Genomic DNA, 92,058 nt, shown 5'->3' on the forward strand with positions numbered 1-92,058 from the left:
GATGAGTTTGGTGGGGTCGGAGTCGAGGTCGACCATGTTTCCGGCCTCCTTGGCGGCGGAGGTGCCGGTGTTCATGGCGACGCCGACGTCCGCCTGGGCAAGGGCCGGGGCGTCGTTGGTGCCGTCGCCGGTCATCGCGACGAGTTTGCCGCCCGCCTGTTCCCGTTTGATGAGGGCCATCTTGTCCTCGGGGGTGGCCTCGGCGAGGAAGTCGTCGACGCCCGCCTCCGCGGCGATGGCCTTGGCGGTGAGCGGGTTGTCGCCGGTGATCATGATGGTCTTGATGCCCATCCGGCGCAGCTCGTCGAAACGCTCCCGCATGCCGTCCTTGACGACGTCCTTGAGGTGGATGACGCCCAGGACGCGGGCGCCGTCCGCGTCGTCGACCGCGACCGGCAGCGGGGTGCCGCCCGCCTCGGCGATGGCGGTGGCGATCCGGTCGACGTCGTCGGCGACGGTGCCGCCGCGCTCGGTCACCCAGGCGGTGACGGAGGCGGTGGCGCCCTTGCGGACCTTACGGGCGGGGTGTGCGCCGTCCGCGGGGAGGTCGACGCCGGACATCCGGGTCTGGGCGGTGAACTCGATCCACTCGGCGCCGGTGAGCCGGTCCTGCTGCCGGGCGGGGAGGCCGTACCGCTCCTCGGCGAGGTCGAGGACGGAGCGGCCCTCGGGGGTCTCGTCGGCGAGCGAGGACAGCTGGGCGGCGTCGGCGAGCGCGGTGTCGGTGACGCCGGGGACGGGGACGAACTCGGCGGCCCGGCGGTTGCCGTAGGTGATGGTGCCGGTCTTGTCGAGGAGGAGGGTGGAGACATCGCCCGCCGCCTCGACCGCGCGGCCGGACATCGCCAGGACGTTGCGCTGGACGAGCCGGTCCATCCCGGCGATGCCGATGGCGGAGAGCAGCGCGCCGATGGTGGTGGGGATCAGACAGACCAGCAGCGCGGTCAGCACGATCATCGACTGTTCGGCGCCCGCGTACACCGCGAACGGCTGGAGGGTGACGACGGCCAGCAGGAAGACGATCGTCAGGGAGGCCAGCAGGATGTTGAGGGCGATCTCGTTGGGGGTCTTCTGCCGGGCGGCGCCCTCGACGAGGTTGATCATCCGGTCGATGAAGGTCTCGCCGGGCTTGGTGGTGATCTTGACGACGATGCGGTCGGAGAGGACCTTGGTGCCGCCGGTGACGGCCGAGCGGTCGCCGCCCGACTCCCGGATGACCGGCGCCGATTCACCGGTGATGGCGGACTCGTCGACGCTGGCGACGCCCTCGACGACATCGCCGTCGCCGGGTATGACGTCACCCGCCTCGCAGACCACCAGATCGCCGACGCGCAGGTCGGTGCCGGGGACCTGCTCCTCGGTGGTGCCGGTCAGGCGGCGGGCGACGGTGTCGGTCTTGGCCTTGCGCAGGGTGTCGGCCTGCGCCTTGCCGCGGCCCTCGGCGACCGCCTCGGCGAGGTTGGCGAAGAGGGTGGTCAGCCAGAGCCAGGCGGTGATCGCCCAGCCGAACCACTCGCCGGGGTGGAGGAGGGCCAGCACGGTGGTGAGCACCGAGCCGATCAGCACCACGAACATCACCGGGGACTTGACCATCACCCGGGGGTCGAGCTTGCGGAACGCGTCGGGCAGCGAGCGGATCAGCTGCTTGGGGTCGAAGAGCCCGCCGCCGACGCGGTTGCCTTCGGGGTGTTCGGGGGCGGGCGCCTCCTGTTGCGGCGCCCGGTCCTGGGTGACGGTGGACATCGCATCGTCCTCGTGCTTCTCGGAAGGGGTGGGCGGCTGTGCGCCGGTGGGTCGCCGGGTGCCGGTGGATCGCTTCGTACCGGCGGTCATGACGCCAGTCCCTCGGCGAGCGGGCCCAGGGCGAGGGCGGGGAAGTAGGTCAGACCGGCGACGATCATGATCGTGCCGACCAGCAGGCCGGAGAAGAGCGGCTTCTCGGTACGGAGGGTGCCCGCGGTCTTCGGGACGGGCTGCTGCTCGGCGAGCGAACCGGCGAGCGCCAGCACGAAGACCATCGGGACGAAGCGGCCCAGCAGCATCGCGAGGCCGATGGTGGTGTTGAACCACGGGGTGTCGGCGTTCAGTCCGGCGAAGGCGCTGCCGTTGTTGTTGGCGCCGGAGGTGTACGCGTAGAGGAGCTCGGAGAAGCCGTGCGCACCGGAGTTGAGCATCGAGTGCGGCGGCGTGGGCAGCACCAGCGAGGCGGCGGTGAAGCAGAGCACCAGCGCCGGGGTGACGAGGATGTAGCAGGCGGCGAGCTTGATCTCGCGGGTGCCGATCTTCTTGCCGAGGAACTCCGGCGTCCGGCCGACCATCAGCCCGGCGAGGAACACCGCGATGACCGCCATGATCAGCATCCCGTAGAGACCGGAGCCGACGCCGCCGGGCGCGATCTCGCCGAGCTGCATGCCCAGCATCGTCAGCCCGCCGCCGAGCCCGGTGTACGAGGAGTGGAAGCTGTCCACGGCGCCGGTGGAGGTGAGGGTGGTGGCCACCGCGAAGATCGACGAACCGGCGATGCCGAAGCGGGTCTCCTTGCCCTCCAGCGCGCCCCCGGCCAGCTCGAACGCCTTGCCGTGGCCGCCGAATTCGGCCGCCCACATCAGGAGGGTGAAGCCGATCCAGATGACGGCCATGGTGCCGAGGATCGCGTAGCCCTGCTTGAGGGAGCCGGTCATCCGGCCGAAGGTGCGGGTCAGCGCGAACGGGATCACCAGGATCAGGAAGACCTCGAAGAGGTTGGTGAAGCCGTCGGGGTTCTCGAAGGGGTGGGCGGAGTTGGCGTTGAAGTAGCCGCCGCCGTTGGTCCCCAGCTCCTTGATGACCTCCTGGGAGGCGACGGCACCGCCGTGCCACTGCTGGGGCCCGCCGAGGAACTGGCCGACCTCGTGGACGCCGGAGAAGTTCTGGATCGCGCCGCACGCGACGAGGATCAGTGCGCCGACCACCGCGATCGGCAGCAGCACCCGGACGGTGCCGCGGACCAGGTCGGCCCAGAAGTTGCCCAGTTCGCCGGTGCGGGACCTGGCGAAGCCGCGGACCAGGGCGACGGCGACGGCGATGCCGACGGCAGCCGAGACGAAGTTCTGCACCGCGAGCCCGGCGGTCTGCACGATATGGCCCATGGCCTGCTCACCGGCGTACGACTGCCAGTTGGTGTTGGCGACGAACGACGCGGCGGTGTTGAACGCCTGGTCCGGGTCGATCGAGGCGAAGCCGAGGGAGCCGGGCAGGCTGCCCTGGAGCCGCTGGAGCAGGTAGAGGAAGAGGAGGCTGACCGCGGAGAAGGCGAGGACGCCGCGGAGGTAGGCGGGCCAGCGCATCTCGGTGTGCGGGTCGGCGCCGATGGCCTTGTAGATCCACTTCTCGACGCGCAGCTGCCTGTCGGAGGAGTAGACGCGGGCCATGTGGTCGCCGAGCGGGCGGTAGGCGAGGCCGAGCGCCGCTATGAGGGCGAGCAGTTGGAGCGCCGCGGCGAGCGCGGGGCTCAGGGCGCCGGAGGCGGCAGCGAGGGAGTTCACCGTCAGAACCTCTCGGGCTTGATGAGGGCGAGGACGAGATAGCCGAGCAGGGCGACGGCCACGAGCAGCCCGATCACGTTCTCGATGCTCTGGGCGCTCACAGCTTCGCCACCCCCTTGGCGATGACGGCCACCAGCGCGAAGACCGCGAGCGTGGTGACGACGAAGGCCACGTCGGCCATCGTGAACTCCTGGGAGGAAGGGACAAGAGGGACGACCGGGCGCGAACACCCGGCCGTGTGGACCTCTCGACGAAACCTCTTTTCGGCCATCCGCCGGGTGCCGTTGACGGGTCCCTTACGGCTCCGGGCTCGCTCTTGACGCGTCCCGTACGCCACCTTCGGCCACAGGCGGGCCGGGGGCGCCCCGGGGGTGCGGTACGAGCCCCGGGGCGCGCTCCGCGCGGGCGCCGTGCGCGCCGGGCCGACCCGACCGTTTCCGCAGCTCAGGGCCTGGTTCACGGGCGCTGTGTCAGCCGGATCCGGAGGCGGCAGATGACCGCGTCGGTGTCGCGGCGGACGGCGTGGGCGACGACGGCGCCCCGCTGGTTCTGGAGCAGCCGGTGCCAGAGGCGGTCCGGTTCGGCCTCCGCGATGAGCACCGTGACGCGGGTGCCGGGGTCGGCGGCGGCCAGCGCGCGGACGTGTCCGGCGACCGGTCGGCCCAGGCTGCGGCGGGCGTGGTGCAGCGGGAGCAGCGGGACGCCCGGGTCCCAGCGGTGCCAGTCGCGCAGCAGCGCCGCGGTGCGGGCGCGGTCCTCGGGGTCCGGGTGGCAGACGGTCACCGCCCGCACCTCATCGCCCAGGGAGGCGGCGGCGGAGAGCGCCTCCTGGGTGAGCCGGTTGAGCGCGCCCACCGGGACGACCACCAGCGACCGGCCGCCGCGCGGGGCGTCGGGGAGGCGGCCGACGCCCAGCCGGTCGCCGATCCGTTCGTACGCCCGGTGCACCGCGAGGAGGGCGGCGACCAGGAGTGGCAGCGCGACGGCGACCAGCCAGGCGCCGTCGCGGAACTTGGTGGCGGTGACGACGACGGCGCTGACGCCGGTGAGCGCCGCGCCCAGCCCGTTGAGCGCCGCCTTCGCCCGCCACCGGGGGCCGCGGGCGGCGCGCCAGTGGCGGACCATGCCCGCCTGGGCGAGGGTGAAGCCGACGAAGACACCGATGGCGAAGAGCGGGACCAGCGCGTTGGTGTCACCGCCGGAGGCGATCAGCAGCACCGCGGAGACCACCGCCAGCGCCAGGACGCCGTGCCGGTGCACCTGGCGGTCGGCGCGCAGCCCGAAGACGTGTGGCACGTAGTTGTCGCGGGCCAGCAGTTTCAGCAGCACCGGCAGCCCGCCGAACGAGGTGTTGGCGGAGAGCGCCAGCAGCACCACGGTGGCGCCCTGCACGGCGTAGAAGGCGGCGTGGTGGCCGAGGGCGGCGTCGGCGAGTTGGGCGAGGACGGTGACGCCCTCGACCGGCCGCAGCCCGAAGCGGGAGATCAGCACCGCCAGGCCGATCAGCAGCGCGCCCAGCAGCACGCCGAGCGCGGTCTCGGCACGGCGGGCGCGGCGCACCGCGGGCGCGCGGAACGACGGCACGGCGTTGGCGAGCGCCTCCACGCCGGTCAGCGCCGAACAGCCGGAGGCGAACGCCTTCAGGAGCAGCAGCACGCCGACGGTGGTGGCGTCGCCGGAGACCGCGGCGGGGTGCCCGTCGGCCGCCGCGGTGGACACCGGCGCGTCCCGGAACAGTCCGACGGCGACGAGCACCAGCAGCGCGACGACGAAGAAGGCGGTCGGCGCCAGCAGGAGCCGCGCCGCGTCGGCGGTACCGCGCAGATTGACCGCGGTGAGCACGGCCAGCACCGCCAGGCAGAGCGCCAGCCGGTGGTCGTGGAGGGCGGGGACGGCGGAGGTGAGGGCGGGGACCCCGGCGGTCACCGCGACGGCGACGTTGAGGACGTAGTCGAGGATCAGCGAGGCAGCCGCCAACAGGGCGCTGCGGCGGCCCAGGTGGCGCCCGGCGACCGCATAGCTGCCGCCGCCGTCCGGGAACGCCGCGATGACCTGCCGGTACGAGGCGACGAGCACGGCGAGCAGCGCGACGACGGCCAGCGTGACCGGGAGCGCATAGCCGAGCCCGCGCGCCCCCGCCGCCGCCAGGACCAGCACGATCGCCTCCGGCCCGTACGCGACGGAGGCCAGCGCGTCGAGGGAGAGCGCGGCGAGGCCGGTCAGGGCGGTGAGCCGGTGGCGGTCGGCGGGCGGGGCGCCGCCGGGGGCGGGCGTCGGCACGGCGGCGGGGGCGGGCGCGGGCGCGGCGTGACCTGGGGGGATCGCGGTCATGGGGGCTCCTTCCGGGTGGGGGCGGCTCAGCGTCCGTCCCCGTGGCGGGGGCCGGGCCGCGCCCTGTCGCGCTCCTGTCGGCGGACTCCGCGACCTTCACGCCTTCTTGACGGCGCGTCGGCCACCGCGTCCCGGGGCGCGTATGGACTCCGTCAAGGTGTGATCGGGAGCCGTCAGCGCCGTGTCAACGGGCCGTCCGGCGGGCGGTGGCGGGCCTAGCCTCGGCGGCATGGGACGACGTGGTACCCGCTCCGCCGTGCGCCCGGCGGCCGTCGCCGTACGGCCCCCGGAGCGCATCGCGACCGACGAGGACTGGCCCGCCGCACTGCGCGACGCCGTGGTGAGCGGGGTGCTGCTGCTGGCCGCGCTGGTCGCCGTGGACGCCGTCGCCGGAAGCCTCGACGCGCTCCGTGGCGGTCTGTGGGCGGCGTTGGCGGTGGCGCTCTTCGGGCTGTTGCTGCCGCCGCGGGTGACCGCCGGTCAGGGCTGGTTGGCGGCCCGCGGACCGCTGCGGCGGCGGCTGGTGTGCACCGAGCGGCTGGTGTCGGTGCGCTGGTCGGAGGGGGTCGCGCAGCGGCTGGTGCTCCGCGACGACGCGGGGCGGCGGCTGGTCGTCGACCCGCGGGTGCTGCTCGCCAACCCGGCGCTGTGGCACCTCTTCGCGACCGGGGCGCGGCGGGCGCAGGAGTCCGGTGTGCTGCTGTGCGGGGCGACGGCGCTGGCGCAGCTGGCCGAGCGCGCCGAGCGGGAGACCGCGCGGACGCTGCTCACGGAGAGCGGTCCGGCGTAGCCGCCCCGCCCTCCGGCCCGGGGCCGCCGCCCGGTCCGGCGCCGCGCGGGCGGGCGATGCCGTAGCCGGTGGCGGGCACCCCGCGGCGGACCGCGCCCGCGCCCCGGACGGCGGGCCGGGCGTGCGCCGAGGAGGTCAGCTGCCAGGGCACGGAGGTGACCATCACGCCGGGCGTGAACAGCAACCGGCTCTTGAGCCACAGCGCCGTCTGGTTGTGCAGCAGGTTCTCCCACCAGCGGCCCACCACGTACTCCGGGATGAAGACGCCGACCACGTCCCGGGGGCTGGTGCGGCGGGCGTGGCGGACGTACTCGACGACCGGTCCGGTGATCTCCCGGTACGGCGAGTCGACGACGGTCAGCGGGACGTCGGTGTCCAGCCGCGCCCACTGCTCCTCCAGGCGGGCGGTGACGGCGCGGTCCACGTCGACGGTGAGCGCCTCCAGCCGGTCGGGGTGGAAGGCGCGGGCGTAGGCGAGGGCGCGGAGCGTGGGCTTGTGGACGCTGGAGACGAGGACGAGCGCCAGCACCCGGGGCGGCGGGGTGAGGTCGGCGCGCGGGTCGGTGACGGTCAGCTCCGCGGCGACCGCGTCGTAGTGGCGGCGGATCGCCCGCATCATCAGCCACAGCACCACCGCCGCGAGGACGGCGAGCCAGGCGCCCTGGAGGAACTTCGTCGCCAACACGATGACCAGCACCAACCCGGTGACCAGCGCCCCGGTCGCGTTGACCGCCCGGGCCAGGTACCGGCGGCGGCGCAGCGCCGGGTCCGGGTCGGTGCGCAGCTCCCGGTTCCAGTGCCGGACCATGCCGGTCTGGGAGAGCGTGAAGGAGGTGAACACCCCGAGGATGTAGAGGTGGATGAGGCTGGTGACGTTCGCCTTGAAGCCGAACAGCAGCAGTCCGGCGACGACGGCGAGGACGAGGATGCCGTTGGAGTACACCAGCCGGTCGCCGCGGCTGTGCAGCTGGCTCGGCAGATAGCGGTCCTGCGCCAGGATCGAGGCGAGCAGCGGGAAGCCGTTGAAGGCGGTGTTGGCCGCGAGGATCAGGACCAGCGCGGTGGCCGCCTGCACCACGAAGAAGCCGACGGAGTCCGGGCCGCCGAAGACCGATGCGGCGAGTTGGGCGATGACGGTCCGCTGGGTGTACCCGGCGCAGTCGGCGAGACCGATCAACCGGCAGGGATCCTGCACGATGTGGACCTTGGCGACGATCGCCATGGTGGTGACCCCGGCGAACATCGCGACGGCGATGGCGCCCATCGCCGCCAGCGTGGCCGCCGCGTTCCGCGGTTTGGGCCGCCGGAACGCCGGGACGCCGTTGGAGATCGCCTCGACGCCGGTCAGCGCAGTACAGCCGGACGAGAAGGCGCGCAGCACCAGCATGATCAGGGCGAGGCCGGTCAGCTGCGCCGAGCCCGGGGTGGGCTCGATGCCGTAGCGGGCGCTCTCGGCGACCGGCGCGTCCCCCATCAGATACCGGATCAGGCCGGTCCCCACCATGATCAGGACGGCGCCGACGAAGAGGTAGGTGGGGGCGGCGAAGGCGCGGCCGGACTCGCGGACGCCGCGCAGGTTCATCGCGGTCAGCAGCGCCACGAAGCAGAGCGCCAGCAGCACCCGGTGCCCGGCGAGCGCGGGCAGCGCGGAGATGACGTTGTCGACGCCGGAGGCGACCGACACCGCCACCGTCATCACGTAGTCGACCAGCAGCGACGCGGCCACCACCAGCCCCGCCGACGGCCCCAGGTTGGTGGAGACCACCTCGTACGAACCGCCGCCGCTCGGATAGGCGTGGACGACCTGCCGGTACGAGAGGACGACCACGGTCATCAGCCCGATGACCCCGGCGGCGAGCCACGGTGTGACGTACACGTAGGCGAGGCCACCGAGGGTGAGGACGAGCAGGATCTCCTGGGTGGCGTACGCGACCGACGACAGCGGGTCGGAGGCGAAGACCGGCAGCGCGAGCCGCTTGGGCAACAGCGTCTCGCCCAGCTCCTCGCTCCGCCGGGCCCGACCGAGGAGCAGGCGCTTGAACAGTCCGGTCACGGTGGCCACGGGGCGAGCGTAGGCAGCGGCGCCCCTCCGGCCGTGGCGGCGCGGGCGGGGCGACGGCGGATGGAGCAGCGGGGGCGCCCGGCGGGCCGCGGGGACGCCCGCCCGTCGTCCGCGCGCCGTCCGGTCTCAGGCGCCCCGGCGCAGCGCCTCCTGGCGGGTCCGGGCGAGGCGCGGCCCGTAGCGGGACCACAGGGCGCGCTGGGTGGCGAGGGTGAGGACCCCGGCGACCAGCATCCCGGCGATGTTGAAGCCGAGCTGGACGAAGGAGGCGCCGACCTCGCCCCAGCGGCCCAGCGCGAGGGCCACCGCGATGTTCCCGGCCGCCGGGACGGTGGTGACCGAGATGAAGACGCCGATCAGCGAGGACGACTTCCCCGCCGTCATCGACAGGATCCCGGCGGTCCCGGCGAGCACCGCCACGATGAACGACCAGCGGTCGGGGTGGACGATGAAGCCGGTCAGCGGCCGGGCGGCGAGCATGTCCGGGCCGATCCAGCCCAGCAGACGGCTGACCACCGCACAGGCGAGCGTGACGACGATCGCCACCCCGAAGCCGACGACGAGGGTCCGTACGGAGACGCCCGCCTGCCGGGCGTCGCGGCGCAGCACCGCGAAGCAGAGCGCCGCCAGCGGCCCGAACTCCGGCCCCAGCACCATCGCGCCGACGATCAGGATCGGCTGATCCAGCAGCGCGCCGATCGCCGCGATCTGGGTGGCCAGCGTGAGGAAGACCAGGAACGCCCAGGTCATCCGGGACTCGGCGGCGGTACGGGCGGTGAGTTCGGCCCAGACGACGGCGTCGTCCGGCTCGCCCGGCGCCGCCGCCTCGGCGCGGTCGGCCGCCGCCGACATCGTCAGGTCGAGCGGTTCGACGGTGACGCCGCCGGACTCCTCCAACCCCAGTTCCCGCAGCTGCGCGAGGACGTCGTTGGCGCCCTCCCGGGCCACGTCGAACTCGATGCAGTCACCGGGCGGCGCGAGGGCGGCGCCCGGCAGCCGGACGACATGGGTGACGGCCTCACAGGCGGTGACGGTCCGCACCACCTCGTCGGCGCGCTCGGCCGGGGAGATCACTCGTACGTGCAGCACGGCGGTCATTGTGCCCCGGGGCGGGCGCGGCGGGTGAGGGAATCGGGGAGGCGGGCGACGCGGGGCGGCGGCGGGCGGGCCCGGGGCGCGGGGCGGCGGCGCCCCCGGCGTGCGCTCCGCCCCTGCGCGCCCGGGGCGAGCGGCAGGCGGCCGGGGCGCGTGCCGTGGGCCCGCGCGCCCGGGCGGGCGGGGCACCCGGTGGGGCGCGCGCCCACCCGCCGCGCGCCGGTGCCGGACCGCGCCCGCCCCACCCCTGTCCTGTTCCCTACCGGCTGCCAGCACTCGTTCGATCCGTGGGAGGAGGGCACACTGAGGTGATCGGTCCGTTCGACGTACGGAGTGTTCACATGGCCGTGCCACGACCGGAGCCGCCGGCGCCGATGAACGGCGTCGTCGCGGTCGTGATCGACGAGAACGGCCTGGTCACGCACTGGACGCGGTCCGCCGCGCAGCTGCTGGGCCATGAGCCGGACGCGGTGCTCGGCACGCCCGCCCGCGCGCTGGTCAGGCCGCGCTCCCCGCGGCCCGTCCCCCGTACGGGCGAACCCTCCGGCGCCCCCGGCGGCCGTGTCCTCCCGCTGCGCCACCGCGACGGACACACCGTCCCCGTCTGGGTGCGGCTGCTGCCGCTGGCCGGAGCCGGGGTGCTCGCCCTGGGGCTGCCCGTGGAGGCGCTCGCCACCTGGGACGCCGAGACGGCGGTGGGCCGGGCGCTGCTCACCCAGGACCTGTGGCAGCTCGCCGTGCACGGCCCCGACCTGCGGATCCGCCACGCCAGCCCGGCGGTCGCCCGGGCCGGACGGCTGACCGCCGACGGCCGCGACCCGCTGTGCGCGATGCCCGGCCTGGAGGACGGCGGTACCGGTGAGGAACTGCTGCGGCACGTGATGGACAGCGGCGAGCCGGTGGTGGACGCCTCGGGCGTGCTGCGCGCCGAGACGCCCGGGAGCCAGGACCTGGTCTACTCGCTGACCGCGGCGCCCCTGTACGACCTGTGGGGCCACCCGAACGGCGCGCTGACCTCGCTCGTCGACGTCACCGAGCGGTACCGCTCCGCGCGCCGCCTCGACCTCGTCTACCGGGCGACGCGCTCCATCAGCGGCAGCCTGGAGGTGGAGCGCACCGCACAGGACCTGGTGGATCTGCTGGTGCCCTCGATGGGCGACCTGGCGGCGGTGGAGATCACGGAGGCGACGCTGCGCGGGGGCGAGCCGCCACGCAGCGTGGAGGGCGTACACGGCGACTTCCGGCGGCTGGCCGTCAAACACGCGCACGGCCCCTGGCCGGAGGAGCTGATCCAGGCGGGCGAGATGCTGCCGGACATCCCCAACGGCCCCGACTTCCGCGATCTGGAACGCGGCAAGGTCCTGGTGGTCAACGAACCGGACGCCTACGCCGCGATCCTCGGCAACGGCCCGGCGGTCCCCCGGATGGTCCCGGCGGAGCTGAGCGCCTCCCTCGGGGCGGCGCTGGTCGCGCGCGGGCTGGTGCTCGGCTACGTCCAGGTCTACCGGGTCCGGCAGGGCGCCCCGTTCGACGGGCAGGACGCCAAACTGCTCCAGGAGATCGTCAGCCGCGTCGCCCTCGGCATGGACAACGCCCGCCGCTACACCCGCGAGCACCGGATGTCGGTGATGCTCCAGAACAGCCTGCTGCCGCCGGTCTCCCGCTCCACCGCGGCGGCGGAGACCGCGGGCATCTACCTGTCGGCGGAGGGCGACGCCGGGGTGGGCGGCGACTGGTTCGACGCGGTACCGCTGTCCTCGCTGCGGACCGCGCTGGTGGTCGGCGACGTCATCGGCCACGGGCTGCCCGCGACCGCCACCATGGCGCGGCTGCGCACCGCCGTCCAGACCCTCTCCGACCTCGACCTGGGCCCCGACGAACTGCTGACCCGGCTGGACGACCTGGTGCACCGGATGGCGGAGGAGGCCGAGCACCCGGACACGATGGGCGCGTCCTGTCTGTACGCGGTCTACGACCCGGTGGACCGCCGGTGCCAGGTGGCGAGCGCCGGTCATCTGATGCCGGCGGTGGTGCACCCGGACGGCACGGCCCGGTTCATCGACGTCGTGCCGGGGCCGGGGCTGGGCGTCGGCGGGATGCCGTTCGAGGTGACGGAGGTGGAGATCCCGCCCGGCAGCGTGCTGGCGCTCTACACCAACGGGCTGATCGAGGCGGAGCGCCGCGGCACCTCCGACTCGTTCGAGGACGCGGAGGCGGCGGTGCTGCGACGGCTGGCCGAGGCGGCGGGCCCCGGGCGTTCGCTGGACACCATCGGCGAGGAACTGGTCGCCCCGGTCCGCTCCGCCCCGCACCGCCCCGACGACATCACGGTCCTCCTCGCCCGCACCCGCGCGATCCCCGCGACCTCCCTGGCCGCCTGGCAGTTCCCCGCCCGCCCCACCGCGGTCTCCCTCGCCCGCGAACTCGTCACCGAGCAGCTCCGCGAATGGGGCCTGGACGCACTGGTCTTCAGCACCGAACTGGTCATCAGCGAACTGGTCACCAACGCCCTGCGGTACGCCCGCGGCCCGATCGGCGTCCGCCTCGTCCGCGACCAGGTCCTGGTCTGCGAGGTCACCGACTCCTCCAACAGCCAACCCCGCCTCCGCCAGGCCCGCGACACCGACGAGGGCGGCCGCGGCCTCTTCCTCGTAGCCCAACTCACCACCCGCTGGGGCAGCCGCTACGGCCCCACCGGCAAAACGGTCTGGACGGAACAGGCGATCGAGGGGGTGGAGGGGTGAGGGGGCGGAGGCGTGGCGCGCTCCGAAGTGGTGGGTGAGCTGCATGTTTTGAGGGGTGCCGGAGAGTGCGGCAGGTTCTTTCGGCGGGCGGACAGCGCCGCCGCCCGTGGCGTAGCGTGACCGGAAGTTACGCACCGGCGTGGGCGGGCTGTATCCGGCGGTGCGTGGAGTCGTACGTGAGGCACGGCGCGGTAGGTGGGACGGGCGGTGGAGCCGGGTGGAGCAGCACCGGGGTGCGGGTGAGGCGGGCGAGGGCCCGGGGCCGGACGACGAACCGGGGACGGGATTGGTCGTCGCGTTCGGTCGGCAGCTGAAACTCCTGCGGGTGGCCGCGGAGTTGGAACGGCCGGAGCTGGGCGCGCGGTTGGGGTACTCCGCGTCGACGATCGCCTCGTACGAGCAGGGCAGGCGGATCCCCCCGCCGAGCGTCATCGATCAGGCGGACGAGATCCTGGGCGCCGGGGGCGTGCTGAAGGCCCTGAAGGAGGAGGTGGCCCGGGCCCAGTACCCGGCGTTCTTCCGCGATGCGGCGAGGTTGGAGGCGGAGGCGGTCGAGCTGCACGTCTACGACACCCATGTGATCAATGGCCTGTTGCAGACGGAGGAGTACGCCCGTGCGGTGTTCCGGATGCGGCGCCCGCTGCTGGACAGGGACACCATTCAGCAGCGCCTCTCGGCACGGATGGGACGCCAGGAGATCTTCTCGCGTCGGAGGCCGCCGACACTGAGTTTCGTCATCGAGGAGTCGGTGCTGACGCGCCCTATCGGAGGGCGGGAGGTCATTCAGGGCCAGTTGGAACAGCTCCTGCTGCACGGCCAGCGCCGGAACGTCGAGATCCAGGTCATGCCGAACGAGCGTGAGGAACACAGCGGTCTCGCAGGCCCGTTCACCTTGATCGAGACCCGGGAGGGGCGCAGGATCGCTTACGTGGAGGTGCAGAAGGACAGCCGCCTCTACACCGACCGGGAGACTGTCCGGGAGATGGAAGTCCAGTACGGCATCCTGCGAGCACAGGCACTGACGCCGCGCGAATCCCTGACCTTCATCGAGAAACTGCTGGGAGAGAGATGAATGACAAGATGCCCGACTCGCCTCTGTCGAACATGGTGTGGTTCAAGAGCAGCTACAGCAGCGGCGAAGGCGGTCAGTGCGTCGAGGTCGCGACCGCTGGCGGTGCCGTGCACGTCCGGGACTCGAAAATCCCGGCAGGCCCGAACATAGCCGTGTCGCCGAAGGCGTGGGCCGGGCTGGTCGCGCTGGCGGTTGCCGACGGGGGCTGAGCGGTTCTCACGCTGCGGGGCGGAGGCGTCCGGGACCGGTGCCGGTGACCATCCCGGCGGCGAAGCCCGCCCCCCCCGGGCCACGGCCCCCTCACTCCCCCATCGGCACAGTCTCCGGCCCGAAGCACTCCTGCGCCCGCTCCGTCAGCAGCGCGATGAAGTCCGCGACCGCGGGCGTCGGCGTGCGGGCGGTGACGCGGGTCAGGCCGACCGTGCGATGAGCTGCGGGTTCGTCCATCGGGAGGTCGACGAGGCCGGGGACGGCGACCGGGGAGGGGGGTAGTACCGCGACGCCCAGGCCCGCCGCCACGAAGCCGCGGATGGTGGCGATCTCGGCGCCCTCGAACGCCACCCGGGGGGTGAAACCGGCGTCCGCGCAGAGGCCGTTGACCAGGCGGCGCAGCCCGTAGCCCGAGGTGGCCATGACGAAGTCCTCGTCGGCGGCGTCGGTGAGGCGGACCCGGGCGCGACCGGCCAGCCGGTGGTCCGCGGGGACGACCAGCCGGAGCGGTTCGCGGGCGACCGGGACGGTGGTGATGCCCGCCTCGTCCGGCAGCGGCGACGTCAGGCAGAGATCGACCTCCCCGGCGCGCAGCCGGGCCAGCAGCCCCTCGGCGTTGTCCTGCACCAGTTGGAACCGGGCCTGCGGACGGCGCTCGCGGAACCAGCTGACCAGCAGCGGTACGGGGGCGGTGCCGAGCGCGGGCAGGAAGCCGAGGGCGACGGTGCCGGGCTCGCCGGTGGCGAGGCGCAGTTCCTCGCAGCCGGTGGCGATCTCCTCAAGGCCCCGCCGGACGCGGGCGAGGAACGCCCGGCCGTGCCGGGTCAGCCGCAGCCCGCGCCCCTCGCGGTCGAAGAGCGGGGTGCCGACCGCCGCCTCCAGCCGGGCGATACCGCGGCTGACCGTCGACTGCGGGGCGTCCAACTCGTCGGCGGCGGCCGAGAGATGTTCCAGCCGGGCGACGGCCACGAACCGCACCAGGTCCGGGCAGACCGCCGCCAGCGGCCCGGCCGCCCGTAGCTCGGGAAGGCCCCGTACGCCCGGCAGCCCCGTCAGCTCGGGCAGCCCCCGCGCACCGCCGGGGACCGACCCCGCACCCCACTCGCTCACCTGTTCCATATCCGGAACATATCTCGCCGATCCATGCATTGGACGCATCATTTGCCCCGTGCCTACCGTCGCCGGGTGACCGACGCAGCCGCGATACCCGCCGCCCACCTCCGAGGCACCCCCGGCTTCCGGCGCGCCACCGGTGCGCTCTTCGCGGCCGGGCTGACCACCTTCATGACGCTCTACTGCGTCCAGGCGCTGCTGCCCGCGCTCTCCTTCGACCTGCACCTGACCCCCGCCGCGTCCTCGCTGACCGTCTCCGTCTCGACCGCGTCGATGGCGCTCGCCGTGGTGCCGCTGACGGCCGTCTCCGACGCCTGGAGCCGGACCGGCATGATGACGCTCGCCCTGAGCTGCGCCGCCCTCCTCGGTATCGCCGCCGCCTTCGCCCCGAGCTTCCCGGCGCTGCTGGTGATCCGCGTCCTCCAGGGCCTCTCACTGGCCGGACTCCAGGCCACCGCGATGTCGTACCTCGCCGAGGAGGTGCACCGCTCCTCGCTGGGCCAGGCGATGGGCCTGTACGTCGCGGGCAACGGCATCGGCGGGATGGCGGGGCGGCTGGTCGCCGACGGGGTGCTGGAGGTGACCGGCAGCTGGCGGTGGGCGATCGGCGCGGTCGGGGTGGCCGCGGCGGTCTGCGCGGTCCTCTTCCGGCTGACCATCCCGGCGTCGGTCCGCTTCGTCCGCCGTGAGCCGCGCCCGCGCGCGCTGGCCGCCGGGATCGGCCGGGCGCTGCCGGACAGCGGGCTGCTGCGGCTCTACCTCATCGGCTTCGTCGCGATGGCCGCGTTCGTCACCGTCTACAACTACCTGGGCTTCCGCCTGATCGCGGCGCCGTTCCACCTCTCCCAGACCGCCGCCGGACTGCTCTTCGTGGCGTACGCGGCCGGGTCGTTCTCCTCGGCGGCGGCGGGGCGGCTCGTCGACCGGTTCGGCCGTCCGCGGGTGCTGATTCCGGCGCTGCTGACCGCCGTCGCGGGGCTGGTGGTGATGCTCGTCCCGCATCTGGGCGCGGTCGTGCCGGGGCTGGTGGTCTTCACCGTCGGGTTCTTCGCCGCGCACGCGGTGGCCAGCGGCTGGGTCGGCGGCCGGGCCACCGCCCTGGGCGCCCAGGGCGCCGCCGTCTACCTCTTCTTCTACTACATGGGCAGCGCCGTCGGCGGCACGGTCGGCGGCGTCGCCTACTCCGCCGCCTGGCCGGGCGTCACGCTCTACTGCCTCGGCCTGATCGCACTGGCCCTGGTCAGCGCCGTCACACTGCGACGGCTGCGCCCGGCCACCCGCCCGGAGCCCACCGGGGAACGGACGGCCGGGACGGCCACGGAGGTGGCCACGGAGACGGAGGCGGAGCGGGGCGCCTGAGCGGGCGCCCGCCTCGCCACCACACGGCACCCGACCCGCCGGAACGCACTCCTGTGGTTACTGTTCATACAAACCAGCACAACACCCTGAAACAGACATTCCGCCCGCCGTCATCGTTTGCTCATAGAGCGCACAAGGAACGGTCATGGGGCACGCCGGGGGCTCGCCCCGGGAGGGTTCTCGGCAGTCCGCTGGCGTCTCACCACGGTCGCAGCACGGCCACGAGCTGCGGGAGGGCGACGAGCAGCAGCACCGAACCGGTCTCGATCCAGCGGTACTTGACGCGGACGATCTCGCTGGTGCGCCGCAGGGCGGCCAGCCGCGGCGCCACCGGATCACGGAGCGAACGCGCGACGGCCCGCCCCAACCGCTCCCCGCGCAACGCCGCCACCTGCTCGAAGTACCCGGGCCCGGCATCCCCGTCCGCCCGCCCCTTCCGCCGCCGCGGCGCGAGCGCCCCCACGAAGCACCCGACGGCCAGCAGCGCGGTCCCCACGGCACTCCACCACCCGACCGCGCCCCCGGCCCCGGCCCCGGCCCCCGCGGGAACGCTCGGCACCCCCCGGGTCACCGTCACGAACACCCCGAGCACCGCCCCCAGAAACCCGAGCAGAACGGCGGCCTTGGTGTCGGCACGGGTGAGTTCCGTGGTGTTGGCGGCGAGGAGGTGGTCGGTGGCGGCGGCGATGTCCGCAGCACGGGGGCGCGCCCGGTGAGGACGGTGCCCGTACGACAGCGTCCCGTAGGAGCCCGCCCTGCGCGCTCCCGTGGTGGCTCCGGTCCGGACCCGTCGCGCCCCGGGGCGCCGGACCGCCGGGCGGCCCGCGGGCGACCGGGTGGGAGAGGGGCGGGCGGCAGCCACCCGCAGCGTCGCACGGCGGCCACGGCCCGCGCCCCGCCCGTACCCGCCGGACCGTGTCCCCGGCACGGCCCTCACAACGTCTTCCCTCCCGCCCCTACGGGCCACCCGTTGGCGCCGGGGTGGACCGGGCCGCCCCTCTTCGGGTCGGGGACCTTGCGGCCCAATGCCGTGAGGCGGTCACGGACCAGGTCCGACAGCGCCTTCTTCTCCTGCTCCGACAGGTTCCCCAACAGCGCGGCCATACCGTCCTCCCAGTCGGCCTCGGCGCGCAGCAGCCGCTGGTTGTCGACCGCCCAGCTCAGGACCCGTTCGATCTGGTCCGGGTGGCGTACCAGCCACAGCGCCGCGAGCGTCACCGGACCGCTGCGCACCGCCCGGGCGCAGAAGTCGTAGTCCGCCGTGCCGTTGGCCGACCAGGAGAACGGCAGCACCGCGTCCGCGACCCGGCCCAGCCGCAGTTCGCCGGCGACAGCGCGGGGCGAGACATCGGTGACCCGGTAGCTCAGCCCGGCCTCTGACAGCGTCTCGGTGCCGCCGAGCCGACTCAGCACCTCCGCGGCGTCCAGCCCGCGCCCCGTCCCCTCATATGTGCTCTGGAGGTTCTGCAGCCGCTGTTCGAGGTCCCGGCGCACGGTGCCCCAGCCGTGCCGGGTACGGGCACGCACCACCTGCTGGGGATCGTGCACCCACCACGTGGCGTGGACGTCCACCGGCTCGGTGCCGTACGCCGTCGGCAGTCCGACGTCGCGGACACCGCTCTCCTCGGTGAGCCGTACGTGGAAGGCGCTCTCGTAGCCGCCGCGCACCCGAACCGGCGGGGCGCTCTCCTGCACGACACACGGCCCCTCGGACGCCCCTTCCGCCCCGCGCGCCCGCCCCCGTCGTGCGGTCAGCACGTGGTAGCCGCCCTCGCGGTCGCACAGCACCAGGGCCCGGTCCCGCCGCCCCGACCAGCGGTGGCGCAGGATCTCCCGCCATGGCGCGTGCGGGGCCTGGGTGTACACGGGGCCGTGCTGCGCGGCTGCGGTCTGTTCGGACGTCATACGGCGCTCCTCTGCGCGGTCGTACCGGGATCGGTGGGCGTCCGCCCGTGGCGCCAGGACTCCAGCGCATGGCGGACGAGGGCGTGCACGGGCAACGGATCCGGAAACTGGTCGATGTCCACGAAGAGCCGGAACACCCCACGGGTCATCCGCTGCGCCAAGGCGGTGAGCAACACACCGGTCGGCTCCGGCTCGTCGTCCCAGGAGGCGGAGCGACACCACGCCACCAGCATGTTCCGGGCATGCTCGAAGAGGGCGTCGTCGTCGAGGGCGCGGTGGGTGAGGGCGATGGTGAACTCGGCGAACTCACCGTTCGACACCAACTGCTCACCGAGCCACCGGTGTCCTCCGGGGAACAGCCACGGGAAGAGCCCCTGTACGAAATCCCCGTCGTCGTAGGCGCTGTCCCATTCGACGAGGTGCCGCATCACCAACGTCTGGTTGCCCGAGGAGAAGAGTTCGACGACCGCCCGACGGACATCGGTCTCCGCCGTGTCGGCGTCCGGCTCGGCTCTCCGCCTCCTCGACGCGTCGCGCACGGCGCGCAGCGTCTGAAGGGCGAATTCGGGGCGCGACAAACCGAACTCGGTACCGCAGGTCCGGGCCACCGTGGAGCGGAGCAGCGGTGTGCTGCTCCGGCTCCAGGCGCGGAGCCGGTACTTGATCTCTCCGTCCAGCATCGGATCCTGCGCCGCCATGCCGAGTGCCGCGGCGGCGATGGAACGGCTCGAGGCCCGATCGGAGGCGGCGAGTCCGTGGATGTGGTCCAGTGCGCGGCGGCCACCGCCCCAGCCGACCGCCAAGCCCATGACGCGGCCTACGGAACGGGTCAACTCGTGCTCCCCGCCCACACCGTCCATCCAGTCCGTCAGCAGCGCGGGTAGCTGGCTGTACTGCCGCCAGACGTGTTTGAGGACTTCCTCGGCCTGCCGGTGACGGGTGAAGCGCACCGGCTCCACGGAGTAGCGGTATCCGGTGCCCGTCCGGATCTCCCGCTGCGCGGACTCCGCGCGCACCTTCCGCATGAGTTCGTCGAGCGAGCGGCGGAAGACGAACTTCGGGTTGGGGCCCGTCGGGGGCGGCACGGCACAGCCGGTGGACTCCTCCCGGCCCCCGTCCCGCAGAACCGGGTCCAACCGGCCCTCCGCCAGTTCCAGCAGCCGCTCGGCCTGCTCGCGGACGATGCGGTGGTCCAAGCCCTCAAATACGCAGAGGGCGAGGAGGAAGGCGAGCGCGTCGGGGTCCTCACGGGCTTTCTTGACCAGTTCAGGGGCCTCGTCGCAGGCCCGGTAGCTCAGACGGCTGCGGAGATCGGTGGCACCGGGGACGCTCGGCCCCTCCCCCGACTCGACCACCGTCTCCACGAGTTCCGCGACCTCCGAAGGAACCAGCGGATTCGCCAGCAACTCGTCCAGCACCCCCGTCTCCAGGGAGGCGAGCAAGCGGGAGCGCGCGGCCGGTTCCGGTACCGCCGCCGCGAAGCGGGCGTCGAAGACGGCGCGGGGCGGGGGCGGTGCGCACAGCCTCGGTGTGAGGTCGAGGTCGCGCATCAACCCACGGACCAACTCGGGCTCATCCGGCAGGACCACGACCATCCGCGCCCGCGCCTCCTCCAGCATCCGCTTCAGCGCGCCCACCGTGCCGCGGCCGAGCGGTTGCTGACCGATCAGGCCGTCCACCAGATAGCCGCGTGCCGCGTCCTTCTTCCCCGGACGCCAGGCCGCGAGGTTCACATCGCGGTCCACAGCGCGCAGTTCCCTCGAATCGCTGTGCCGCAGCAGGAGGTTGATGGCCACGGTGCGGCGCCCGACCCCGGCCTCGCCCGTGAGGAACAGCAGCCCCGAGTCCAGTTCCCGTAGCGCGTCCTCGAACCACTCGGGCTCCGCGAAGCCCCATTCGGCCGCGTCGATCTCCGCCGAGGAGACCGGCCCCTCGTGGGACTCCACCAGCCGCTCACCGTGCGACGGGCCGCCGATCCGGTTCTCGGCGTGCTGGCCGCCGTGCACCGTACCGTTGTTGATGTTGGCCTGCGGCGCGAGGACGAAGGAGTGGAACACCCCGCCACTCGGCGGCCACCCGGTCTCCGGCGCGCCCGGGCCGTACGGATCGATCGGACCGGCCGAAGCCGCACCTGTGGCTTCGCCCGTGTGTGCCTCCGTCCCGCCGACGCCACCGGGGCGGTCGGCTCCGCCGCCCTCCTCCGGCGCCGCCCCCATCACTCCCCCCCACGCTTGTCACCATGGACGACATCCCCCATCGCCCCGTGGACCGTCCCCGCTTTGCGGCCCGCCACGTAGTCACCCGCGATGTGGTTCCCGGCCACCTTGTCGCCGCGGACGTGGTCGCCCTCGGTGTAGTCGCCCGCCGCTTCGACGTTGCGGACGTTCTGGCCGCCGTGCACCGTCCCCAGGTTGAGGTTGCCGCGCTCGGCGGCGTACGTCACCGAGCTTCCGGTGCCCGCGTCCGCACGGTCCGCGCGGGGCCCGGGACGGTCCGCCCCCGGGGCGGCATCCCGGCCCGCGCCCGGGGCGGCGCTCCGGTCGGCCCGGGCGGCGTTCCGGGCGCCGTGTCCGTCCGGATCCCGCCGTGCCCCGGTGACCTCCTCGCCGAGGATGCGGGGGTCGTAGAGGTTCCCGGACGGCGCGGGGACGTACAGCCAGGCGCGCTGGGCGAACGGCTTGCCCTCGACGGTCGCCGGGACCTCCAGGAAGTGGTCGAGGTGGCGCCCCGTGTAGCCACCGGCCACCGCGTCCTGGTAGCAGCGGTCGGAGAGGATCGCCGCGACCTGGGTGACGTTCTCGCTGGACGCGGCGAGCATCGCCTTGACGGGCACGGAGTCCAGCAGCCGGTGGGTGTCGTTGCGCGGGGTGCCGTTGCCGTCGAACTCCGCACCGTCGTCGGGCAGCGGCCCGATGTGCAGGCTCACCCGCAGCCGGATGCGGACCGCGCCCGTGGAGTGGACGTTGAACTCCGCCAGGACCTCCTGGAGCGTGTTCAGCCAGGGGTGGATGAGGAACGGCATCCGCGCCGGGTCGAACCCGAAGACGTAGCCGTCGCCCGTGGGCGCCGGGAACCGCCGCTCCCGCCACACCTCGGCGAGCCCGGCGCGTTCGAACGACACCTCCAGCAGCTGCGGCACGGTCTGGCTGATCACCCCGTGCTGCACCGCCGGATACCCGGTGAAGTCCTTGGCGTCGACGGCCACCACACCCCGGTACGGCGGCAGCGCACGGCTGTACGCGTGCGGGGTGACGCCGTACGCGGCGAAGTCCCGTACGGGGAGGCCGCCGGGGCTCGCGGCTCCGTCCGGGGCGGGTTCCTGGTTCCGCGGGGTGCGGTCGTCCGGGCTCTGCGGTGCGGGGTGCTGGGGCGCGGTCATGGCTCTCCTCGGCTCTGCTCGCCTGCGGGTCGGCGCGGACCGCGCCGGTCCCGGCGGCGTCCGCGTGCCCCGAGCCTTCCGGGAGAGCGCGCGGGGCTCCGCGCCCCGAGTGCAGAGCGGACGTGAGCTGCGCCACAGCGAGCCGCCCCGCGGACCGGATCGGACCGAACTGGATCAGATCGGATCGGTCCGGTCCGGATCGGTCCGGCCCCTACGGCAGCCCCCACCGCACCCCCTACTCGCCCCTCCGCCCCACCAGCCCCACCAGCGCCTCCGGGGCGCCCTGTTGGCCGCGGACTCCGGGGAAGGCGTTGATGTCGACGATGACCGGGGAGCCGTCGCCCGTGTCCAGGAGGTCTACGCCGTAGATGTCGAGGGCGAAGAGGTCGCCGATGCGGTGGACCAACTCCGGCCAGCGAGGCGGTAGTTGGTGCAGCGGGACGGTGGTGGGGGCGCTGCGGCCGTCGGGGGACAGTTCGGAGCGGCGGACGGCGGCGAAGAGTTGGCCGCCGATCGCCCACAGTTTGTGGTCCCAGCCGGGGTTCGGGGTGAACTCCTGGACGACGACGGGCTCGTCGGGCCATGCCGCGGCGAGGCGTCGCAGGTCGGCGGCGGTGTCGGCGCGGGCGACGAGGTCGCCGCGGCGGCTGCGGCGGCTCTTGACGACCAGCGGGGCGGGCGGCTCCCCGGCTGCCGCCAGCGGTCCGAGCCGGTCCAGCGTCCGGGTCGCCGCGAACGGCAGCCCCGCCGCCCGCGCCCGCTCCGCCATCTCCGTACGGTCCTGGCACCGCGCGGTCGCCGCGGCGGAGTTGATCACCACCGCGCCGCGCTCCTCCAGCCGCGCGGCGAGCGCCAACGCGCGCGGCGTGTGCGCCTTGAGGAGGTAGACATCGGCGAGGGGGACCTCGGACCCCGGTGCCGCGTCCGGGTCGTACGCCACCACCGTGCCCCGCTCGGCCCACAGCGCCGAGGCTGCCGCCAGCAGCGGATGACCGGGCTTGTCCGTCAGCAGACAGACCCTCATCGCACCCCTCCCGTGTCCCATCCCGAACCCGCCCCGCCCTCGTCCCGAGCCTGTACGACCCCGTATCGGACCCGTACCGAACCTGTACCCGGCGTCGCCCCGATCCCGTACCGGCGTCGCCCCGGTCCCGTACCGGCGTCGCCCCGGTCCCGTCCCGCCGCCCCCGGCCACGGCACCGCGCACCGGGCACGCACCGCGCACACGCCCCCGTACCGCACGGCCCGCGCGCCCCTCCGCACGCTCCGGGCGCCACTTCCACGACGACCGGCGCCGCCCGGCAGTTCCCCGCCCGTCGGTCGTCGCCCCTGGATACCGTGCCCCCACCCACCCGTCAGGAGCCCCCATGACCAGCAAGACCGGCAGGAACGGCGCGTCCCACGGCCCGGCCACCGGCGCCCGGAAGTCGGGCGCGACGTCCGGCGCCCCCCGCCCCGCCTCGTTCGACGAACTCGACCGGAAGATCGTCGCGGCGCTCATCGACAACGCCCGGGCCAGCTTCGCGGAGATCGGTACGGCCATCGGGCTCTCCGCCACCGCGGTGAAGCGGCGGGTCGACCGGCTCCGCGACGCCGAGGTGATCACCGGGTTCACCGCGACCGTGCGGCCCTCGGCGCTGGGGTGGCGGACCGAGGCGTACGTCGAGGTCTACTGCGACAGCGCGGCGCCGCCCCGGCGGCTGGCCGAGGTGGTGCGCAACCATCCGGAGATCGCCGCCGCGATGACCGTCACCGGCGCCGCCGACGCGCTGCTGCACGTGCGGGCCACCGATGTCGCGCACTTCGAGGAGGTGCTGGAGCGGATCCGCGACGAACCCTTCATCCGGAAGACGATCAGCTATCTCGTGCTCTCCCATCTGCTGCCGGACTCCGCGGAGGCGGGCGCCCGGCGGGCGGCGCCCGACGACCCACCGGCCGACGCAACGATCCTGCCCTGAGCGGCCTGATCACGCAGCGATGCTGCGTCCTCGCGCAGCATGTTCGCCTTGTCCCGCGCGTCGGGCGCTCCCTACCGTGGAGAGGTATCCGGCAGTCCCGCGGTCGCCCGCCGCGGGCCGACCGGTCGTGCCCCGTAAGAAGCGGAGGTTCTGCCGTGCCGATGAGTCCTGCGCCCGCCCCGAAGAGCCACGAGCCCGCACCGCCCACCGCGCCCACCGCCGGGACGGCCGTGGCGACGCCCCCCACCGCCGCCGACGCCCTGCGCGCCACCGTCGACGCGCTCCCCGCACCCCGCCGCACCGCCCGGCAGCGCCGCTTCCTGATGTGCCCGCCGGAGCACTTCGACGTCCGCTACGCCATCAACCCCTGGATGAGCGGCGACGCGCCCGTCGACACCGCGCGCGCCGCCCGGCAGTGGGAGACGCTGGCCGCCGCCTACCGGGCGCACGGCCACACCGTCGACACGATCACCCCCGAACCGGACCTGCCCGACATGGTCTTCGCCGCCAACGCGGCGCTCTGTCTGCACGGCAAGGTCTTCGGTTCGTCCTTCCACGCCCCGGAGCGCCGCCCGGAGTCCGCCGCGTACGAGAAGTGGTTCGCGGCGGACGGGCAGCCGGTGCGCCGCCCGGAGTCGTCGTGCGAGGGCGAGGGCGATCTGGTGCCGGTCGGCGGGCTGATCCTGGCCGGTACGGGCTTTCGCACCAGCCGGGCGGCGCACGCCGAGATCCAGGAGTTCTTCGGCGTCCCCACGGTCGCCCTGCACTTGACCGACCCGTACTTCTACCACCTCGACACCGCGCTGTTCGCCCTCGACGACGAGAACGTCGCCTACCTTCCGGAGGCGTTCTCGGCGGGCAGTCGGCAGGTGCTGGAGCGGCTGTTCCCGCGGGCGGTGCGCGCCACCCGCGACGACGCGATGGCGTTCGGCCTCAACTCCGTCTCCGACGGCCGTCATGTCTTCGTCGCCCCGCAGGCCACCGGGCTCGTCGACCGGCTGGCCCAGGAGGGCTATGTCCCCGTCCCCGTCGACCTGTCGGAGTTCCACAAGGCCGGCGGCGGCATCAAGTGCTGCACCCAGGAGATCCGCTGATGACCGCTCCCGCACAGACCGGCCCCGCCGCCGGTGCCGCCCCCTCGTCCGCGTCCGTCATCGCCGCCGAGGCGCCCGTCCTCGCGCACAACTACCACCCGCTGCCGGTGGTCGTGGCGCGCGCCGAGGACGTCTGGGTGGAGGACGTCGAGGGCCGCCGCTACCTCGACATGCTGGCCGGGTACTCCGCCCTCAACTTCGGCCACCGCCACCCGGCGCTGACCGCCGCCGCCCACCGCCAGCTCGACGCGCTGACGCTGACCTCGCGCGCCTTCCACCACGACAGGCTCGCCTCGTTCGCCGCCGGGCTCGCCCGCCTCACCGGTCTGGACATGGTCCTGCCGATGAACACCGGCGCCGAGGCGGTGGAGAGCGGCATCAAACTGGCCCGCAAATGGGCGTACGAGGTCAAGGGCGTCCCGGCGGATCAGGCGACGATCGTGGTGGCCGCGGACAACTTCCACGGCCGCACCACCACGATCGTCAGCTTCTCCACCGACCCGGTCGCCCGCGACGGCTTCGGCCCGTTCACCCCGGGCTTCCGCGTCGTCCCCTACAACGACCTGGCCGCCCTGGAGGCGGCGATCGACGAGACCACCGCCGCGGTGCTGATCGAGCCGATCCAGGGCGAGGCGGGCGTCATGATCCCGGACGACGGCTATCTCACCGGCGTCCGCGAGATCACCCGGCGCCACGGCTGCCTCTTCGTCGCCGACGAGATCCAGTCCGGGCTGGGCCGCACCGGCCGCACCCTCGCCGTCGACCACGAGGACGTCGTCCCGGACGTGCTGCTGCTGGGCAAGGCGCTCGGCGGCGGCATCGTGCCGGTCTCCGCCGTCGTCGCCCGGCGCGACGTGATGGAGGTGCTGCGCCCCGGCGAACACGGTTCGACGTTCGGCGGCAACCCGCTGGCCGCCGCCGTCGGTTCCGCCGTCGTCGATCTGCTGGCCACCGGCGAGTACCAGCGCCGCGCCGCGGAGCTGGGCGTGGTGCTGCGCGAGGGCCTGTCCGCCCTCACCGGCCGCGGCGTCGTCGCGTTCCGCTCCCGCGGCCTGTGGGCGGGCATCGACGTGGACCCGGCCCTCGGCACCGGCCGCCACATCAGCGAACTCCTCATGGCCGAGGGCATCCTCGTCAAGGACACCCACGGCTCCACCATCCGCCTCGCCCCGCCCCTGACGATCACCCGCGAGGACCTGGAATCGGCCCTCGGCTCCCTGGCGAAGGTCCTCGGCTGACCCCGCTTCGTACGAACGGACGCGGCCCGGCGGGTGATCCCCACCGGGCCGCACCTGCTGCCGGGGCCGGTCCGCCCGCGTCAAGGTCGGGTAATGCCGCCGTTCGGGGACGCTCCGGCGCGGGTGGCGGGGCGGGGTGGGGGCTAAGGTCGGCTGCAGGACCAGCAAGGCGAGGGGGAAGCCGTCGATGGCGCGGGACGAGGCCGTGATCGGCTGCATCGGGGTGTTGCTCATCGGCACCCGGGGTGCGGCCGGGCCCGGTGAGGTCCAGGTGCGGGTCAGGGGCGGGTCCGAGACGTTTCTGGCCTGGTCGGCGGAGCCGCTGGTGACCGGCACGGAGGTGCTGGTGATCGCCTCGCGCGGCACCCGGCAGGTGGATGTCCTCGCCTGGTCCGACCCGTTGGACGCGCTGAACGGTTAGGGAGCCTCCGTTCGCGTGCGCCCCGCGCCGCGGACCGGCCCCGGACCGGCGGCACCGGTTGAGGAGACGAGAGATGTTCGGTTACCGCGTACCGGCCCCGGATGAGGCCATGTTGATCTCGGGCGGTCGGCGGGGGCACGGCGACGCCCCGTTCCGCGTGGTGATCGGCCACGGCAAGTTCGTGCTGCCGGTCTTCCGCAAGACCCGGTTTTTGACGTTGGCGATGTGCGAGTCGGAGGTCGCCGAGACCTGTGTGACGAAGCAGGGCATCGCGCTGACCGTGCGCGCCGTGATCGCGTTCAAGGTCGGCAACGACACCGAGTCGATCGTCAACGCCGGGCAGCGCTTCCTGTCCGACCAGGACCAGATGTCCGTACTGACCGGCCGGATCTTCGCCGGTCATCTGCGGTCCATCATCGGCTCGATGACCGTCGAGGAGATCGTCACCGAACGGCAGAAACTCGCCACCGAGGTGCTGGAGACCTCGAAGACGGAGATGGCGAAGATCGGTCTGATCGTCGACTCGTTGCAGATCCAGTCGATCGACGACGGCGAGACCGGCTACATCGAGGCGATGTCCGCGCCGCACAAGGCCGCCATCCAGCGGCAGGCGCAGATCGCGCAGGCCAAGGCCACCCAGGCGTCGGCCGAGGCGCAGCAGGAGGCGGCGCGGAACCAGGCCGAGTACTCCCGGCAGACCGCGGTGGTCCAGGCGCAGTACAACGCCGAGGTCGACCGGGCCCAGGCACAGGCCGCGCAGGCGGGTCCGCTGGCCGAGGCGCACGCCCAGCAGGAGGTGCTGGCCGCCCGTACGGAGCTGGCCGAGCGGGCCGCGTCGCTGCGCCAGCAGGAGCTGGTCGCGGAGGTCGTGAAGCCCGCCGAGGCGGAGGCGGAGCGGATCCGGCTGCTGGCGCTGGCCGACGCGGAGCGGATGAAGATCCAGGCGGAGGCGGCGGCGTCGTACGACCGGGTGGCGCTGGACCGGATGCTGATCGACCAGCTGCCGCAGATCGTCAAGGAGGCGTCGGCGGGTCTGTCCGGCGCCAACGTCAACGTCCTCAACGGCGCGGACGGCCTCGGCGAGATCGCCGCCGGTCTGGTCGGTCAGGGTCTGACCATCCTCGACTCGGTCCGCCGCAACCTGGGCGCGTCCGAGACCACCGGCGAGCAGTCCGGCGACGCCCGCCCCCGTACGGGTGCCTCGTCCGACTCCCGCCGCCCGGAGGACGACGGCCGGATCGGGATCGAGTAGCCGACACCCGGAAAACTCCCGGAAACCCCCGGCCCCCGGAACCTCGCTGATCTGCCCTGTTCGGTCCCGTACGGCTCTTCCCGTACGGGGCCGAACCCGTAGGGGATCGACGGCGTGCGGGACGCCGTTCAGCCCGCTCCCGCCTCCCGCTCCCGTACGTGTTCGGTGAGCCGGTTCAGGACCTCGGCGGTGATCGCCACATCGCGGGCGTCGAAGCCGTCGAGGGCCTTGTGGAGGGTGAGTTGGCGGGCCTCCTGGAGGCGGCCGAGGACCGTGCGGCCGTGCTGGGTGATGGCGACCTGGCGGGCCCGCCGGTCGAGCGGGTCCGGGGTGCGGGCGACGAGTTCCTCCGCCGCCAACCGGCCGATCTGGCGGGTGACATGGGACGGCTCGACCATCAGGTGGTCCGCCAGATCGCCGACCCGGCTCACGCCCCCGACGCCGTCCAGCGCCATCAGCAGCCACAGGTCCGACCGCCGGGCCGAGACCCCGGCCCGCTCGGCGAGGCGTTCGTGCGCCTGGGAGCGGGTGAGCAGGTAGGACAGCATGACCAGCGCGCGTTGCAGCGCGACGACAGGGTCCTGGTCCGGCGCGGGATCCGACATGCAGGAACCCTAGCGGTCCCCCGCCAACCGCCCCTTACCGCGCGGGAATCGGCCACCGCCGATGCGGCCGGAATGCACCCTTACGCCCCTGGCGCGGGCGCGTTAGCGTGACCCCCGATAGTTGCTTTAGTCAGGTAACAGTCGAGGCGCGGGCACCACCGCGACCGGTCGGCCGACCCCCACACCGACCGGCCGCCGCCCGCGCACCGATGGCGTCACCCGCACCGTTCACCGCGGCGCCCCGTGCCCGAACGTGGAAGGACCCGCCATGACGACCGCACCCCACACCGACCCCGCAACGACCTCGGCCCCCTTCGCCGTCCCCGCCACCCGCGCGCCCGGCTGCCCCTTCGACCCGGCGCCCGCCGTCGACCGCGCCCGCCAGGAGGCGCCCGTCACCCGGGCCACCCTGTGGGATGGCTCGCCCGTCTGGCTGGTCACCCGCCACCAGGACGTCCGCGCCGTCCTGGGAGACCCGCGGTTCAGCGCGGACGCCAACAGGCCCGGCTTCCCCTTCCTCACCGCCGGTGCCCGGGTGCTCGCCGAGGACACCACGTTCAGCTTCATCCGCAAGGACGACCCGGAGCACGCCCGGCTGCGCCGGATGCTGACCGCCGACTTCATGATCAAGAAGGTGGAGGCGATGCGGCCGCAGGTGCAGGAGATCACCGATGACCTCCTGGACCGGATGACCGACGGCCGCACCTCCGCCGACCTCGTCACGGAGTTCGCCCTGCCGCTGCCGTCCCTGGTGATCTGCCTGCTGCTCGGCGTCCCGTACGAGGACCACGCGTTCTTCCAGGAGCGCAGCCGCGTCCTGCTCACCCTCCGCTCCACCCCCGACGAGGTCCGCACCTCGCAGAACGAACTCCTCGACTACCTCACGCGGTTGGCGGCGAAGAAGCGGAAGGAGCCGGACGACGGGATCATCAGCCGCCTGGTCGCCCGCGGGGAACTCTCCGACGAGGCCATCGCCGGGATGGGCCGCCTGCTGCTCATCGCCGGTCACGAGACCACCGCGAACATGACCGCCCTCGGCACCCTCGCCCTGCTGCGCAACCCGTCCCAGCTGGAGCTGCTGCGCACCGAACCCTCCCTGATCAAGGGGGCGGTGGAAGAGTTGCTGCGCTATCTGACGATCATCCACAACGGCGTACCGCGCACCGCCACCGAGGACGTCACCGTCGGCGGGACCACCGTCCGGGCGGGCGAGGGCGTGCTCTGCACCCTGAACGCCGCCAACCGCGACGAGGCCGTCTTCCCCGGCGGCGACGCCCTCGACGTGACCCGCGACGCCCGCCTCCACGTCGCGTTCGGCTTCGGCATCCACCAGTGTCTGGGCCAGCCGCTGGCCCGGATCGAGATGCAGATCGCCCTGGAGACGCTGCTGCGCCGCCTGCCGGACCTGCACCTCGCGATCCCCTTCGAGGAGGTCCCGTTCCGCCACGACATGGGCATCTACGGCGTCCACGCCCTCCCGGTCGGCTGGTGACCGGGCGCCCTCCGGCCCCGCACCCCGCCAACTCTCCGGCCGCGTACGGCACTTCGACCCGTCGCGCCGCCGCACGACCCACCGGCACCGGGCGGCCCGCCGCCCGGCCCCACCCGAGGAGCAACGTCATGCGAGTCACCGTCGACCAGGACAAGTGCTGCGGCGCCGGCAGCTGTGTGCTGTCCGCACCGGACGTCTTCGACCAGCGCGACGAGGACGGCATCGTGGTCCTCCTCGACGCCCGGCCCCGCGCCGAGCTGCACGAGGCGGTCCGCGAGGCGGCCGCGGTCTGCCCCGCGGCCGCCATCGCCCTGGAGGAGGCCACCGAACGCGTCTGACCGGGCGGGGCGGGCCGTCCTCCGGCGGCCCGCCCCGCCGCGTCCGAGAGGAGTCGCGATGACCCTGCGGCACGCCGTGCTCGCCGCACTGCTGGACGGGGAGTGCAGCGGCTACGAACTGGCCAAGGAGTTCGACACCCGCGTCGCCAACTTCTGGTACGCCCGCCCCCAGCAGCTCTACACCGAACTGTCCGGGCTGGAGCGGGACGGCCTGGTCACCGGCCGTCAGGTGGTGCAGGAGATGCGCCCGAACAAGCGGCTGTTCACGGTCACCGAGGCGGGCATCGGCGAGCTGCACCGGTTCGCCGCCGCCACCGTCCGGCCGTCCTTCCTCCGCGACGACCTGCTGGTCAAGGTGCAGGCCGTGGACCGCTTACCGGCCGCCCCGGTGATCGCCCAGCTCACCGAGCGGGCCCGGATCGCCGCCGGGCGCACCGAGATCTTCGACCGGGTCCTGGAACGGCTCCGCGGCGACCTCGACGAGGCGACCTTCCTGCTCCGGGGCACCCGTATCGGCCCGTATCTGACCTGTCTGCGCGGTCTCGCCTTCGAACGCGAGACCCGCGCCTGGTGCGAACGGATCGCGGCGGTGCTCCGCAGCCGGGAGACCGCGGCGCGCCCGGCGACCTGACGGCCACGTCCCGACGGCGGCACCGGCCCGCCCCGCCGCCCGGCCGGGGCGCCGCCGCCCGCGCCGGGCGCCGCCACCGTACGGCTGTCGGGCCCGGGCACTCCTTCGTGTGATGCGGCCCGGGGGCGCACATCTCCCCGTACCGCGTGGGCAGTTCCTCCCGGTACGCGCCCCGCCACGGGGTGCGTCCGTTCCCCGGAAGGAAACCCCATGCGCCTCCGCCACACCGTGGCCGCCGCCCTCGGTGCCCTCGCGCTCACCGTCGCCCTGCCCGCCTCCTCGGCCCAGGCGGCGACCGGCTCGTTCACGTACCTCGTCGACGCCCAGGACGGCGCCGTGCACACGGGGACCCTGGCGGATCCGCCGAGCGGGGTCTGTATGACGCTGCCCGAGGTCGCGCAGGACTGGGTGGCGCCCGCGCACACCCCGCGCAACGACACCGACGACTTCGTGACGGTGTTCTCCGGCGCGGGCTGCGACGGCGACTCCTTCACCCTCCGCCCGGACGGCGGCCACGCCACCGACCGGCTGACGTTCCGCTCGGTGCTCCTGCACCGCCGCTAGACGCCGCCCGCTACGGCCGCGTCTGCACGTCGTCCCCGGTCCGCGCCCCGTCCGCCGCCCCGTCCGGGCGGGGCGGGGCCGGTTCCAGCGCCCAGGAGATGAGCAGCCGCAGCGACTGCGCGGACGGCGAGCCGGGCTCCGCGTGGTAGGTGATCAGCTGCTGGCCGGGGTCGGCGGGCAGGCTCAGCGTCTCGTAGGCGAGGGTCAGGCGGCCGACCACCGGATGGCGCAGCACCTTCGTGCCGAACCCCTTGTCCTGGACGTCGTGCGCGGCCCACAGCCGCCGGAAGTCGTCGCTCTTGAGGGAGAGTTCGCCGATCAGCGAGGCGAGCGCCGGATCGTCCGGGTTGCGTCCGGCGTCCCGCCGCAGATAGCCGACGACATCGGACGCCTTCGCCTCCCAGTTCTCGTACAGCACGCGGGCCGCCGGGTCCAGGAAGACCTGCCAGGCGAGGTTGCGCTCCTTGCGCGGCAGCGCGGGGAAGTCGCCGAGCAGCGCGCAGGCGGGACCGTTCCAGGCGATGAGGTCGAGCCGCCGCCCGATGACGTAGGCGGGCACCGCGTCCATCGTGTCGAGCAGCTGCTGGAAGGCGGGGCGCACCCGCTGCGGGCGGACGGCGGGGCGGGCCCGGCGCGGCAGCGGGCGGGCGAGGTGGGCGAGGTGGTCGCGCTCCGCGCCGGTCAGCCGGAGGGTGTCGCCGATCGCGTCCAGCACCGCCGCGGAGACGTTGCCGACCCGGCCCTGCTCCAGCCGGATGTAGTAGGCGACGCTGACCCCGGCCAGCTGCGCCAGCTCCTCCCGCCGCAGCCCGGGCACCCGCCGTCTGCCGTACTCGGGCAGCCCGACGTCCCCCGGCCGCAGCCGGGCCCGCCGCGAGCGCAGGAACTCGCTCAATTCGGTGCGCTGGTCCATACCCGAAGTATGCGTACGAACCACCGGCTCGGGAAAAGCGTCCGCTCTGCGCTGGGTGTCCCTCCCGGTGGTAGGAACACCGGTCATACGTTGCAGGGGGCACTGGTTACGCCCGGACCGCTCTTGCATCCTCGGGAGCATGACCCACACCTCTGTCGCCGCGTACGCCGCGCCCGCACCGAAGGCACCGCTGGAGCGGACCACCATCCCGCGCCGCGAGCTGGGTGCCCACGACATCCTGATCGACATCAAGTTCGCCGGAATCTGCCACTCCGACATCCACACCGCCCGTGCCGAATGGGGTGAGGGCGGTCACTTCCCGCTCGTCCCCGGCCACGAGATCGCCGGTGTCGTCGCCGCGACCGGCTCCGCCGTCAGCCGCTACGCGGTGGGCGACCGCGTCGGCGTCGGCTGCTTCGTCGACTCCTGCCGCGAGTGCGACAACTGCCGCGCCGGTATCGAGCAGTACTGCACCGGTGACCTGGGCAACGTCGGCACGTACAACAGCGTCGGGCGGGACGGCGAGCCCACCCAGGGCGGCTACTCCACCCACCTCGTGGTGGACGAGAACTACGCCCTGCGCATCCCGGAGAGCATCCCGCTGGACGCCGCGGCGCCGCTGCTGTGCGCCGGGATCACCGTCTACTCGCCGCTGTCCCACTGGAAGGCGGGCCCCGGCAAGAAGGTCGCCGTGGTCGGTCTCGGCGGGCTCGGCCACATGGGCGTCAAGATCGCGCACGCGATGGGCGCCGAGGTGACGGTGCTCAGCCAGTCGCTGCGGAAGAAGGACGACGGGCTGCGCTTCGGCGCCGACGACTACCGCGCGACCTCGGACCCGGCCACCTTCACGGAGCTGGCCGGCACCTTCGACCTGATCATCAACACGGTCTCCGCCGACCTCGACCTCAACGCCTATCTGTCGCTGCTGCGCACCGACGGCACCCTCGTCCAGCTGGGCGTCCCGGAGAAGCCGCTGACCGTCGCGCCGTTCGCGCTGATCGGTGGCCGCCGGTCGTTCGCCGGTTCGCTGATCGGCGGCATCCGCGAGACGCAGGAGATGCTCGACTTCTGCGGTACGCACTCCATAGCCGCCGACATCGAGGTGATCGACGCCGACCGCATCAACGAGGCGTACGAGCGCGTCCTCGCCAGCGATGTGCGCTACCGCTTCGTGATCGACACGTCGACGATCTGACGCGACAGGGCGTACGGGACGGCGGGCCGCACGCGGGCCGCGCCGCGGCTCCCGTACGCCCGCGGACACCTCCGCCCGGGGCGGCCCCACCAGGCCGCCCCGGGCGCTCCCGTATCCGCGGGGTTCCTGCCCACCGGACCCCACATCGAAACGACAGTCATTTTCATATAGCCTCGGGGGGTCCGTCCGCCCCACCCACCGGAGGCTCCTCCCATGGCCGTCCCCAAGCGCAAGCTCTCCCGCAGCAACACCCGCCACCGCCGCGCCCGGTGGAAGGCGACCACGCCCCAGCTGGTCCCGGTGACCGTCGACGGCACCGTCCACCAGGTCCCGCAGCGCCTCGTCCAGGCCTACCGGCGGGGACTGATCAAGCCGCAGGGGTGAGCGGGGGCCCGCCCCGGCACCGGGAGCGGGCGGCGCACACCCCGGCGCCCGACGAGACGGCTCACGCCCCTGACGATGCCGACTCCGGCGTCGCGGCCCGCTCCCGGCGGCGTCCGGCTCCGGCACCACGGCCCGCCCCGACGGCGCCCGCTCCCGCAGCACCACGGCCCGCCCGCCGCCCGCCTCCAGAAAAAACTTTCTCCACACCGGCAACCCCCACCCCCGCCGCACGTCGTGAGGGGTGAGGGCGCCACCGGGCGCCGCCCGTCGACCGTGGAGCAGTACCCGTGACCTTCTTCCGCACCGCCCGCACGCAGTCCGCCGCCCCCGCCGCCCGCGGCCGGATACGCGGCGCCGCCACCGCCGGGCTGCTCGCCGCCTGCGCGCTCACCGCCCTCGCCACGGCCGGTCCCGCGGTCGCCGACGACTCCGCCCCGACCGCCACCCGCCCCTCGCCCAGCGCCACCGAGCCGCCCACCGAGCGCCCGACCGCCGTGCCCTCCACCCCGGGGCGCGACGCGACGCAGCCGCCCTCGACCCGGCCGTCCGCCGAGCCCACCCTGCCCCCCGGCGAGGGCTCGTCCACCGCACCGCGCCCCGAGCCCAGCGTGAGCCGCCCCGGTGACGCGGGCCGCGACGCCTCCTCGACCCCCGCGCCCGCCACGGGCCGGGACGCCTCCGGCAAGGACGAACTGGCCCACACCGGCTCCTCCGAGACCACCACCCTGATCCTGGGCGCGGGCGCCGCCGCCCTGCTCGCCGCCGGCGGTGGCACCCTGTACGCGGTCCGCCGCAACCGGGCCTGACACCTCCCCCCGGTACCAGGAACCGATGGAAACCCTCGTACTCCCGCTCGCCCCGGCCGGGTTCGCCCTGCCGGGGCCGCGGCGTGTCCGGTGGCGGTGGCTGCACCGCGTCGTCGACGCGGCGACCCGCACCGCGACCCGCACCGCCCGGTCCGCGCACACCGCCGAGCCCGCCGCCGTCCCGGGCCACGCCACCCCGTCCGCGTTCGGCACGGGCATGCCGGAGCGGCCGTCGATCGGTGAGCTGTACCACGCGCACCGGCTGGCGATGGTGCGCCTCGCGGTGCTGCTGGTCGACGACCGGGCGACCGCCGAGGACGTCGTCCAGGACGCGTTCACCGCGCTCTGCCGCCGCCACGGCGAACGCCTCGACGAGGTCGACAACGCCCTCGCCTATCTGCGCACCGCCGTCGTCAACGCCGCCCGCTCGGTCCTGCGCCGCCGCCGCAGCGCCCGCAACTACACCCCGCCGCACGAGGCCGACGCCCCCTCCGCCGAGGAACGGATCGTCCTCGACGAGGAGCACCGCGAGGTCCTGGCCGCCCTCGGCAGACTCACCGCCCGCCGCCGCGAGGTCCTCGTCCTGCGGTACTGGGGCGACCTGTCCGAGGCGGAGATCGCCCGCACCCTCGGCATCAGCCGGGGCGCGGTGAAATCCCTCGCCAGCCGCGCCCTGAAGGCGCTGGAGAAAATCCTGGAGGAGCGGTCATGAGCACCGGCGACGACCACCGGACCGCCCGCCCCTCCCCCGGCGGCCCCACCCGCCCCGTCGAGGACCGGCTGCGCGCCGCCCTCGCCGCCCGCGCCGCCACCGTCGAACCCCGCGATCTGCGCCCGGCGGCCGTCCCCCGGGCGGCCCGCCGCACCTCGTGGCTGCGCGGCGCCCCCTGGCGGCGGTTCGCGCTGCCGCTCGCCGCCGCGGCAGCCGCCGCGGCCATCGGGTACGCGGTGTTCGCCCCCGACACCGCGCCGCCGCGCCCGGTGCCCGCCACCACGCCCGACCCGCTGCCGACCCCCACCCACGACAGCCGCCCGAGCCCGTCCCCGTCGGCCCCGGGCACCCAGGAGCCGCCCGGCCCGACCCGTACGGAACAGCCGGACGGCCGCACCGTGTCCCCCCGCGACCTCCCGCCCCGCGGCGCGACCCGCTGGACCCCGAGCACCGAGGGCCGCGCCCCGCGCATCCACGGCAGCCCGTCCGGGACCCCGACGTCCCACCCCTCGGAGTCCCCGACCCCGAGCCGCAGCCCCTAGGGAAGCCCTACGGGACGGTCCGTCCCGGGCGCCGCGGGCACCCCGCCCACACCCCGGCGCACGCCCCCGCGCGCGGGCCCCGGACGCCCCGCACCGGGCCCGGAGTGGCCGATACCCGTGGCACGGCTGGGCCCGCGGCCGCTCGCCCGGTAGGCTTTCCGTGTGATCTTCAAGCGCATCGGAAATGGGCGTCCGTACCCCGACCACGGCCGGGAGAGCACCCGCCAGTGGGCGGATGTCGCCCCGCGCCCGGTACGCCTCGACCAGTTGGTGACGACCAAACAGCAGCTGGACCTGGAAACCCTCCTCGCCGAGGACTCCACGTTCTACGGCGATCTCTTCGCGCACGTCGTGAAGTGGCAGGGCGACCTCTACCTGGAGGACGGCCTGCACCGCGCCGTCCGCGCCGCGCTCCAGCAGCGCCAGGTGCTGCACGCCCGCGTCCTCGAACTGGACTGACGCCCGCCGCCCGGTCCGTTCCGCCGTACGAACGGACCGATTGCCCCTTTCGGGTCGGCTCACCCGGCATCCATTGATCATCTAGTAGGCACGCGTCCCGGGCGGCACTACGCTCGACTCATGAGCATGCTGACGCCACCGGGCATGGGCGGTAAGAAATACCGCGTGACGGGCGACAGGTATCCCCGGATGCGCCGCCCCCGCCACCGCCGCCGGATCGTCCTCACCGCCGCCGCGGGCGTCTGCGCCCTCGGCCTGGCGGGCTGGGGCACCCTCCAGCTCATCGACGTCTTCGGCGGCGGCCCGGGCAAGGCCCAGGCCGCCGAGAAGAGCGCGGACGCCAAGCAGAAGTGCGACACCACCGCACCCACCGCCCCCGCCGCGGCCAAGCCGCCCGCGCCGTCCGCCATCACCGTCAACGTCCTCAACGCCACCCCGCGCGGCGGGCTCGCCAAGCAGACCGCCGACGAGCTGAAGAAGCGCGGCTTCGCCATCGGCGAGGTGGGCAACGCCCCCGCCGCCTACGACAAGAAGGTCAAGAACAACGGCGTACTGCTCGGCCCGTCCGGCGCCGACGGCGCGCTGAAGGTCCTCGCCACCCAGCTCGCCGGGACCCGCCAGGAGACCGACGGCCGCAAGGGCCACTCCGTCGACCTGATCATCGGCGACACGTTCAAGGACCTGACGAAGGCGAAGGACGCCGAGAAGGCGCTGCACGCCCTCGCCCACCCGCCGCGTCCCCAGTCCGGCTGCTGACGCCCGGCCGCAGGCATGCCGCGGGCCCCCGCCGGAGAATCGGCAGGGGCCCGGAGTGTTTCGGGTGGGCGCCGCGGGGCGCCCGGGGTGGTCTCAGCCGGCGGTGCCGTACATCCGGTCGCCCGCGTCGCCCAGACCCGGCACGATGTACCGGTCCTCGTTGAGCCGCTCGTCGACGGCGGCGGTGACGACCGTCACCGGCGCACCGGCCAGCTCCCGCTCCATGACCGCGACGCCCTCGGGCGCGGCCAGCAGGCAGATCGCGGTGACGTCGTCCGCACCGCGGTTGATCAGCTCGCGGATCGCCGCGACCAGCGTGCCGCCGGTGGCGAGCATCGGGTCGACGACGTAGACCTGACGGCCGGAGAGGTCGTCCGGCATCCGCGTGGCGTAGGTGTGCGCCTCGTAGGTCTCCTCGTTACGGACCATGCCCATGAAGCCGACCTCGGCGGTGGGCAGCAGCCGCACCATGCCGTCCAGCATGCCGAGACCGGCGCGCAGGATCGGGACGACCATCGGCCGCGGGTGCGACAGCCGGACGCCGGTGGTCGTCGTCACCGGGGTCTCGATGTCGACCTGCTCGGTCCGGACATCGCGGGTCGCCTCGTACGCGAGCAGGGTGACCAACTCGTCGGCGAGCCGCCGGAACGTGGGGGAATCGGTGCGCTTGTCGCGCAGTGTGGTGAGTTTGTGCGCCACCAGCGGGTGGTCGACGACGTGGATCCGCATCCCTCGACAGTAACCGAGAGTGCGGGGTGAGGCGTCCGCCCGGCCCCCCGGGAGCGGGCCCGGCGCCCCTCCGGCGCACTGGCACGACCGCCGGTGGGCGCGGCAGAGTGGGCCACAGACACCCGTCCGTCCGGCCCGCCCGGGCCGGTCCCCGCCCGAGGTGGTGTGCCGCGTGTCCGACTCCCCGCACCCCGACGGACCCGGCGCCGCGCCCGACCCGGAGAGCGCCGCGGCACGCCGTCGGCGCCGCGACCTCTTCCTCCGCGAACTCCACGAGGCCAAGGCGTTGCGCGAGCGCGTCCAGCCGCGCCGCGCCCGGGCGGCCCGGCGGCGGCAGGCGCTACGGATGCGCACATTCCGCTGGTAGACGGCGCGGACGCGGCCGAGGGGCGGCGCCCGGCGCGGAGGGCGCGGCCCGCCGCCGCCCGCGCCCGGAACATCCCGCTTTCCGACGCCGCCGCTCCGGCACGCGGGCGACTTCTCCGGCAACCTCCCCACGACGCAGCGCCGAAGACCCCCCGCGGACGCGTTGTTTCTGCCACGATTCCGACGGGGGCGGGACCAGCGGCGCACCCGCGTCGCCCCGCCCGGCCGGCAGCCCAAGACAGTGGGAGAGTCACGGTGTATTTCGCCGCACTGCTCGCGCGCACCGAAGACGGGTGGGAAGCGAGCGACACGGAGCTCGACAATGTGGAGACCCTGACCGATCTGGCCGACCTGGCCCGAGAGGCAGCGGTGGACGACGACACGGTGGTCGCGTACATCGAGCAGGAGGGCGCCTGGTTCGGCGTCATCCGCGTCGACGGCGAGGACGACCCGCGGGTCTTCGTCTCGCACGCCGCCGCGGCGGCGCGAAGTTCGTACGGCGCCCTGCTCACCGACGAACTGCTCGGTTCCGACGACGACGCCGACGACGAGCTGGACAGCCTCGACCTCGACGGCACGGAGGACGGCGAACCGGACCCCGAGCCGGACGACGCCGACCTGAACACCCCCGACGGCGACACCCCGCCGCCCGGCCCCCTCGGCGACGTCGAACTCCTGACGGACCTGGGCGTCGGCCCCGAGGACCTCCTCCTCCTGGACACCGACGCCCTCACCCAAATCGCAGAGTCCCTGGGCTGCACGGATGTACTGGAGGCGGTGCGCTGAGGGAGGGGGGTTGGGGTGCGGGGTCTTTCTGTCCTGGCTCCCCCGGCCGGGGCCCGATTCGCCGGGCGTCCCCTCGCCTGGCGGGCGGCGTCCCCGCCGAATCTGGCGTGGGCGGTGAGCCCGGTGGGCCGGGCATTGGGCGTCGGGCCTGGCGGGGCCGGTGCGCCGGGCGTCAGGCCGGTTCGCGCGGCGGGGTACGGCGGGCCTCGGGCCTGGTGAGGCCGGTGGGCCGGAGATCGAATCTGGCGGAGCCGGTACGCCGGGCGTCGGGCCGGGCCGGTTCGCGCGGGGTGCGGCGGGGCTCCGCCCGGCCCCGCGCGGTACGTGGCACGCCCGGGAGGGTCCGACGGCCCGCCCCGGACCCGACCGCCGGGCCCCCGCGTACGGCTTTCCCGCCCCGCCCCCCCGCGTCCCCGACACTGGGGGCATGACCGCGTCATCCCCCGCACCCCCGCCCGCCGCCGCGCCCGATCCGCTGCGGGATCCCTGGACCGCGCCGATGCGGCGGGCGCTGGCGGAAGCCGCGCTCGCCCCGGCGACCGGCGACGTCCCCGTCGGCGCCGTCGTCCTCGCCGCCGACGGCACGGTCCTCGGCACCGGCCACAACGCCCGTGAGGCGACCGGCGACCCGACGGCGCACGCCGAGGTCCTCGCCCTCCGCGCCGCCGCCGAGGCGCTCGCCGCGGGCGCCGGACCCGCCGACCGCCGCCCCGGCGACTGGCGGCTGACCGGCTGCACCCTCGTCGTCACGCTGGAACCCTGCACGATGTGCGCCGGCGCGATCGTCCTCTCCCGTGTCGACCGCGTCGTCTACGGCGCGTACGACGCGAAGGCGGGCGCCGTCGGCTCCCTCTGGGACGTGGTCCGCGACCGCCGGATCAACCACCGCCCCGAGGTCATCACCGGCGTCCTGGAACCCGACTGCGCCGCCGCCCTCACCGCCTTCTTCCGCGCCCGCTGACCCCCTCCGACATCCGATTTCGGATCCGGGCACCCCTTGGGCTAAGCTCTCTCTCGGTAGCGTGTCCGAGCGGCCGAAGGAGCGCGCCTCGAAAGCGCGTGAGGGGGCAACTCCTCCGTGGGTTCAAATCCCACCGCTACCGCTCACAAACACCCCCCTGATCTGCGGAAACGCGATCAGGGGGGTGTTTGCGTGTTGCATATACGACACACATGTGCTGCACAGGGACCCCGACGAGACCGTTCCATTCGCCAACTCCCCGACAGGTCAAGGCTTTTAACCATCTCTCGATGGGACCGCCACCCACGGATCCCCGCAGAGGCTCATGCGACGGTCCCAGATCGCGGAGCTGGCGCACGACGCCTTCCCAGGGCTTGGCGAGTGTGCGCAAACTCCAACCCGCGCCGGGGAGCGTCGATAGAGTTACCCGAGCTGAGGCATATGGCGGTGGGGCGGTCGGGTGCGGCGGAGTTTCTTCATTGCGTTGGGGAGCGGTCGGTACCGCAATCTCCCCGAGGGCGAACAGCTGAGGTCCGTACCTGCGGATATCCACGCGGTGTCACAGCTGTTCGGAAGCTTCGGCTACCAAGCGGTGCTGCCAGGTCTGGGGGAATACGACGGAGCCGAGCAGATCCGGCAGAAGTTACGCCACTGGTCCGCGGACGTGGCACTGACCGCTGATGATGTGGTCGTCGTGTACTTCGCGGGCCATGGTTCGGTGGAGGAACGGGACCGGCACTATCTCCTCTGCTGGGACTCCCAGGACGAAGACCTCGCCACCACTGCCCTGGCGACGGAGGACCTGCTGCGCATCCTGTGCCGGGGCAGCCTGCGTCATCTCTTACTGATTCTCGACACCTGCGCCGGCGGCGCGGGCAGTGCCGAGGCGTCCGCGGTCGCCCTCCAGGCCATCGCCTATCGCAATGTGCGCGGCGGTACCTCCACCGGCCTGTGGTTCCTGGCGTCCGCCCGCCGCAAGGACATCGCCGAGGACGGCGCCTTCGTGGCCGCTCTCGAGGAAGCGGTCGGTACGACGACGGGCCGTACGGGCCAGCGCCAGCAGTTTCTCGATCTCACCGAGTTGGTGAAGGCGGTAAACGAGCGCTTCGAGGGCGACGGCAGATCGCAGCGCGCGGAGCTGGCCAGCGGGCTCGTCACCGGGCTGGCGCCATTTCTGCCCAACGCCGGGTACCGGGAAGAACTGCCACCGGTCGGCACCGACCTCGAAATCCAGCGCCGGGTCGCGGACCGGGACCTCACCGAGCACTTCGGCCCCCGTTCTCGCGGGGTGGAGTTCGAATCCGAGCAGGGGCTGTACTTCAGCGGACGCCGAAGCGTGTTGTCCGAGCTGGTGGCGTGGTTGACCGCGGACGAAGGTGATGGCAGGGGTCGCGTCGTCACCGGCAGCCCGGGGTGCGGAAAGTCGGCGGTCCTCGGCCGGATCGTCGCGCTGTCGGACGGCCGGTACCGCCCCAGGCTCGGACTGTCCGCATCGGCCCCGGAGACCATCGTTCCCGAAGGTTGTGTGACCGCTGCCGTACACGCACGGCACAAGCGGCTCGAAGAGGTGGTGGAGCGGATCGCTCTGGCCCTCGGTACGAAGGCGGACGGTGCTGCCGCGCTGCTCCAGGAACTCACCCGACGTGGCAGGCAGGGACCGCCACTGATCATCGTGATCGACGCGGTGGACGAGGCCGGATCGGACACCGCTGCGGACGCCGGCGGTCACGGCGAGCCCCGCCGCATCACCCGCGAACTCCTTCGCCCCATGTCGGAGATCCAGGGCGTACGGCTCCTGGTCGGAACCCGGCACGAGCTCGTCGCACCGCTCGGTCCCACCTTCACCTGCATCGATCTGGACCTGGCCGCGTACCGTGCCGAGGAACAGGACGTCGCCGGGTACGTCACCCGAGTGCTCCTCGCCGTCGAGGAGCCCGAGGTGCGCACGCCGTACCGGGACTGCCCCGCCCTGGCCCGGACAGTTGCCGCGAGCGTCGCGGAGAAGGCGGCGGGTGTCTACCTCTACGCCAGAACCACCGCGCGCACCCTGCGGTCGGACCGGACCGCCGTCGATGTGACACGTCCGGGCTGGGCGCAGAAGCTGCCGAGCGAAGTGGGAGAGGCGTTCGACGACTATCTGGCGCGGTTCGGTCCGGACGAGGCCCGGGTGCGCCGGATGCTGCTGGCCCTCGCCTTCTCCGAGGGCAGGGGACTGCCAAGAGGCAGGGTCTGGACGGCACTGAGTTCGGTGATCTCCGGTGTGCCCTGTACGGAGGAAGACGTCTCCTGGGCGCTGGACGTCGCCGAGGCATACATCGCCGAGGTCATCGACGACGACCGCCGATCGGCCTACCGGCTCTACCACAAGGCGCTTGCCGAGCATCTGCGCGCGACGGCAGACCGCCCGCCGGAGGACATCCAACGGTCGGTCGTCGTCGCGCTCCGCTCGCTCGTACCCACCGCGCCGGACGGGACGCTCGACTGGTTCGCCGCTGTGCCCTACGTAGGCCAGCATCTGGCCACACATGCGGCGGCGGCCGGCGCGCTGAGCGACCTCATCGAAGACCCCGGGTTCCTGCTCGCCGGTGAACCGCTCGCCCTGTTGAGGGCGTTCGCCTCGATCGAGGGCGAAGAGCCGAGACGTATCCGCGGCGCGTACGAACAGGTCGCGCACCGGCTGACGGCAGACCGGCCGTTGGGGGAGAGAGCCGCGGATCTGCAGCTCTCCGCACGCCGTTGCGAGGCCGACCGTCTGGCGGACCGTATCGAAGGGCTGAATGTCTCGCTTCCCTGGTCCACGAGTTGGGCGTGGTGGTCGACCAGCGGAGTGCACCGACTGCTCAGCGGCCACGCCAAGACGATCGGTTGTGTGGCCGTCGGCGACCTCGACGGCCGCCCCATCGCGGTCACCGGAAGCATCGACGGGTCGGCTTTCGTGTGGGACCTGACGTCACAGCGGCAGATCGGTGATCCGCTGGAGGTCAAGGTCGCGGTGAGCGCCGTCGTCATCGGCGACCTCGGCGACTACACCGTCGCGCTGACGGGCGGGCAGGACGGCATCATCCGGGTCTGGGACCTCTCAGCCGGTCAGGAGTACGGCGAACCCCTGCGCGGGCACACCAACCAGGTCGAGAGCTTGGTGATCGGCGCAATCGAGGAACGGCCTGTGGTGCTCAGCACCAGCGCGGACGGGACCGCGCGCATCTGGGACCTGGTGAGCCGACGTCAGCTGGGCAAGGATCTCAGCGCGCACAAACGCACCGTCTGGGACGCCGATCTGGGCGAATTGAACGGCCGCCCCATCGCCGTCACCGGCGGGGACGACAAGGCCGTCCACGTCTGGGACCTGAGCGAACTGCTGGCCGGCGGGGACGCACATCACGACGGCATGCCGTTGATCGGGCCCGCGGGAGCGGTTACGGCGGTCTGCATCGCCCGGCTGGACGGTCGCTCCGTAGCCCTGGTCGGCGACGGGAACGGCATGCTCACCCGGTGGGACCTTGAAGCGCGCCGACAAATCGGCGAGCCGGTCATGGCACACGTCTACTGGACGAGAAGCGGTGTCGCCTCGGCGGTGATCGGCGAGTTCAAGGGCCGCCCTGTCGCGCTGACCAGCGGCCGTCGCGAGTCCCGGCTGTGGGACCTGCGAACGCTTCAGCAACTCGGCCACCCGCTCCGCGGACATGTCGAGGACATCACGGCCGCCGCACTCACCAACCGGGCGGACGCGGCTCTGGCGGTCACCGTCAGCAGGGATCGCACGGCGCGCATCTGGGACCTCACCGCGGACCAGCCTGAAGAGGGGCACGCCCGACCGGTGTGTTCGGTGGCGTTCGCCGAAGTCCGCGGCTGCCCCATGGTGGTCACCGGCGGGGAGGACGGCACAGCCCGCCTGTGGGATCTTCGCGGGCGCCGGCAGCTGTGCGGCCCGATGGAAGGCCACTCGGGGCAGGTACTCGCGGTGGCCTTCGGAGAGTCCGACGGGCGCACCGTCGTGGCGACAGCAGGTTCCGACACCACCGTCCGGCTGTGGGACCCGTTCCGCGACGCCCCTCCGGGAGCCCCCCTCAAGGGACATACGAACGCAGTGCGCTGTCTGGCCTTCGGCAGGCTGAGCGGGGCAACGGTCGTGGTGAGCGGGGGCGAGGACGGCACGGTGCGCATCTGGGACGTGGCATCCGGGAGGCTGATCGGTCGTCCCTTGGTGGGCCACATCGGCGGTATCTACCGGCTCACGGTAAGGCTGTCGGGCCGGGGCATGGAGATCGTCCTGAGTACGTTCCTCAACCATGCCTACGTCTGGCAGATCGGCGGCGGCCATGAGCCGTTCCCGAACAGGCCGTACGCGCACTTCAACGTCGAGGATCTCACCCCCTCCGCGCGCGCCGTGGGCGTCGCCTTCCACGAGAACCGGCCGGTCGTCCTCACTGTGCTGGACGGCAACAACGTCCACCTCCACGATGTGATGACCCACGAAGAGGTAGGCGGTCCGTACCGCGGGCACACCGAGATGGTGACCGCGGCCGCGCTTGGCCTGGTGGGCCGTGACGCCGTCGTGGCCTCCATGGCCTTCGACAACACGGTACGGCTGTGGACTGTGGAGACCGGCGCCCCCTTGGGAGCGCCGCTGGAGTGCTCCATCAACCTGGGACCGGTCATCAGACGCGCGGCCCCGGTGTTCGGCACACTCAACGGGGTGCCCATCACCGTGACCGCGGACTCACGAGAGGTCCGGGTCTGGGACCTGGCCACCATGCGTCCCATCGGCGAACCGCTGAGCGGCGCCGAACAGAGTCTGTTCTCCGCCGGCATCGTCCGGACCGGAACCGGCCGAGCCGTCGTTGTCACAGGTGGCTATGACGGCACTGTGCGCACCCATGATCTGGACGACGGGCGCCAAGTTGCGGCGCATCTGACCTCGTCCCATCACTTCGTCACCGACCTCACGACCGCCACGCTTCCGAGTGGCGGAGTCGCGGTGCGCAGCAGCCGAGGTGAGGCGGAGGTATGGCATCTGGGATCCCGGAAGCTGCTCGGCAGGTATTTCGGCACCTCGTGGCGTGCCGGTGTGCACACCATGGGACAGCGGGCAGTAGCAGTATCGGTCGGAGAGGCCTACACCCTGCACGCCTGGGATCTGCACTCCCAGGCCCCTGTATGCCCTCCGATGGCCGGACACACCGCCCTCGTGACGACGGTGCGAACGGCCACTGTCGAGGGTGTTTCTCTGGTGGCAAGCGCCTCGCTCGACGGCACAGTGCGCCTGTGGGACCTGTCCACCGGCGCATCGTTCCGGGAACCGTGGCAAGGCCACGAAATGGGCGCATTCGGGCTGGAGATCGCCCGGTTGGGCCGCCCCGTCGTGATCTCCGGCGCGGGCAACGGATGTCTGCGCTTCTGGGACCTGGCCGAGAGCGCCGATATCGGCGTGGAGTTGGAGCCCTTTCCCTCAGCAGTCCAGGCGATCCAGATTGCGGACATGGACGGCTCCCCCGTCATGCTGGCCGCAGACCGCTACGGGCTGATGCGGATCTGGAACACGGTATCCGCGACGTGGACCGCCGAACTCGATATCGGCAGCTCGATCACAGACCTCGCGGTCGACGACGGCAGAGTCTGTGTCGCGACCGAGATGGGATTGGTCGCGCTGCGGCTGAACCACAATGGCAGAGCGGATGGGCAGGAGCTCCTGTGACCCGAATCGTCCTGGTTCACGGCATAGCCCAGCAGTTCAAGGGCCCGGAAACACTGCTTGCCGACTGGTACCCGGCACTCAGCGACGGTGTGAGCCTGGCATCGGATACGCGGATCGCACGGCATCAGGTCTCCATGGCCTTTTACGGCGACCTTTTCCGTCCTGCTGGACATCGAGGAATCGGAATGCCCGACCTGGACGCCTCTGATGTCCAGGACGACATCGAACGCGAGCTGCTGCTGCAGTGGTGGAAATTCACAGCCGCACGGGAGCCATCGGTACCGAGCCCGGAAGCTCCGGCACGGTTACGCACGCCGAACACGGTCCAGCGCGCCCTGAACGCACTCAGCCACTCCGTCTTCTTCGCAGGACTCAGCGAGCGCATGCTGATCTTCAGCGCCAGGCAGGTACGCAGTTACTTCACCGACCCTGGGATGCGTACCGCGGTCCAACGCCGACTGGTCGCTCGCGTGACGCCGGAGACACGCGTGATCGTTGCTCACTCGCTCGGCACTGTCGTGGCCTATGAAGCCCTGTGTGCTCATCCGCAGTGGCGCGACGTGGCACTGGTGACTCTGGGCTCTCCGCTGGCCGTCCGCAACCTGGTCTTCGACCGGCTCATCCCCCGTCCGGCCCGCGGCAACGCCCGCTGGCCGGCCCCTGTCACACGGTGGACCAACGTCTCGGACGAGGGCGACGCCGTCTGTTCGGTGAAGTCCCTCTCACCTAGATTCGGCGACCGTATCAGCGACTTCTTCGTCCATAACGGCGCCGCAGCGCACGACGTCCGTCCCTATCTCTCCGCCCGCGAAACCGGCCAGGCGATCGCCGATGCGCTGACGCCGGACCATCAGGAGCCCAGCACAGGGCAGGGTGACCGGTAGACGAGCTGCGGCAGGTGCCACCCTTCCGGCACCCGCCACGCCATGGAGCCGCCCCGCCCATGAGCACACTCACGCCCTCCACCATTCGACGTTACGACCTTCGAGGGCAGCGCCTTGTTCAACTCGGCGAACTTTGGAAAACCGCAGGTGAGAAGGGTCATGCTGACGGGTTCATGGGGTGTTTTGCTTGCCGCGTGTGCAGCGGATTCGCTGCTTGGGCTCTCGGTGAGGCCGTAGCCCCGCCAACCGCCCTACGGGCAAAGGTTTCTGGAGCAGCGCTCGGTGAGGCCGTCGCCCACGGATCCCGGTGAAGAGATGTGCGCGCGTCATGGGCACAGGGCGCAAGCGCACGGATCAGTGGATACCGCCTACATCACCTCCTGGCCGATGACGTCGCTCCTACTGATCAAATTCGGCTAATTTCTATGCCTTGGACTACTTGATCTGATCAAAATTCGAAAAATGATCAGATCGTCCTGAAGAGGCACAAGGCCAACGTCGAGGTCAACGTCCAGGCCCATGCCGACCGCTACCGGCCCACCGGCCCGTCCGGCTGCCGTACCCCGCGGAACAGGGCGGGGATCCACGGGAGCGTCGGTGGCTTGAACGGTCGGTGGGGGGTGCGTAGACGTTGAGGATCACAAAGCAGGGGGGTGGCGCAACCGTTGTCCCTTCTGTCTTGTCTGCCAGGTTGACGACTGGCGAGGGTGCTCCAGGGGGCGGGGGATGGACGGTGCGGCAGCGGTGGTGGGGCCGAGCGGGGGTGGCGAGAGCGCGCCGCTCGGCTGCCTTCGCGGGCTGGTCCGGCCGTCGGCCGGAGTGCTCGCCGTTGTCACCGCCCGCCTGGTCTCCGGGGTCGGCATCGTGCCGGTGCCGGTGAGCCGGGTTCAGTTGAAGGACTCTCCATTTCGGCGGCAGCGCGCGGGGCGCGCACGCCACGGTGAACAGGATCGGAAGAACCAGCATGCTGCACATGCACATCGATACCGGCGGCCTGACACGGCAGCACCGGGGGCCAGGGAACGTCGGGTTGGCGTCCTCCGACGGCGCGGACCTTCCCGATCGTGCAGCGCACCGTCGGTCCTCGCAGTGGCGTCCGCATGGTGAGTGAGCAGCGGGTCCTGCCGGGGGCCCGGGATGACGGCGGGGTCGGTGGCGAGCGGGGCGGCGCGGCGGGGCTGGCGGGCGCCGCGGTGGTCGGGCCGGGGGACGGGGCCGGGCGCGGCGTGTGGGGGAAGTTCAGGGATGCGGTGCGGCAGGGGCGGGTGGCGCTCGTCCTCGGGCCGGTCGTCCTGTCGCTCGCGCTGGGGCTGTGGGGTATCACGCGGGAACACAGCATGTGGCGGGACGAGGCGGCGACGTGGCAGGCAGCGCATCGGTCGCTGGCCGAGATAGGGCACCTCGTCGGCCAGGTCGACATCGTCCATGGCCTCTACTACGCGGTGATGCACGGGGTGTTCGCGCTCTTCGGCGACAGTCTGGTCACCCTGCGGCTGCCCTCCGTCCTCGCCACCGCCACCGCGTGCGGGCTGACGGCGCTCATCGGCGCCCGGCTTTCGGACCGCTGGGCCGGGATGGGCGCGGGGCTGGCCCTGGCGGTCACTCCGGCGATCCAGGAGTTCGCGCAGGAGGGCCGCTCGTACGCCCTGGTGCTCGCCTTCGTGGTGCTCGCCACCTGGCTGCTCGTCAGCGCCCTTGAGCGGCCGCGCGGTCGGCGGTGGGTCTGGTACGCGGTGGCCGTGCTGATCGCCGCGCTGCTCAACTGGTTCTCGCTGTTCGCGCTGGTCGCGCACGGTGTGACGGTGGCGTGTGCCCGCCCGGACCGGGCCCGGCGGGTCGGGTGGCTGCTGGCCGCCTCCGGGGCCGTCGCCGCGGCCCTGCCGCTGATCCTGGCCAGCCGGGCGCAGGCCTCGCAGGTCTCGTGGATCAAGCCGATCGCCGGGTCGACGCTGCTCGGCGTGGTGATCACCGTGGCGATCGCGGCCCTCTGCTCGCTGCTGCCGCACGCCCGCATGCCGGGGAGCATGCGCGCGCCCGCGCCCCGGGTACGCGTGAACCTGGCCACCGTCGGACTCCCGCTCTGCGCGGTCCCCCAGGTCAGCCTGGTGTTGATCTCCCTGGTCAAACCGCTCTACGTGGCGCGCTACGTGCTGTTCGGGTACGCGGGGCTCGCGCTTCTCATCGGCGCTCTCCTCGCCGTGCTCGCGGCGCGGCTGAGAACACCCGCCGCCGTACTGCTCCCCGCGCTGCTCGCCGTGGCCGTCCTGGCGCTTCTCCCGTTCGAGCTTCGCGTCCGTACCGAGAAGAACCGTGTCGACGATGTGCTCACCGCGGCAGCCACGGTCGACCGGGTCCGCGGCGCCGCCGACGGCGTGCTCTACATACCGGCCGCGCGCCGGGACACCGCCCTCGTCTCACCGCAGATGTTCGCGGGGCTGCGGGACCTGGCGTTGGCCCGGGGGCCGGTGGAGTCGGGGACCCTGAAGGGCATAGAGGCCGGGCCGGGCGCCATAGAGCGCGCGATACTGGGCGCTCGGCGGATAGTGCTCGTCACCGATGCCGAGCCCCGCAAGGACGAGTCGCAGGCCGACCGCATCAAGCAACGCACCCTGGACGCCCACTTCGTACGCGCCACGGACAGTGTCGAACGGGGCCGCCGGGTGAGCGTCTACGAACGGCGCGAGCCCGCCGGGTAGGACACCGCACCCTGTCCTCTCTGTCCCTCGGGCTCCCCTCCCACGGCTACCGCCCGCGAACACCCCCTGAACTGTGGAGACACAGGTCAGGGGGTGTTGTGCTCGCGCTGCCCGCACAACGGAGTTCGCCGCCGCACGGGCCCCCGGCGCCACACCAGCCCCGGCGCCGCACGAGCCCCCGGCACGGCCCGCCGCGTACGGCGCGCCGCGCACCGTACCCCGCGCCCCGCGCCCCGCACCCCACTTCCACCGATCGGTCCCCACAGAAGAGTCGGCCGGTCGATCGGTCGGTCGATGGGTCGATGGGTCGGCCGGTCAGTCAGTGGACGGAGCAATTTTCCATTCCCGGTAAGGAGAGTTAAAGGCGTAACGGGAGTTACGGGAGAGAACTCGAAAAGAGCGGTCCGGCAATTATTTGCGCAAACAGATCGGCGTGGGGGCGGCGGTATGCCTCGGTGAGGTTCTCTGCGGAAATTCCGCGGGGTGAAAGCTTCCTTCACGTAGTTCGCGCCACACCTGAAATGCGCGCCCCCGCGGGAGAGTTCAGAAGATCCATTGTGCCGTGCGGTCCGCGCTCACCTGCGCACGGCTTCCGTAAAAGATCTACGGGAATATGCCGCGCGACCTTCGCGCCTTCCGTCAACTCACCATATTGGGTGCCGATCGCACCTCCGGAGCTGGCCAGAATTTACGCCTCCTTCCGTTTGTACGGTTGATCAGGGTCGAGAAAGGCGCCTACCTTCCTTCGGCGAGCGTTCCACCGCGCACCACTCTGCTCGTCGCACCCGTCCCGCATTCAGTAGTCGAACATCGGAGACTCTTCGTGAGCGGAAACGGTCCTGCAACCGAGAACATCTGCGCCCCGCTGGAGGACAACGAGATCCGTCGGCTGTCGCACCACTACCACCGGTACGGCATCGTCACCGTGACCGATCTGATCACCTCCCCCACGCGCCAAGCGGTGCGCGCCGAGGCGGAACGCCTCCTCGGCAAACACGCGGAGCGGCGCGATCTGCGCCTGAAGACCACCGGCCACACCCGCCGTTCGATGTCGGTGGTCCCCAGCGAGATGATCGCGGCCAACAGCGAGCTGGTGACCTCGATCTACGCCGACCCCGAGCTGCTGGGGCCCCTCGAAGCGATCTCCGGCGAGAAGCTGCACCCCTGCCCGAAGGCCGACGAGGAGTTCCTGATCACCCGCCAGGAACAGCGCGGTGACACGCACGGATGGCACTGGGGCGACTTCAGTTTCGCCCTGATCTGGGTGCTCCAGGCGCCGCCGATCGACGTCGGTGGCCTGCTGCAGTGCGTCCCGCACACGACGTGGGACAAGGAGTCGCCGAGGATCAACAACTTCCTCGCCGAGAACCCCATCAACACGTACCACTTCTCTTCGGGGGACGTGTACTTCCTCCGGACCGACACCACCCTGCACCGCACGATCCCGCTGCGCGAGGACGCCACCCGCATCATCCTCAACATGACGTGGGCGGGCGGCCGCGACCTCAAGCAGGAGTTCGACGCGGATGACCGGTGGTGGGACGACGCCAACGTCTCGGCGGCGTCCGCCCTCAAGAAATGACGTGCCCGAGGTCGGTTCCGTACACGGAAAGAGGTCACCATGACTGAGCTGAACACCGCGGACTCCGCCGGCACGGCGGTTTGGGATCATTTCGACAACGTCGAACCGGGTATCCGCCGCCGTATCGCCGTCCAGGATCCGGCGATCAAGGAATACCTGGACGGCATGCTGGCCCGGATCGCCGCACACCGCGGCGTCGAGCACCCGTACCTGAACGCGTACCGCACCACTCGGCTCACGCCCGAGCAGGAACGCCTCATGTACAGCGAGTGCTACTACTTCTTCCGCCATCTCCCCTTCTACATCACGGGAATGGCGATCAAGACGCGGGACGAGATGATCCTCCGCGAGATCATCCTGAACGTGGCCGACGAGGTCGGCGGCGAGGTCACGCACTCCACCCTCTTCGGGAATTTCCTCGCCGGAATCGGCATCGAGAAGGAACACCTCGACGGTTACGCGCCGTTGGAGGTCACCAAGCGGCTGAACGACGGAATCCGGGTTCTCTACACGGAATCGCCGATCCACACCTCGCTCGGCGCGCTGTACGCCGACGAGACCATGTCGTCCATCATGGTCTCGAAGATCAACGACGGTCTGGCCCATCAGGGCTACGGCAAGGAGCTGCGCCACTTCTGGCAGCTCCACATCGACGTCGAGGTCGGGCACAGCAACTCCGTCTTCAACGCCATCGCGCCCTACGTGGGGTCAGAGGCCACCCGGGCGGAGTTCGAGCAGGGCGCCTTCGCGTTCCTCCGGCTCGTGGAGGACTACTGGGACGGTGTGCAGCAGCTCGTGGGGCTCCAGGCATGACGCTCGGTGCCCCCGAGGACATCGGGTCGGCCTGCGGCCTGCGGCACCTCGCCGCAGGCCGGCTCGTCCCCGGCTCCCGCCACTCCGTGTCCGTCTCGATCCCCGATGTCGCGTCGGTCATCGGCTTCGAATCGGGCGATGCGGACACGCTGCGCCGCATCGCGTGGGGCTACCCGCGCTTCCGCACCCATCCGTACGTGACCCGGGTGGCGGGGCTCCTCGCCCAGGACGGCACCGGACCGGCCGACGGACTCCTCCTGACCCGCACGGCGCGTGCCGCGTACGCGGCGGCGGCGTACGCCGGACTCCACCCGGGTGCGGTCTTCACCGGTCGTGGTGTGCACGGGGTGCGGCTCGCCGACGACGGTCCCTCGGCCGCGCGGGCCCGTACGTACGTCCAGCACACCGGCAGCCATCTCTCCTCGCGCGAGGCGGAGGACGTACTGCTGGACGCCGGGCTGATCGAGGGGCGTCAGGCCGAAGCCGCGGAGGACGACGCGCCCGAGGAAACCGTCCGGTCCGTCCTCGCCGATGCCTACGGCGCCCGGGGCGTGGCGGACGTCTCGCTGCACAACAGCGGGATGAACGCGGTGGCGGCGACCGTCGCCGCGGTCACCGATGTCCAGCGCGAGCACGGTCGGCGCCGGTGGCTCCAGCTCGGCTGGATCTTCTTCGACACCATGAGCCTGTTGGAGAAGCGCCTCATCAACGTCGAACACACCACGGTCCCCGACCCGTTCGACCTGGCCGAGATCGCCCGGGTCGTCGAGGCGTCACCCGGGGAGTTCGCCGGCATCCTCACGGAGGTGCCGAGCAATCCGAGCCTGCGGACCCCGGACATCCCGGCGCTGCGGGAGATCGCGGACCGGGCGGGGTGCGCGCTGGTGGTCGACACGACCATCGCCACCCCCTACAACGTCGATGTGCTGCCCTACGCCGACGTGGTGTGCGAGAGCCTCACCAAGTACGCCACCGGATCGGCCGACGTCCTGATGGGCGCGGCCGTCGTCAACCCGGACTCGCCGCACGCGGCGGAGCTCCGCGCCGGGCTGCGGCGGCACGGCGACGTCCCCTATCACCGCGACACGGCACGGGTGGCCGCCCGCATCCGGGGCTACGCGGACCGGGTGGACCGGGTGAACGCCAACACCCTGGTCCTCGCCGAACGGCTCGTCCGCCACGACCGGGTGGTCCGGGACATCGACTGGGCCTACGGCACCCGCTCCGCGGGCAACTACCGGAAGATCGCGCGGCGGCCGGACGCGCCCGGAGGGCTGCTCATGGTGGACCTCAAGGTGCCGCTGGAGCGGGTCTACGACCGGCTCGCGGTCGCCAAGGGGCCCAGTTTCGGGGCCGAGTTCACCATGGCGTCGCCGCAGGTCTTCATCGCCCACCACGATCTGCTCGCGACGCCCGAGGGCCGGGAGGTCCTGCGCGCCAGGGGGCTCCACCGGGACATGCTGCGGATCTCGGTCGGTACCGAGGAGCCGGAACGGATCGTGGAGACCTTCGAACGGGCCCTGCGTCCCGACTGAGCGGGGGAACGGTGTGGACTGCCCCGGTACGACGGGGCAGTCCCTCCGCCCGCGCGGGACTCACTCGCGCAGCAACGACGCCTCCGCCGCCTTGAAGTACGCGTCGGCCGCCTCGAAGGTGGGCGCCAGAGCGGTCAGCTCCACGAACCCGCAGGTCGTCAGGGCGCCCAGCACATGCAGGGCCACCCCCTCACCCTTGTCGTGCCGGTAGAGCAGCCCCTCCTCACGGAGCCGTTCGACGGCGGTCTTCGGGTCCAGCGCGCCGAGTACCTCCGGCTCGTGCAGCCGCCCGTGTACGTAGCGCACCTGCCGTCCGTCGCAGCGCCGCAGCAGCCCGTCCGCCCCGACCCGCTCGCCGACGAGCGCCTCGGCGTACCGCAGGACGTGGCTGGGGCCCACCTTGCGGAGGTTGATCTCCACCGCGAGCGGGCCGCGCTCCCCCGCGACGACGAAGTCGATGCCGAAGGTGCCGCGGTGGCCCAGCTCCGCCAGGACCGCCCCCGTCCGCGCGACCGCCTCGCCGATCGCGGGCCGCCACCGCTCCTCCGCCGGGAACCGGCACCCCCAGTACTGGCCGCCGGAGAGCACCTGGTCATGGGTGGCGACGACGGTGACGGTGCCGTCCGCGTCGATGTGGCCGAGCCCGCTGGGGGACGAGGTGATGCCGTCGACGAACTCCTCCACGATCGCCCCGCCTCCGGCCAGCTCCCGGCGGAAGTCGTCGGCGGGCATCCGGATCACCTCGGCCGAACCGAGGAGATCGCCGGTGCGGTCGAGCTTCTCGCCGTCGATCAGCACATTGCCGATCGACGCGGCGTAGGAGTGCGAGCTGAGCTTCACCATGGTCTGCCGGGCCCGGCGCGGGCCCGTGGCGAGCCGCTGGATCTCCCGGACCACGGACTGCTCGGTGTGGAGTTCCTCCGCCGAGCCCTCGGGGACCGCGACACCGGCCCGCAGGAGGATCTCCTTGCCCCCCGCCTTGCTGCCCCAGCGGGTGACGAAGGGCTGGCTTCCCTCTTCGAGGTCGGCGCCCAACGTGTCGGCGAGCCGGTCGAGGGAGTCGGAGGCCATGAAGTGGACGATGGTGGCCCGGTCGCTGTCGCGGGTGGCGCTCCGCAGCGCCGCCACGAGCCTTTCGTCACCGAGGACCAGGTCGTCGAGCGCGCGCGGTTGGTGGGATTCCGGGGCCAGCAGGGTCAGCCGCTCGCGGACGCTCTCGATCATCCGGTCGTCGAACCGGAAGACCTCGCGGAAGTGGTACTCAAGCGTGTAAGGGTCGACCGGTTCCGAGGTGACGACAACGGCCTGTACCGCCGGGTCCCGCAGGTCCGAGAGGAAACAGAGGCTCCGCTCCGCCGAATACCGGAGGTAGGACACCTCTTCCAGCAGGCGTTCGGCGTAGCTGAATGCGTAGATCAGAATCCGAGTAGAGTCGAAATTAGCCATAAGAAAGCGCTCTGCCTCACTTCTTGAGAATTCGGCGGACGACCTCCACGGCTCCATCCGAGCCGGGCACTCCACGCGAGACTAACGACTCCGGAGCGATGAAGTTCGGGGCTTACGGATCACCGGGTGAGCGGGTCGGCGGGTGAGGCGGGCGCGGTGCGCCGTACGGGGTGCGATGGCCCGGCTTGCTTCTCGCCGAGGCCAACTGCCGGTGTGCGGAGGGTGCGTCGGGGACTCCCGGGAACGGCCGAAGGCCCCCTGCCGTCCCGTGCGGGGAGGGCAGAGGGCCTTCGCCGTTCCCGGCGCCGCGGGCTTCAGACAGCCGGTCGGCTACCGGGTGGTCGCGGTCGTGACCCTCATATCGCGCATCCCTTGGTGCCGGTGTCGCGGATGCTGGAGGGCGGTGCTCCGAAGGTCGCATGAGCCTTCTTGTGGCCCGCGGTCTGGAAGCAGTGGCCGGTGTCTCCGAACCTCACCCGGAGGAAGTGGGAGGTTTTGCAGGTGTTGTGCCAGTAGACGGTGGTCGTGACGGTTCCGTCGGCCCACGACCAGTTGAAGCAGCCGGTCGATCCACGGTGGGTGCGCTGGATCGTGGGACCCGGACCGGAATCGGCCGAGGCAGGTCCGGCGCCGAATGCCAGGACCGCCGCCGCCGCTGTCCCGAGTGCCGCGATGATGCTGCGGTTACGCATGATCCTCCTGTCGACAGCCGCGCCTCCCCCGTCGGCAGACACGGCATTCGCCTGTCGGGCGCGGACACGTTAGTGCTCGACCGCCGAGGAATGCAGGCACATTCCGGCCAGTCCGGGAATGCATAAGAATTGCGTATTCCGGCTGGGGCTTCGGAAGGCCGCTACCGCGGCTCGGAGGGACCCGGCAGGAAGTCGTCGGTGAACTCCTCACCGGCGAGGGCCGCGCCGACCCGGGCGCGGATGTACGCGCCGGTCACCGGGCACTCCAGCGGACGGTCGGTGGGGCACTCCAGCAGATGTTCCAGCACGGCGGCGGCGCGGGTCAGTTTGCGGATGCGCGCCAGCATCTCCGCACGCTGCGCGGTGATCAGGGCGCGCCGGTCCTCGGCGTGGGCGCTCTCCACGACGGCGGCGGTGTCGGCGAGCGGCATCATGCCGTCGTCGTGCCACAACTGGGCGTAGACGAGCTGTTCCAGAGCCGCGTGGTCGTAGTGGCGCACCCGTCCGCGGCGGGCGACCGGGCGGATCAGACCGCGCTCCTCGTAGTAACGCAGCGTGGGTACGGACAGGCCGAACGCCTCGGCGACCTCGCTGATCGAGTACAGCCGCTCCATCATCCCTCCGGCCGGTGTCCGCGACTTGCGCTCAAGCGCGCTTGAGCGTGGAGCCTGGGGAAACCGTAACCTCCTCCTCGAAGGGCAGGACAGTCCCGTGCCGGTCCCCTCCCCCGCCGCCGCACCCGCCCGGTCCGCGCCCCCGGCCCACGGCGCCCCCACGGCGGGCGCGCTGCTGGTCGTCGGCTTCGTACTGCTGAGTCTGAACACCCGGGTCGCGTTCGGGCAGATCGGGCCGCTCGCCCCGGTCGTGCGCTTCGGCTCCGCCACCGTCACCGTGCTGGGGCTGCTCCCGCCGCTGTGCATGGGCCTGTTCGCGCCGCTCGCCCCGCTGGTCCGGCGACGGCTCGGGGAGGAGCGCGGTCTGCTGTGGGCGAGCGTCGTGCTGGTCGCCGGAGCGGTCCTGCGGATGCTCGGGATGCCGGGGTTGTACGCCGGAACGGTCCTGGTCAGCACCGCCACCGCGGTGGTCAACGTGCTCGTACCGGTCTTCGTCCGGACGCGCTTCCCACACCGGCACGTCGGCACGATGACGGGCGTCTACGCGCTGTCCATGGGGGTCGGTTCGGCGATCGTCGCGGCCCTGGTCGCGCCCGTCGCCCAGGCGTCCGGCGGCTCCTGGCGGCTCGCCGTGGGGATCGCGGTCGTCCCGGCGGTCCTCGCCGCCGTGGGCATCGCCCCGCAGGCGCGCGTCCACCGGCCGCGACCCGCCGCCCCGGCGCCCGGCACCGCGGCGCGCCGCCAAGTGGTCCGCACCCCGCTCGCCTGGAGCCTGACGGCCTTCTTCGGCATCCAGACCCTGGCGTTCTACACGGCCCTCGCCTGGCTGCCGTCGGTCCTCATCGCCTCCGGCACCGGCCGGACGGCAGCCGGAACCTGCCAGGCGATCTTCATCCTCGGCATCGCCGCCGGAGGGTTCCTCGCCCCCGTCCTCGCCGCACCCCGCCCCGACCAGCGCCCGCACATCCTGGGCACCGCGCTGGTCAGCGCCACCGGGTTCGCCGGACTGCTGCTCGCCCCGCACGGGTTCCCGGCACTGTGGGCCGTCGTCCTCGGCATCGGTCTGGGCGCCGGACAGGCCCTCCCGGGCGTCCTCTACGCCCGCCGCGGCACCGACCACGACCACGTCACCGCCCTGTCGACCACGGCCCAGACCGGCGGCTACCTCGTCGCCGCCACCGGCCCCGCCCTGACCGCCGCACTCCACACCGCGACCGGCTCCTGGGCCGCACCCCTCGCGGCCCTCACCGCGGTCCTGCTGCTCGGCGCCGCCCTCGGGCTGCGGGCAGGCCACGACCCGCGCCGGTGACGGGTGCGCGCCCGCGCACCCCGCTCACCCACCCCCTCGCGCCCCCGGATGGAACGCCCGGCTCAGGCTCCAGACGATGAGGAGGTCGAAGACCATCACGATGATGGACCACACGGGGTAGTACGGGACGAACATGAACTGGGCGATCAGGCTGATGCCCGCGAAGGCGATACCGGCTCCGCGTCCCCAGCCCTTGCCCAGGAGGACTCCGATGCCCGCGGTGAGCAGGAGGACGCCGATCACGAGGTGGATCCAGCCCCATGCGGGGAGGTCGAACCGGTAGGCGTACCCGGGCGGGGAGAACACGCTGTCCTTGGCGATCCCGGTGGCGCCCTGGAGGACGCTGAGGGCGCCGCTCACGGTGAGGGCCACCCCGGCGAAGACGGCGCCGCCGTGCAGGGCCCAGTCGCCGCCGTGGGTACTCCGCTGCCGCCCCGTTTCCGGCATTCCTGCCATGCCGCTGCCTCCCTGTCCGGCGCGGTCACCGACGCACACGGCCTGTGTGAGGCGAGCCGCGCTCTTCTCACAGCGTCGCGGCAATCCCCCGCCGCCGCGACCGCAGCCGACCGGCGCGCCCCGGGTGCCGCGGTGCGGGGCGCCGCCCCGGGGACGGCCCGCCCGGTGCGTGGGGCGGGCGGGCCGTTCCGTCAGGCCGCGGGCGTCGGGGAGTGGCCGAAGTGGGCGTTGGTGCGGCAGCCGAGGTTCTCGTAGGTGTTGACCTTGGTGCCGGGGTCGGTCCGCACCAGGTGGTACTTGCAGGCGCGCTTGATGTACTCGCCACGGACGCCGCCGGGGAAGTCGATCTCCTTGTTCCACAGGTACGGCGACTCGTAGCCGTTGCGGTGCGCGGTGGCGTTCACGTCGATGCCGCCGGGGGCCTCGATCTCGTAGACCCAGCCGGTCCTCGCGGCGCCGTAGGTGGCGAACTTCTCGGCCACCCACTTCTCGCAGCTGGTGCTGAGGTGCGCGGTGTGCTGACCGCCGCCCTTGACGATGTACTCGTTCAGCGGCGAGAGCTGGTCGCCGCGCGGGGTGAAGCCCTCGTCGAAGATCTGCCGGGTGTTCTCCCGGGTGTCGCCGCGCCACAGGGTCTGGTGGCCGTCGCGCCACTGCCACCGCTCGCCGTGCTCGGTGCGGTGCACGGCGGGGAAGATGCGGGGCTCGGTGGACGTACGGAACCAGTCGGACGGGCGGAAGCCGTGGACCGGGCCGCACGGTCCGGTGTCGGGCCCCGCGGCCTTCGCGGGCGCTGCGGCCTTCGCGGGCGCCGTACGGGCGGTGGTCGCGTCGGCGGGGGCGGTGGCGGTCAGGGAGGCGGCGGCCAGAGCCGTGGCGGAGAGGACGCGCAGAGCGGCCTTCACCATGTGAGAGCCCATCGGAGGAGGCAACAGGACGGGCCCTTTATAAGATCCGCGCCTTCCCGCCCGCCGGGAATGCCCTGCCGCATCACCCCCGAGGGCGAACGGCTGTACCCGTGCGCTACCGGGCGGGCCGGGAAACGGCACGCCCCGGTACGGGGAGGGCCGTTGGCCACCGGAGTGCCCCCGGGCGCCGCGGTGCGGGGCGCCCGGGGGCCGCCGCGTCCCGTGCCGCGCCCTTGGGTACGGGCGCGGTACGGGCCACCGGGTGCGTCAGGCCGAGAACGAGCCCGCGCCGCCCGGTACGTGGATGCCGTGGTCGGGCAGGACGGCCACCGACGGGCCCACGCAGAACGGGTTCCCGTACACCTTCACCGGGTGGTCCGTCCGGTTCGCCAGCACATGGGCGAGGGTGGGCAGCTGTCGGCAGCCCTCGGGGTCGCGGTAGACGTCGAGGGGCTGGGCCTCGGTGGAGAAGACCACCACCTCCCCCGACGCCGGCTCGGTCGCGGACGCGGGAACCGCCGACCCCAGCGTCGCTGCCGCCGCCACCAGGCACACCGTGATTGCTCGCATGATCTTCCTTCAGACATGTGCCCCGCTTCGTACGCGGGCTCGCGCCAGCTCTATCGCGCACATCGCCTCAACTGAGGGGCGTACCAGGCCCGTTCACCCGATCCGGGGGCGCCGGTCGGCCTCCGCGGTGCGGCTTCGAGGGGGCGTGCGGGCGGGATCGTGCGCCTGTACGGGACTCATGCGCGCTTGTAGTAGTAGCCGCTGCCGCTGGCCGCGCCGACGTTGTGCCGGAGACCGCTGCCGTTGACGGTGAAGTACGAGGCGTCGAGGGTGTCGGTGCAGTATCCGGGGTTCGGTCCGACGCGTTCGGCGACGCCGACGTTGATCCGGCTGCCGGTCCGGGAGGTCACCCGGCCCTCGTACAGGCAGCTGTTGTACGGGAAGTTGCTCAGGCTCACGGTGCCGGAGCGGGAGATCCGGACGGTGCCGGGCTGCCCGGGGTTGTACGGGTCGCCGAAGGCCCAGTTGCCGACGAAGGGCGCGGGGACGGCGCCGCCCTCGGAGCCGCCGGTGGATCCGGAGCCGCCGGACGTGCCGCCGCCGGACGTGCCGCCGCCCCCGGACGCGCCGGACGCACCGCCGCCCCCGGAGCCGCCGCCCGCCGAGGTGCCCGCGCCCGCCGGGGAGCCCGAACCGCCCTGCGCGTCGCGGCCGTTGCGCCCGTCCCGGCCGTCCTTCCCGTCGGCGCCCCCCTTCGTACCGCCGTCTTTGCCACCGTCCTCGCCGTCGCCCTTGCCGTCGTCGTCCTTGCCGTGGGGTGCCCCGGAGCCTTTGCCGTGGCCGGACGGTGTGCCGCTCGGCGCGGACGGGACCGGGGCGGTCGTGTGCGGCGCAGCGGCCGTGGGCGGGGGCGTGGCGGGGCGGCTGAACGGCTGGAGCACGGCGAACGTTCCGCCACCCACCGCCAGGACCAACACCACGGGCACGGAAACGGCCCACGGCCGACGCCGCCGCTCCGGGGCGGTTTTCTCTCCGGCAGCCTTCCTGTCCGTTCCGGCGGTGGGGGTCGCGGTGCCGTCGGCCGGATGGGGTTTCTTGTCGGCAGCCTTCCTGTTCATCCCGGGGGCGGGAGCCGCGACGCCGTCTGCCGGACCGGGTTTCCTGTCGGCAGCCTCCCTGTCCATTTCCCCGGCGGGAGTCGCGATGCCGCCTGCCGCACCGGGTTTCCTGTCGGCAGCCTCCCTGTCCGTTTCCCCGGCGGGAGCCGCTGCGCCCTCCACCGCGCGGTCCCCCACCGGCCCCTGGCCCTCTTCCGGCGGCTCCCCCGCCGTCGACGCGTCCGGCGGGCCGGGGGCGGCTGCCTCCGGGCGCAGTCCGACGGTTTCCCGGTCCGGGGACTTCTCCCGTACCGGTGTCGCCTCCGCGTCCAGCAGTTGGGCCGATCGGCGGGCGAGGCGGCCCAGCACCTCCGGTGGCAACCACGACGCCCCGGGCGCGGGACGGGACGCGGAACCGGGACCGCCGCCGGGGCGGAAGCCGGAGCCGGAGGCGGAACCCGAAGCGGAACCGGAACGGGGGTCCGGGCCGGAGCCGGGACTTTCGCCGGGAAGAGGGGCGGAGCGGGGGTCGGCGGCACCCCCGCCATCGGCCGCCCCCTCCGCCAACAGCTGGGCCACAGAAGGCCGTTGACGGACATCCTTCGTCAGGCAGCGGCCGATCAGTCGCCGCAGCCCGGCGTCGTGGACCTCGTCCAGATCGGGGTCGTTCTCGACGATGTGGAACATCACCGCGTGCTGGTTGCCGACGCCGCGGCCGAACGGGAGGGCGCCGGTGGCCGCGTACGTCAGGACGCAGCCGAGGGTGAAGACGTCGCTCCCGGGGCCCGCGGGGTCGCCGAGGATCTGTTCCGGGGACATGAAGCCCGGGGAGCCGATCACCATGCCGGTGCTGGTCAGCAGGGATTCGACGGAGGTGCCGACGGCGCGGGCGATACCGAAGTCGATGACCTTGGGGGCGTCGGCGGTGAGCATGACGTTGGACGGTTTGAGGTCGCGGTGGACGATGCCCGCGCTGTGGATGTCGTCCAGCGCGTGCAGCAGTCCGTCGGCGAGGGCGCGCACCGACGCGGCGGGCAGGGCCCCGTGGACCCGGACGACCTGGTCGAGGGAGAGCCCGGGGACGTAGCCGGTGGCGACCCAGGGGAGCGGTTCGTCGGGGGCGGCGTCCAGTACGGGGGCGGTGTAGCGCGCGTCGACGCGGCGCGCCGCGTGGATCTCGCGGCGGAAGCGGGCGCGGAACTGCGGGTCCGCGACGTGTTCCTCGTGGACGACCTTGACCGCGACGGTGCGGCCCGCGGCGGAGCGGGCGAGGTAGACGCGGCCCATGCCTCCGGCGCCGAGCCTGCCGAGCAGCAGGTAGGGGCCGATGCGGGCGGGGTCGGCGGCGGTCAGCGGGGTGAGTCCGTCGTCGTTGCCGACGCTTTCGTCGTTGCCGACGCCTTCGTCGTTGCCGACGCCCTCGCCGTCCTCGTGCGCGCCGTTGTGGACGTCGGTCATGGCCGTGTGATCCCCCGGGTCGTCCCCGCCGCCGGATCGGTGGGGAGAGGTCGTCGTTGAGCGGTGGAGCGGGGACGTCCGCGGCGTACCGAGGTGGTCCGCACGCTCCCGCCGCGGCCCGGCGGACGGGCAGGAACGTGCGGCACGGCCCGGGGGCCCGGTGCGGACGCCGGGCCCCCCGCCGCGCTGCGTCCGCACACCGCAGTGTGGAGCACGCGCCGACTTTCCGGAATAACTTCCGGAAAAAATTCTAGAAAATTCTCCTATGCTGGTCCGCGAGGTGCCCGCGGGGCGCCGGACCCCGAACCGGGAGCGAGGCGACGGCGATGAGCCCGAAGCAGCAACGCGGCGCGGCCACCGCCGCGCAGGTCCTCGACCGCGCGCTGGAGATCTACGCGGCGGACGGCGAAGCCGGTCTCACGCTGGGCGCGATCACCGCGGCCAGCGGCGTCAGCGCGGGCAGCATCTACCACCACTTCGGCAGCCTGCCGGGCGTCCTGACCGCGCTGGCGCAGCGCTGGCTGGCCCGGCTGCTGACGGAGCTGACCGCCGCGCTGGAGCAGGTGCCGGACGCGCGCTCCGGCGTCCGGGCGGTGGTCCGGGTCTATCTCCGCTTCGTCCAGGAACACCCGGACGCGTCCCGGCTGATGCACTCGGCCCCCGTGGACCGCGAGGCGATGGCGCGCGCCCCGCAGCTCCGCGGCTCCCAGGAGGCCCGCCTCGCCCCGCTCGCCGCCTGGCTCCACGCCCATCAGCAGGCCGGTGAACTGGCCGAACTCCCGCTCCCCGTCCTCGAATCCCTGATCCTGGGCCCGATCACCGCCGTCGCCCGCCGCTGGCTCTCCCTGGGCGACGTCGACCTGGACACGGCCGTACGGGAGATGCCGGAACGGATCTGGCGGTCGGTGAGCGCGTAGCCGTACGGGGCGTCAACTCCCTTGGCATGGCTGCCAGTTGGGAGCGGGTGCGGTTGGGGAGAGGGTGCGGTGCCGCGCCGGACCTCTCCGGTACAAGGGGAACCGTCAACCCGCGCCGCCGCTCGCCGAGGAGTAGCCGCCGGGCCCCGGAACGCGCCCGGGCCCCGCGGACCGGAGTCCGCGGGGCCCGGGCGGGCGGGGAGTACCCCGGTGCCGCTCAGTCCGTGCCGGATTCCATCGCGGCGCGGTCCAGGGCCTCGTCCTCGGCGGAGACCTCGCCGCGGGAGGCGATGGCCTCGGCGCCGCCCTCGGGCATCGAGCCGATCAGCCCGGTCGCGGCTGCCTGGGCGGCGCCGACGGCGGGGCTGGTGGTGCCGATGAGGCCGATCCCGGCGTACTGCTCCAGCTTGGCGCGCGAGTCGGCGATGTCGAGGTTGCGCATGGTGAGCTGGCCGATCCGGTCGACGGGACCGAACGCGGAGTCCTCGGTGCGCTCCATGGACAGCTTGTCCGGGTGGTAGCTGAAGGACGGGCCGGTCGTGTCGAGGATCGAGTAGTCCTCGCCGCGCCGCAGCCGGAGGGTGACCTCACCGGTGACGGCGGCGCCGACCCAGCGCTGGAGCGACTCGCGGACCATCAGCGCCTGCGGGTCCAGCCACCGGCCCTCGTACATGAGGCGGCCCAGGCGGCGGCCCTCGTTGTGGTACTGGGCGAGGGTGTCCTCGTTGTGGATCGCGTTGACCAGGCGCTCGTACGCGGCGTGCAGCAGGGCCATGCCGGGCGCCTCGTAGATACCGCGGCTCTTGGCCTCGATGATCCGGTTCTCGATCTGGTCGGACATGCCCATGCCGTGGCGACCGCCGATGGCGTTGGCCTCCATGACCAGGTCGACGGCGGAGCCGAACTCCTTGCCGTTGATCGTCACCGGGCGGCCCTGCTCGAAGCCGACCGTGACGTCCTCGGCGGGGATCTCGACCGACGGGTCCCAGAACTTGACGCCCATGATCGGCTCGACCGTCTCCAGCGAGACGTTCAGGTGCTCCAGGGTCTTCGCCTCGTGGGTGGCGCCCCAGATGTTGGCGTCGGTGGAGTACGCCTTCTCGGTGGAGTCCCGGTAGGGCAGGTCATGGGCGACCAGCCACTCCGACATCTCCTTACGACCGCCCAGCTCCGAGACGAAGTCGGCGTCCAGCCAGGGCTTGTAGATCCGCAGGTTCGGGTTGGCGAGCAGACCGTAGCGGTAGAACCGCTCGATGTCGTTGCCCTTGTAGGTGGAGCCGTCGCCCCAGATCTGGACGTTGTCCTCCAGCATCGCCCGGACCAGGAGCGTGCCGGTGACGGCGCGGCCGAGCGGCGTGGTGTTGAAGTAGGGGCGACCGCCGGAGCGGATGTGGAACGCGCCGCAGGTCAGCGCGGCCAGGCCCTCCTCGACCAGGGCGGCCCGGCAGTCGACCAGACGGGCGATCTCGGCGCCGTAGGTCTGCGCGCGGCCGGGCACCGAGGCGATGTCGGGCTCGTCGTACTGGCCGATGTCGGCGGTGTAGGTGCACGGGACCGCGCCCTTGTCGCGCATCCACGCGACCGCGACCGAGGTGTCGAGGCCGCCCGAGAAGGCGATGCCGACGCGCTCACCGACGGGGAGGGAGGTAAGGACCTTGGACATAGGAAGAGTATGCAGTGTTTCGAATTTTCATGCAAGCCTCGCCTCCGGCACCTCACCCCAATGCCTCCCCTGGCGCCTCTGACCTGCGACAACGCGACCGCCCGCCGACCGGACGGTTCCGGGCGACGGGCGGTACGACGGTGCGGCGGCGGTGCGGCGGTCAGTCCCGACCGCGGCGGAACGCCTTGCGGATGAAGTGGACGATCAGCCAGATCACCAGCACCACGACGAGCAGGAAGACCACGAAGAGCACGATCAGGAAGATGCCCAGCTTCTTGAAGAAGCCCTTCTTCTTTTTCCCGGACTTCGCGTGGGTGTAGTGCACCTTCTTGATCTTCGACGCGGTGACGACGGTGCCGTGCCCCGCCTCCCCGGCCGTGGCCGCAACGGCCGGACGCGACGAACCGGCGGCAGCCGCACCGGACTTCGCCCCGGCCACGGCCGCCTCCGCGTGGTGCGCGACGACCGCGGCCGGACGCGCCACGGCGGCGGTCGCGGGCGCGGCGGCCGCGCCCAGCAGGCCGAAGAGCAGTGCGAGCACCGTCGCGGCCCGCCGCCGGGCGCTGCGCGAACTTCCCTGACGGAGTACGGAGTTACCGGCCTGCGCGGCAGCCGTCCCCCCGGCCGCACCGGCTCCCGGTGCGCGGCGTATGTCCCTGTCCATGTGTGATCCCCCTCGGGCGTGCGTCGGACGCTGTACCGCGACCGGAGACCGTCCGCGGCGTACGCCATTATCGGCGGCGCGGACACCCGCTCGGCCCCACGCGCACGCACCGTACCGCCCGGCGCCGCGCACCCGTGAAGAGCGGACCGCACGGGGCGACGCCCGGAGAAGAGCCCGTGGAGAGAGAAGAAGCCCGGGAGAGAAGAAGCCCTGGGGAAAAGAAAGAGGAGGGGGAAGCGGCCGGGCGGGGGGTTGCCGGTCGCTTCCCCGAGGGGCCGGGCCTCCGAGTCCGCGCCGCGATCGGGGGAAGACGCGGCATGGACCCCGCAGTGAGGCCCGACCCCGCCCCGGGGCTCCTGCCGGACCTCCGGGGCGTACCTCCATGCTGCCCCCGCGGGACGCCCCCGTGGCGCGCCAAAGGGCCTGCGTCGGCAGGGCTTTGGTCCCGTTTACGCGGGACGGGCGGAGCCCCGGGCGGCCGGGGTCCGGGCCGCCGAACCGCCTTCCGCCCGGTGCGCCGGGCCCCGGAGTGGTTACACTCGCCCGGTCGCACAGGGGAGCGGGCAGCACTGCCCAGGGGGAGACGGGTTCGATGGCGCAGGCGAGAAAGATCGCGATGTACGTGCTCATCGTCTTCGTGCTCTACACGATCGTCACCTCCCCCGACCGGGCCGGTGACCTGGTGAAGATAGGCTTCGAAGGTGTCTCGTCCGCCGCGAAGGGCGTCGGCGAGTTCATGACGCAGCTGGTCAGCTGACCGCCCCCGGCCCCGCCGCGCGGTCCGGCCAGGCACCGCCCGCCGCACGGAGGTCCCAGTGATCCGCCACCTGGTTCTGTTCCAGCTCAACGACGGCGTCTCGCCGGACGAGCCGCGCGTCCAGGAGGCCGCCCGCGCCTTCATGGAGCTCGGCGGCAAGATCCCGGAGCTGACGCACTGGGAGTGCGGCTGGAACATCACCGACCGGCCCATCGCCCGCGACTTCGCGATCAACTCCGCCGTCGCCGACCGCGACGCCCTCGCCCGCTACCTCGCGCACCCGGCCCACCAGGACGCCGCCGCACAGTGGCGCGCGTTCGCCACCTGGGTGATCGCCGACTACGAATTCTGATCGCCCCCGGCACCCCCTGACGCGCCCCTCGCCCCCGGCTCCGACGCCGGGCGGGGGGCTTTTCCGTGCCCGTGTGGCGAACGGGGCGCGGACCGCGCCCACCTGGGGCCGTCCGCGCGGGTACCGGCGTACGCGCGGGCGCCCGGCGCGCGCGACGGTACGCCGTTCGGGGCCCTCCGAACGGGCAGCGACGCACCGCGTTACGGAGATCAACTCGCCGGTCAACACGGAGTAATGCGGTACTTGCACACACTGCGCATGTCTTGTGATGCTATGACCGCTTTGCCGGATACATGCATTGTGAAGGGTGGCGTGACCGTGACGGCCCGTACTGCGCCCAAGGCGCCATCCCGCGAGAGCCGGAGCGCGGACACGCGGGCGCTCACCCAGGTGCTCTTCGCCGAACTGGCCGGGCTCGAATCCGGCACCCCCGAGCACACCCGGGTCCGCGCCGCCCTCATCGAGGCCAACCTCCCGCTCGTCCGGTACGCCGCCGTACGGTTCCGCAGCCGCAACGAACCGATGGAGGACGTGGTCCAGGTCGGCACCATCGGCCTGATCAACGCCATCGACCGCTTCGACCCGGACCGGGGCGTGCAGTTCCCCACCTTCGCGATGCCCACCGTCGTCGGCGAGATCAAGCGGTACTTCCGCGACAACGTCCGCACCGTCCACGTACCGCGCCGCCTCCACGAGCTGTGGGTCCAGGTCAACGGCGCGACGGAGGATCTGACGGTGCTCCACGGGCGCTCACCGACCACCGCCGAGATCGCCGAACGCCTCAAGATCGGCGAGGAGGAGGTGCTGGCCTGCCTGGAGGCCGGGCGGTCATATCACGCCACATCTCTGGAGGCGGCCCAGGAGGGCGACGGTCTCCCCGGACTCCTCGACCGGCTCGGCTACGAGGACCCCGAGCTGGCCGGCGTCGAACACCGCGACCTCGTCCGCCATCTGCTCGTCCAGCTTCCCGAGCGCGAACAGCGGATTCTGCTGCTGCGTTACTACAGCAACTTGACGCAATCTCAGATCAGCGCGGAGCTGGGGGTGTCGCAGATGCATGTCTCGCGGCTACTGTCACGGAGCTTCGCCCGGCTGAGATCCGCAAACAGGATCGAGGTCTAACCGGCAGGGGCGACACGGGACCCCGCGTTCCTGCGCAGATATGTCGACATGACGCTACAGCGCGTTGCCGACATGTGACATTCTGCTGGAACCGCGTTTGCCGCGGCGCCGCCTCCGGTATTCAGGTGGAGGTATCACTCTCCGGTCCGCCTCGGTCCGGGGACGCCGCAGCGACCCGACCCGCGACCTCAAGGGGGTGGCATGTCCGTAGAACTGGACAGCTCAAAGGTGCTTCCCGCGATTCCCGCGCCCGCACCGCCCGTGCACGACGACGACGCCATCAACACCCGCACGCTCTCCCGCTCCCTGTTCCTGCGGCTGGCCACGCTCGACAAGGACTGCGCGGAGCGTACGTACGTCCGCGACACCCTGATCGAGCTGAACCTCCCGCTGGTGCGGTACGCGGCGGCCCGGTTCCGCAGCCGCAACGAGCCGATGGAGGACATCGTCCAGGTCGGCACGATCGGTCTGATCAAGGCGATCGACCGTTTCGATTGCGAACGCGGGGTGGAGTTCCCGACGTTCGCAATGCCAACGGTCGTCGGCGAGATCAAGCGCTTCTTCCGCGACACCTCCTGGTCGGTGCGGGTCCCGCGCCGCCTCCAGGAACTGCGGCTCGCGCTCACCAAGGCCAGTGACGAGCTGTCACAGAAGCTCGACCGTTCGCCGACCGTCCCCGAACTCGCCCGCGTGCTCGGGGTGTCGGAGGAGGACGTCGTCGACGGTCTCGCCGTCGGCAACGCCTACACCGCCTCCTCGCTCGACTCGCCCTCCCCCGAGGACGACGGCGGCGAGGGCTCCCTGGCGGACCGTCTGGGCTACGAGGACACCGCGCTGGAGGGCGTGGAGTACCGCGAGTCCCTCAAGCCGCTGCTGGCCAAGCTCCCGGCGCGGGAGCGGCAGATCATCATGTTGCGCTTCTTCGCCAACATGACGCAGTCGCAGATCGGCGAGGAGGTCGGCATCTCACAGATGCATGTCTCCCGCCTCCTCACCCGCACCCTCGCCCAGCTGCGGGAAGGGCTGATCGCCGAATGAGGACGGGTCCGCCGAGCGGTCGTTGACCTCCCGCGTCATCGCACCACCCGCACCACGCGCACCACCGTTCGCACGATGCGCACCACTCGGCGGACTGCGAAGAGAACCATCGGCCCGACACCCGTCGGCCGGTCCCCCTCTTCCTGGTCACCTCCCTCGCCTCCTGCGTTGCGCCCCGGATCGATACCGGGGTTCTGGCCCGACGCCCGTGTCGGGGTTCCGTACCGACGTCCGTGTCGGTTCCGTCCCGGATCTCCGGGCCCGGTCGTTCGGCCGCGTTGCCGTGCGGCTGCTTCTCCGGCGCTGTCGCGCCCGCGCTCGCCCTTGCCTCGCCCTTGCGGTCTCTCGCGTCCTGCCTTGCGGTCCCTCGCGTCCTGCCTTGCGGCTTCTTGCCTTCGGTTACGGCGCGCCGTGTGCTTGCTGCGGCTCTCTCGCCCCGGCCCGCCCCGCCTCTTACGCTGTGCTCGGGCCTGCGGCCCTTCCCGGCGCCGCTCTGCGGCTTCCCGCCCGGGCCGCCGCTCACCTCGGCCCCTCGGTTCCTCGGCCTCTCTCGCCCCGGATCAGCGCACCGGTCTCCGGTGGCCTCCCGGCTATCTCCCGGCGGTCTCCCGGCGTTGGCGCCTGCCGAGGTCTAGGAATCTGACGAGTCGTCATCAACACTGGGCCGATGCGACAGTCACCCCGCATAGTTGCCCGTGACACGTCCCCGCGCCCCGTTCCCGGCGGCGTACGCCCGCCGGGATCCGCCCCGGCGCCCCGCCGCTTCCGTCCCGCCCGTACCGCGTCGGCGCTCGCCGTGTGCTGCCTGGGCGGCGCGGTGCTCGTGGGCTGCGGGAGCGGAGCCGGTCAGGGGTACGCGGCGGTCGGCGCCGCCGGGGAGAGCGCCCCGACCGGCGCAGCCTCCGAGCAGGGCGTCGAGCTGACCCCGCTGGACGGATCCCGCTCGCCCGGCGGGGGCGGCGGAGACGCAACAGGGAATTCCGGCGAGGACAAAGATCCGGCCAACTCCGCATCTGGAGGCGGTGGTTCAGGCATTCCGGATCATTCAGGGAAGGAACCTGATAGTTCCGGCACCCCCGGTATCCCCAACGCGCCGGGGGGCTCGGGTATGCCGGGTGGGGCCGGGGGAGCAGGTGGCGTCGGGAATCCGGGTGGAGTCGGGGGACCGGGTGGAACGGGGCAACCGGGCGGGGCCGGTGGGGCTGGTGGGGCTGGTGGGTCGGGCGGTTCCGGATCGTCCGGCTCGCCGTCCGACCGGCCGGGGACGCCCGGGTCGTCGGACCCGTCGGGCACGCCGTCGAATCCCGGGCTCCCCTCCCCCACCCTTCCCGCGGGCAAGGGGGCGCCCGCCGGGCTGGTGATCGGGAAGCCGAAGCGTGCGGACGGCGGGGAGCGGTGGTGCGAGAAGATCGCGTTCCCCCTGGTGAACACCGGCACCAAACCGGTCACCGTCGGCACGGTCACGTTCGGGACGCACATCATCGGCGCCCTCGGCATCGACTGGGACACCCGCACCTCCACCCACAAGCTCCCGCTGCCCCTCGCGCCCGGCGCGCGCCGCACCGCCTCGTACCGGATCTGCGTGGACGCCTGGCGGGTCCCGCTGGGGATGCACCTCGACACCAAGGACGTGTCCTTCGACTGGACACCCCGTCCCGACGACAAGCCCTAGCCCACCCCGCAAGGCCGAGCGGGACGTCTCCTCCGGGCCGTCCCGCTGACCGGAGGAGTCCATCCCGCCGGGCGGACGGACGGAGCGCAGCCCGGTCAGCCGGGCATCGGCCGACGGCCCCGCCTGGCCAACCGGCGGAGCCGGACGACGCGGAGGGACCAGGCAGCGCAGCAGGCAGGACGGCGCGGTGCGGCCGGGCCGGACGACGCGGAGGGACGGAGGGCTGGCCGGATGCCACGGCAGGACCGGGCGGCCGGGCAAGTCAACCAGGCCGGAAGGCGGGGCCGGACAGCGCAACAGGCCCAACTGGCGCGGTCGGACGGCAGAGCACGGCCAGGCGGCGCGGCAAGGCCGGACGACGCGGCAGGGGCCAACCGGCGGGGCCGACCGGCGGAGGGGCCGAACGGCCGGACCAGAAGGCAGAACGCGCCCGACCGGCACAGCCAGACCGGCCCCCACAACGCGCCCGACCGACCGCCCACCCACCCCCCCCTCAAAGCCAGCCATTCCCCTCCGCGAGTCGGACTGCCTCCGCTCGGGTGCGGGCCTGTGTTTTGCCTATCGCCGATGACAGGTGGTTGCGGACGGTGCCCGGGGAAAGGGACAGCGCCCTGGCGATGTCGGAGACGGTGCCGCCCTCGGCGGCGGTGCGTAGGACGTCCGCCTCGCGGCCGGTCAGCGGGCTCGCGCCACCGGCCAGTGCCTCCGCGGCGAGGCCCGGGTCGACGAACCGCAGACCGGCGTGGACCCGGCGGATCGCGTCGACCAACTGCTCCGGCGGGGAGTCCTTCACGACGTAACCGGACGCGCCCGCGGCCATCGCCCGCGCGAGATAGCCGGGACGGCTGAAGGTCGTACAGATGAGGGTGCGGCAGCCCGGCAGCGCCCGCCGGAGATCGGCGGCGACGGTCAGCCCGTCCCGCCCGGGCATCTGCACATCGAGCAGCGCGATATCGGGCGCGGTGCGCTCCGCGGCGGCCAGCACCTCGGTGCCGGTGCCGATCTCGGCGACCACGTCCAGATCGGGTTCGAGCCGGAGTACGGCCGCGAGGGCGCCGCGGACGAGTGCCTGGTCGTCGGCGAGCAGAACACGGATCATGACGGCCCGGCCTCCTGTCGGGGTGTCAGCCGGCCCACCGGCGCGGGTCCGCGGGCGGTGACCCGGAACCCGCCGCCGGGGGCGGGCCCGTGGTCGAGGGTGCCCGACACCGCGGCCAGCCGTTCGGCGAGACCGGTCAGGCCGTTCCCGGCGCGCACCCCGCCGGTGGGCGTGCCGTTGTCGGTGATCTCGACCCAGTCGGGTCCGGTGCGGACGGTGCACAGTTCGGCGTCGGAGTGGCGCAGCACATTGGTGACCGCCTCCCGTACGACGTAGCCGAACACCTCACGCAGTTCGGCGCGGACGTCATCGGTTGCGGCGGGCAGTTCGGCCCGTACCCCGGCGGCCCGCAGCGCCATACGGGCACCGGCGAGTTCGCTGTCCAGGGACAGGGTGCGGTAGTCGGAGACGGTGGCCCGTACGTCGGAGAGCGCCGTGCGGGCCATGGTCTCCAGTTCGGTGATCTCGCGGACGGCGAAGGGCACGTCGCCGGAGGATTCCAGGACGCGGCGCGCCAGGCCGAGCTTGACGGTCATCGTGGAGAGGCTGTGGCCGAGTACGTCGTGCATGTCCCGGGCGACCCGTTCGCGTTCCTCGTGCACGGCCAGCCTCCTGACCTGCGCGCGGGCGGCCCGTAGATGGCCGATCGTGAAGTTGAGGGCGAAGACGGTGCCGAGCGCCGCGGTCACGCCGACGAGGATGCCGACCTGCGCCCACGCCACCTCGCCGCGGGCCAGACGCATCCAGACGATCTGCCCCACCACCGTGACGAGGCCGAGCAGCAGCGCACGGCGCAGCGGCAGCAGCATCAGGCCGATCGAGAGGGCGTAGGTCAGATCGGTCAGCTGGGACGGCGCCGCGAGGAGGACCGCCGGTGCCGCCCCGAGCAGGAACAGCACGGCGACGAGGACGATACGTCCCCGGCGCAGCGCCGTCGGCCCGCACCAGGCAGCCAGGGCGCAGCCGACGCCGTAGCAGGCGACGAGGGTGATCACGAGCGTGGTGAGCCAGGGCGGCCGGGTGCCGTGCGTGAGGCCCTCGGCCCGGGCGAGCAGGGCCAGGGAGGCGGGTGCCATGGCGGCGGCGACGGTCAGCCGACCGCGGCGGCGGGCTCCGGGGTCGTCCGGTTGGTCCTTCCAGAAACTCCAGTCCGGCCATTGATCGGCGGAGAACTCGTCCGGATCACGTGTGCCCACGTCGGCCATGGTAGGGCCCGGGTGCCCGGCGGGGGGACGGGCGGCGGCCCCGGGGAACGGTGTCGGGAGCATGCGGACAAGCGTGGCCCGGCCGCGCCCCGCGCGCCCATGACAGATGGCATGGGTCCGGCCGTCGGGCCGGTGGTGCGATGAGGGCATGTTGCACGCGAAGAGGATCTCTCCGCCGTACCAAGGGTACGAACTCGCCGAGTACGGCCGGGTGTTGACGACGTTCTCGCTGCTCCGGGGCGGTATCGGCGCGCGGTGCGCGCCGGGCGGGGGCGACCGGCCCGTCCGCGTCCGGCGCCTCGGCGGCGCCTACGTGTGGGGCGACGCCGACGGGACGGCCGTCGCGGCCACGGACCGGGTGGGCCGGAGTCGGCGTCCGACGGGTGCCGAGCGGGGCGTCCCGTTCCGGCGGGCCGCGGCGGCGGACCGGGAGCACACCGTGCTCGGCGGCGGCGACGGCGGTGGGCCCGTCGGCACGGTCCGCCGCACCGGCCGCCTCCGGCCCCGCCGCCGCACCGGCCACCCCCGCACCGGCCGCCTCCGCACCGAGGCCACCGCCGACCTGCCGGGGCCGGAAGGAACCCGCGCTCCAGGTCGTCGCGCTCGTCGTCGTGGCGCCGCGCGGGCGGCACAGGCGGGCGGCGGCCGTCCGGTCGGCCGCCCCCGGATGACGGCCGCGCGGCGCGTTCCGGCATCCCCTGCTCTTCCGACACGAGGAGGACCCCATGCGTAAATCCTGGCTCGCGGCGCTCGCTCTCACCGTGGGCGCGGCGGCGGTGTCCGTGACCGCGGGCGCACCGTGGACGGCCACCGCGGGTACACCGTCCCGGGCGCGGGCGGACACGGCGCCGCCGCCGCTGCGGTGGGGCGCGTGTCCCAGCGGGGCGGCGGCGGCGCTGTCGTGCGCGAAGCTCACCGTGCCGCTCGACTACCGGCATCCCGACGGGCGGACGATCACCGTCGAGGTGTCCCGTCTGGCGAGCAGGCACCCGGCCGCGAAACGCGGTGTGCTGCTCCTCAATCCGGGCGGCCCCGGCCTGCCCGGGCTCCCCGTCCCCGCCCTGCTGAAGCTGCCCGAGAAGGTCCGCGACCGCTACGACGTGATCGGCTTCGACCCCCGCGGCGTCGGCCACAGCACCCCGGTGACCTGCAACTTCACCCCAGCTGAGGGCGGCGTGGCGAGCAACCCGCCCACTCCGGGCGGCGCGGCCGACGTGGCGGAACAGGCCACCGTCGCCAAGCGGCTCGCCACCCGGTGCGCCACCTCGCGGACCGCGTACCTGCTGCCGCACCTCACCACCGCGAACACCGCGCGGGACATGGACCGCATCCGGGCGGCGCTGGGCGTACCGAAGATCTCGTACTACGGCGAGTCCTACGGCACCTACCTCGGCGCGGTGTACGCCACCCTCTTCCCGCACCGCGGCGACCGCATCGTGCTCGACAGCAGCCTGCCGCCCGAGGGGTACGACGTCGACGCGCTGCGCGCCCAGGCCGCGGGGTTCGAGACCCGCTTCCCGGACTTCGCCGCGTTCGCCGCGGCCGCCTCCCGGACGTACCACCTCGGCAGCACCCCGGCCGCGGTCCGCGCGACGTACTTCCGACTCGCCGCGCGCCTCGACCACAAGCCGGTGCAGGGGTACGACGGCACGGCCTTCCGCGCCGTCACCTCGGGGCTGCTCCGCACGGACGCCGACCGCGCCCGGCTCGCCGCGACCTGGCACGCCCTGGACACGGACCGGCCGCCGCCCGACTCCGGCGGCGCGGGCGACGGCGGCGCGTACAGCGACAACTACCCCGCCGCCTACCTCGGGGTGATCTGCGGCGACTCGCGCTGGCCGACGTCCGTCGCGACCTATCAGCGCCATGTCGCGGTCGACCGCGTCCGCTACCCGATGTACGGCGCGTTCACGGCCAACATCAGGCCGTGCGCCTTCTGGCCGGACCCCGTGGAGCCGCAGGTGCGGATCGCCGACCGGGGGCCGTCCGATGTGCTCATGGTGCAGAACCTCCGCGATCCGGCGACCCCGCTGCCCGGGGCGCTGCGGACGCGCCGGGCCCTCGGCGGGCGGGCCCGGCTGGTGACCGTCGGCCAGGGCGGGCATGTGGCCTACCTGACCGGCACGAACGCCTGCGGGAACCACGCCGTGACCGCCTACCTGGTCAGCGGGGAGCGACCGGCACACGACACGTTCTGCCCCGCGGAGCCGACCGCGCGGTGAGCACCGGCAGCGGCGGGGCCCGGTCGCCGGGCAGCGAAAACGGGGCCCGGATCCGTCCGGGCCCCGTCGTGTACGGAGGGCTGGGGAAGAGGGTGCGGGGCTCAGCCGAAGGCGAGCCAGACCGCGGCGGCGACGACCACCACGGCGACGACGACGCCGACGATCAGGCCGACGCGGGGGCCGCCGGACTGCGCGGGGGCCGGGGCGCGGCGGCCGCCGGTCTGCCCGGCCTGCGGGGTGCCGCCCTCGTCGACGAAGGCGCGGAACATCTGCGTGCTGCCCGCCGGGTCGTAGTTGCCCTCGGCCTGGTTCTGCGGGTTGGTCGCCATGGGCAAGGACCCTAGCGAACCGCGCTCTTCAGGGCACCCCTGGACCGCGCGCCCGGCAGCGCCGGAACGGCCCCCGGAAGCGGCCGGACGGCACCCCGCACCCGCCGCCCGACCGCCGCTCCCCCGCCGGAAACCCCCGCCCTCCCGGTACGTAACGGAGAGGAGGGGAGGAGGAGGAAGGAAAGGGGCCTCCGGCGCAGAGGGGGCGACTGGGGGCGAAGGGGTGGAATGGTGGCCCGTGTGGCGTGTCGTGCGCTCTGATCGGTGCCGTCGAGGTGGGCGGAGCGCCCGTCCCCACGGGCGTAAGTGACGCTGACCACATTACGGAGCCGCCCCGGCACCCCGGGCGAGCGGCGCTGACCTGCGCCTTCCCGGGGGCGGTCAATTTCCTTGACCCCGGGCTGAGATCGCCTTTTCCTCCCCTTTACCGTAGGGGCCACCTATTCGTTTGCCTTCAGCAACCAACCGACCCTATGGTTGCCTCAAGCAACAAAACCGCGTGGAGGAGCCCATGGCCGCCCAGAGTCAGTACGAGGAACTGGCCAGGCAGCTCAGCGCCATCGGAGCCGTCAAGCGCGAAATGGGGCGCATCCTGCCCCAGGACTGCCCGCCCGCCTCGGCAGGCGTGCTCACCCTCCTCGACCGTCACGGCGAGATGCGGATGAGCCAGCTGGCCGAGCTGCTCGCGATCGACATGTCGGTGACCAGCCGACACGTCGCCCATGTCGCGGAGCGCGGCTGGATCGAGCGCAAGCCCGACCCGGCGGACAAGCGGTCGCGTCTGTTGCGTCTGACCCCGAGCGGCAAGGAACTCCTGACGGAGCTTTCCGAGCGCTACACCCACACACTCGCCCGGTACCTGGACGACTGGTCCGACAGCGACGTCGGCCACCTCGTCGAACTGCTCACGCGACTGCGCACGAGCTTCGGCGACTGCCGTACCCGGGCGCATCACGACTCCACCACCCGTACACCCGCAGGATGAAAAGGAACTACATGGCTACGACCACACCAGCCGGTGTGCGGGGCGGCCACGCCAAGCACGGGGGCATACCCGCCTCCGGACAGCCGCCCATGACGCACCGTCAGATCATGGAGGCACTCTCCGGGCTGCTGCTCGGAATGTTCGTCGCCATCCTGTCGTCGACCATCGTGTCGAACGCGCTCCCCGAGATCATCCACGACCTCGACGGCGGCCAGTCCGCCTACACCTGGGTCGTCACGGCGTCGCTGCTGGCGATGACCGCGACCACCCCGCTGTGGGGCAAGCTCTCCGACCTGTTCAGCAAGAAGCTGCTGGTCCAGGTCGCCCTGATCATCTACGTCGCGGGTTCGGTCGTCGCCGGTCTGTCGCAGAACGCCGGGATGCTGATCGCCTGCCGGGTGATCCAGGGCATCGGCGTCGGCGGTCTCTCCGCCCTGGCGCAGATCGTCATGGCCGCGATGATCTCCCCGCGTGAGCGCGGGCGGTACAGCGGCTACCTCGGCGCCACCTTCGCCGTCGCCACCGTCGGCGGCCCGCTGCTCGGCGGCGTCATCACCGACACCAGCTGGATGGGCTGGCGCTGGTGCTTCTACGTCGGCGTGCCCTTCGCGGTGATCGCGCTGATCGTGCTGCAGAAGACCCTGAAGCTCCCCGTCGTCAAGCGCGAGGGCGTCAAGGTCGACTGGGCGGGCGCCTTCTTCATCAGCGCGGCGGTCTCGCTGCTGCTGGTGTGGGTCACGCTGGCCGGTGACAAGTACGACTGGATGTCGTGGCAGACCGCCGCGATGGTGGGCGGCTCCGTCGTCCTCGGCGCGATCTTCGTCTTCGTCGAGTCCAAGGCGAAGGAACCGATCATCCCGCTGCGGCTCTTCCGCAACAAGACGATCACCCTCGCCTCGCTGGCCTCGCTCTTCGTCGGTATCGCGATGTTCACCGGCACCGTCTTCTTCAGCCAGTACTTCCAGCTGGCGCGCGGCGAGTCGCCGACCATGTCCGGTGTGATGACGATCCCGATGATCGGCGGACTGTTCATCTCCTCCACCGTCTCGGGCCAGATCATCACCAAGACCGGCAAGTGGAAGGCGTGGCTGGTCACCGGCGGCGCCCTGGTCACCGCCGGACTGGGCCTGCTGGGCACCATCCGCTACGACACCGCCTACTGGCACGTCGCGATCTTCATGGCCCTGATGGGTCTGGGCATCGGCATGATGATGCAGAACCTGGTCCTCTGCACCCAGAACCAGGTCGCCCCCCAGGACCTCGGCTCCGCCTCGTCCGTCGTCACCTTCTTCCGCTCCCTCGGCGGTGCGGTCGGCGTCTCGGCGCTCGGCGCCGTCATGGCCACCCGGGTCACCCACTACGTGAAGGACGGCCTCGCCGAACTGGGCCCGAAGGCGGCCAAGGCAGCCGCCCAGGGCAGCGGCGGCGGCATCCCGGACCTTGACGCACTCCCGGCCCCGCTCCGTACCGTCATGGAGAGCGCCTACGGGCACGGCGTCGCCGACATCTTCCTGATCGCGGCCCCGTGCGCCCTGCTGGCCTTCCTGTTCACCCTGTTCATCAAGGAGGTCCCGTTGAGGACTCGCGGCGGACTGGCCCAGAACAACGCGGACGGCGAGGAGCCGGCGGCCACCCCGGCCACCACCCCCGCGGCCACCCCGGCCCCCGCGGCCGCGGCCACGGACGAGCGGGAGCCCGCCCTGGTCGGCGCCGGTGCCCCCGCCGACGAGCACACGCCCTCCTGGGCGCAGCCCGCCGCGGCGGCCACCACCCAGCCCCTGGCGGCGTTCGCGTCCGCCGGTGGCGGTGACATCCCGGCCGGGCCGTCGATCACCGGCTTCATCCGCAACCCCGAGGGCCACCCCGTGCCGCGCTCCGCGGTCACGCTGATCTCCCTCAGCGGCCGCCAACTCGGCCGCGCCGCCGCCCAGGCGAACGGCGCCTACGAACTGACCGCCCCCGGCGCCGGTTCGTACGTGCTGATCGCGGCGGCCGACGGGCACCAGCCGCAGGCGTCGACGGTGATCGTCGGCGACCAGCCGCTCGGCTACGACATCCTCCTCAGCGGCACCAGCGGCCTCGGCGGCCAGGTCCGCAGCGCGGTCACCGGGCAGCCGGTCGCGGGCGCGATGGTCGTCGTCACCGATGTGCGCGGCGAGGTGCTGTCCACCGGCGTCACCGGCCCCGAGGGCTACTTCGCCTTCGACGACCTCGCGTCGGGCACCTTCACCGTCGCGGTGAACGCCGCGGAGTTCCGCCCCACGGCCGTACCGGTCGAGGTCGGGAACCAGGGCACCACCCGTATCGAGGTCGAGCTGCTCTCCGGCGCGAAGGTGGAGGGCGTCGTGCGGGCCGGTTCCGCGCGGCGGCCGCTGCCGGACGCCCGTGTCACCCTGGTCGACGCGGCGGGCAACGTCGTGGCGACCTCCACCACCGGTGAGGACGGCGCGTACGCCTTCACCGACCTGGACGCCGGCGACTACACGGTCATCGCGAGCGGCTACCCGCCGGTCGCCAACGGCCTGCAGGTCGACGCCCGCGGGGTCGACGGCTACGACGTCGAACTCGCCCACCCCGGCGACTGACCCGCCGTCCGGGCACCCGCCCGGACGACGACAGACCCCGGACCGGGGCGCGCTTTTTGAGCGGAGACGCGCCCCGGACCGGACCCCAGGGCTCCGGCAGCGGTGCTGCGCACAGGCAGGGGACGGCCTGCAGGCCGCTGCCGGAGCCCGAACACGTACCAGGCAAGAAACGGGAGTGGGAATGACTTCGACGGGCGCGGGACCTGCGGGTGTACGGGCACAGGTCCGCACACGGGACGGCTGGGCGGTACAGCACGCCGTACTGACCGTCACCGACATGACGGGGGCGCAGATGCTGCGCGCCACCGCCGACGAGGACGGCGCGATCCGCAGCACCGAGCCGCTGCGGCCCGGACCGTACACCGTGATCGTGACGGCCGTCGGCTACGCGCCGGTCGCCTCCAGCGCGATCGTGACGGCGAGCGGCCGGATGGACGTCGGCAACGTCGTCCTGGCACGGCAGGGCGGCGCGGAGCTGCCGCCCCCCGGCACCTGGACGATCGACCCGATGCACTCGACGGTCGCGGCGACCGCGCAGCACCTCGGCATCACCAGCGTGCACGGCCGGTTCACCGAGTTCAGCGGGCGTATCGAGATCGCCGAGGACCTGGAGAAGTCCGCGGTCGAGGCCGTCATAGCGGCGTCGTCGATCGACACCGGCAACGGGATGCGCGACGGCCACCTGCGGTCCGACGACTTCCTGAACGTCACGGAGTTCCCGGAGATCACCTACCGCAGCACCGGCCTGGAGCCGGCCGGACCGGACCGCTGGACCGTCCACGGCGACCTGTCGCTGCACGGCGTGGTCCGCCCGGTCGATCTGAGCCTGAGCTACCTCGGCACCGGACCCGACCCGTGGGGCGGCGTGCGGGCGGCGTTCAGCGCCACCGCGGAGCTGCGCCGCGAGGACTTCAAGATGAACTACAACCAGGTCGTGGCCGCCGGTATCGCGGCGATCGGCACCACCCTGCGGGTCCAGCTCGACATCCAGGCGGTGCAGGGCGACTCGCTGCCGATGGCGGGCTGAGCGGGGCCGCCCGGCGGGGCGGGACGAACGGCTGCGGACCGGGCCGGGCACGGGCACCTTGGGGGGTGCGCGGGCCCGGCCCGGTCCCGTTGCGGCTGCGGGTCAGCCGCCCGCGCCCCGGTCCCGCAGCGCCTCGATGCCCGCGATCTGCAGGTCGAGGGCGAGGGTGAACTCCCGGTCCAGCATCTCGACGATGCCGTGGCCCCGGCGGACGTACCCGGCGCGGGCGGACAGCTCCCGGGTCTCCGCGTACTCGGGACGGTCCGCCATCGCGGCGGCGACCTGCGCGAAGTAGTCGTCGAGGGAGACCCCGGCGGCCCGGCAGCGGGCCTCGTGCAGCGCCCGGATCGTCGCGAAGCCGTAGACGAAGTGGAAGACCGTGGCGAGGGCGCCGGAGGCCCGCTCCGGGTCCAGACCGCTGCGGCCCATCACCCGCAGCGTGGCATTGGAGAACGCCAGCGAACGGGGGCCGATGTTGAGGTACTCGCCGAGCAGCCGGGCCACCCACGGGTGGCGCAGCAGCAGATCGCGGTAGGCGGTGGCGAGCACCCGCAACTGCGCCCGCCAGTCGTCGCCGCCCTCGTCGGGCAGCTCCATCTCCCCGGCGATCGCGTCCATCGCCAGTTCCAGCAGGTCGTCCTTGGTGTCGACGTACCAGTAGACGGACATCGCGGTGACGCCCAGTTCGGCGGCGAGGCGGCGCATGGAGAACTTGGCCAGCCCGTCGGCGTCGAGCAGCCGGACGGTCGCCGCGACGATCTTGTCGAGGTCCAGCCCGTCCGGCTGGTCCGCCTTCCGCTTGAGCGGCGGGCGCCCGGCCAGCCAGACGCTCTTCGGCCGCTTCCCCCCGCCCCCTGCTGCCGCTGCCATGACGCCTCTCCCCTCGCGCTTCGCCTCCCGCCGAGCGGGACGTGCTCCGCTTTCGATGCTATTCCGCCGCGGCGACCGCCCCCTCCGCCGCCGCCGGTCCGGACGGCTCCCCGGGCGACCGCTCCGCCCGCCGCAGCAGCACCGCGGCAAGCAGCCCGCCGAGGAACACCGCGACGGCGCCCGTGAGTTGACCGGTGCGGATACCGGCGGCGAACGCGTCGTGCACGACGGCGCGTTCCGCGTCCGAACCGGTCCGGGCGAGCGCCGCGGCCAGCGAACCGGCCCCGGCGGCGACCGCCGGCAGCAGCGCCTGGAAACGCGCGGTGAGCACCGCGCCGAGCACCGCGACGCCCAACCCCTGGCCGAACTCCATCAGCGTGCCGTTGACCCCGGCGCCGACGCCCGCCTTCGCCGGGGGGATGGCCGACATGATCGCGTTGGCCATGGCCGGCATGGCGAGCGCGATCCCGGCGCCCATCACGACCAGCCCGGCGAGCATCCCGCCGTAGCCGGACCCGCCGAGCGTGGCGACGAGGACCAGGCCCGCGGCCAGCAGCGACATGCCGGAGACGATCATTCCGGGGGTGCCGAGGCGGGGCAGCAGCCGGGCGCCGAGCCCGGTGAAGTTGATCAGTACGACGGTGACGGCGAGCGGCGCCATCCGCAGCCCCGCCTCCAACGGGCCGTAACCCAGGACGAGTTGGAGGTGCTGGGTGAGCAGGAACATCGAGCCGCCCATGCCGAAGGCGACGAGGATGCCGCCGGAGACGGCGCCGATGAACCGGCGGTTGCGGAAGAAGTGCATGTCCAGCATCGGATACGGGGTGTGCAGCTCCCAGAGCGCGAAGAGCGCCAGCCCGGCGATCCCGATCGCGGCGGAGAGCAGCACCTTGCCGGAGAGCCAGCCGTCGACCGGCCCGGAGATGATCGCGAAGACCACCCCGACCATGCCGATCATCGACAGCACCGCACCGAGCGGATCAGGCTTCTCGGCACCCGGACTTCTCGACTCCGGTACGAGGGCGACCACCGCGACGAGCGCCACCACCGCGACCGGCAGGTTGACCAGGAAGAGCGAGCCCCACCAGAAGTGGTCGAGCAGCACCCCGCCGATGAGCGGACCGGCGGCGAACCCGAGGGAGTTGACGGAGCTCCAGATGCCGATGGCCTTGGGCCGCTCCGCATCGTCGAAGATCTGCATGACGACGGCGAGCGTGGTGGTGACCAGCAGCGCCCCGCCGACGCCCATCCCGGCGCGGGCGGCGATCAGCATGCCGGGCGAGGTCGCCAGCGCCGCCCCGAGCGAGGCGAGCCCGAACAGCGCCAGCCCTATGGCCAGCATCTTCTTACGTCCGTAGCGGTCCGCGGAGTTCCCGGCGGTGAGCAGCAGCCCGGACTGGACGAGCGAGTACGCGTTGATCATCCACTGCACATCGGCGGTGCTGGCCCTCAGATCGACGGTGAGGGACGGGATCGCCACGCTCAGCACGGTGTTGTCGAGGATGACGGTCAACTGCGCGAGACAGATGACCCCGAGGATCAGCCACCGCGTACCGGGACGTCCGGGGGCTGCGGGTGGCGCGGTGGACGGCGCCGCGGGCGCGGCGTCGTCATGGGCGGAAGGGGGCATGAGCGGCTCCCGGGACGGATGGTGAGCGGAACGGGACGTGCCGCCGGGGCCCGTGGTGGTTCCGGTGCCCCGTACCGGTCGGCGCCCGGGGGTGCGGAGGGGCCCGAACTGCCCGGCGCCGGTGGCGCGGTACGGCCGCCCGGAACGGAACTGCCCGCACCGGAGGCCGAGGTGGGCGCGGAGCCCGCGGCGGCGTCGTAGAGCGTACGAGGGCGGACTGTACGGTGTACAACACATTTCTGCGAGCCGGTACGGAAACCCCCGGACGGTTTCACGTGAAACCGTCCGGGGGTGCGCCGTTTCACGTGAAACGGGGGGTGGGTGGGGGTGGTTCGGGGCCGTCTTCCGTGGGGGGCGCGCCTTGTGGAGGTCGCCTCTTCCGTGGGTCACGCGCCGCGCGGACTGCGTCCTGCGCGGATCGGTGCTTCGGTACCTCAGTACCTCAGTACCTCAGTACCTCAGTACCTCGTCACGTCGTCACTTCTTCGACGTCGTCGGCTTCGTCAGGTCGTAGAAGGTGGCGTTGCCGACGGTGACCTTGGTGAAGGTCTTGGTCACCCAGGAGGAGATCGCCGAGGCGGTGCCCTTGCTGTCGCCGCCGCCGCCCGGGAAGCCGCCGTGGCCGCCGTGGGTGGCGGTGTGGCCCTTGCCGCGTCCGCCGGGGAAGCCGCCCGGACCGCCGCCCTCGCTCGCGAGGAAGTAGTGGATCCGGCCGTCCGCCACCAACTGCTTGAAGTGGGCGAGGGTCGGGGACGGGTCGCTGCCGTTGAAGCCGCCGATGGGCATCACCGGCTTACCGGTCGCGAGTTGGTAGCTCGCGGCGTTCTGGGAGCCGATCGCCGCCGCGGCCCAGGTGTAGCGGTCGGCGTCCTTCGCCACCAGCGCCCGCGCCGCGGTGCCGACCCGGCTGCCGCCGAGGAGCCCGCCCATGCCGCCCATACCGCCGGGTCCGCCCGCACCGGCGCGTTCGCCGGGGGATCCGGCGCCCGGGGACGTGCCGGTGGCGCCGCCCCGGCCCGGGAACCCGGCGCCGCCGGTGCCGCCGGTGCCGGTGCTGCCCGGCGGGCGGCCGGTCCAGGTGCCGCCGTTCGCACCGGGGAAACCGGCCTGGCCACCCTGGCCGCCCTGACCACCGCGGGTGCCCTGGCCGCCCTGTGTGCCGGTGGCGCCCGGCGGCGTCGGCATTCCGCCGCGCCACCTGCCGCCGGGGCCGCCGCCCGGGAAACCGTGACCGCTCTGCACGGACGGTCCCGCCGTGATGATCGAGCCGCCGTGCGGGGTGGCGACCGTGTTCAGCGTGTACGCCACCGGCCCGGCCAGCGCCACCGCGGCGCCGAGCCCCGCCGCCACCGGCGCCGTCCGCCGCCGCGCCGCCCCGCCGACCGCCGGGAGCAGCAGGCCCAGCGCGGCGAGCCCGCCCGCGACCAGCACCGTCCAGCGCAGCCACGGCAGCCACTGCGGCGAGCGGTCCAGCAGGACGTACGCCCAGACCGCCGTCACCGCCACCACCGCGGCCAGCACCACGCGCCCGCCGCGACCCGGGCGGCGCCACAGCAGCACCGTGCCCATGCCGGTCAGCGCGGCCACGTACGGCGCCAGCGCGATGTTGTAGTACTGGTGGAAGATCCCGGACATGAAGCTGAACGTCACGAACGTCATCAGCAGCGCGCCGCCCCACAGCAGGAACTCCGCCCGCTGCGCCGCCTCCTGCGCGGCGCTCGCCCGCCGGGCCCGCCGCAGCAGCCAGACGGCCGTGACCAGCAGAATCAGCGCGGCCGGGAGCAGCCAGGAGATCTGCCCGCCCATGTCCGAGGAGAACAGCCGGGCCGGACCGGTCTCGCCCCAGCCCCCGCCGCCGTGGCCGCCCCCGCCGCCGACGCTGCCGGTCTCGTCACCGGTGATCCGGCCGAACCCGTTGTAGCCGAACGTCAGCTCCAGGAAGCTGTTGTGCTGCGACCCGCCGATGTACGGGCGCGACGCCGCCGGCCACAGCTCGACGAGCGCCACCCACCAGCCGCCCGTCACCACGGTCACCAGCCCCGCGAGGAGCAGCTGCCCGACCCGGCGGGCCCGGCCGACCGGCGCGCAGCACAGGTACACCAGCGCCGTCGGCGGCAGGATCAGCCACGCCTGGAGCGTCTTGGTGAGGAAGCCGAGCCCGAAGCACGCCCCGGCCACCAGCAGCCACCGCGTCCGCCCCGTCTCCAGGGCGCGCAGCACCGCGGCGAGGGCGCCCACCATCAGCAGGCACAGCAGCGCGTCCGGGTTGTTGAAGCGGAACATCAGCGCGGCCACCGGCGTGACCGCCAGCACCGCCCCGGCCAGCAGCCCGGCGCCCGCCCCGAACCGGCGCCGCACCGCCGCGTACAGCACCCCGACCGTCGCGACCCCCATCAGCGCCTGGGGCACCAGCACCTGCCAGGACCCGAGCCCGAAGAGCCGCACGGACAGCGCCATCGGCCACAGCGCGGCCGGGGGCTTGTCGACAGTGATGGAGTTCGCGGCGTCCGACGACCCGAAGAAGAACGCCTTCCAGCTCACGCTCCCCGCCTGCACCGCCGCCGAGTAGAACTGGTTGGCGTACCCGGAGGCCGACAGGTCCCACAGATAGAGCACGGCCGTGACCAGCAACAACGCCAGCAGCCCGGGCCGCGCCCAGCGCGGGTCGTCCGGTCGGCCGCGCAGGCACCGGGCGAGGCGCCCCGGCCCGTCGGCCGCCTGCCCGGGCTCGGGTGCGGGGGCGTCGTACGGCGGCGGGGCGGGACGGCGGGGTGCCGTCGGACGCGCTGTCGCGGGGTGGGATGGTGCGGGCGTCCGGCGCCTGGCCGGGCACCGTACGGAGCGTCGGGCCGGACACCACGCGGGGCGGCGCCGGAACGCCGGGGCCCGGGGCCGTCGGGGGTGTCCCCGCCGCCCCGTTCCGCGGCCCGCCGACACGTGCCCGCTCCCGCTCGCGGTCGGGGAAGACCCACGCCCGGAAGAGGAGGAAGCGCAGAACGGTGGCGGCGAGGTTCGCCGCGATCAGCACGGCCAGTTCGGTGGCGTGCGTGGGACGGCCCGACGCGGCATCCAGCGCGGCGAGAGAACCGCTGGTCAGAGCCAGTCCGATGGCGAACACGGCGAGGCCCTGCGCCTGGTGGCGGACCGCCCGGTCCCGGCCCCGTACGCCGAACGTCAGCCGCCGGTTGGCCGCGGTGTTCGCGCCCGCCGACAGCAACAGCGCCACCGCGTTGGCCAGTTGCGGGCCCACGCCCAGCCGGGCCAGGGAGTACAGCCCGAGGTAGCAGAGCGTGCTGAGCACACCGACCACACAGAAGCCGACGAGCTGCCGGGCCAGCCCGCCCGGTACGCCCGCGAGCGCCCGGTCCCGCGGATCGTCGCCGAACGGCCGCGCCAACCGGTCCAGCGGCAACGCCCCGGTGGCCAGCGCCCGCCCCACCCGCCACACGCCCTTGAGGTCATCGGTGGCCGTCCGGACGAGATGGACGGTGCTGTCCGGATCGTCGATCCAGTCCACCGGCACCTCATGGATCCGCAGCCCGGCCCGCTCGGCCAGCACCAGCAGCTCGGTGTCGAAGAACCAGCCGGTGTCCTCGACCAGCGGCAGCAGCCGCGCGGCGACATCCCCGCGGATCGCCTTGAACCCGCACTGCGCATCCGAGAACCGCGCCGCCAACGAGCCGCGCAGGATCAGGTTGTACGTCCGCGAGATGAACTCCCGCTTCGGCCCCCGCACCACCCGCGCACTCCGCGCCAGCCGCGAGCCGATCGCCAGATCCGAATGACCGGAGATCAACGGGGCGACCAGCGGCAGCAGCGCGTTGAGGTCCGTGGACAGATCGACGTCCATGTACGCCAACACCGGCGCCCCCGACATCGACCACACCCGCCGCAGCGCCCTCCCCCGCCCCTTCTGCTCCAGCCGTACGGCCGTGACCTCGTCAAACGTGTCATCTAGCCCGGCGGCGACCTCCGGGGTCCGGTCCGTACTCGCATTGTCGGCAATGGTGATCCGGAACCCGTAGGGAAACGTCCGCCCCAGATACGCATGCAACCGCCGCACACACGGCCCGAGATCGCGCTCCTCGTTGTAAACGGGAATGACGACATCGAGGACCACCCCACCGCCCCCGGGACGCAGATGCTCCCGGGAGGGGAGGGCCTCCAGAGTTGCCCAGGCGGGCGCGGTGGAGGGGGCGGAGGCGACGAAGGGGGCGGAGGCGGTCTCTCCGGCTTCTCCGGCCTCTCTGACCTCTCCGGCTTCTCCGGCTTCTCCGGCCCCTGCGGTGCGGGTGATGGGTGTGGTGGGAGCGGCTGGTGCCGCAGGTATGGCCGATGTCGCGGGTGTGGCTGGTTCGGTGGAGGTGGCCGGTGCGGTGGAGGCGGCTGGTGCGGTGGAGGCGGCGGAAGCGTCGCCGGGACCGCCTGGCCGGGGCCGCCCGTACGGCTGGGCCTGACCGGCGCGTTGGCCGCGCTGCACAGCGGGCGTACCGGGCTGATTCGGATGACCGTTCCGGGCGGAGCAACTGTCCCTGCCGGAGGAGCCGTTCCGGCCGGAGGGACCGTTCCGGTCGGAGAAGCCGCTCCCGCCAGAGGAGCCGCTCCTGCCGGAGGAGCCGTTCCGGCCGGAGGGAGGGTTCCGGTCGAAGGGGCCGTTCCGGTCCGGCTCGCCCGTACCGCTCCCCGGCGTACCGCTTCGTGTCCTGTCGCTTGGCGTCTCGCTTGGCGTCACGGGGGAACGCTCGCCAACCCCGCTGTCACGACCGTGTGCTGACGCTGTGCATGAGCTGTGAGATCTCGGCGGTACCCCGGGTCAGGCACCTGGCACCGGCCCTGACCTGCAGCGCCAGGCATCCGCTACGGGCTTGCCGGGACGCACCCGACCTCCACCCGGCCCTCGGCCTCGGGCCGGATTCCGCCATTCCTCGACGCCTGATTCCGGCTCTCCTCGGCTCGGCCCCGATCCCGGCTCCGTGACGCTCGATCCTGATCCCGGCCCCACGCCGCTCGGCCCTGATCCCGGCCCCACGCCGCTCGGCCCTGATCCCGACCCCACGCCGCTCGGCCCTGATTCCAGCCCCGCGCCGCTCGGCCCTGATTCCAGCCCCGCGCCGCTCGGCCCTGATTCCAGCCCCACACCGCTCGGCCCTGATTCCAGCCCCACACCGCTCGGCCCTGATCCCGACCCCGCGCCGCTCGGCCCTGAATGCGACTCAGGTCGCCCCTTCCATGCCGCTTCCCGCCCGCTGCCCTTCGCGCCTGGCCTCCACCTCCGGGGCCTACCTCTGGCCCTCGGCTCGGCCCTCGGCTCAACCCTCGGCTCAGCCCTCATTTCGACTTCCCGCGCCCGGCCCTGATTACGGCCCAGGCCCATCCCCTACGGGACCGCCCTCCCGCCCGCTGACCTCCACATCTGCCCTTCACCTCCGGGGCCTTCATCCAGCCTTACCCCCGACCCCCTCGAATCGGCCCTGATTGGGGCTCCCCTCGGCCCGGCCCTAATTGCGGCCTAGGCCCATCCCTTACGGGACCGCTCTCCCGACCGCTGCGCCCCGTCCAACCCCCACGCCCGGGGCCTCCGCCCCGCCCCTCGGGCTCGCCCCTGGCTCTCCCAGCTCAGCGCCACCCCTCACGGCACCAACGGCCCCACGCCCGGCCCCGGCTCCGACCCGTCATCGCCCCGCGCCACAGCCCCGCGCTCCGAGGCCGCGTCACCACCCGCCACCTCGCCCGCCCCGGCAACGGACACCTCGTACACCTCACCCGGCACACCATCCGACGCCCCACCCGACGCTGCGCCGGACGCAGCCCCGGGCGCCCCACCAGCCCCCTCACCCGGCCCACCCCTTCCCCCCGGCAACACCACCGCGAAGACCGTCCGTCCCGGCACGCTCTCCACCGTCACCGTGCCGCCGTGTGCCGTGACCACCGCCTGCACCAGGGCCAGGCCCAGCCCCGTGCTCCCGGCCGCGCGGGAGCGGGACGCATCGCCGCGCGCGAACCGCTCGAAGACGTGCGGCAGCAACTCCGGCGCGATCCCCGGACCGTCGTCGACGACCTCCAGCCGGACCGCGCCGCCACCGTCCGCCGCCCGCACCCGCGCCGTGACCGTCGTCCCCTCCGGCGTGTGCACCCGGGCGTTGGCCAGCAGGTTCACCAACACCTGCGGCAGCCGCGCCGCGTCCCCGCGTACCGTCATCGGCTCGACGGGCAGATCCAGCCGCCACCGGTGCCCGGGCCCCGCCGCCTGCGCATCGCTCACCGCGTCCACGACCAGCGGCGACAGGTCCAGCGGCGCATACGCCAACGGCCGCCCGGAATCGAGCCGGGCGAGCAGCAGCAGGTCCTCCACCAGCCCGGACATCCGCTCCGTCTCCGACTCGATCCGCCCCAGGGCGTGCCGCGTCCGCGGACCGGGCCGTTCGTCGCCGCGCCGGGTCAGCTCGGCGTACCCACGGATCGAGGCGAGCGGCGTCCGCAGTTCATGGCTGGCGTCGGCGACGAACCGCCGCACCCGCATCTCGCTCTCCTGCCGCGCCGCCAACGCCGAACCGACATGCCCCAGCATCCGGTTGAGCGCCGCGCCGACCTGCCCGACCTCCGTCCGCCCGTCCGACTCGCTCTCCGGTACGCGTACATGCAGCGCCACCTCCCCCTGATGCAACGGGAGTTCCGCGACCAGCGTGGCCGTCGCCGCGACCCGGCGCAGCGGCCGCAGCGCGAACCCGACCATCGCGGCTCCGGCGATCCCGGCCGCGAGCAGCCCCGCACCCGTCACACACGCCTCGACCGCCACCAGCGTCCCCACCGTGTCCTGCACATCGTCCAGCGGCAGGCCCATCACCAGCGACCCGTCCGGCGCGAACGCCGCCCGGTAGTCGCCGAGCCCCGGCAGCGCGACCGTGTGCGGCCGTCCGTCCCGCGGTACCGACCCGAGCGCCGCCGTCTGCCCTGCGGACAGCGCGTCCAGCCGCTCCGACGGCACCCGGCTCAGCGAACCGTTGCTCCGCGCCCCGGCCCCCACCGCCCCGTCGGGCGCCACCCGCGCCCCCACCGTCCCCCAGTGCTGCCCGCCCAACGCAACGAAGTCGAGGCTCCCGGCATGCACCACCACCTCCCGCGGTGGCCGCGCCGCCCGCCCCACCGCCTCCTCCAACCGCCCGTCCAACTGCTCCTGCAGATACGAGTGCAACGCCACCGTCGTCACCACCCCGATCACCGCCCCCACCACGGCGATCAGCCCCACGGCCGCCACCACCAGCCGCGTCCGCAGCGACCAGGCCCCACGCCCGGCCGATCGACCGAAGAAGCCCTTACGGGTAGGAGCCCCCGTACGGCCGAGCCCCCTCCTACGGGTCAAGGCGCCACTGCGATGCGGGACGCCGCTGCGGTGCGGGACGCCGCTACGACGGGGAGCACCGTCACCACGGGGAAGCGCATCGCCCTCCGTGCCGGTACCGGCACCAGCCCCTGCACCAGCGGGGACACGGTTACCGCCCGCCCGACGCCCCTCAGCCACCCCGCCGTCCCCGGCTCCCTCTACTCCTCCCCCTCCCCGATACGCCATCGCCCGCATCCGCACTCGTATCCGTGTCTAGGTCTGTCTCTGTGCCTGTGTCTGTGCCGTACTCGCGCCCGTGTTCGCCCCCGGGTCCGCGTTCGCGCCCGGGTCCGCGTTCGCGCCCGGGTCCGCGTTCGCGCCCGGGTCCGCGTTCGCGCCCGGGTCCGCGTTCGCGCCGCGGGTGTGGATCATCGGTTCCCGCCCGGCGTCGATCTTCCGTCGCAGATACGAGATGTACAGCTCGACGACGTTGGCCTGGCCCCCGAAGTCGTAGCTCCAGACCCGGTCCAGGATCTGCGTCTTGCTCAGCACCCGCCGCGGGTTACGCATCAGGTAGCGCAGCAGCTCGAACTCGGTGGCGGTCAGCCGGATGTCGTCCCCGCCCCGCGTCACCTCATGGCTGTCCTCGTCCAGCGTCAGATCGCCGACCGTCAGCACCGAGGCGCTCTTCGCCGCCGCGGCACCCGCCCGGCGCAACAGCCCCCGCAACCGGGCCACCACCTCTTCCAGGCTGAACGGCTTGGTGACGTAGTCGTCGCCGCCCGCCGTCAGCCCGGCGATCCGGTCCTCGACGGAATCCTTGGCCGTCAGGAACAGCACCGGCACATCCGGCAGTTCACGCCGCAGCCGGGACAGCACCGCCAGCCCGTCCATGTCCGGCAGCATCACATCGAGCAGCACCGCATCCGGCCGCCAACTCCGGGCACAGCGCAGCGCCCCGGCGCCGTCGCCCTCGGCCCTGATGTCCCAGCCCTCGTAGCGGAGGGCTAGCGACAGCAGGTCGGCGAGCGAGGACTCGTCGTCCACCACCAGCACCCGCACCGGGCTCCCGTCGGCCCGCAGCAGCCCCTGTTGCCCACCGGGTGCACGGGCCTCCCCGCCGCCCCCCACGGCGGACCGGTACGGCCGGGCACCCGAAGGCCCCGCGGATACAGCGGACGGCGATGAAGTCACGGTCATGCCCCGAACGTGCCCCTCCCCCGTGAGAGCCCCCTTTCCCCTTTCTGTGAAAACCCTGAGAATCCCCTGAGGGTTCGGTCCCGATGTTTCCCCCGGCGCCCGCCCCCCCATGTTCGACCTTGGTGATCGCCCTCGGAGTTTGCCCCCGACGTGCGACCCCCGGTGCTTGCCCCCGACGTTCGACCTCGGTGCTTGGCCTCGGTGCTTGACCTACGTCTTCGGCACCGGTCTCTCCCCTCCCCCCTCACCCCGCCTGGCACGAGGTGCGGCGCCGCCGGTCGGCTGCCTCCCCGTTCGGGCAGCTCCCCCGTCCGGCCCCAGCGCCCGTCCCCCGCGCGTCGGGCCCGTCCCCCACACGCACGTCGGGCCCGTACCCCCGCCCCGACGCCTCGGTCCTTGACGCCTCGACGCCCCAACGCCCACCGTCTCGCCGCCCCGCCCCAGCTCCCCCGTCACAACCTGAGCTTCACGGCTTCCCCCTCACCCCCAGGCCCGTCACAAACCTGGGGCCCGCCGCTCCCCCTTCCCCCAGCTCAAGCCGTCACGGCCCAGGCCCACCGCCCCGTACTACGCCCGGTTCGGCCCGGCACCTCGTCCCGCTGGATCACCCCCTCGCTCCTGCCCCGATCCGTGCCCCCGACCAGCAACGCTTCCTGTAGCCCGCCCCAACCCCGCGCGGCGCCCGCCGGCCCTCCCGGCTCAGGTCCGTCACAACCTGCGCACCGCGCCCACGCCCGTCCCCCCTGAACGTCGCCCTCGTTCCGCACCCCCACTCATCACCACTCCCCCGTCACCAACAACCCGGACACGACTGAGCTGGACCGTCCCCCGCGCGGCCCACCCCGATCACTGCATCCCACCTTCTCATCCACCACTGACAATCCCCCTGACCAGCAACAACGCTTCCTGCCACGGTTCCTGACGCCTCATCGGCACCATGACCGCCACCCTCGACCAACCGCCCCTGAAGCCACCCAGCCGACACCGGACCGCCCCAGAAAGAACCAGCCACACCCGCACTCGCACCAGCACCAGCACCAGCACCACCGCATCCCCACCACCAGCACCCCCGGCCCCCGGCAAATCCACCGCACCCCCGCCCAGCCCCCGGGCGTACCGTCGCCCCATGAGACTCGTCGCCCTGTCCGGCAGCCTGCGTGCCCGTTCCTCGAACGGTGCCGTGCTCCGCTCCGCGCTGGCCTTCTTCGACGGCCCGACCGCCACCGCCGATATCGCCGCCCTGCCCCACTTCAACCCCGACCTGGACGGCGAGGGCGCGACGCCACCCGCACCCGTAGCCGCCCTCCGTGCCACCGTCGCCGCCGCCGACGCGCTGCTCATCGTCAGCCCCGAGTACGCGCACGGCGTCCCGGGCGCCCTCAAGAACGCGCTCGACTGGCTGGTCAGCAGCGGTGAGTGCGTCGACAAGCCGGTGGCCGTGATCACCGCATCGCCGTTCCCCACCGGCGGCACTCACGCCAACGCGCAGCTGCGGGAGGTGCTCCGCATGATGACGGGCCAGGTCGTCAAGGACGCCTGCCGCGAAATCCCCGCCATCGGCCCGAAGATCGACCCCGCCACCGAACGCGTCACCGACGAAGCCACCCTCGACGAACTGCGCACCGCCCTCCACACCCTCACGGCAGCGGCCACCGCAACACCCACCCCAGCGGCAGAGACAACAGAAGAGGCGGCGGGAGGGGCCTCAGTGCCCCCAGCGACCTCAGCGGCAACCACCACCTGACCGCGCACCCCGAAACACCGCACCCGCCACCAACTCAGGCTCCGGCTCAGGCGGGGCCTCCGGGCTCCCGGGGCTCACCAGAAAAGCCCCGGGAGCCCGAAACCCGAAGCCCCCGTACCGAAGAGTCCGCCCCTCCCCACCCCCTCAGAACAACCCCTCCTGCCCGCCCTCCCCC

At 72.9% G+C, this 92,058-nt stretch carries 75 protein-coding genes, 1 tRNA gene and 1 pseudogene; 43 read left to right on the forward strand and 34 right to left on the reverse strand.

Annotation, left to right across the window (positions count from 1 at the left end; genetic code table 11):
* From kdpB to IF23_RS0121015, 5 genes are all read right to left on the reverse strand, one after another.
* On the reverse strand, positions 1–1,743 hold a 1,743-nt coding region (gene kdpB, locus IF23_RS0120995), incomplete at its 3' end, for a potassium-transporting ATPase subunit KdpB (RefSeq protein ID WP_037678985.1).
* Positions 1,744–1,829: 86 nt separating this feature from the next.
* Positions 1,830–3,494, reverse strand: a complete 1,665-nt coding sequence (gene kdpA, locus IF23_RS0121000) for a potassium-transporting ATPase subunit KdpA (RefSeq protein ID WP_030285905.1) — start codon at positions 3,492–3,494, stop codon at positions 1,830–1,832.
* 32 nt (positions 3,495–3,526) lie between these two features.
* A complete protein-coding gene (kdpF, locus tag IF23_RS32900) occupies positions 3,527–3,625 on the reverse strand; it encodes a K(+)-transporting ATPase subunit F (protein ID WP_030285908.1) in 99 nt (32 codons plus the stop codon).
* Entirely contained in the window at positions 3,622–3,795 is a 174-nt protein-coding gene (locus IF23_RS32905; RefSeq protein WP_169750020.1) for a hypothetical protein, read from the reverse strand. Before IF23_RS32905 ends, kdpF begins: the two co-directional genes overlap by 4 nt.
* Positions 3,796–3,980: 185 nt before the next feature.
* Positions 3,981–5,855, reverse strand: a complete 1,875-nt coding sequence (locus IF23_RS0121015) for an APC family permease (protein WP_078654138.1) — start codon at positions 5,853–5,855, stop codon at positions 3,981–3,983.
* Between the two features lie 229 nt (positions 5,856–6,084).
* Between IF23_RS0121015 and IF23_RS0121020 the strand changes: the two genes are divergently transcribed.
* Entirely contained in the window at positions 6,085–6,645 is a 561-nt protein-coding gene (locus IF23_RS0121020; protein ID WP_030285912.1) for a hypothetical protein, read from the forward strand.
* On the opposite strand, the gene IF23_RS0121025 is transcribed toward IF23_RS0121020, so the two are convergent.
* Both IF23_RS0121025 and IF23_RS0121030 read right to left on the reverse strand, forming a co-directional pair.
* On the reverse strand, positions 6,623–8,707 hold the full coding sequence (locus IF23_RS0121025; RefSeq protein WP_078654139.1) for an APC family permease: 2,085 nt from the start codon (positions 8,705–8,707) through the stop codon (positions 6,623–6,625). The genes IF23_RS0121020 and IF23_RS0121025 overlap by 23 nt on opposite strands.
* A 126-nt stretch (positions 8,708–8,833) precedes the next feature.
* On the reverse strand, positions 8,834–9,796 hold the full coding sequence (locus tag IF23_RS0121030) for a DUF389 domain-containing protein (RefSeq protein WP_030285916.1): 963 nt from the start codon (positions 9,794–9,796) through the stop codon (positions 8,834–8,836).
* Between the two features lie 347 nt (positions 9,797–10,143).
* Here IF23_RS0121030 and IF23_RS0121035 point away from each other — a divergent pair, with 347 nt between their 5' ends.
* The 3 genes from IF23_RS0121035 to IF23_RS0121045 all read left to right on the forward strand — a co-directional run bounded on the left by IF23_RS0121035 (position 10,144) and on the right by IF23_RS0121045 (position 13,827).
* On the forward strand, positions 10,144–12,546 hold the full coding sequence (locus tag IF23_RS0121035) for an ATP-binding SpoIIE family protein phosphatase (protein ID WP_245655046.1): 2,403 nt from the start codon (positions 10,144–10,146) through the stop codon (positions 12,544–12,546).
* A gap of 217 nt (positions 12,547–12,763) precedes the next feature.
* Positions 12,764–13,618: a helix-turn-helix domain-containing protein gene (locus IF23_RS0121040; RefSeq protein ID WP_030285920.1), complete on the forward strand. Its 855-nt coding sequence runs from the start codon at positions 12,764–12,766 to the stop codon at positions 13,616–13,618.
* On the forward strand, positions 13,615–13,827 hold the full coding sequence (locus tag IF23_RS0121045; protein WP_030285923.1) for a DUF397 domain-containing protein: 213 nt from the start codon (positions 13,615–13,617) through the stop codon (positions 13,825–13,827). The genes IF23_RS0121040 and IF23_RS0121045 overlap by 4 nt, the downstream gene beginning before the upstream one ends.
* 91 nt (positions 13,828–13,918) lie before the next feature.
* Here the strand turns inward: IF23_RS0121045 and IF23_RS0121050 are convergent, their stop codons facing one another.
* A complete protein-coding gene (locus tag IF23_RS0121050) occupies positions 13,919–14,947 on the reverse strand; it encodes a LysR family transcriptional regulator (protein ID WP_078654140.1) in 1,029 nt (342 codons plus the stop codon).
* Between the two features lie 66 nt (positions 14,948–15,013).
* On the opposite strand from IF23_RS0121050, the gene IF23_RS0121055 reads away from it, so the two are divergent.
* The gene (locus IF23_RS0121055; RefSeq protein WP_037678964.1) at positions 15,014–16,300 is read left to right on the forward strand and encodes an MFS transporter; all 1,287 of its coding nucleotides are present in this window, start codon (positions 15,014–15,016) and stop codon (positions 16,298–16,300) included.
* Positions 16,301–16,499: 199 nt separating this feature from the next.
* Here the strand turns inward: IF23_RS0121055 and IF23_RS35515 are convergent, their stop codons facing one another.
* From IF23_RS35515 to IF23_RS0121080, 5 genes are all read right to left on the reverse strand, one after another.
* Positions 16,500–17,267 carry a Pycsar system effector family protein gene (locus IF23_RS35515; RefSeq protein ID WP_342667929.1) on the reverse strand — a complete coding sequence of 256 codons (768 nt, stop codon included), beginning with the start codon at positions 17,265–17,267 and terminating at the stop codon, positions 16,500–16,502.
* Entirely contained in the window at positions 17,234–18,205 is a 972-nt protein-coding gene (locus IF23_RS0121065) for a hypothetical protein (protein WP_051739765.1), read from the reverse strand. The genes IF23_RS35515 and IF23_RS0121065 overlap by 34 nt, the downstream gene beginning before the upstream one ends.
* The gene (locus IF23_RS0121070; protein WP_157848049.1) at positions 18,202–20,262 is read right to left on the reverse strand and encodes a hypothetical protein; all 2,061 of its coding nucleotides are present in this window, start codon (positions 20,260–20,262) and stop codon (positions 18,202–18,204) included. The genes IF23_RS0121065 and IF23_RS0121070 overlap by 4 nt, the downstream gene beginning before the upstream one ends.
* Before the next feature lie 158 nt (positions 20,263–20,420).
* Positions 20,421–21,584, reverse strand: coding sequence for a hypothetical protein (locus IF23_RS0121075; RefSeq protein WP_342667930.1), 1,164 nt, complete (start codon positions 21,582–21,584; stop codon positions 20,421–20,423).
* A 235-nt stretch (positions 21,585–21,819) separates the two neighbouring features.
* A complete protein-coding gene (locus tag IF23_RS0121080) occupies positions 21,820–22,608 on the reverse strand; it encodes an ATP-grasp domain-containing protein (RefSeq protein WP_030285937.1) in 789 nt (262 codons plus the stop codon).
* Between the two features lie 343 nt (positions 22,609–22,951).
* On the opposite strand from IF23_RS0121080, the gene IF23_RS0121085 reads away from it, so the two are divergent.
* The 5 genes from IF23_RS0121085 to IF23_RS0121105 all read left to right on the forward strand — a co-directional run bounded on the left by IF23_RS0121085 (position 22,952) and on the right by IF23_RS0121105 (position 27,547).
* A complete protein-coding gene (locus tag IF23_RS0121085; RefSeq protein WP_078654141.1) occupies positions 22,952–23,542 on the forward strand; it encodes an Lrp/AsnC family transcriptional regulator in 591 nt (196 codons plus the stop codon).
* A 323-nt stretch (positions 23,543–23,865) separates the two neighbouring features.
* Positions 23,866–24,636 carry a dimethylargininase gene (ddaH, locus tag IF23_RS0121090; RefSeq protein ID WP_051739777.1) on the forward strand — a complete coding sequence of 257 codons (771 nt, stop codon included), beginning with the start codon at positions 23,866–23,868 and terminating at the stop codon, positions 24,634–24,636.
* The gene (rocD, locus tag IF23_RS0121095) at positions 24,636–25,874 is read left to right on the forward strand and encodes an ornithine--oxo-acid transaminase (RefSeq protein ID WP_030285943.1); all 1,239 of its coding nucleotides are present in this window, start codon (positions 24,636–24,638) and stop codon (positions 25,872–25,874) included. Before ddaH ends, rocD begins: the two co-directional genes overlap by 1 nt.
* A 187-nt stretch (positions 25,875–26,061) precedes the next feature.
* Positions 26,062–26,295, forward strand: a complete 234-nt coding sequence (locus IF23_RS0121100; RefSeq protein WP_030285945.1) for a hypothetical protein — start codon at positions 26,062–26,064, stop codon at positions 26,293–26,295.
* Between the two features lie 73 nt (positions 26,296–26,368).
* Complete coding sequence (locus tag IF23_RS0121105) at positions 26,369–27,547, forward strand: flotillin family protein (protein ID WP_030285947.1); 1,179 nt, start codon at positions 26,369–26,371, stop codon at positions 27,545–27,547.
* Positions 27,548–27,675: 128 nt separating this feature from the next.
* On the opposite strand, the gene IF23_RS0121110 is transcribed toward IF23_RS0121105, so the two are convergent.
* A complete protein-coding gene (locus IF23_RS0121110; RefSeq protein ID WP_030285949.1) occupies positions 27,676–28,152 on the reverse strand; it encodes a MarR family winged helix-turn-helix transcriptional regulator in 477 nt (158 codons plus the stop codon).
* Positions 28,153–28,420: 268 nt separating this feature from the next.
* On the opposite strand from IF23_RS0121110, the gene IF23_RS0121115 reads away from it, so the two are divergent.
* From IF23_RS0121115 to IF23_RS0121130, 4 genes are all read left to right on the forward strand, one after another.
* Positions 28,421–29,644, forward strand: a complete 1,224-nt coding sequence (locus tag IF23_RS0121115; RefSeq protein ID WP_030285951.1) for a cytochrome P450 — start codon at positions 28,421–28,423, stop codon at positions 29,642–29,644.
* Between the two features lie 128 nt (positions 29,645–29,772).
* The gene (locus IF23_RS0121120; RefSeq protein WP_030285955.1) at positions 29,773–29,982 is read left to right on the forward strand and encodes a ferredoxin; all 210 of its coding nucleotides are present in this window, start codon (positions 29,773–29,775) and stop codon (positions 29,980–29,982) included.
* Between the two features lie 58 nt (positions 29,983–30,040).
* Entirely contained in the window at positions 30,041–30,613 is a 573-nt protein-coding gene (locus IF23_RS0121125) for a PadR family transcriptional regulator (protein WP_030285957.1), read from the forward strand.
* Positions 30,614–30,823: 210 nt separating this feature from the next.
* Positions 30,824–31,177, forward strand: coding sequence for a hypothetical protein (locus tag IF23_RS0121130; RefSeq protein ID WP_030285959.1), 354 nt, complete (start codon positions 30,824–30,826; stop codon positions 31,175–31,177).
* A gap of 10 nt (positions 31,178–31,187) precedes the next feature.
* Here the strand turns inward: IF23_RS0121130 and IF23_RS0121135 are convergent, their stop codons facing one another.
* Positions 31,188–32,090 carry a helix-turn-helix transcriptional regulator gene (locus IF23_RS0121135; RefSeq protein ID WP_051739767.1) on the reverse strand — a complete coding sequence of 301 codons (903 nt, stop codon included), beginning with the start codon at positions 32,088–32,090 and terminating at the stop codon, positions 31,188–31,190.
* 139 nt (positions 32,091–32,229) lie between these two features.
* On the opposite strand from IF23_RS0121135, the gene IF23_RS0121140 reads away from it, so the two are divergent.
* From IF23_RS0121140 to IF23_RS0121170, 7 genes are all read left to right on the forward strand, one after another.
* Positions 32,230–33,285 carry an NAD(P)-dependent alcohol dehydrogenase gene (locus IF23_RS0121140; RefSeq protein WP_030285963.1) on the forward strand — a complete coding sequence of 352 codons (1,056 nt, stop codon included), beginning with the start codon at positions 32,230–32,232 and terminating at the stop codon, positions 33,283–33,285.
* Between the two features lie 213 nt (positions 33,286–33,498).
* Positions 33,499–33,669, forward strand: a complete 171-nt coding sequence (gene rpmF / locus IF23_RS0121145) for a 50S ribosomal protein L32 (RefSeq protein WP_030285965.1) — start codon at positions 33,499–33,501, stop codon at positions 33,667–33,669.
* A 287-nt stretch (positions 33,670–33,956) separates the two neighbouring features.
* The gene (locus IF23_RS34505) at positions 33,957–34,475 is read left to right on the forward strand and encodes an LAETG motif-containing sortase-dependent surface protein (RefSeq protein ID WP_051739768.1); all 519 of its coding nucleotides are present in this window, start codon (positions 33,957–33,959) and stop codon (positions 34,473–34,475) included.
* Between the two features lie 25 nt (positions 34,476–34,500).
* On the forward strand, positions 34,501–35,187 hold the full coding sequence (locus IF23_RS0121155) for an RNA polymerase sigma factor (protein ID WP_030285969.1): 687 nt from the start codon (positions 34,501–34,503) through the stop codon (positions 35,185–35,187).
* Positions 35,184–35,729 (forward strand): hypothetical protein, encoded by a 546-nt coding sequence (locus IF23_RS32215; RefSeq protein WP_051739769.1) that lies wholly within the window; start codon positions 35,184–35,186, stop codon positions 35,727–35,729. The genes IF23_RS0121155 and IF23_RS32215 overlap by 4 nt, the downstream gene beginning before the upstream one ends.
* A gap of 162 nt (positions 35,730–35,891) precedes the next feature.
* Positions 35,892–36,188, forward strand: coding sequence for a type II toxin-antitoxin system VapB family antitoxin (locus tag IF23_RS0121165; RefSeq protein ID WP_004943146.1), 297 nt, complete (start codon positions 35,892–35,894; stop codon positions 36,186–36,188).
* Positions 36,189–36,308: 120 nt separating this feature from the next.
* The gene (locus tag IF23_RS0121170; RefSeq protein ID WP_078654142.1) at positions 36,309–36,944 is read left to right on the forward strand and encodes a LytR C-terminal domain-containing protein; all 636 of its coding nucleotides are present in this window, start codon (positions 36,309–36,311) and stop codon (positions 36,942–36,944) included.
* Positions 36,945–37,037: 93 nt separating this feature from the next.
* On the opposite strand, the gene upp is transcribed toward IF23_RS0121170, so the two are convergent.
* Positions 37,038–37,673 carry a uracil phosphoribosyltransferase gene (gene upp / locus IF23_RS0121175; protein WP_030285976.1) on the reverse strand — a complete coding sequence of 212 codons (636 nt, stop codon included), beginning with the start codon at positions 37,671–37,673 and terminating at the stop codon, positions 37,038–37,040.
* Between the two features lie 172 nt (positions 37,674–37,845).
* Between upp and IF23_RS0121180 the strand changes: the two genes are divergently transcribed.
* The 10 genes from IF23_RS0121180 (at position 37,846) to besB (ending at position 52,991) form a co-directional block, all read left to right on the forward strand.
* A complete protein-coding gene (locus IF23_RS0121180) occupies positions 37,846–38,040 on the forward strand; it encodes a hypothetical protein (protein WP_425423861.1) in 195 nt (64 codons plus the stop codon).
* A gap of 254 nt (positions 38,041–38,294) precedes the next feature.
* A complete protein-coding gene (locus IF23_RS0121185; RefSeq protein ID WP_030285980.1) occupies positions 38,295–38,825 on the forward strand; it encodes a tRNA adenosine deaminase-associated protein in 531 nt (176 codons plus the stop codon).
* Positions 38,826–39,252: 427 nt separating this feature from the next.
* Positions 39,253–39,786: a nucleoside deaminase gene (locus IF23_RS0121190; RefSeq protein WP_051739770.1), complete on the forward strand. Its 534-nt coding sequence runs from the start codon at positions 39,253–39,255 to the stop codon at positions 39,784–39,786.
* Positions 39,787–39,841: 55 nt separating this feature from the next.
* A tRNA-Ser gene (locus IF23_RS0121195) sits at positions 39,842–39,928 on the forward strand.
* Between the two features lie 318 nt (positions 39,929–40,246).
* Entirely contained in the window at positions 40,247–45,481 is a 5,235-nt protein-coding gene (locus tag IF23_RS0121200; protein ID WP_037678967.1) for a caspase family protein, read from the forward strand.
* Positions 45,478–46,365 (forward strand): lipase family protein, encoded by an 888-nt coding sequence (locus IF23_RS0121205; RefSeq protein ID WP_051739771.1) that lies wholly within the window; start codon positions 45,478–45,480, stop codon positions 46,363–46,365. The genes IF23_RS0121200 and IF23_RS0121205 overlap by 4 nt, the downstream gene beginning before the upstream one ends.
* Before the next feature lie 1,100 nt (positions 46,366–47,465).
* Positions 47,466–49,061: a glycosyltransferase family 39 protein gene (locus IF23_RS0121210; protein ID WP_157848050.1), complete on the forward strand. Its 1,596-nt coding sequence runs from the start codon at positions 47,466–47,468 to the stop codon at positions 49,059–49,061.
* Between the two features lie 823 nt (positions 49,062–49,884).
* The gene (gene besD / locus IF23_RS0121215; protein ID WP_051739772.1) at positions 49,885–50,643 is read left to right on the forward strand and encodes an L-lysine 4-chlorinase BesD; all 759 of its coding nucleotides are present in this window, start codon (positions 49,885–49,887) and stop codon (positions 50,641–50,643) included.
* Between the two features lie 39 nt (positions 50,644–50,682).
* A complete protein-coding gene (gene besC, locus IF23_RS0121220; protein ID WP_030285991.1) occupies positions 50,683–51,456 on the forward strand; it encodes a 4-chloro-allylglycine synthase BesC in 774 nt (257 codons plus the stop codon).
* A complete protein-coding gene (gene besB / locus IF23_RS0121225; protein WP_030285993.1) occupies positions 51,453–52,991 on the forward strand; it encodes an L-2-amino-4-chloropent-4-enoate dechlorinase/desaturase BesB in 1,539 nt (512 codons plus the stop codon). Before besC ends, besB begins: the two co-directional genes overlap by 4 nt.
* A 60-nt stretch (positions 52,992–53,051) precedes the next feature.
* Here the strand turns inward: besB and besA are convergent, their stop codons facing one another.
* From besA to IF23_RS0121240, 3 genes are all read right to left on the reverse strand, one after another.
* Entirely contained in the window at positions 53,052–54,437 is a 1,386-nt protein-coding gene (besA, locus tag IF23_RS0121230; protein ID WP_030285995.1) for an L-propargylglycine--L-glutamate ligase BesA, read from the reverse strand.
* Between the two features lie 356 nt (positions 54,438–54,793).
* Entirely contained in the window at positions 54,794–55,129 is a 336-nt protein-coding gene (locus IF23_RS0121235) for a hypothetical protein (protein WP_030285997.1), read from the reverse strand.
* Positions 55,130–55,290: 161 nt separating this feature from the next.
* Positions 55,291–55,746, reverse strand: coding sequence for a MerR family transcriptional regulator (locus IF23_RS0121240; RefSeq protein WP_030285999.1), 456 nt, complete (start codon positions 55,744–55,746; stop codon positions 55,291–55,293).
* Between the two features lie 94 nt (positions 55,747–55,840).
* Between IF23_RS0121240 and IF23_RS0121245 the strand changes: the two genes are divergently transcribed.
* A complete protein-coding gene (locus tag IF23_RS0121245) occupies positions 55,841–57,052 on the forward strand; it encodes an MFS transporter (RefSeq protein ID WP_030286001.1) in 1,212 nt (403 codons plus the stop codon).
* 24 nt (positions 57,053–57,076) lie between these two features.
* Here the strand turns inward: IF23_RS0121245 and IF23_RS0121250 are convergent, their stop codons facing one another.
* The 4 genes from IF23_RS0121250 to IF23_RS0121265 form a co-directional block, all read right to left on the reverse strand.
* Positions 57,077–57,508: a DUF7144 family membrane protein gene (locus IF23_RS0121250; protein ID WP_037678969.1), complete on the reverse strand. Its 432-nt coding sequence runs from the start codon at positions 57,506–57,508 to the stop codon at positions 57,077–57,079.
* A gap of 191 nt (positions 57,509–57,699) precedes the next feature.
* A complete protein-coding gene (locus IF23_RS34120) occupies positions 57,700–58,416 on the reverse strand; it encodes a scabin-related ADP-ribosyltransferase (RefSeq protein ID WP_157848051.1) in 717 nt (238 codons plus the stop codon).
* Positions 58,417–58,683: 267 nt separating this feature from the next.
* Positions 58,684–58,986, reverse strand: a complete 303-nt coding sequence (locus tag IF23_RS0121260) for a hypothetical protein (protein ID WP_030286006.1) — start codon at positions 58,984–58,986, stop codon at positions 58,684–58,686.
* Between the two features lie 176 nt (positions 58,987–59,162).
* Positions 59,163–61,481 carry a serine/threonine-protein kinase gene (locus IF23_RS0121265; RefSeq protein ID WP_037678972.1) on the reverse strand — a complete coding sequence of 773 codons (2,319 nt, stop codon included), beginning with the start codon at positions 61,479–61,481 and terminating at the stop codon, positions 59,163–59,165.
* 326 nt (positions 61,482–61,807) lie between these two features.
* On the opposite strand from IF23_RS0121265, the gene IF23_RS0121270 reads away from it, so the two are divergent.
* The gene (locus IF23_RS0121270; RefSeq protein WP_030286010.1) at positions 61,808–62,398 is read left to right on the forward strand and encodes a TetR/AcrR family transcriptional regulator; all 591 of its coding nucleotides are present in this window, start codon (positions 61,808–61,810) and stop codon (positions 62,396–62,398) included.
* A gap of 217 nt (positions 62,399–62,615) precedes the next feature.
* On the opposite strand, the gene argG is transcribed toward IF23_RS0121270, so the two are convergent.
* Both argG and IF23_RS0121280 read right to left on the reverse strand, forming a co-directional pair.
* Positions 62,616–64,061: an argininosuccinate synthase gene (argG, locus tag IF23_RS0121275; protein ID WP_030286011.1), complete on the reverse strand. Its 1,446-nt coding sequence runs from the start codon at positions 64,059–64,061 to the stop codon at positions 62,616–62,618.
* A 160-nt stretch (positions 64,062–64,221) separates the two neighbouring features.
* Positions 64,222–64,725, reverse strand: a complete 504-nt coding sequence (locus tag IF23_RS0121280) for a hypothetical protein (protein WP_157848052.1) — start codon at positions 64,723–64,725, stop codon at positions 64,222–64,224.
* Positions 64,726–65,317: 592 nt separating this feature from the next.
* Here IF23_RS0121280 and IF23_RS34510 point away from each other — a divergent pair.
* From IF23_RS34510 to IF23_RS35085, 5 genes are all read left to right on the forward strand, one after another.
* Positions 65,318–65,482 (forward strand): hypothetical protein, encoded by a 165-nt coding sequence (locus IF23_RS34510; RefSeq protein ID WP_169750021.1) that lies wholly within the window; start codon positions 65,318–65,320, stop codon positions 65,480–65,482.
* Positions 65,483–65,540: 58 nt separating this feature from the next.
* Entirely contained in the window at positions 65,541–65,834 is a 294-nt protein-coding gene (locus tag IF23_RS0121290; protein ID WP_030286015.1) for a Dabb family protein, read from the forward strand.
* 312 nt (positions 65,835–66,146) lie between these two features.
* Positions 66,147–66,956, forward strand: a complete 810-nt coding sequence (locus IF23_RS0121295; RefSeq protein WP_030286018.1) for an RNA polymerase sigma factor SigF — start codon at positions 66,147–66,149, stop codon at positions 66,954–66,956.
* A 201-nt stretch (positions 66,957–67,157) separates the two neighbouring features.
* A complete protein-coding gene (locus IF23_RS0121300) occupies positions 67,158–67,994 on the forward strand; it encodes an RNA polymerase sigma factor SigF (protein ID WP_030286020.1) in 837 nt (278 codons plus the stop codon).
* A 1,357-nt stretch (positions 67,995–69,351) separates the two neighbouring features.
* Positions 69,352–69,666 (forward strand): hypothetical protein, encoded by a 315-nt coding sequence (locus tag IF23_RS35085; protein WP_078654144.1) that lies wholly within the window; start codon positions 69,352–69,354, stop codon positions 69,664–69,666.
* A gap of 493 nt (positions 69,667–70,159) precedes the next feature.
* Here IF23_RS35085 and IF23_RS0121310 read toward each other — a convergent pair whose 3' ends face one another.
* Positions 70,160–70,765 carry a response regulator transcription factor gene (locus IF23_RS0121310; RefSeq protein WP_030286024.1) on the reverse strand — a complete coding sequence of 202 codons (606 nt, stop codon included), beginning with the start codon at positions 70,763–70,765 and terminating at the stop codon, positions 70,160–70,162.
* Complete coding sequence (locus tag IF23_RS0121315; protein WP_030286026.1) at positions 70,762–71,970, reverse strand: sensor histidine kinase; 1,209 nt, start codon at positions 71,968–71,970, stop codon at positions 70,762–70,764. The genes IF23_RS0121310 and IF23_RS0121315 overlap by 4 nt, the downstream gene beginning before the upstream one ends.
* A gap of 725 nt (positions 71,971–72,695) precedes the next feature.
* On the opposite strand from IF23_RS0121315, the gene IF23_RS0121320 reads away from it, so the two are divergent.
* Positions 72,696–74,192 (forward strand): alpha/beta hydrolase, encoded by a 1,497-nt coding sequence (locus IF23_RS0121320; protein ID WP_030286027.1) that lies wholly within the window; start codon positions 72,696–72,698, stop codon positions 74,190–74,192.
* Positions 74,193–74,293: 101 nt separating this feature from the next.
* On the opposite strand, the gene IF23_RS0121325 is transcribed toward IF23_RS0121320, so the two are convergent.
* Entirely contained in the window at positions 74,294–74,521 is a 228-nt protein-coding gene (locus IF23_RS0121325) for a hypothetical protein (protein WP_030286029.1), read from the reverse strand.
* A gap of 511 nt (positions 74,522–75,032) precedes the next feature.
* On the opposite strand from IF23_RS0121325, the gene IF23_RS0121330 reads away from it, so the two are divergent.
* The 3 genes from IF23_RS0121330 to IF23_RS0121345 all read left to right on the forward strand — a co-directional run bounded on the left by IF23_RS0121330 (position 75,033) and on the right by IF23_RS0121345 (position 79,118).
* Positions 75,033–75,506: a MarR family winged helix-turn-helix transcriptional regulator gene (locus tag IF23_RS0121330; RefSeq protein ID WP_030286031.1), complete on the forward strand. Its 474-nt coding sequence runs from the start codon at positions 75,033–75,035 to the stop codon at positions 75,504–75,506.
* Between the two features lie 89 nt (positions 75,507–75,595).
* Positions 75,596–78,091: an MFS transporter gene (locus tag IF23_RS0121335; RefSeq protein ID WP_483855138.1), complete on the forward strand. Its 2,496-nt coding sequence runs from the start codon at positions 75,596–75,598 to the stop codon at positions 78,089–78,091.
* Between the two features lie 181 nt (positions 78,092–78,272).
* A complete protein-coding gene (locus IF23_RS0121345; protein ID WP_030286047.1) occupies positions 78,273–79,118 on the forward strand; it encodes a YceI family protein in 846 nt (281 codons plus the stop codon).
* A 102-nt stretch (positions 79,119–79,220) separates the two neighbouring features.
* On the opposite strand, the gene IF23_RS0121350 is transcribed toward IF23_RS0121345, so the two are convergent.
* From IF23_RS0121350 to IF23_RS0121375, 6 genes and pseudogenes are all read right to left on the reverse strand, one after another.
* Positions 79,221–79,988 carry a TetR/AcrR family transcriptional regulator gene (locus tag IF23_RS0121350; RefSeq protein WP_030286035.1) on the reverse strand — a complete coding sequence of 256 codons (768 nt, stop codon included), beginning with the start codon at positions 79,986–79,988 and terminating at the stop codon, positions 79,221–79,223.
* Positions 79,989–80,046: 58 nt separating this feature from the next.
* Complete coding sequence (locus IF23_RS0121355; RefSeq protein ID WP_030286038.1) at positions 80,047–81,618, reverse strand: MFS transporter; 1,572 nt, start codon at positions 81,616–81,618, stop codon at positions 80,047–80,049.
* Between the two features lie 477 nt (positions 81,619–82,095).
* A complete protein-coding gene (locus IF23_RS0121360) occupies positions 82,096–84,252 on the reverse strand; it encodes an ArnT family glycosyltransferase (protein ID WP_483855137.1) in 2,157 nt (718 codons plus the stop codon).
* Between the two features lie 319 nt (positions 84,253–84,571).
* Positions 84,572–85,786, reverse strand: a pseudogene (locus tag IF23_RS32920) (bifunctional glycosyltransferase family 2/GtrA family protein); the annotation flags it as partial.
* A 1,461-nt stretch (positions 85,787–87,247) separates the two neighbouring features.
* Positions 87,248–88,879, reverse strand: coding sequence for a sensor histidine kinase (locus IF23_RS0121370; protein ID WP_245655048.1), 1,632 nt, complete (start codon positions 88,877–88,879; stop codon positions 87,248–87,250).
* A gap of 333 nt (positions 88,880–89,212) precedes the next feature.
* The gene (locus tag IF23_RS0121375) at positions 89,213–90,022 is read right to left on the reverse strand and encodes a response regulator transcription factor (RefSeq protein WP_425423862.1); all 810 of its coding nucleotides are present in this window, start codon (positions 90,020–90,022) and stop codon (positions 89,213–89,215) included.
* A 1,243-nt stretch (positions 90,023–91,265) separates the two neighbouring features.
* Between IF23_RS0121375 and IF23_RS0121385 the strand changes: the two genes are divergently transcribed.
* Positions 91,266–91,883, forward strand: coding sequence for an NADPH-dependent FMN reductase (locus IF23_RS0121385; RefSeq protein WP_051739774.1), 618 nt, complete (start codon positions 91,266–91,268; stop codon positions 91,881–91,883).
* Positions 91,884–92,058: the final 175 nt, after the last annotated feature.

The organism is Streptomyces catenulae (assembly GCF_000718015.1).
GTDB classification, from domain to species: domain Bacteria; phylum Actinomycetota; class Actinomycetes; order Streptomycetales; family Streptomycetaceae; genus Streptomyces; species Streptomyces catenulae.

Bases quoted from the DNA above. Each gene is read 5' to 3' on its own strand.
- IF23_RS0121265 (WP_037678972.1), bottom strand. From the start codon at position 61,481: ATGACCGACGTCCACAACGGCGCGCACGAGGACGGCGAGGGCGTCGGC.
- rocD (WP_030285943.1), top strand. From the start codon at position 24,636: ATGACCGCTCCCGCACAGACCGGCCCCGCCGCCGGTGCCGCCCCCTCG.
- IF23_RS0121385 (WP_051739774.1), top strand. From the start codon at position 91,266: ATGAGACTCGTCGCCCTGTCCGGCAGCCTGCGTGCCCGTTCCTCGAAC.
- IF23_RS0121015 (WP_078654138.1), bottom strand. From the start codon at position 5,855: ATGACCGCGATCCCCCCAGGTCACGCCGCGCCCGCGCCCGCCCCCGCC.
- IF23_RS0121270 (WP_030286010.1), top strand. From the start codon at position 61,808: ATGAGCCCGAAGCAGCAACGCGGCGCGGCCACCGCCGCGCAGGTCCTC.
- IF23_RS0121120 (WP_030285955.1), top strand. From the start codon at position 29,773: ATGCGAGTCACCGTCGACCAGGACAAGTGCTGCGGCGCCGGCAGCTGT.
- IF23_RS0121335 (WP_483855138.1), top strand. From the start codon at position 75,596: ATGACGCACCGTCAGATCATGGAGGCACTCTCCGGGCTGCTGCTCGGA.
- IF23_RS0121085 (WP_078654141.1), top strand. From the start codon at position 22,952: ATGACCAGCAAGACCGGCAGGAACGGCGCGTCCCACGGCCCGGCCACC.
- IF23_RS0121075 (WP_342667930.1), bottom strand. From the start codon at position 21,584: ATGACCGCGCCCCAGCACCCCGCACCGCAGAGCCCGGACGACCGCACC.
- IF23_RS0121320 (WP_030286027.1), top strand. From the start codon at position 72,696: ATGCGTAAATCCTGGCTCGCGGCGCTCGCTCTCACCGTGGGCGCGGCG.
- IF23_RS0121260 (WP_030286006.1), bottom strand. From the start codon at position 58,986: ATGCGAGCAATCACGGTGTGCCTGGTGGCGGCGGCAGCGACGCTGGGG.
- IF23_RS0121315 (WP_030286026.1), bottom strand. From the start codon at position 71,970: ATGGCCGACGTGGGCACACGTGATCCGGACGAGTTCTCCGCCGATCAA.
- IF23_RS0121130 (WP_030285959.1), top strand. From the start codon at position 30,824: ATGCGCCTCCGCCACACCGTGGCCGCCGCCCTCGGTGCCCTCGCGCTC.
- IF23_RS0121210 (WP_157848050.1), top strand. From the start codon at position 47,466: ATGGTGAGTGAGCAGCGGGTCCTGCCGGGGGCCCGGGATGACGGCGGG.
- IF23_RS0121050 (WP_078654140.1), bottom strand. From the start codon at position 14,947: ATGGAACAGGTGAGCGAGTGGGGTGCGGGGTCGGTCCCCGGCGGTGCG.
- ddaH (WP_051739777.1), top strand. From the start codon at position 23,866: ATGTGCCCGCCGGAGCACTTCGACGTCCGCTACGCCATCAACCCCTGG.
- IF23_RS0121280 (WP_157848052.1), bottom strand. From the start codon at position 64,725: ATGGACAGGGACATACGCCGCGCACCGGGAGCCGGTGCGGCCGGGGGG.
- IF23_RS0121125 (WP_030285957.1), top strand. From the start codon at position 30,041: ATGACCCTGCGGCACGCCGTGCTCGCCGCACTGCTGGACGGGGAGTGC.
- IF23_RS0121110 (WP_030285949.1), bottom strand. From the start codon at position 28,152: ATGTCGGATCCCGCGCCGGACCAGGACCCTGTCGTCGCGCTGCAACGC.
- IF23_RS0121155 (WP_030285969.1), top strand. From the start codon at position 34,501: ATGGAAACCCTCGTACTCCCGCTCGCCCCGGCCGGGTTCGCCCTGCCG.
- IF23_RS0121135 (WP_051739767.1), bottom strand. From the start codon at position 32,090: ATGGACCAGCGCACCGAATTGAGCGAGTTCCTGCGCTCGCGGCGGGCC.
- IF23_RS0121170 (WP_078654142.1), top strand. From the start codon at position 36,309: ATGAGCATGCTGACGCCACCGGGCATGGGCGGTAAGAAATACCGCGTG.
- IF23_RS0121250 (WP_037678969.1), bottom strand. From the start codon at position 57,508: ATGGCAGGAATGCCGGAAACGGGGCGGCAGCGGAGTACCCACGGCGGC.
- IF23_RS0121080 (WP_030285937.1), bottom strand. From the start codon at position 22,608: ATGAGGGTCTGTCTGCTGACGGACAAGCCCGGTCATCCGCTGCTGGCG.
- IF23_RS0121020 (WP_030285912.1), top strand. From the start codon at position 6,085: ATGGGACGACGTGGTACCCGCTCCGCCGTGCGCCCGGCGGCCGTCGCC.
- upp (WP_030285976.1), bottom strand. From the start codon at position 37,673: ATGCGGATCCACGTCGTCGACCACCCGCTGGTGGCGCACAAACTCACC.
- IF23_RS0121240 (WP_030285999.1), bottom strand. From the start codon at position 55,746: ATGATGGAGCGGCTGTACTCGATCAGCGAGGTCGCCGAGGCGTTCGGC.
- IF23_RS0121235 (WP_030285997.1), bottom strand. From the start codon at position 55,129: ATGCGTAACCGCAGCATCATCGCGGCACTCGGGACAGCGGCGGCGGCG.
- IF23_RS0121045 (WP_030285923.1), top strand. From the start codon at position 13,615: ATGAATGACAAGATGCCCGACTCGCCTCTGTCGAACATGGTGTGGTTC.
- IF23_RS0121330 (WP_030286031.1), top strand. From the start codon at position 75,033: ATGGCCGCCCAGAGTCAGTACGAGGAACTGGCCAGGCAGCTCAGCGCC.
- IF23_RS0121310 (WP_030286024.1), bottom strand. From the start codon at position 70,765: ATGATCCGTGTTCTGCTCGCCGACGACCAGGCACTCGTCCGCGGCGCC.
- IF23_RS0121105 (WP_030285947.1), top strand. From the start codon at position 26,369: ATGTTCGGTTACCGCGTACCGGCCCCGGATGAGGCCATGTTGATCTCG.
- IF23_RS0121065 (WP_051739765.1), bottom strand. From the start codon at position 18,205: ATGACGTCCGAACAGACCGCAGCCGCGCAGCACGGCCCCGTGTACACC.
- IF23_RS0121325 (WP_030286029.1), bottom strand. From the start codon at position 74,521: ATGGCGACCAACCCGCAGAACCAGGCCGAGGGCAACTACGACCCGGCG.
- IF23_RS0121355 (WP_030286038.1), bottom strand. From the start codon at position 81,618: ATGCCCCCTTCCGCCCATGACGACGCCGCGCCCGCGGCGCCGTCCACC.
- IF23_RS32905 (WP_169750020.1), bottom strand. From the start codon at position 3,795: ATGGCCGAAAAGAGGTTTCGTCGAGAGGTCCACACGGCCGGGTGTTCG.
- besB (WP_030285993.1), top strand. From the start codon at position 51,453: ATGACGCTCGGTGCCCCCGAGGACATCGGGTCGGCCTGCGGCCTGCGG.
- argG (WP_030286011.1), bottom strand. From the start codon at position 64,061: ATGTCCAAGGTCCTTACCTCCCTCCCCGTCGGTGAGCGCGTCGGCATC.
- besA (WP_030285995.1), bottom strand. From the start codon at position 54,437: ATGGCTAATTTCGACTCTACTCGGATTCTGATCTACGCATTCAGCTAC.
- IF23_RS34510 (WP_169750021.1), top strand. From the start codon at position 65,318: ATGGCGCAGGCGAGAAAGATCGCGATGTACGTGCTCATCGTCTTCGTG.
- IF23_RS0121350 (WP_030286035.1), bottom strand. From the start codon at position 79,988: ATGGCAGCGGCAGCAGGGGGCGGGGGGAAGCGGCCGAAGAGCGTCTGG.
- besC (WP_030285991.1), top strand. From the start codon at position 50,683: ATGACTGAGCTGAACACCGCGGACTCCGCCGGCACGGCGGTTTGGGAT.
- IF23_RS0121035 (WP_245655046.1), top strand. From the start codon at position 10,144: ATGGCCGTGCCACGACCGGAGCCGCCGGCGCCGATGAACGGCGTCGTC.
- IF23_RS32215 (WP_051739769.1), top strand. From the start codon at position 35,184: ATGAGCACCGGCGACGACCACCGGACCGCCCGCCCCTCCCCCGGCGGC.
- IF23_RS0121115 (WP_030285951.1), top strand. From the start codon at position 28,421: ATGACGACCGCACCCCACACCGACCCCGCAACGACCTCGGCCCCCTTC.
- IF23_RS0121300 (WP_030286020.1), top strand. From the start codon at position 67,158: ATGTCCGTAGAACTGGACAGCTCAAAGGTGCTTCCCGCGATTCCCGCG.
- IF23_RS0121140 (WP_030285963.1), top strand. From the start codon at position 32,230: ATGACCCACACCTCTGTCGCCGCGTACGCCGCGCCCGCACCGAAGGCA.
- IF23_RS0121100 (WP_030285945.1), top strand. From the start codon at position 26,062: ATGGCGCGGGACGAGGCCGTGATCGGCTGCATCGGGGTGTTGCTCATC.
- IF23_RS0121190 (WP_051739770.1), top strand. From the start codon at position 39,253: ATGACCGCGTCATCCCCCGCACCCCCGCCCGCCGCCGCGCCCGATCCG.
- IF23_RS0121345 (WP_030286047.1), top strand. From the start codon at position 78,273: ATGACTTCGACGGGCGCGGGACCTGCGGGTGTACGGGCACAGGTCCGC.
- rpmF (WP_030285965.1), top strand. From the start codon at position 33,499: ATGGCCGTCCCCAAGCGCAAGCTCTCCCGCAGCAACACCCGCCACCGC.
- IF23_RS34120 (WP_157848051.1), bottom strand. From the start codon at position 58,416: ATGGTGAAGGCCGCTCTGCGCGTCCTCTCCGCCACGGCTCTGGCCGCC.